At 30.5% G+C, this 115,343-nt stretch carries 98 protein-coding genes and 2 tRNA genes (2 of these 100 only partly in view); 90 read left to right on the forward strand and 10 right to left on the reverse strand.

Translation table 11 applies throughout. The features are described from left to right. From tnpA to ACWOBP_RS00845, 9 genes are all read left to right on the forward strand, one after another. On the forward strand, positions 1 to 227 hold the end of the coding sequence (tnpA, locus tag ACWOBP_RS00805; RefSeq protein ID WP_371454677.1) for an IS200/IS605 family transposase. It extends 238 nt beyond the left edge of the window; the window shows 227 of its 465 coding nt (coding positions 239-465); its start codon lies off the left edge, out of view; its stop codon occupies positions 225 to 227. Positions 228 to 550: 323 nt separating this feature from the next. After that, positions 551 to 2,539: a DNA methyltransferase gene (locus tag ACWOBP_RS00810; RefSeq protein WP_455337042.1), complete on the forward strand. Its 1,989-nt coding sequence runs from the start codon at positions 551 to 553 to the stop codon at positions 2,537 to 2,539. A 1-nt stretch (position 2,540) separates the two neighbouring features. Continuing rightward, complete coding sequence (locus ACWOBP_RS00815; protein WP_455337043.1) at positions 2,541 to 3,518, forward strand: SIR2 family protein; 978 nt, start codon at positions 2,541 to 2,543, stop codon at positions 3,516 to 3,518. Further along, entirely contained in the window at positions 3,508 to 5,346 is a 1,839-nt protein-coding gene (locus tag ACWOBP_RS00820) for an ATP-binding protein (protein WP_455337044.1), read from the forward strand. The genes ACWOBP_RS00815 and ACWOBP_RS00820 overlap by 11 nt, the downstream gene beginning before the upstream one ends. A gap of 15 nt (positions 5,347 to 5,361) precedes the next feature. After that, complete coding sequence (locus tag ACWOBP_RS00825; RefSeq protein WP_455337045.1) at positions 5,362 to 7,239, forward strand: DNA methyltransferase; 1,878 nt, start codon at positions 5,362 to 5,364, stop codon at positions 7,237 to 7,239. Positions 7,240 to 7,241: 2 nt separating this feature from the next. Then, positions 7,242 to 9,965 (forward strand): DEAD/DEAH box helicase family protein, encoded by a 2,724-nt coding sequence (locus ACWOBP_RS00830; RefSeq protein WP_455337046.1) that lies wholly within the window; start codon positions 7,242 to 7,244, stop codon positions 9,963 to 9,965. Between the two features lie 192 nt (positions 9,966 to 10,157). Continuing rightward, on the forward strand, positions 10,158 to 10,829 hold the full coding sequence (locus ACWOBP_RS00835; RefSeq protein WP_455337047.1) for a hypothetical protein: 672 nt from the start codon (positions 10,158 to 10,160) through the stop codon (positions 10,827 to 10,829). Between the two features lie 305 nt (positions 10,830 to 11,134). Next, on the forward strand, positions 11,135 to 12,193 hold the full coding sequence (locus ACWOBP_RS00840; protein WP_455337048.1) for a PD-(D/E)XK nuclease family protein: 1,059 nt from the start codon (positions 11,135 to 11,137) through the stop codon (positions 12,191 to 12,193). Positions 12,194 to 12,264: 71 nt separating this feature from the next. Further along, positions 12,265 to 12,954 (forward strand): alpha/beta hydrolase, encoded by a 690-nt coding sequence (locus ACWOBP_RS00845; protein ID WP_455337049.1) that lies wholly within the window; start codon positions 12,265 to 12,267, stop codon positions 12,952 to 12,954. A 158-nt stretch (positions 12,955 to 13,112) separates the two neighbouring features. Here ACWOBP_RS00845 and ACWOBP_RS00850 read toward each other — a convergent pair whose 3' ends face one another. Continuing rightward, complete coding sequence (locus tag ACWOBP_RS00850; protein ID WP_455337050.1) at positions 13,113 to 13,505, reverse strand: hypothetical protein; 393 nt, start codon at positions 13,503 to 13,505, stop codon at positions 13,113 to 13,115. A 625-nt stretch (positions 13,506 to 14,130) separates the two neighbouring features. Here ACWOBP_RS00850 and ACWOBP_RS00855 point away from each other — a divergent pair. The 6 genes from ACWOBP_RS00855 (at position 14,131) to ACWOBP_RS00880 (ending at position 20,088) form a co-directional block, all read left to right on the forward strand. Beyond that, positions 14,131 to 14,895: a nitroreductase family protein gene (locus ACWOBP_RS00855; RefSeq protein ID WP_455337051.1), complete on the forward strand. Its 765-nt coding sequence runs from the start codon at positions 14,131 to 14,133 to the stop codon at positions 14,893 to 14,895. Positions 14,896 to 15,454: 559 nt separating this feature from the next. Beyond that, positions 15,455 to 15,646 carry a hypothetical protein gene (locus ACWOBP_RS00860; protein WP_274459105.1) on the forward strand — a complete coding sequence of 64 codons (192 nt, stop codon included), beginning with the start codon at positions 15,455 to 15,457 and terminating at the stop codon, positions 15,644 to 15,646. A gap of 471 nt (positions 15,647 to 16,117) precedes the next feature. Beyond that, positions 16,118 to 18,700: an ATP-dependent chaperone ClpB gene (gene clpB / locus ACWOBP_RS00865; protein ID WP_455337052.1), complete on the forward strand. Its 2,583-nt coding sequence runs from the start codon at positions 16,118 to 16,120 to the stop codon at positions 18,698 to 18,700. A gap of 208 nt (positions 18,701 to 18,908) precedes the next feature. Next, complete coding sequence (gene relB, locus ACWOBP_RS00870) at positions 18,909 to 19,133, forward strand: type II toxin-antitoxin system RelB family antitoxin (protein WP_003144945.1); 225 nt, start codon at positions 18,909 to 18,911, stop codon at positions 19,131 to 19,133. Then, entirely contained in the window at positions 19,133 to 19,396 is a 264-nt protein-coding gene (locus ACWOBP_RS00875) for a type II toxin-antitoxin system RelE family toxin (RefSeq protein WP_455337053.1), read from the forward strand. Before relB ends, ACWOBP_RS00875 begins: the two co-directional genes overlap by 1 nt. Positions 19,397 to 19,440: 44 nt before the next feature. Continuing rightward, a complete protein-coding gene (locus tag ACWOBP_RS00880) occupies positions 19,441 to 20,088 on the forward strand; it encodes a glutamate racemase (protein ID WP_455337054.1) in 648 nt (215 codons plus the stop codon). Between the two features lie 54 nt (positions 20,089 to 20,142). Here ACWOBP_RS00880 and ACWOBP_RS00885 read toward each other — a convergent pair whose 3' ends face one another. Beyond that, positions 20,143 to 21,096 carry a ketopantoate reductase family protein gene (locus ACWOBP_RS00885; protein ID WP_455337055.1) on the reverse strand — a complete coding sequence of 318 codons (954 nt, stop codon included), beginning with the start codon at positions 21,094 to 21,096 and terminating at the stop codon, positions 20,143 to 20,145. 135 nt (positions 21,097 to 21,231) lie between these two features. Here ACWOBP_RS00885 and ACWOBP_RS00890 point away from each other — a divergent pair, with 135 nt between their 5' ends. After that, on the forward strand, positions 21,232 to 21,960 hold the full coding sequence (locus ACWOBP_RS00890) for a DUF554 domain-containing protein (protein ID WP_455337056.1): 729 nt from the start codon (positions 21,232 to 21,234) through the stop codon (positions 21,958 to 21,960). Between the two features lie 58 nt (positions 21,961 to 22,018). Here ACWOBP_RS00890 and ACWOBP_RS00895 read toward each other — a convergent pair whose 3' ends face one another. The 3 genes from ACWOBP_RS00895 to ACWOBP_RS00905 all read right to left on the reverse strand — a co-directional run bounded on the left by ACWOBP_RS00895 (position 22,019) and on the right by ACWOBP_RS00905 (position 24,450). After that, entirely contained in the window at positions 22,019 to 22,840 is an 822-nt protein-coding gene (locus tag ACWOBP_RS00895) for a lipoate--protein ligase family protein (RefSeq protein WP_455337057.1), read from the reverse strand. Between the two features lie 154 nt (positions 22,841 to 22,994). Further along, positions 22,995 to 24,044 (reverse strand): PTS transporter subunit IIC, encoded by a 1,050-nt coding sequence (locus tag ACWOBP_RS00900; protein WP_455337058.1) that lies wholly within the window; start codon positions 24,042 to 24,044, stop codon positions 22,995 to 22,997. A gap of 148 nt (positions 24,045 to 24,192) precedes the next feature. Continuing rightward, the gene (locus ACWOBP_RS00905) at positions 24,193 to 24,450 is read right to left on the reverse strand and encodes a SemiSWEET family transporter (protein ID WP_455337059.1); all 258 of its coding nucleotides are present in this window, start codon (positions 24,448 to 24,450) and stop codon (positions 24,193 to 24,195) included. A gap of 209 nt (positions 24,451 to 24,659) precedes the next feature. Between ACWOBP_RS00905 and ACWOBP_RS00910 the strand changes: the two genes are divergently transcribed. The 36 genes from ACWOBP_RS00910 to ACWOBP_RS01085 all read left to right on the forward strand — a co-directional run bounded on the left by ACWOBP_RS00910 (position 24,660) and on the right by ACWOBP_RS01085 (position 72,656). After that, positions 24,660 to 25,304 carry a hypothetical protein gene (locus ACWOBP_RS00910; RefSeq protein WP_455337060.1) on the forward strand — a complete coding sequence of 215 codons (645 nt, stop codon included), beginning with the start codon at positions 24,660 to 24,662 and terminating at the stop codon, positions 25,302 to 25,304. Between the two features lie 565 nt (positions 25,305 to 25,869). Beyond that, complete coding sequence (gene ileS / locus ACWOBP_RS00915; protein WP_455337061.1) at positions 25,870 to 28,602, forward strand: isoleucine--tRNA ligase; 2,733 nt, start codon at positions 25,870 to 25,872, stop codon at positions 28,600 to 28,602. 125 nt (positions 28,603 to 28,727) lie between these two features. Further along, the gene (locus tag ACWOBP_RS00920; RefSeq protein ID WP_294681905.1) at positions 28,728 to 29,063 is read left to right on the forward strand and encodes an HIRAN domain-containing protein; all 336 of its coding nucleotides are present in this window, start codon (positions 28,728 to 28,730) and stop codon (positions 29,061 to 29,063) included. Positions 29,064 to 29,103: 40 nt separating this feature from the next. Next, complete coding sequence (locus ACWOBP_RS00925; RefSeq protein ID WP_455337062.1) at positions 29,104 to 30,090, forward strand: helix-turn-helix transcriptional regulator; 987 nt, start codon at positions 29,104 to 29,106, stop codon at positions 30,088 to 30,090. Between the two features lie 19 nt (positions 30,091 to 30,109). Next, positions 30,110 to 32,002: a nuclease-related domain-containing protein gene (locus tag ACWOBP_RS00930; RefSeq protein WP_455337063.1), complete on the forward strand. Its 1,893-nt coding sequence runs from the start codon at positions 30,110 to 30,112 to the stop codon at positions 32,000 to 32,002. A 280-nt stretch (positions 32,003 to 32,282) separates the two neighbouring features. Beyond that, positions 32,283 to 34,847 carry a preprotein translocase subunit SecA gene (gene secA, locus ACWOBP_RS00935; RefSeq protein ID WP_455337064.1) on the forward strand — a complete coding sequence of 855 codons (2,565 nt, stop codon included), beginning with the start codon at positions 32,283 to 32,285 and terminating at the stop codon, positions 34,845 to 34,847. An 82-nt stretch (positions 34,848 to 34,929) separates the two neighbouring features. Then, positions 34,930 to 35,676, forward strand: coding sequence for an NAD-dependent protein deacylase (locus ACWOBP_RS00940; protein WP_455337065.1), 747 nt, complete (start codon positions 34,930 to 34,932; stop codon positions 35,674 to 35,676). Further along, positions 35,677 to 37,437: an ABC transporter ATP-binding protein gene (locus ACWOBP_RS00945; RefSeq protein WP_455337066.1), complete on the forward strand. Its 1,761-nt coding sequence runs from the start codon at positions 35,677 to 35,679 to the stop codon at positions 37,435 to 37,437. Then, positions 37,424 to 39,163, forward strand: coding sequence for an ABC transporter ATP-binding protein (locus ACWOBP_RS00950; protein WP_455337067.1), 1,740 nt, complete (start codon positions 37,424 to 37,426; stop codon positions 39,161 to 39,163). Before ACWOBP_RS00945 ends, ACWOBP_RS00950 begins: the two co-directional genes overlap by 14 nt. Before the next feature lie 252 nt (positions 39,164 to 39,415). Continuing rightward, a complete protein-coding gene (locus ACWOBP_RS00955) occupies positions 39,416 to 45,355 on the forward strand; it encodes a ZmpA/ZmpB/ZmpC family metallo-endopeptidase (RefSeq protein ID WP_455337068.1) in 5,940 nt (1,979 codons plus the stop codon). 184 nt (positions 45,356 to 45,539) lie between these two features. Beyond that, positions 45,540 to 46,301 (forward strand): copper homeostasis protein CutC, encoded by a 762-nt coding sequence (locus tag ACWOBP_RS00960; protein WP_455337069.1) that lies wholly within the window; start codon positions 45,540 to 45,542, stop codon positions 46,299 to 46,301. Then, positions 46,294 to 46,677, forward strand: a complete 384-nt coding sequence (gene gloA2, locus ACWOBP_RS00965; protein ID WP_455337070.1) for an SMU1112c/YaeR family gloxylase I-like metalloprotein — start codon at positions 46,294 to 46,296, stop codon at positions 46,675 to 46,677. Before ACWOBP_RS00960 ends, gloA2 begins: the two co-directional genes overlap by 8 nt. 140 nt (positions 46,678 to 46,817) lie before the next feature. Further along, positions 46,818 to 52,121 carry a S8 family serine peptidase gene (locus ACWOBP_RS00970; protein WP_455337071.1) on the forward strand — a complete coding sequence of 1,768 codons (5,304 nt, stop codon included), beginning with the start codon at positions 46,818 to 46,820 and terminating at the stop codon, positions 52,119 to 52,121. 126 nt (positions 52,122 to 52,247) lie between these two features. Then, positions 52,248 to 52,323, forward strand: a tRNA-His gene (locus ACWOBP_RS00975). A 19-nt stretch (positions 52,324 to 52,342) separates the two neighbouring features. Beyond that, positions 52,343 to 52,416 (forward strand) — tRNA-Cys (locus tag ACWOBP_RS00980). A gap of 239 nt (positions 52,417 to 52,655) precedes the next feature. Beyond that, positions 52,656 to 53,543: a phosphate/phosphite/phosphonate ABC transporter substrate-binding protein gene (locus ACWOBP_RS00985; RefSeq protein WP_455337072.1), complete on the forward strand. Its 888-nt coding sequence runs from the start codon at positions 52,656 to 52,658 to the stop codon at positions 53,541 to 53,543. Between the two features lie 136 nt (positions 53,544 to 53,679). Beyond that, a complete protein-coding gene (gene ruvA, locus ACWOBP_RS00990; RefSeq protein ID WP_455337073.1) occupies positions 53,680 to 54,261 on the forward strand; it encodes a Holliday junction branch migration protein RuvA in 582 nt (193 codons plus the stop codon). 19 nt (positions 54,262 to 54,280) lie between these two features. Beyond that, the gene (gene ruvB, locus ACWOBP_RS00995; protein ID WP_455337074.1) at positions 54,281 to 55,282 is read left to right on the forward strand and encodes a Holliday junction branch migration DNA helicase RuvB; all 1,002 of its coding nucleotides are present in this window, start codon (positions 54,281 to 54,283) and stop codon (positions 55,280 to 55,282) included. 170 nt (positions 55,283 to 55,452) lie between these two features. Then, positions 55,453 to 56,217, forward strand: a complete 765-nt coding sequence (locus ACWOBP_RS01000; RefSeq protein ID WP_455337075.1) for an epoxyqueuosine reductase QueH — start codon at positions 55,453 to 55,455, stop codon at positions 56,215 to 56,217. A 335-nt stretch (positions 56,218 to 56,552) separates the two neighbouring features. After that, positions 56,553 to 56,816, forward strand: a complete 264-nt coding sequence (locus ACWOBP_RS01005; protein WP_003145399.1) for a phosphocarrier protein HPr — start codon at positions 56,553 to 56,555, stop codon at positions 56,814 to 56,816. Position 56,817: 1 nt separating this feature from the next. Next, entirely contained in the window at positions 56,818 to 58,530 is a 1,713-nt protein-coding gene (gene ptsP / locus ACWOBP_RS01010; protein WP_455337076.1) for a phosphoenolpyruvate--protein phosphotransferase, read from the forward strand. 483 nt (positions 58,531 to 59,013) lie between these two features. Beyond that, positions 59,014 to 60,036: a phenylalanine--tRNA ligase subunit alpha gene (gene pheS, locus ACWOBP_RS01015; RefSeq protein WP_455337077.1), complete on the forward strand. Its 1,023-nt coding sequence runs from the start codon at positions 59,014 to 59,016 to the stop codon at positions 60,034 to 60,036. Positions 60,037 to 60,048: 12 nt separating this feature from the next. Further along, positions 60,049 to 62,442 (forward strand): phenylalanine--tRNA ligase subunit beta, encoded by a 2,394-nt coding sequence (gene pheT, locus ACWOBP_RS01020; RefSeq protein ID WP_455337078.1) that lies wholly within the window; start codon positions 60,049 to 60,051, stop codon positions 62,440 to 62,442. 7 nt (positions 62,443 to 62,449) lie between these two features. Further along, positions 62,450 to 63,073 carry a glycerol-3-phosphate 1-O-acyltransferase PlsY gene (plsY, locus tag ACWOBP_RS01025; protein ID WP_455337079.1) on the forward strand — a complete coding sequence of 208 codons (624 nt, stop codon included), beginning with the start codon at positions 62,450 to 62,452 and terminating at the stop codon, positions 63,071 to 63,073. Then, positions 63,057 to 63,908, forward strand: coding sequence for a bifunctional 5,10-methylenetetrahydrofolate dehydrogenase/5,10-methenyltetrahydrofolate cyclohydrolase (locus tag ACWOBP_RS01030; protein WP_455337080.1), 852 nt, complete (start codon positions 63,057 to 63,059; stop codon positions 63,906 to 63,908). Before plsY ends, ACWOBP_RS01030 begins: the two co-directional genes overlap by 17 nt. Before the next feature lie 182 nt (positions 63,909 to 64,090). Further along, entirely contained in the window at positions 64,091 to 64,264 is a 174-nt protein-coding gene (gene secE, locus ACWOBP_RS01035) for a preprotein translocase subunit SecE (protein WP_455337081.1), read from the forward strand. Between the two features lie 11 nt (positions 64,265 to 64,275). Then, positions 64,276 to 64,821, forward strand: a complete 546-nt coding sequence (nusG, locus tag ACWOBP_RS01040; RefSeq protein WP_455337082.1) for a transcription termination/antitermination protein NusG — start codon at positions 64,276 to 64,278, stop codon at positions 64,819 to 64,821. A 37-nt stretch (positions 64,822 to 64,858) separates the two neighbouring features. Next, positions 64,859 to 65,716 (forward strand): DegV family protein, encoded by an 858-nt coding sequence (locus tag ACWOBP_RS01045; RefSeq protein WP_455337083.1) that lies wholly within the window; start codon positions 64,859 to 64,861, stop codon positions 65,714 to 65,716. A gap of 21 nt (positions 65,717 to 65,737) precedes the next feature. Beyond that, positions 65,738 to 66,121: a lactoylglutathione lyase gene (gloA, locus tag ACWOBP_RS01050; protein WP_455337084.1), complete on the forward strand. Its 384-nt coding sequence runs from the start codon at positions 65,738 to 65,740 to the stop codon at positions 66,119 to 66,121. Between the two features lie 134 nt (positions 66,122 to 66,255). After that, a complete protein-coding gene (rimP, locus tag ACWOBP_RS01055) occupies positions 66,256 to 66,720 on the forward strand; it encodes a ribosome maturation factor RimP (protein ID WP_455337085.1) in 465 nt (154 codons plus the stop codon). Between the two features lie 20 nt (positions 66,721 to 66,740). Then, positions 66,741 to 67,772, forward strand: coding sequence for a transcription termination factor NusA (nusA, locus tag ACWOBP_RS01060; RefSeq protein ID WP_455337086.1), 1,032 nt, complete (start codon positions 66,741 to 66,743; stop codon positions 67,770 to 67,772). 13 nt (positions 67,773 to 67,785) lie between these two features. Continuing rightward, positions 67,786 to 68,073 (forward strand): RNase P modulator RnpM, encoded by a 288-nt coding sequence (gene rnpM / locus ACWOBP_RS01065; RefSeq protein ID WP_455337087.1) that lies wholly within the window; start codon positions 67,786 to 67,788, stop codon positions 68,071 to 68,073. Beyond that, on the forward strand, positions 68,073 to 68,384 hold the full coding sequence (locus ACWOBP_RS01070; protein ID WP_371453556.1) for a L7Ae/L30e/S12e/Gadd45 family ribosomal protein: 312 nt from the start codon (positions 68,073 to 68,075) through the stop codon (positions 68,382 to 68,384). The genes rnpM and ACWOBP_RS01070 overlap by 1 nt, the downstream gene beginning before the upstream one ends. Further along, positions 68,384 to 70,438 carry a translation initiation factor IF-2 gene (gene infB / locus ACWOBP_RS01075; protein ID WP_371453554.1) on the forward strand — a complete coding sequence of 685 codons (2,055 nt, stop codon included), beginning with the start codon at positions 68,384 to 68,386 and terminating at the stop codon, positions 70,436 to 70,438. The genes ACWOBP_RS01070 and infB overlap by 1 nt, the downstream gene beginning before the upstream one ends. A gap of 12 nt (positions 70,439 to 70,450) precedes the next feature. Continuing rightward, complete coding sequence (gene rbfA, locus ACWOBP_RS01080) at positions 70,451 to 70,810, forward strand: 30S ribosome-binding factor RbfA (protein WP_048801943.1); 360 nt, start codon at positions 70,451 to 70,453, stop codon at positions 70,808 to 70,810. Positions 70,811 to 71,057: 247 nt separating this feature from the next. Further along, entirely contained in the window at positions 71,058 to 72,656 is a 1,599-nt protein-coding gene (locus ACWOBP_RS01085; RefSeq protein ID WP_455337088.1) for an ABC-F family ATP-binding cassette domain-containing protein, read from the forward strand. A gap of 49 nt (positions 72,657 to 72,705) precedes the next feature. On the opposite strand, the gene ACWOBP_RS01090 is transcribed toward ACWOBP_RS01085, so the two are convergent. Next, positions 72,706 to 73,173, reverse strand: a complete 468-nt coding sequence (locus ACWOBP_RS01090) for a GAF domain-containing protein (RefSeq protein ID WP_455337089.1) — start codon at positions 73,171 to 73,173, stop codon at positions 72,706 to 72,708. A 318-nt stretch (positions 73,174 to 73,491) separates the two neighbouring features. On the opposite strand from ACWOBP_RS01090, the gene ACWOBP_RS01095 reads away from it, so the two are divergent. Continuing rightward, positions 73,492 to 75,186 carry a septation ring formation regulator EzrA gene (locus ACWOBP_RS01095; protein ID WP_455337090.1) on the forward strand — a complete coding sequence of 565 codons (1,695 nt, stop codon included), beginning with the start codon at positions 73,492 to 73,494 and terminating at the stop codon, positions 75,184 to 75,186. Between the two features lie 126 nt (positions 75,187 to 75,312). Here the strand turns inward: ACWOBP_RS01095 and ACWOBP_RS01100 are convergent, their stop codons facing one another. From ACWOBP_RS01100 to ACWOBP_RS01110, 3 genes are all read right to left on the reverse strand, one after another. Further along, the gene (locus ACWOBP_RS01100; RefSeq protein ID WP_294682808.1) at positions 75,313 to 76,107 is read right to left on the reverse strand and encodes a metal ABC transporter permease; all 795 of its coding nucleotides are present in this window, start codon (positions 76,105 to 76,107) and stop codon (positions 75,313 to 75,315) included. Further along, positions 76,100 to 76,810, reverse strand: coding sequence for a metal ABC transporter ATP-binding protein (locus ACWOBP_RS01105; RefSeq protein ID WP_455337091.1), 711 nt, complete (start codon positions 76,808 to 76,810; stop codon positions 76,100 to 76,102). The genes ACWOBP_RS01100 and ACWOBP_RS01105 overlap by 8 nt, the downstream gene beginning before the upstream one ends. A 125-nt stretch (positions 76,811 to 76,935) precedes the next feature. Further along, on the reverse strand, positions 76,936 to 77,964 hold the full coding sequence (locus tag ACWOBP_RS01110) for a metal ABC transporter solute-binding protein, Zn/Mn family (protein ID WP_455337092.1): 1,029 nt from the start codon (positions 77,962 to 77,964) through the stop codon (positions 76,936 to 76,938). A 381-nt stretch (positions 77,965 to 78,345) separates the two neighbouring features. Between ACWOBP_RS01110 and rpsB the strand changes: the two genes are divergently transcribed. The 6 genes from rpsB to ACWOBP_RS01140 all read left to right on the forward strand — a co-directional run bounded on the left by rpsB (position 78,346) and on the right by ACWOBP_RS01140 (position 81,902). After that, positions 78,346 to 79,080, forward strand: coding sequence for a 30S ribosomal protein S2 (gene rpsB, locus ACWOBP_RS01115; RefSeq protein ID WP_294682802.1), 735 nt, complete (start codon positions 78,346 to 78,348; stop codon positions 79,078 to 79,080). Positions 79,081 to 79,137: 57 nt separating this feature from the next. Beyond that, positions 79,138 to 80,025: a translation elongation factor Ts gene (gene tsf / locus ACWOBP_RS01120; RefSeq protein ID WP_371453547.1), complete on the forward strand. Its 888-nt coding sequence runs from the start codon at positions 79,138 to 79,140 to the stop codon at positions 80,023 to 80,025. Positions 80,026 to 80,144: 119 nt separating this feature from the next. Continuing rightward, on the forward strand, positions 80,145 to 80,858 hold the full coding sequence (gene pyrH / locus ACWOBP_RS01125) for a UMP kinase (RefSeq protein WP_294682798.1): 714 nt from the start codon (positions 80,145 to 80,147) through the stop codon (positions 80,856 to 80,858). A 24-nt stretch (positions 80,859 to 80,882) separates the two neighbouring features. Then, positions 80,883 to 81,440, forward strand: a complete 558-nt coding sequence (gene frr, locus ACWOBP_RS01130) for a ribosome recycling factor (RefSeq protein ID WP_294682796.1) — start codon at positions 80,883 to 80,885, stop codon at positions 81,438 to 81,440. A gap of 4 nt (positions 81,441 to 81,444) precedes the next feature. Next, complete coding sequence (locus tag ACWOBP_RS01135; RefSeq protein WP_455337093.1) at positions 81,445 to 81,654, forward strand: DUF896 domain-containing protein; 210 nt, start codon at positions 81,445 to 81,447, stop codon at positions 81,652 to 81,654. A gap of 2 nt (positions 81,655 to 81,656) precedes the next feature. Then, on the forward strand, positions 81,657 to 81,902 hold the full coding sequence (locus tag ACWOBP_RS01140; RefSeq protein ID WP_294682792.1) for a YneF family protein: 246 nt from the start codon (positions 81,657 to 81,659) through the stop codon (positions 81,900 to 81,902). 52 nt (positions 81,903 to 81,954) lie between these two features. On the opposite strand, the gene ACWOBP_RS01145 is transcribed toward ACWOBP_RS01140, so the two are convergent. After that, positions 81,955 to 82,803, reverse strand: a complete 849-nt coding sequence (locus ACWOBP_RS01145) for an RluA family pseudouridine synthase (RefSeq protein ID WP_455337094.1) — start codon at positions 82,801 to 82,803, stop codon at positions 81,955 to 81,957. A gap of 328 nt (positions 82,804 to 83,131) precedes the next feature. Here ACWOBP_RS01145 and ACWOBP_RS01150 point away from each other — a divergent pair, with 328 nt between their 5' ends. The 31 genes from ACWOBP_RS01150 to nth all read left to right on the forward strand — a co-directional run. After that, positions 83,132 to 83,677 (forward strand): helix-turn-helix domain-containing protein, encoded by a 546-nt coding sequence (locus ACWOBP_RS01150; RefSeq protein WP_455337095.1) that lies wholly within the window; start codon positions 83,132 to 83,134, stop codon positions 83,675 to 83,677. 10 nt (positions 83,678 to 83,687) lie between these two features. Next, on the forward strand, positions 83,688 to 84,776 hold the full coding sequence (locus ACWOBP_RS01155; RefSeq protein WP_455337096.1) for an ABC transporter ATP-binding protein: 1,089 nt from the start codon (positions 83,688 to 83,690) through the stop codon (positions 84,774 to 84,776). A 3-nt stretch (positions 84,777 to 84,779) separates the two neighbouring features. Further along, positions 84,780 to 85,598: an ABC transporter permease gene (locus ACWOBP_RS01160; protein WP_455337097.1), complete on the forward strand. Its 819-nt coding sequence runs from the start codon at positions 84,780 to 84,782 to the stop codon at positions 85,596 to 85,598. Then, positions 85,598 to 86,398 carry an ABC transporter permease gene (locus ACWOBP_RS01165; RefSeq protein WP_455337098.1) on the forward strand — a complete coding sequence of 267 codons (801 nt, stop codon included), beginning with the start codon at positions 85,598 to 85,600 and terminating at the stop codon, positions 86,396 to 86,398. The genes ACWOBP_RS01160 and ACWOBP_RS01165 overlap by 1 nt, the downstream gene beginning before the upstream one ends. A gap of 1 nt (position 86,399) precedes the next feature. Then, on the forward strand, positions 86,400 to 87,479 hold the full coding sequence (locus tag ACWOBP_RS01170; protein ID WP_455337099.1) for an ABC transporter substrate-binding protein: 1,080 nt from the start codon (positions 86,400 to 86,402) through the stop codon (positions 87,477 to 87,479). A 154-nt stretch (positions 87,480 to 87,633) separates the two neighbouring features. Next, positions 87,634 to 87,957 (forward strand): hypothetical protein, encoded by a 324-nt coding sequence (locus ACWOBP_RS01175; RefSeq protein WP_455337100.1) that lies wholly within the window; start codon positions 87,634 to 87,636, stop codon positions 87,955 to 87,957. A gap of 159 nt (positions 87,958 to 88,116) precedes the next feature. Then, positions 88,117 to 89,823, forward strand: coding sequence for a DNA polymerase III subunit gamma/tau (gene dnaX / locus ACWOBP_RS01180; protein ID WP_455337101.1), 1,707 nt, complete (start codon positions 88,117 to 88,119; stop codon positions 89,821 to 89,823). Positions 89,824 to 89,938: 115 nt separating this feature from the next. Beyond that, a complete protein-coding gene (locus ACWOBP_RS01185; RefSeq protein WP_455337102.1) occupies positions 89,939 to 90,256 on the forward strand; it encodes a YbaB/EbfC family nucleoid-associated protein in 318 nt (105 codons plus the stop codon). 1 nt (position 90,257) lies between these two features. After that, positions 90,258 to 90,854, forward strand: coding sequence for a recombination mediator RecR (gene recR, locus ACWOBP_RS01190; RefSeq protein WP_455337103.1), 597 nt, complete (start codon positions 90,258 to 90,260; stop codon positions 90,852 to 90,854). Positions 90,855 to 90,870: 16 nt separating this feature from the next. After that, the gene (gene tkt / locus ACWOBP_RS01195; RefSeq protein ID WP_455337104.1) at positions 90,871 to 92,847 is read left to right on the forward strand and encodes a transketolase; all 1,977 of its coding nucleotides are present in this window, start codon (positions 90,871 to 90,873) and stop codon (positions 92,845 to 92,847) included. Then, the gene (locus ACWOBP_RS01200; protein ID WP_455337105.1) at positions 92,837 to 93,205 is read left to right on the forward strand and encodes a S1 RNA-binding domain-containing protein; all 369 of its coding nucleotides are present in this window, start codon (positions 92,837 to 92,839) and stop codon (positions 93,203 to 93,205) included. The genes tkt and ACWOBP_RS01200 overlap by 11 nt, the downstream gene beginning before the upstream one ends. 298 nt (positions 93,206 to 93,503) lie before the next feature. Further along, positions 93,504 to 96,125, forward strand: a complete 2,622-nt coding sequence (gene alaS / locus ACWOBP_RS01205) for an alanine--tRNA ligase (protein ID WP_455337106.1) — start codon at positions 93,504 to 93,506, stop codon at positions 96,123 to 96,125. Between the two features lie 185 nt (positions 96,126 to 96,310). Then, positions 96,311 to 96,616, forward strand: a complete 306-nt coding sequence (locus tag ACWOBP_RS01210; protein ID WP_455337107.1) for an Asp23/Gls24 family envelope stress response protein — start codon at positions 96,311 to 96,313, stop codon at positions 96,614 to 96,616. Between the two features lie 14 nt (positions 96,617 to 96,630). Then, the gene (nusB, locus tag ACWOBP_RS01215) at positions 96,631 to 97,026 is read left to right on the forward strand and encodes a transcription antitermination factor NusB (RefSeq protein WP_003145384.1); all 396 of its coding nucleotides are present in this window, start codon (positions 96,631 to 96,633) and stop codon (positions 97,024 to 97,026) included. Positions 97,027 to 97,039: 13 nt separating this feature from the next. Further along, a complete protein-coding gene (gene xseA / locus ACWOBP_RS01220; RefSeq protein WP_455337108.1) occupies positions 97,040 to 98,296 on the forward strand; it encodes an exodeoxyribonuclease VII large subunit in 1,257 nt (418 codons plus the stop codon). Beyond that, the gene (gene xseB, locus ACWOBP_RS01225; RefSeq protein WP_455337109.1) at positions 98,296 to 98,496 is read left to right on the forward strand and encodes an exodeoxyribonuclease VII small subunit; all 201 of its coding nucleotides are present in this window, start codon (positions 98,296 to 98,298) and stop codon (positions 98,494 to 98,496) included. The genes xseA and xseB overlap by 1 nt, the downstream gene beginning before the upstream one ends. After that, the gene (locus ACWOBP_RS01230; RefSeq protein WP_455337110.1) at positions 98,489 to 99,349 is read left to right on the forward strand and encodes a polyprenyl synthetase family protein; all 861 of its coding nucleotides are present in this window, start codon (positions 98,489 to 98,491) and stop codon (positions 99,347 to 99,349) included. The genes xseB and ACWOBP_RS01230 overlap by 8 nt, the downstream gene beginning before the upstream one ends. 543 nt (positions 99,350 to 99,892) lie before the next feature. After that, positions 99,893 to 101,038, forward strand: a complete 1,146-nt coding sequence (locus tag ACWOBP_RS01235) for a glycerate kinase (RefSeq protein WP_455337111.1) — start codon at positions 99,893 to 99,895, stop codon at positions 101,036 to 101,038. Beyond that, positions 101,031 to 101,894, forward strand: coding sequence for a DMT family transporter (locus ACWOBP_RS01240; RefSeq protein WP_455337112.1), 864 nt, complete (start codon positions 101,031 to 101,033; stop codon positions 101,892 to 101,894). The genes ACWOBP_RS01235 and ACWOBP_RS01240 overlap by 8 nt, the downstream gene beginning before the upstream one ends. A 12-nt stretch (positions 101,895 to 101,906) precedes the next feature. Then, on the forward strand, positions 101,907 to 102,803 hold the full coding sequence (locus ACWOBP_RS01245; RefSeq protein WP_455337113.1) for a C39 family peptidase: 897 nt from the start codon (positions 101,907 to 101,909) through the stop codon (positions 102,801 to 102,803). Between the two features lie 200 nt (positions 102,804 to 103,003). Next, positions 103,004 to 103,744 (forward strand): Fe-S cluster assembly ATPase SufC, encoded by a 741-nt coding sequence (gene sufC / locus ACWOBP_RS01250; RefSeq protein ID WP_003145337.1) that lies wholly within the window; start codon positions 103,004 to 103,006, stop codon positions 103,742 to 103,744. Between the two features lies 1 nt (position 103,745). Then, positions 103,746 to 105,032, forward strand: a complete 1,287-nt coding sequence (gene sufD, locus ACWOBP_RS01255; protein WP_455337114.1) for a Fe-S cluster assembly protein SufD — start codon at positions 103,746 to 103,748, stop codon at positions 105,030 to 105,032. A 5-nt stretch (positions 105,033 to 105,037) separates the two neighbouring features. Continuing rightward, positions 105,038 to 106,264 (forward strand): aminotransferase class V-fold PLP-dependent enzyme, encoded by a 1,227-nt coding sequence (locus tag ACWOBP_RS01260; protein ID WP_455337206.1) that lies wholly within the window; start codon positions 105,038 to 105,040, stop codon positions 106,262 to 106,264. Further along, positions 106,254 to 106,682: a Fe-S cluster assembly sulfur transfer protein SufU gene (sufU, locus tag ACWOBP_RS01265; protein ID WP_455337115.1), complete on the forward strand. Its 429-nt coding sequence runs from the start codon at positions 106,254 to 106,256 to the stop codon at positions 106,680 to 106,682. Before ACWOBP_RS01260 ends, sufU begins: the two co-directional genes overlap by 11 nt. Before the next feature lie 35 nt (positions 106,683 to 106,717). Then, entirely contained in the window at positions 106,718 to 108,097 is a 1,380-nt protein-coding gene (gene sufB, locus ACWOBP_RS01270) for a Fe-S cluster assembly protein SufB (RefSeq protein ID WP_040464531.1), read from the forward strand. Between the two features lie 416 nt (positions 108,098 to 108,513). Continuing rightward, positions 108,514 to 109,698 carry an acetate/propionate family kinase gene (locus tag ACWOBP_RS01275; RefSeq protein ID WP_455337116.1) on the forward strand — a complete coding sequence of 395 codons (1,185 nt, stop codon included), beginning with the start codon at positions 108,514 to 108,516 and terminating at the stop codon, positions 109,696 to 109,698. Positions 109,699 to 109,759: 61 nt separating this feature from the next. Continuing rightward, positions 109,760 to 110,920, forward strand: coding sequence for a CCA tRNA nucleotidyltransferase (locus ACWOBP_RS01280; RefSeq protein ID WP_455337117.1), 1,161 nt, complete (start codon positions 109,760 to 109,762; stop codon positions 110,918 to 110,920). Positions 110,921 to 110,948: 28 nt separating this feature from the next. Next, positions 110,949 to 112,799, forward strand: a complete 1,851-nt coding sequence (locus ACWOBP_RS01285; protein ID WP_455337118.1) for a 3'-5' exonuclease — start codon at positions 110,949 to 110,951, stop codon at positions 112,797 to 112,799. Between the two features lie 129 nt (positions 112,800 to 112,928). After that, the gene (gene asnS, locus ACWOBP_RS01290; protein ID WP_455337119.1) at positions 112,929 to 114,215 is read left to right on the forward strand and encodes an asparagine--tRNA ligase; all 1,287 of its coding nucleotides are present in this window, start codon (positions 112,929 to 112,931) and stop codon (positions 114,213 to 114,215) included. A 9-nt stretch (positions 114,216 to 114,224) separates the two neighbouring features. Further along, complete coding sequence (locus ACWOBP_RS01295; protein WP_455337120.1) at positions 114,225 to 114,746, forward strand: DnaD domain protein; 522 nt, start codon at positions 114,225 to 114,227, stop codon at positions 114,744 to 114,746. Continuing rightward, positions 114,727 to 115,343, forward strand: the 5' portion of a protein-coding gene (gene nth, locus ACWOBP_RS01300; protein WP_294683310.1) for an endonuclease III. It continues 28 nt past the right edge of the window; the window shows 617 of its 645 coding nt (coding positions 1-617); it begins with the start codon at positions 114,727 to 114,729; its stop codon lies beyond the right edge, outside the window. The genes ACWOBP_RS01295 and nth overlap by 20 nt, the downstream gene beginning before the upstream one ends.

A 115,343-nucleotide genomic window follows, 5' to 3' on the forward strand; every position in this document is an offset into this window, starting at 1 on the left:
GATATTTGAAAGGGAAAAGTTCACTGATGATATTTGATATGCATGCAAACTTGAAGTATAAGTATGGGAATAGAAAATTTTGGGCAGAAGGATACTATGTAAGTACTGTAGGTTTGAATGAAAGTACAATAAGAAAATATATCAGAGAACAAGAAACGCATGACATTTCAATAGATAAATTGACAACAAAAGAATATACAAATCCATTTGGAAATAAGAAAAAATAAATAAACCCGTTTGACGGGTAGCGGGCGTAAAAATACAATAGGGCTTGAACGAATGTGAAAGCCAGCGCCTTGAGGTGCGTGTTAGTAACAAAGGGTTATACCCGAAGAGAAAACCACCCCTTTTCAGGGGTGGTCATTATTTTAACCAATTGTACAAAATAATAGACAGTTGATATTATATTATTAACTTAACAAAAAACACTATGAAATGACTTTCAAAATTAGTATATGTGTACTTTCGAATAAGATAAAACTATGATAAAATGGTATTAATTATAAAAAAAGAAGAAATAGCAAATAATAACAGTATGGAAGGATACGTAATGAAAAAAGAATTAGAAAATTTACTATTTCAACAGGAAGAATTTCTTGTTGAAGGTGTTTTAAATAAAAATAAGCTTTCTGAATTAGCAAGAAAATATGATGCTAAGTTACTTAAAGTCTTGATGAAAGAAGAAAAAATAAAAAGTCATTTTTTCTCTGAACTTGAAGAAGGTATTCTAGTATTTAAGAAAGATATGTTCTTACAATTTTTAAATAATAAAGAGTTTTTACCTGATAGTTTTACAGCGTACAAAACCAAAATAGGTTTAGGAAATAAAAATGGAAGTCTATTAAGTGAAAATCATGAAGTGGTTTTGAACTTTCCATACAAGGATTGTATATTAGAAGGTGGACAGACAAAAGAAGATACTAAAAGAGACGAAGTATTCTTTAATGAAACTTTAGCACCAACAGAAATAACAAGACTATTGGATGATAAGGTGTTTACTAACTTTAAACGGTATGATAAAGATGGAGAGCATGAAGTAAAAGAATTAAAAGAGAATGATAACTTAATAATTAAGGGAAACAACCTAGTTGTTTTACATAGTTTAAAAAAGAAGTATGCAGGAAAAGTAAAATGTATATATATTGATCCACCGTATAATACCGGTAGCGATAGTTTCGGATACAATGATAGATTTAATCATTCTACATGGCTAACGTTTATGAAGAATCGTCTCGTTATTGCAAAGGATTTGTTAAGTGATGATGGTGTTATATTTGTGCAATGTGATGATAATGAACAAGCATATTTAAAAGTCTTAATGGATGAAGTTTTTGGTAATAATAATTTTTTAAATTGTATAGCGGTTAAGATGAGTGAGGCATCAGGCATAAAGATGTCTCACGTCGAAAAAAGATTACCGAAGTTAAAAGAATATATATTATTGTATAAAAAAAATAATATAAAACTAAATGAAATAAAAATTCCTAAAGAGAATTGGGATGATGAGTATAAGACAATTATTGTTAATTTGACAAAAGAAGAGTTAGATTTTTTAAAAAAAGTATGTAAAAACGAAAATAGAATTGAAGAAGAAATACAAAAAGTTAATCAATTGGTATCTAAAGCTGAATATAAATCGTTATCTGAAATATATATTGAGGAAAATATTAAGACAAAAAAAGATAAGAATAATTATAATTATAAAAATGCTTATAGAATATTTCGTGCAACATCAGTTAGTGAGAAATCAACAGAGCTTCTAGTTAAATTAAAAGAAAGATATAAAGGTAAAACTTTTTTCACTCAAATAACTCCACAAAATAAAATGTATATAATTAAGGGAGATTTTGATATTACTATGAAAAAGCCAAGAACACAGGTTATTTTTGCTGATGAATATCTGAGTTATAATCCAGGAGATTTTTGGAGTGATATAAAAACAACTGGACTTGATAATGAAGGTAATGTTAGTTTGAAAAATGGTAAGAAACCAGAAGTTTTAATACAAAGAATATTGCAATTAGTTACTAATGAAAAAGACTTGGTATTAGATTTTCACCTAGGATCAGGAACAACTGCTGCAGTAGCACATAAAATGAACAGGCAATATATAGGTATAGAACAAATGGATTACATTGAAAATGTATCTATTGAACGTATGAGAAAAGTAATTTCAGGTGAACAAGGAGGAATTTCTAAAAATGTGAATTGGAAAGGTGGAGGAGATTTTGTATATTGTGAATTAAAAAATGATGCACTTGATTTTAGGAATAATGTAATTAATGCAGTATCATCGGAAGAACTAATAAAATTATTAAACCTTGCCAAAAAGTCATCATTTCTATCTTATAGAATTGATTCTAAAAAATTAAAAGAAAAAGAATTTTTAGGACTTTCTTTTTCAGAACAGAAGTTATTACTTTTAGAAATTGTTGACAATAATAATTTATATGTTAATTATACAGATATAGATGATGATATATATGTAGTAAGTGAAAAAGATAAAAAATTAAATAATGACATTTATATGGAGAATTAATATGGAGAATGAATTAGTTTCGGATATAAAAAAATTAGTAATAAGAAAACAATTAAATTTTTTAATTGGTTCAGGTGCTTCATTACCAGCTATACCGTTAATGGGAATGATTAAAGAAAATTCAGAAAAAAAACGTAATAATGTATTGCAAAATATAGTAAAAGAGATAAGTAAAATAATAACAAATAACACATACTATAATAAAAATATTTTAGAGTCGCAAGCAATTAAAATATTAAAAACTTATAAAGCATACACAGAATTCATAAATGTAGTGATTGATTTATTAGCTTATTCGAATTCAAGAGAAACTTCTCGAAGTGTTAATATTTTTACTACTAATTATGATTTGTTTTTAGAAGCTGCTATAGATAATAACTTAAAAAATAAACGTTTTGTATTTAATGATGGTGCAGAAGGATACTTTAAAAGAATTCTAAATAGCTCAAATTATAATAGAGTTGTTGCTTATAAAGGAATAAATGATAATTATATAAATGAAATTCCTTCAATTAATTTGATAAAACCACATGGGTCTATGAATTGGGAGAAAAATTTTCCAAACGATGAAATAATTGTTAAAAATGAAGTTGTTAAAAAACCTTTTGTTGTTCTTCCAACAGGATTTGAAGAACGAGAGACTTTTTTAGATAACCATTTTTTTGAAATGTTAAGATTATTTCAGTTAGAACTAGATAAACCACAGAGTATTTTAGTAGTTTTAGGTTTTTCATTTCAGGATAAGCATATTTCTAAAATGGTAAGACGCGCCTTACAAAATCTAGAATTAATAGTATTTTGTTTTTGTTATGATGAAAATAGTAAAAATGTTATAGAAAAAAACATATTCGAAATGGAGGGGATACCAAATAATTTTAAATTTGTAACTCCAAAAGATATAGGCATTAATCAAATAACTTTAGAAACTATAACTAATCTACTGAGAACAAATAAGATAGGAAAAGAAAATGAGAAATAACAAAAAATTAGGAGTAGTTATTGCTGTTGATGGTTTAGAAGCTCAAATAGGTATGTACAACTTAACGAATGATGATGTAATATTATGGAATGGAGAGATGGTAGCAGGTCCGAAAATAGGTGCGTTTTTATCAATAAATCAAAATGGAATTAAGATAATTGTTTCAGTAACAGAAGAAAAAGTAATAGATCAGCAGAATACAGTAAGAAGTATTGAATTTGATAATAGATATAGTAAAAAATCTATTAATAGGATTGTAAAATTAAAAACTAAAGGAGTAATAGAAAATGATAGATTTTTTGTTACTAGCAAATATGTTCCGATGATAGGTAATGAAGTAACCACTATCTCAAGTAAAGAGATGAATATTATTTATAGTCAATATAATGAACATGATTCAATAAAAATTGGTGAATCAATATTAGAAAAATATCCTGTTAAAATTGATATTAATAAGTTTTTTGCATCACATATAGGGATTTTTGGTAATACTGGAAGCGGAAAATCTAATACTTTACATAAGGTATATTTAGAATTGTTTAGAACAAAATTTTATAATAAATTAAAAAATAATTCACAATTTTTTGTAATAGATTTTAATGGGGAGTATATATCAAAAAATTCGTTTGGAATTGAAATAGGGAAAGAGAAGAAAATATATAATATAAATACAAAAGACAATAAAGGTGACAAATTACCTATTTTAGAAAAATATTTATTTGATGCTGATATATTATCAATACTATTTGATGCAAGTCCAGCTACACAAGTCCCCTTTTTAAGAAAAGCAATAAGAAAATGGAATTCTAAAAAAAATGAAAATAATATGGGGGAATTTGTTGTAGGGACAATAAAAAAGATTTTGACAACAGGAAATTCTGTTAATTCTGATGCAAAGGACAATTGGATTAAAGTTGCCAAAAATTATGTTCAAAAAGAATTATTTATAGAATTAGAGTCGTTAGAGTATTTTTCAACAACTGATGCATATATGATAAATGGTAAATTTATAAATGATAAGAGTTACATTCCTGAAGAGAAAATAAAAATACTAAAATTAGATCAGATTACAAAAGAATTGAATAATAAATTTTATGAATTAGATAAGTTGGAACAACTAAAATTCTTTTTATCGTTTCAAAAAGTTCATCAATCATCATGGAAAACAACAAATATAGAACATATTAATCCTTTGTTTAATCGAATCGAGTCAGCATTCAATAGTTTATCAAAAGTTGTAAGTGTGATTGACGATAATGATAGAGCCACTTCTAAAAATTATAAAACTTTAAATATAATTTCTTTGGTTCATGCTAATCAGGAAATTCGAAGATTAATTCCAATGTTATTTTCTAAAATGGTATATGACGAACAGAAAAAAAATGTTGCAGGAAAAGAGATAAAGACAACAAAACATCTAATAATAGACGAAGCACATAATATATTAAATTCTACTTTTAGAAATATTGGTGATGATTGGCAAGATTATAGATTATCTGTGTTTGAAGAGATAATAAAAGAAGGAAGAAAATTCGGCTTTTATCTAACATTAGCGAGTCAAAGACCAGCAGACATATCCCCTACCATTTTATCACAGGTACATAATTATATAATCCATAGACTTGTAAATGAAAAAGATTTGCGTATGTTAGAAAATACCATGCCTACACTGGATAAAAACTCTTATAGAATGATACCTTGTTTGGGTCAAGGAGAAGCCATAATAACAGGTAATTCAATTAGTGTTCCAATTTTTGTAAAAATAGATAAAGAAGATAAATTACACCCAACAAGTGAGGATGTAGTATTAACAGATATTTGGAAATAAAGAAAGGATCAAATGATGAAAAAAGAATTAGAGAATTTACTATCTCAACATGAAGAATTTTTTGTTGAGGGTACGTTGAATAAAAATAAACTTTCAGAATTAGCAAGAAAATATGATGCTAAGTTACTTAATGTCTTAATGAAAGAAGATAAAATAAAAAATCATTTTTTCTCTAAATTAGATGAAGGGGTTTTAGTGTTCAAAAAAGACGTTTTTTTACAATTTTTAAATAATAAGGAATTTTTACCGGATAGCTTTACTGCATATAAAACTAAAATAGGTTTAGGAAATAATGATGGAAGTTTATTAAGTGAAAATCATGATATAGTTTTAAACTTTCCATACAAGGATTGTATATTAGAAGGGGGACAGACAAAAGAAGACGCGAAAAGAGATGAAATATTCTTTAATGAGACTTTAGCACCAACAGAAATAACCAGACTATTAGATGATAAGGTGTTTACTAACTTTAAACGTTATAATAAAGACGGAGAGCACGAAGTAGAAGAACTTAAAGAAGATGATAACTTAATTATCAAAGGAAATAACTTAGTAGCATTACATAGTCTAAAGAAAAGATACGCAGGGAAAGTTAAATGTATCTATATTGATCCACCTTACAATACAGGTAGTGATAGTTTTGGCTACAATGATAGATTTAACCATTCAACATGGTTGACTTTTATGGCTAATAGAATAGATGCTGCGAAAGAACTGTTGAGTAATGATGGAATAATGTTTGTTCATTGTGATGATAATGAGCAAGCGTATTTAAAAGTTTTAATGGATGAAAAGTTTCAAAAAAATAATTTTATTGGAAATATAGTATATAGAAAAAGAAAATCTCAGGCAAATTTAAGTAAAAATATTTCAAGTATTCATGAATATATATTAATTTATAGAAAAACTGATCAAGGAGAATTAAAAAAAGTTATACCTAAATTTGATATTACTAAATTTAAAAATCCTGATAATGACCCTAGGGGGCCTTACGATACTAATCCATGTACTAATAAGGGAGGCTCTGTTTATCCTATTACTACTCCTACAGGTAAAATAATAGTAGATGAATGGAGATTTACAGAAGAGACGTTTAATAAGCTATTAGACGATAATAGAATAGTGTTTCCCAATAAAGGTATGGGGAAACCTAGATATAAGAAATTTTTAGAAGAAAAAAAACAAGTAGGTATTATTCCTAATACGATGTGGGGAGATATAATTGAAGATAAAGAAACAGAAGAAGAGGAGATAGAAACTTGGTGGGATGATTTAGCAACAAACCAAGATGCAAATATTGATTTAAAAAAGTTGTTCAATGATACAGTGTTTGCATATCCAAAGGCAGAAGATTTAATTAAGCGTATTTTAGAAATTGCTACTGAAGAAAAAGATTTTGTACTAGATTTTCATTTAGGTTCGGGAACTACAGCAGCTGTAGCGCATAAAATGAATCGTCAATATATAGGAATAGAACAAATGGAATATATTGAAAATATAACTGTTGAGCGTCTGAAGAAAGTAATAGCAGGTGAACCAGGTGGAATCTCTAAAGATGTGAATTGGCATGGTGGAGGAGAGTTTGTATATTGTGAATTGAAAAATGATGCTGAAGATTTTAAAAATAGTGTAATAGAATCGCAATCAACTGAAAATTTAATTGAGTTGCTAAATTTTGCTAAAAAATCATCATTTTTATCTTATAGATTAGATCCTAGAAAGTTAAAAGAAAAAGAATTTTTAAAGCTATCTTTTGCTGAACAGAAACAATTACTTCTTGAAATCATAGATCAAAATAATCTATATGTTAATTTTTCTGATATAGATGATGATGCTTATGGAATATCAGAATACGAGAAAAAACTTAATAAAGAATTCTATGGAGGTGAATAATAGTGACATTTTTATATGAATTATATAATAATGCAAGTGAAGGTGGCTTTATAGATTTTAAACATGGGATACCTGAATATATCACAAATAATTTAAGGCATCCACTGCGTCCATATCAAAAAGAAGGAATTGGTAGATATCTTTATTACAAAAATGATGAAAAAAATAGAGTGTTTCCGGAACAAATCTTATATAATATGGCAACCGGTTCAGGTAAAACATTACTAATGGCTGCTATAATATTAGAAAAATTCAAACAAGGTGAACGCAATTTTATATTTTTTGTAAATAATTCTAATATATTAACAAAGACAAGAGATAATTTTTTAGGAGGAATAGGTTCTAGTAAATATCTATTTGCTGATAAAATAGTTATAGATAATCAAGTGGTAAATGTCCGAGAAGTTAGTGATTTTTCTGATAGTCAAAAAGATAGTATAAATATAGTGTTTACTACTATTCAAAAATTACATACGGATTTAAATACTATTAGAGAAAATAGATTATCATATGAGCAATTTGAGGATATTTCGATTGTACTTTTAGCTGATGAAGCTCACCATTTAAATGCCGGTCTTAACAAAAGTGAAAAGGATGATAATGATAGTTGGACGGCAACAATAGAAAACATACAAAGATTAGCAAAAAAATCTAGTATATTCGAATTTACAGCAACTATAGATTTAGAAAATAAAGATATTGCTAAAAAGTATGAGAAATCTTTAATATACAAGTATGATCTAAAAGAATTTAGGTTAGATAAGTATTCTAAAGATGTATTATTCCATCTAGTTGATAGTGATATTGAAACAAGAATGTTTCAAGCTATTATAATAAGTCAATTTAGAAAAAAAATTGCTCTTAAACATGGAATTAATTTAAAACCACTAGTTATGTTTAAATCACAAAAAACTGCTGAAAATAAAAATAATTTAACTACGTTTACTGAAATGCTAACTGCTCTTAATGAGGAAAATATAATTAAACAGAAACAGTTAATAAATATACAAAATGGAAAAAATAGTATATTACAGAAGGCTTTTAACTATTTTGAAAAAGAAAATATTTCAAATAATGATTTAATTGACGAATTGAAAGAAGAATTTAGAGCTGAGAGATTAATAATCATTGATGGAAAAACAAAAACTAGTGAAACTTTACAAAAACTAAATACACTGGAAAAATCAGAAAATGAAGTTCGTGCAATTTTTGCGGTAAATATGCTTGATGAAGGTTGGGATGTATTAAATCTATTCGATATTGTTAGATTATACGATACAAGGGACGGTAAAACAACGAAGAATGGATTCAAACCAGGAGCTACCACTAACTCTGAAAAACAACTTATAGGTCGTGGAGCTAGATACTATCCTTTTGTTATTGATAGTATTGACGAAAAATATATTAGAAAATTTGATAATAATGAAGCTAATGAACTACGAGTAATTGAGCAGTTACATTATCATTCAGCGAATAATCCAAAGTATATTTCTGAACTAAAACAAGTTCTAAGAGAATCGGGTATATATGATGATATGACATTAGTTGAAAGAGAATTGAAACTTAAAGAATCTTTCAAAAATACTAGGACATACACTCATGGAGTAGTCTGGATGAATAAACGATTATCTTATTCTGAATATGTTCAAAGACAACAACAAAGTCTACTAGACATGATTTATATTCAAAAGAGTTATGAAGTAATATTACCAACTCAAAGCATTGCGGACTTAGAAGTATTTTCAGATGAGGATGTAGTTAATATTAGTCCAAGAGAAAGAATTAACTTTAAATTTAAAGAGATTACTAGAAATGTTGTAAGGCATGCGATAAATAGAAATAAAAATTTCACATTTAATAACTTGCAAAAGTATTTTTATGGATTAGCCAGTACTGAAAAATTTATAGAAATGCTAAATGATATTGACGTAACAGTGGAAAGTCGTTATACAAACTTCAGAGAATTAACTCAAGATGACAAGCTGTATGTTGTAGAAGAAATTTTGAAAAAAATAGCTGATGGATTTATTGAAGTTGAAGATAGATATTATGGATCAGATAAGTTTGAACCATATCCAATTAAGAAGATGTTCTCTGATAAAATAATAAGAAAATATACTGTTAATTATGCTGGGGATAAAGAAGCAGGAATATCACAAAAAGATAAAATTGAAACAAAATATTATGAGAATTTGGATGCTATTGAATGGTATGCTTATGATGATAATTATGGAACCAGTGAAGAAAAATCACTTGTAAGAGCTTTAAAAGAAGTTATGGAAGATTTAAAAGAAAATTGGACAGATATTTACTTACTACGTAATGAGAAAGCAGTTCGTATTTATAGTTTTGATACAGGGCAAGCCTTTGAACCTGATTTTCTGATGTTTGCGAATGATAAAACACATGGAAATACTTCATGGCAAATTTTTATTGAGCCTAAAGGTGATCAATTTATGGTGGAAAGTAAAGAATCCTATGCCGGAAAAGAAGCTTGGAAAGAAAAATTCCTAAATGAGATTACTAGACGTGATGAAGCAAGAACCTTAGTAGATAATAGTAGATTTAGAATAGTTGGGCTACCATTCTTCAATGAGAAAATAAGTAAAGAAGTAGTAAAAGAAAAACTAAAAGAAATTAATAAAGATACAGTCTATAGAATCGATAATACATATGCTGAGAGACTAGTAGTAGAAGAGAATGCTAAGAAAGATTATGATATATAGAATACAGATGTTTATTTTAAAATTGAATATCTGATCTTAGATACAAGTTAATATGTTAAATATTATAAAGTAAAGAATTAATTAATAGTATTTCTACTAACACATGGTATTTTCCAAATTTTAATTTACAAAATTTAGTAAATATCGTATAATTTAAAAAATAAATAATACAATTATATAATAGGAGAAAACATGTGGAAACATTTTAATGTAAGTAAAGAAGATTCTAAAATTATAAAAGAAGAAGCACAAAAATATTCAGAACTTAGAACTAGATGTAAAAAATTTTTAGAGAAAAATAATATGAAGTTTGATAAATTTACAGTTGTTAATCATGATAGCCATTCAGGGTATATTTCTGAAAAATATGTATTAGATTATATACAAAAATTATCCGGTTTTAAAATAAGAAATTGGGGAGAAATGTTTAGTGCTGATGAAATAAATAGAATATTAGAATTAGATAAACCTAAATTGAAGGAGATTCGTTTGATAAAAGAGTTTTTTTATGATAAGTATGATATAGAAATGAGCTATGGATTAAAAAGATTATTTATTGATGTAAAATCAGCGAAAACTAAAAAGAAACCTCAAATAAAATGGAATTTTTTATATCCTAAAAGTCAAGCGAATAAAAATGAAAATAGTTGTGTGGTTCTCACTTATTTAGTTTATAACAAAGAAGAAGATTTAGAGAGTGTGTATATAATGGGAGCAGCAGATTATAAAGATATACTAAATTCTGAAATTCAAAAAGCGGGAAGTGTTACAAAATTTAATACAAAAAGTAGAGTAGATAATTATGTAACAGAATTAAGTATTTATAAAGAATTGAATAATTATATAGATACATTTTTTGAATAATTTTGATTTTTTATTTCGTATATTTTATGACAATTAGATATAAATTAATATTTAATTATTGTTCTTGATTGAATTTCACTTTTTAGTTGTATAATAAATTGGGGTCGAAGGAAAATGATTGTATAGCAAATCCGGGGCTGGAATTTCTCCATGCTCCGGATTTATTATACAACCCCTTTATTTGAAGTGATTCAAGTAGAGAGGGTATATTTTCTTGTTTTTTATAATAAATATATTCCCTTGTTATTTATGTTATAATAAAAAATAACAGATTAAATTAATTATCATAGTAAAGGAATTGTTAAATGGGAAATTATAATGAGTTACTAACTCTTAGGAATAATATAGAAAATACACTGAATTATCAACTTTCACTTAGTAATCTAGAATTATATCACAGCAATCTATTTGCTGTTGTACTGGAGAAGTCTCAATTTATTAATCATAAGTTTTTTAGTGATGTTATTGATATTAATAAAAAATATACAGATTTGAAAGTATACAGAGAAAAGAAATCGATTGATTTAACTATAGAGATAACTGACGCAGATGGTCAGACTCAGGTTATTTTTATAGAAAATAAAGTTAAGTCTTTACCTGATGAAAGTCAATTAATTCGTTATTCTGAAAAAGATCCTAATGCTAAAGGTATACTACTTAGTTTAGTTAAACCTGGATTTGAGCTTCCTGATAGTTGGTTTAGAAGAAGTTATGGTGAGTTGATTGAATATTATGGTGATTTACTTGATAAAGTAGATGAGACTTCTAGATTATTCTTATTAGATTATATTGAATATATGAAGAATGTAGAAGAGTTTATTGAAAAGATATGTTATGGTGAATCATACTTTTTAGAAGAATCTAGTAATAAGGTACTTGAAGGTATGAGATTAAGGTCGGTTATCGAGAAGATTCACTATGCGAATTTACAGAATAAGATTTCTGATTTAGGGTATAAAACATACTCTGGTATGATAAGGGGAGGACGTCATTTTGGGATTGATCTTCCTATCGAAGGTACTACTTCATCATTTGATATTCAGATACAAGGAAATCAGTATAGACATAAGGTTAATTTTTCTCTTGAAGATAAAGCAAAATTAGGTGATTTAGAAAGAATATGTGACATTATAAAAGCCAAAACTTGTTTGTATCATTTCAATTTAGAGGATAATCCAATTTTAGAAAAATCATCTTCAACAAAGAAATGGAAGATGTATGATAAAAAAGATGTTTATGATTATGCACATATCAAAAAACATGTATCTAGTAAAGAGTTGATAGATTATATAAGAACGGATGTTAAGAAAATTGAAGCACATCTGAAATTTGTTAAAGAGATTATATTGGAAAATATGGATTAAGAAGAAAATAAATTATTTTATTGTTGGTAAAATATGAGAACATAAAACAATAAGTATCATAGGAGAAATTAATGAAACATAGAAAAGAGAATTTTGTAATAGACAATAAATTGTGTATTGGATATATAACTGATGCCGTAAAATACTTATTGATTCAACCTGTTGACGAACATGATATTGAAGTATTGGATAATGAAGTAACAGAGATTCTAAAAAATACAGATAAACAATTCTCGCTTTTTGCGTTTAAAATAGAGGATTGGAATAATGAACTTTCTCCTTGGGAAGCACCTCCAGCATTTGGAAATAAATCTTTCGGTTCAGGTGCTACAGATACTTTAGAATTTATTGAAGGTAGATTAATACCTACGGTTAAAGAAAAATATAATCTAGATAATGATATTAAATTTATATTAGGTGGTTATTCTTTGGCAGGGTTGTTCAGTCTTTGGAGTGCTTATAAGTCAAATACATTTTCAGGTATTGCTGCAGCTTCTCCTTCTGTTTGGTTTAATGGCTGGGAAGAATTTATGAATAATAATACCCCATTAAGCAACACTATTTACCTAAGTTTAGGTGATACTGAAGAGAAAACAAAAAATAAAGTAATGTCTAAAGTAGGCGATAACATTAGAAAACAGGAACAGCTATTAAAAAATGATAATATAAAAACAATATTAGAATGGAATAAAGGTGGTCATTTCAGCGATTCAGATTTACGTGTAACTAAAGCATTCGCCTGGTGTATTGAAAATGTTTAATTAGAAATTTAGTCAACCATATTTTTATTCCAGCGCATTGAAAATGTTTTAGAGATATTGTATCATTTATAAATAAAGCTACTTTACTATACAACCAAAATATAAATAATCCCTTTGAAAATATAGTTATTCAAAGGGATTTTTTGATATTTCAAAAATTAATCATCTAAGTTTTCAAGAATATCACTTAATTTTTTGTTTATGGAAGCTAGTACTTTTTCTAAACCTATAAGGATAATGTTTAATGATATTAACACAATAATTGTTTGGATACTTATATTTATCTTAGTGATTAAAATAGAAATTAGAATTGATATAAGAAATAGCATAGTAGAAATAGGTCTTGGTATTCTATCTATTTTATCGATTTTAAATAACAATCTATATAGTTTAGCTATAATGAATTCTATAATAATTGTAGCCATCATCAGTGTTAATATCTCTATAGCAGAAATATTGTTTAGTATTAGTATTGGTAAATAGAAGATATTAAAAAATAATAGAGATAGTACAATTTTTAAAAATACTTCTATAAATTTTTGAATGTTCATAAGAAACCTTTCTTTTTATAATAATGTTAAATTAAATTTTGTATAAAGAACTTATAATTTAATTGTAATGTCTATAAAGCTGAAAATCAATATTCTATTGACGCATATGCGTAAATTAGTGTTTTAATAATAAGTTCTCTTTTTATATTAATGTAAAATCAAATTATAAATTTTAAATTTTGTATAAAGAACTTATAGTTTAATTGTAGTGGCTATAAAGCTGAAAATCAATATTCTATTGACGTTGGACGTAAATTGGTATTTTAATAATAAGTTCTCTTTTTATATTAATATCGAATCAAACTATAATTTTTAATTTTTTAAATTAACTAACAACTTAATTGTAATCGCTATGTATCTGAAAATCAATATTTTATTGACGTTGAAACGTCAAAAAGTAGTTTAAGAAAATGATGGGGTACTTTAATTTATTTATACAGTTACTCTAAAATTATGTTGAAATATAGGGAGAATAACCTTGTTTTTGAATTAGTAGATTGTCAATATATAAAAGTTATATTAAAAAAGATAAAAATATAGTGGGTTATCAGCCTATTTCCTTTCATTCTATTCTTTTTCACGTTATAATTAAGTTACTATTACTAGAAAATTTCGGAGGTAACATATGAACGAAGTAATTAAAACGATGTTAGATCATCGTACGACTCGTAGTTTTGTAAAAGGAAAAGAACTACCTAAAGAACATCTTGAGCAAATCATCGCTAGTTCTAAACAAGGAGCTAGCTGGATGAATGGTCAACACTATAGTATTATTGTAACAACAGGTGAAACTAAACAACAAATCGCAGATTTAATTCGTGATAAAGCACCTGGTAATGCGGCTCATATTGAAAATTCTGCTGCGTTCTTACTATATTGTTTAGATTATACCAACATGAAATTAGCGTTTGATATTGAAGGTGGAGAGTTTGATATTTCTAATCAATACGAGCCATTACTTATTGGTACTTTAGATGTAGGTATTGCGATGCAGAATGCTGCATTAGCTGCTGAGTCTTTAGGATACGGAATTGTTTATTGTGGTGGTGTAAGAGGTTTTGGAGATAAGATTTCTGAATTACTAAATATTCCGGAAAATGCTCTGTTCCTATGTGGACTAAGTATCGGTGTTAAAGATGAAGAGTTATCAACGGAAAAAGTTAAACCTAGATTACCAGACGCGGCTAATGTAGGATACAATGAATTCCCTAAATCAAATGTAGAAGTATTAAAAGCATACCGTCAAACTATGGTAGACTTCGCAGAAGCACGTGAGACAAAAACATGGACTAAGAAATTCGCTGACTTCTATGCACAACCTTCAGGAATAGAAAAAGTAACTAAAGAACTATTAGAAAAAAATGGTTTTGTGAGTGAGAGAGAAAAATAATCTTAAGTAAAATTACTTAAAAATAGATATATTAAAAATATAGAAGAGTTAATTTAATTCTTTGAAAATAGTGCCGCTTGCTGATGGTACGGGACAAAAATAATTCGGTTCAAAAATTATGTTTAGACATATAGGCGTATAAATAATCACTTGGAGTGGCCCGATAAAATTGATTTCTTTGAAATCAAGATTTTGAGCCATTCTTTTCTATAAATCTAATTGACAAATCTCGATACATGTATTATATTTAGAGTAAGCATAAGAAAGGAGAGTGCAAAGTGGTAAAATAATGGTATATATTAATTAACTGTTTATTCTTGCTAAGTGTAATTATAATTTTGAATATATAATAAAGAGAGTATCACTCTTATTTTACCATTGAGCTAATCATTTATGAAAAAAGAATATAGATTAGGTAAAAGAAAATTGGAAATAGAAATTCGTAGAAGTACAAAAAAAGAATTTTTACAAAGTGTTTTTGGAATTTTTATTATAGGAATATTGATTTATTATTTTTTCTTTAATAACTAGTAAAAGTATAATAGTGGAGGGGAATAGAATGACAGAATCAAAAACTTCTGAAGCACAAAAGAAAGCGAGTAAAGCTTATTATGAGAAAAATAAAGAACGTGCTTTAATGAATAATAGAAGAACTGCGGCTAGAACATTCGTGAGACACTATGCAACAAAAGAGGATATGGAAAACTTAATAGAAATATTTAATAATGAAAATCCTAATGCAAAATTGTAGTTAATGTTTTAGGTTTGTTAGTAAAATAATATATAATCTATGCGTGATTTATTTCACGCTTCTTTAATGAAAAAAAAAAACACCTATGAAATCTCATAAGTGTCTTGCAGAGCAGAAATTAATCTCTCTGAGAAAGTTACCAGTAGAGCATATATTTTTATATCTCTAAGATAATATTAAGTATAAAATATAGTTTAAAGCTTGTCAACATAAGGTTTGTGAGCTTTTTTTCTTTTTTAAATTTTTTTCAAAAAAACTATTGTCAAAAAAGGTCAAACATGCTATAATTTATTTAAGGTCAAAGAAGGTCAAAAAAGATAAAACTTAATAATACTCTATAAAGCCTTTTAGTTTATTGAGTATTTAGGCGTATCTTTTAAAGACAGTATCTCATGTTTCTATACATTGGAGATACTGTTCTACTAATTATATTACCTTTTGATCTAATAATTTAATCAAAGGAGATTTACAATGGATATTAATAGTTTTACTAATAGTGTGAAAGAAATCTTAGCGAAATCTTCCGAATTTGCAACTGAGAAAAAAAGTCAAAGTATTACGAGTGAGATGTTCTTAAAAGCAGCTCTTACTGGTAGTAATTTATATAGTGATATATTGGGAAGAGTAAATGTTGATAAGGTTAATTTAACTCATGAGTTAGATAGCGAGATTGAGAAGGTAAATAGTGTAGAAGGTGATAATATCAATTACGCTAGTTACTTAAGTAATGATTTGAATGCTTTATTAATAGAAGCTAATAAATATAAAGAGAAATATGAAGACAAGTTTATTTCGTGCGAACATATCGTTCTAGCGAGTTATTTGAAAAATAGTATAGTAAAAAAATATATCGATAAGGTGACTACGTTAAAAGATTTAGTAGCGGTTATCGATAATATCAGAGGAGGTAAAAAAGTTATGAACGAAAATCCAGAAAACAACTACGAAGTTCTAGAGAAATATGGTCGTGATCTTGTAGAAGCTGCACGTAGTGGTAAAATTGATCCTGTGATAGGACGTGATGAAGAAATAAGAAATGTAATTAGAATTTTATCAAGAAAAACAAAAAATAATCCAGTGTTGATAGGGGAACCTGGGGTAGGTAAAACTGCGATTGTTGAAGCACTGGCTCAACGTATTGTGCGCGGTGATGTACCTGAAAGTCTTAAAGACAAAACTGTATTCGAACTTGATCTTACTAGTTTAGTCGCAGGAGCTAAATATCGTGGTGAGTTCGAAGAACGACTAAAAGCTGTATTAAAAGAAGTTAAAGAACAAGAAGGAAAAATCATTCTATTCATCGATGAAATTCATATGCTAGTTGGTGCTGGTAAAACAGATGGAGCTATGGATGCTGGTAATATCTTAAAACCAATGCTTGCTCGTGGTGAACTACACTGTATCGGTGCTACAACTCTTAATGAATATCGTCAATATATTGAAAAAGACTCTGCATTAGAACGTCGTTTCCAAAAAGTTCTTGTTAAAGAACCTACTGTAGAAGATACAATTTCAATTTTACGTGGGCTTAAAGAAAGATTCGAAGTTTACCACGGTGTGAAAATTTCTGACCGTGCTATTGTAGAAGCTGCTGAATTATCTAACAGATATATTACTGATAGATTCTTACCGGATAAAGCTATCGATTTAATCGACCAAGCTTGTGCTACTATTAAAACTGAAAACTCTTCTAACCCAGCTGAATTAGATACAATTAATCGTAAAGTTATGCAACTTGAGATAGAAGAAAAAGCCCTAAGTGGTGAAAATGATGATGTGTCTAAAAGACGTTTAGAAAACTTAAAAGAAGAGTTAGCTAATCTAAAAGAAGAACAAAATAAACTTCAATTACAAGTTGATAGTGAAAAAGATAAATTATCAGCTGTTAAAAATCTTCGTGAAAAAATCGATAGAGTTAAAGTTGAGTTAGAACAAGCTCAAAATAGCTATGACTTAGAAAAAGCTTCTGAGTTACAATATTCTACTTTACCAAAATTAACACAAGAGTTAGAAGAATTAGAAGAAAAATCTAAACACGAAGAGTACAAACTTCTAAAACAAGAAGTTACAGAAGATGAGATTGGATTCATCGTAAGTCAAATGACTGGTATTCCTGTAACTCGTCTAGTAGAAACTGAAAAAGAAAAATTATTACACTTAGCTGATACTATTCATGAAAAAGTAATAGGTCAAGATGAAGCTGTAGAGAGTGTAACTAATGCAATCTTACGTTCTCGTGCGGGTATCGCTGATCCTAATAGACCAATCGGTAGCTTCCTATTCTTAGGTCCTACTGGGGTAGGTAAAACTGAGCTTGCTAAAGCATTAGCTCTTAACTTATTCGATGATGAACGTAATATCGTGCGTATCGACATGAGTGAATATATGGAAAAACACTCAGTTAGCCGTTTAATTGGTGCCCCTCCAGGATACATCGGTTATGAAGAAGGTGGTCAACTTACTGAAAGTGTAAGACGTAATCCTTACAGCATTATCTTAATGGACGAAATCGAAAAAGCTCACCCAGATGTGTTCAATATCTTACTTCAACTTCTTGATGAAGGTACACTTACTGACTCTAAAGGAGTAGTAGTAGATTTCAAAAACACAATAATTATCATGACTTCTAACATTGGTTCATTAGAACTATTAGAAGAAGTTAAAGACGGTGTGATTTCTGAAGAAACTCGTAAAAATGTTACTAACCAACTTTACGGATACTTCAAACCAGAAATTCTAAACCGTATGGATGATATAATTATCTTCAAACCATTAACACAAGATAATATTAAAGGAATCGCTAATAAACTTCTTAACGAACTTGTTGCGCGTATCTCTAATAGAAATATTACTTTAACATATACTGATAATATTTCTAGCTGGGTTGCGACTGCTGGATTCGATATGAAATTTGGTGCTCGTCCACTTAAACGATTCATCCAAAGTCAAATCGAAAACAAACTTTCAGTTGAATTAATCCGTCATGGTATCGAAGATGGAATGGAAATTCACCTAGACTATGTAGATGATGAATTGAAAATTGATATAAAATAATATATTGATTTAGCCCCATACAGAGAATGATTTGATAAATTCGATTTATCTTAAATCGTAAGTTTTGAGTCACTCTCAAATAACTATAGACCTCAGGAGAAATCTTGGGGTCTTTTTTGTATTAAATTATAAGTGATTATTGTTGATTACTGTAAGTTTTAGGTGTATAATTGTATTACAAAAGTAACACATTAAGAGGGTGGAAAGAATGACTACTTTAACATTAAGACTAAATAAAGAGGAAGAACAGATTTTTAATTCTATTTCTGGCTTATACGGTGGTAAACTATCTACTACTATTAAGCAACTTGCACTTGAGAAGATTGAGGATGAGTATGATCTTCAACTTATAAAAGATTTTGAAAGTCGTGAGGAGAAAGGTGAAGTAACTCTAATAGAGTTTGATGATTTAAAGAAAGAGTTTGATTTATAATGTACAAAATTGTTTTTGATGAAGCGATAAAAAAAGATTTAAAGAAATTAGATAAACAAACTTTAAAGATTTTATTTAATTGGATTGAAAAAAATTTGAGTAATACGGATGATCCACGCAGTAAGGGAAAAGCTCTAGTAGGCAATAAGAAAGGTTATTGGAGATATAGAATAGGGGATTATCGGTTAATAACAAGAATAGAAGATGATAGACTTATTATAATCGCTATTAATTATAAACATCGAAGAGAAGTTTATAATTAAGTGTGATTTTGTAAAAAAATGGATAAGTTGTAGGAGGAATTTTAATGAAAATAGCGGTTATGGCTGGAACACCAATTGATTCGAAATTAGGTGCGGAGTTATTGAATTCATATGGTTATGATGATGTAGTATTAGTACCGATTTCTAATAATCCAGTAGAGCAAACTATGTTCCAAGCATTGGAAGATGAAGAACGTGAAAATATTATTGTAAAAATTATTGAAGAACTAAAAGAGAAAAATTATGAGGCGATTTTTGTGTATTGTAACTCACTTAGTTCGGTAGTCGATTTTGATAGATTGGCAGAAAAAATGAATATTTCTATTATAACTCCTATGCAGATGTATAGAAATCTAGGTCTTGAGTATAAGTATCTAGCTGTTATGGCAGCGAACTCTCATGGTCTTACAGGTGTTGAGAATAATCTTTATGTCTCGAATCCGCGTCTATGTGTACTTGGATTATCGATGTTAGAGCTTGTTAAGGCGATTGAAGAAGGTAATAAACCTGAACAAATAGTGGAAGATTTCAACTTCAAGACACTGTTTAATTATTTCGAACAAACTAAAGTAGAAGCTGTTGTACTAGGATGTACACATTTTCCGTATATAAAAAAAGAGCTAGAAAAAATTACAAAACTCCCAATTATAGATGTTGGAGTATTTATGATTAATAGTATGGAGAAAAGATAAAATAAAAAAATGAAGTAATTCTATATAATTAATTAGAATTACTTCATTTTAATATTAAAATTTACTTTCTGCTTTTTCATATGCATTATAAAATATTGGTGCATTTATATTGTATTGTTTTCCAGTATCGTATAGGCATTTACAGACGAATAATAAATCTTTTGTATTGTTATGCAGTGTCATAATCTTTCTAGTAAGAATATTAGTCGCAAACATTCGTTTCATTATTGGTGCAGAAACAAATATTGGAAGTTTATACCCCCAAAGTTCATTTCTATAGTGTTTTAAGTTCACACCACGTGCTTTTATAATCTTAGAAGTTTCTCGTATTGCACAAACTGCTTCAGCTAAAAGTTTAGATGAAGACATAAGATTTTCCGCAGCCGCAGTAGGAACATCCATATCTGCATATTTTGCAGCGATAGATACTACACCAGCATTAATAGCCATATGTAACCAAATCCACTCAAGCATATCATATGGTGTTTCTAACTTAATGTTACAACTTTCAAATAGCGATACTAGCTTATCATAATTATTTATTTTAGAATTTTCTTTTTTCTCTAGTAGAAAATGATCAAAAATACAACATGTAAGAGTAGTATCTACAATATTACCACCAGCTACAGGATAACCAAGAATATATTCTCTACCTTGCATTACTTTTTCAAGATACTTTTTATCTTCCCAAATACCACAACATAGTATAATAGTTCCTTTGATATTGTTAGAGTTTAAAGTTTCGATAACACTTTCAATATTTCCTGCTGGCATACTAATAAAAATAAAATCATAGTTATCTTTTGTGTGAGTATTTACTTTATAAGTATCAGTATAGTGATCCCCTTTTTTATTATTTCTACCATCTAGCATATCAACATTTAATTTTGTTATATTAATTTTTTTACTGCTTTTTCTAATATAATGTTCTATATTATGACCAGCTTTACTAAATAAATAGCTATATGTAGTTCCAATAGTTCCAAGTCCAATAGTTAGTATATCCATAAACCCACCTCACAAAATAATTATAATTATTATACTATAGATAAATTATTTTATCTATAACTGAAAAAGTATTGTAAGAAAATAAACTACATGTTAGAATAAGTTTACGTATTTTTTGAGTAGAGGAGAGATATTATGCCGATTGGGGTTATAATTAATACCATCTCAATATTTCTAGGTGGTATAGCAGGAGCAGTGTTGGGAGATAAATTACCTGAAAAGTATAAAGAACAGTTGAATATGATATTCGGGCTTTGTTCGATGGGGATGGGAATAGCGTCGATTGGGCTAATGAAATATATGCCAGCGGTAATATTCGCGATTATTATAGGGACATTGATAGGATTGTTTTTTAACCTTGGCGATCTAGTTTATAGAGCTTGTCAAAAAATGCAAAAATTAATGGTAAAAGTCGTACCGAAACCTAATACTTCTATGTCGGAAACGGAATTTTTAGCTACATTAATTACTGTGATAGTGCTGTTTTGTTCTAGTGGAATGGGAATATACGGAAGTCTTAGTGAAGGAATAACAGGAGATCCTAGTTTACTTATTACGAAGTCTATTCTAGATTTCTTTACGGCTGCCATTTTTGCTTGTAATCTTGGCTATATCGTTTCACTAATAGCGGTACCTCAATTTATTATTTTTACGTTTTTATTTTTATCAGCAGGATTGATAGTTCCGCTTACGACGCCTGATATGATTAATGACTTTAAAGCTTGTGGTGGTTTCTTAATGGTTGCTGCAGGATTTAGAATATTGAAACTTAAGATGTTTCCAGTAGTAGATATGGTACCTGCAATGATACTAGTTATGCCATTTAGTTGGCTTTGGGTCAATGTAATTTTACATTTATTATAGAATTTTATAAAAAATAAAGCTAGTTAGAAAGTTTTCTGACTAGCTTTTTGTGTATTTTTTATTTTCCCTCTAAATATCTTTCATTTCTTTCTTTTGCTTGTTCGAGGATACTATTGTATTCTTCTACCATATCTTCTGTGTATTCTCCAGTAGAAAGATCGCAATCTAGAGAATATAGGACTTTTTCCACTCTCTCAAAAACATCTTCAAGTGTAAATTTTTTATTAAGAAGATTTTCTAGAGTTTCCATACAATCTGGATTGATTTTAGGGTATTTGTATCTTACTTCTTGATTATCAATTCCAATTTCATAGAAGTCTTTCATGATGTTTGCTCGTTTTTGTTGGTCCCCGAAAATACTCATGTAGATTGATACTACTACCGCTTCTTTAATCTTTCTTTGAGCAATTCCTGCAAATTTCTTTCCGTTTATGCTTAGGTCGTAATCCCCTGGACAGTATGAATTTGCAATTTCTACCGCTTCTATTTTATCAGCACCTTCAGGAAAGATTGCTTTTATAAATTCTGTCATTAATTCATAGCCTTCATTAATAGAAAAGTTTTCTTTAGGTTTATTCATCACGATTGATAAGTTTAGAATTCCTTTATCAGAAATTATTCCAAGGCCTCCGATATTTCTCACGGCTGGAATTATATTATTTCTATAGAATGCAAATAGTGCTTGTTCAAAGAATGGTACGCGTGTATCTGGTGCACCGATTATTGCAGAGTTTGGTAATGTATATAAATGTAATATACAATCATCGCTATTAGATACTGTGCGTAAGAACATTTCATCAGTAGCAATAGGGATTAAGGGATTTACAATATTTAAAGTTTTATAAACATTGAATTTTCTATTTCGAATAAGATCTAGCATAGCTACTCCTTTAACATGTCGATAATATTTTATATTTTAAAAATTAATACTTTATAATTATAAGTTATGCGATTAATTTATGCAAGGTCTTAATTATTTATACGATTTAAAAAAGTACAACTCAAAAATTTCTTTTCGAGTTGTACTATAAATATTATAAGTTAAGTTTGTAATCTTCTGGTTTAATAATTGGTATAATCTTTGTAAATAATTTTACGAAGAAGAAACCAGAAACTACTGGAATTACTACGAAGACAATCGCAGCTTTTAGTATTTCTAATGCACTACCATCTGTAGTGGAAAGGTGTGCTAATGGTCCTACTAATCCACTGAATCCAAATCCTGCACTCATTGGAGTTCCTTGGATGTTTAGAATAGCAGCGAACACCCCTGAGACAGCTGCGCTACAAAGAACTGGTAACATGATTTTTGGTTTAGCAAAAATATTTGCCATAGATATCTTCGGTGAACCGATAAAGTGTGCGAAACAAACTCCTTTAGAGTTAACAGCCCAACCTGCGATTGCTAGAGTAAATCCACATGCACAGATTCCAAGGTTCGCAGCACCTGAGGCAATACCTTCTATATTAATCGCTAGAGCAACTCCAACTGACGTAATAGGTGAAACTACAAGACAAGCGAAGATTATAGCAATTAGAATAGTAAGGATAATAGGTTGTAAAGTTAGTAGATGTTTAATTCCATCTCCTAGAATTTTTGTTACTCCTGAGAAGAATGGAAGAGTATACCTACCGATTCCACCGATAATAACTAATGTAAGTGGTGGTAGTATAATTACTGCATAGTTTTTAGCTTTATCTCCAATTAGTAGTATAAAAGCTGTAGCTAGTGCAGCTGTGAAAATCATCGTTACGATATCTCCAGAACCTTTCAGCATTAAACCTGCTTTATCCGGAGTAGGTATTATAGAACCACCAGCAAATAATGTAGCTAATCCGATTGAAACACTCTGTACAGGTGTGAATTTAAAGAATAATCCGATTATTATTCCAGAGGCTAATCCTATCATGGCATTGGAAATTGTTATTGATAATGATAAAAACGCAAGTGATGGGTATAGCTTTCCTATATATTTTAGTAATTCACCAAGTAAGGCACCAGGTACCAAACAAAGGACAGTTCCTAAGGCGATACCGTTAAGTACGTTCATGGTGAAATTTTTTGTTGTAATTTTTTCTTTCATAAACATTATCTCCTTATATGTAATCGTAACCTAAAAAGGTTACTAATTATTATAGCGTAAATATTTAATTTTGTATATTAATGTAAACTGATTTTCAAAGAGAGATTATAAAAAAACGGGCTTAAAAAATAAGCCAGTTTAAATATTTTTATAATGCTGTAAAAGCAGCAGTAAATCCAAAAATAATTCCTGGTGAATTGGCGATAATTATTGGCCAATCACGCTTTTCTCCTAATAGGCCATAAAGTACCCAAAGTGTGCAGTTTATTCCTGCAACGAATGGTTGTAAAAAATCACCTTTATGTCCGTGTATATTTCCTGTAATTTGTGGTATATATGATACATACATTAACATTGCTGTGAAAGTTGCTACCCAACTAAGTATTTTAAAAAATTTTTTGTTCATACTTGTTTTTCTCCTTTCAAAGTATTTTAGTATACTAACATAATATAAAAAATATTTCAAGCTAATTACTGTATTAATAATATTGAGAAGGATACATTTACTTTGTTAAATAATAATTAATTTTAACTAGTATTAAGTGCTTTTTAAGTATAGATTGTATAGTTAGATGAATTAGTGTATAATCTAAATAAAAAAGGAGTTTGATTTACGTGAAAGTATTAAGAAAACTATTAGCTCTGTTAATAGTATTAGCTCTTTTTGGTGGTGGGATAACGTATGCCTTAACGCCAGGAGAAAGTATAAAAAATTCAGAAAAACTAGTAAATGTGAAAGCTTCAACTACATTAGAAGATTTGAATGGGGACTTCCTTTCTAATATTAGTTTTGCCAATTCAAAAGTATCTACGTCATTAAAAATTGATAATGATACATTTTTATCAATCTTTAAAAATGCAGTTGAGAAAGATTCAGAATTACTAAATGGAAGTTATAAATTAGTTGGAAATCATATTGAAGCGAAGTTACCGGTTAAACTAGGACTTTGGGATACGATGATTAACACGAAAGTTAAAGTAGTAGGTGCGAATAACACTGTAGATTTAGTATTAGAAGATGCTAAGATTGGTAAAGTACCTATTCCTGATTTTGCTTTGGAAAAATATTTAAAAGAAGCACTAACAGGCACTGGGGTTGGAGTAAGTGGAAATACAATTAAGATTAAATCACTAGATGTTCCAGTCATGATAGATAATGTGGAAGTTTCAGGAGGAAATGTTAATGTGACTGCATCTCTAACACAGAAACAAATCTTACAATATGGTTCTGAAGCAATTAAGAATTATTTTAGAGGATAAAAAATATATTAAGACTTTGGAAAAACGATTTGTATGTATGAGAAGATTATAATATATTGTTATTAATTTAAATGTATGCTATACTAAGAATAACTCAGAATAGTAATCGCATTCCCACTGGAGAGCGAGTGCTATTCTTTTTTTATTGAATATTGTTTACTAAATTTAAAGTAATCTACTTTAATATAACTTTTTAAATAAATTAAAATGAAAGTTGATTATAGGTGTAAAAACATATTTAAACCTAAAAAAAGTAATAAAGTAAATTATTAGGGAAATGTTTTCAGAAAATTTTAAATTAAATTCACATAAAATGCTTGAAAGTTTATTCTTAATGTAATATAATAAACATATCGTAAATAAAGACAAGACGACTGTGTGGAGTTTTAGAGAGAAACTGGTTGGTGAAAAGTTTTATAGAAACATAGGAGTTATCACTTTATTGTGTAATAATTTTAATAGAACAAACAAGCGCTCTTGGTAAGAGTTAAAAGAGGTGGTACCGTGGATACATTTCGCCCTCTATAACTTTTACTAAGAGTTTTTTATTTTGAAAGGAGATAAAATGGTAGAATTAAAAGATACATTATTAATGCCAAATACGAAGTTTCCAATGCGTGGGAATCTTCCAAATAAAGAGCCTCAATTCCTACAACGCTGGGAAGAAATGGACTTATACAACAAAATTTTAGAAAAAAATGCTGGGAAACCTTCATATGTACTTCACGATGGACCTCCATATGCGAATGGTAACATCCACATTGGACACGCGTTAAACAAAATCTTAAAAGACTTTATCGTTAAATATAAAAACATGAATGGTTTTGTTTCACCATACGTTCCAGGTTGGGATACTCACGGTCTTCCAATCGAGCAAGTATTAGTAAACAATGGTGTTGATAGAAAATCTATGCCTGCTAACAAATTCAGAAATAAATGTAAAGATTATGCTTTAAAACAAGTTGATAAACAACGCGCTGACTTCAAAAAACTTGGAGTACTAGGAGATTGGGATAACCCATACTTAACTCTTGATCCAAAATTCGAGGCTGAACAAATCCGTGTATTTGGTAAAATGGTAGACAAAGGATATATCTACAAAGGATTAAAACCTATTTACTGGTCACCATCTTCAGAGTCTGCTTTAGCTGAAGCTGAAATCGAGTACCACGACCACACTTCACCATCTATCTATGTTGCATTCGACTTAGTTAGTGAAAATGGTGCAGTTGAAAAAGGAACTAAGTTTGTTATTTGGACAACTACTCCTTGGACATTACCTGCGAACTTAGGTATCGCTGTTCACCCAGACTTCGAATACCAAGTTGTCAAATACAATGGAGAAAGCTACTTAGTAGCTAAAGAAAGAGTGGCGTTCTTAGCTGAAAAATTTGGTTGGGAAAACTACGAAACAGGTGAAGTATTAGTAGGTAAAGATTTAGAATACTTACTATGTCAACACCCATTCTTAGATAGAACATCTACATTAATCTTAGCTGATTATGTAACACTTGATTCAGGGACTGGTTTAGTTCATACAGCTCCTGGACACGGGGTTGATGACTATCTTGTTGGTCAATTACAATACAAACTTGGAGTATTATCACCAGTTGATAACCAAGGTGTTCTTACAGAAGAAGCTGGGCAATTCGCTGGTAAATTCGTATTCGATGCGAACAAAGACATTATTGCTCACTTAGATGAAACTGGAGCATTATTAAAACAAGAAGACATTACTCACTCATACCCACATGACTGGAGAAGTAAAAAACCAATTATCTTCAGAGCTACACCTCAATGGTTCTGTTCTGTTGATGCATTCCGTTCTGAATTATTAGAAGCTGTAGACAACACTAAATTCTACAGTGAATGGGGTAAACCAAGATTATATAACATGATCCGTGACCGTGGTGACTGGGTAATTAGTCGTCAACGTGTATGGGGTGTGCCAATTCCAGTATTCTACGCTGAAAACGGAGAAGCAATCCTTGATATCGAGTTAATCGAACACGTAGCGAAAATCTTCGAAGAAGAAGGATCTAACGTTTGGTTCTACAAAGATGCTAAAGAATTATTACCAGAAGGATATACTCACCCAGGAAGTCCAAACGGTGAATTCACTAAAGAAATGGACATCATGGACGTATGGTTCGACTCTGGAACATCTCACCAAGGATGCTGTGCAATCCGTGAAGACTTAACTTACCCAGCTGACTTATACCTAGAAGGAAGTGACCAATACCGTGGATGGTTTAACTCTTCACTTATCACTTCTGTAGCGGTATCTGGAGTAGCTCCATATAAAGAGTTAGTATCTGCTGGATTCGTTATGGATGGTAATGGTAACAAAATGAGTAAATCATTAGGAAACGTTATTTCTCCTAACGATGTAGGTAAAGAACTAGGTGCTGAAATTATCCGTCTATGGTCTGCAAGTGTTGACTACACTCAAGACGTTCGTATCTCTAAAGATATCTTAAAACAAGTATCTGAAACATACAGAAAAATCAGAAATACTTTCCGTTTCTTATTAGGTAACTTATACAACGGAAGCTTCAATAACAAAACTGATTTAGTTGCGTATGAAAACCTTGAAGAACTAGATAAATACATGGTTCTTAAATTCGAAAAAGTTGTAGCAAAAGTATTAGATTACTATGAAAACTACCAATTCAACAGTATTACTACTGAACTAATCAACTTCTTTAACGTTGAATTATCTTCATTCTACCTTGACTACGGTAAAGATATCCTTTACATCGAAGGTGAAGATTCTCACAAACGTCAAAGTATGTTAACAGTTCTTTACACAGTATTAAGTAAATCTGTTAGATTACTTGCTCCAATTCTTTCATTCACAGCTGAAGAAGTATACGACAATATGCCATACGAAGATGCTGAGTCTGTTCACTTAACTGACTTCCCAGCTAGAAATGTAATCGAAGACGCTGCTTTAGAAGCTAAATGGGATAAACTTCTAGAAGTTCGTGATGATGTGAATAAAGCATTAGAAGAAAGCCGTAATGAAAAAGTTATCGGTAAATCACTAGAAGCTGCTGTTGAAGTATACAGTAACGATGCAGAAGTAGTGGAGTTATTAAACTCTGTTGCTAACTTAAACCAATTCTTCATCGTAAGTAAAGTAGCTGTTAAAGATAACGATGGTGTAGCTTATGATCTTGCTACTGTTAAAGTAACTAAAGCTGAAGGACACCGTTGTGAACGTTGTTGGAACATCGTTGATGAAGTAAACGAAGAAGGTTTATGCCCACGTTGTGCTAGCATTTTAAACAAATAATAAGAATAACTTACAAATAGAACTTAGGTTAAATTTAATCTAAGTTCTATTTTTTTATTATAAGTCCAAAAAAATGGACAGATAGCTTGTTATAATTAAATCACAAAACGAAGAGGAGATTTAAAATGGAAAAAGATTATATTACAATAACAGGGATGCAACATTATTTTGGAACAACAGTTTTTAAAGTAGGGGATGTTATAAGTTGTGAGAAAGAGTTTGACAATGATTATGACGAAGAAGCTATAAAAGTTATGATGAAAACTTTTGGCAAAGTTGGTTATGTAGGAAATTCTTGCAGAACTGTAGCAAAAGGTACGAAAAGTGCAGGTAGAATCTATGATAAAGTAGGAGATAAATTCTTTGTTAAAGTATGTTTTGTTACTAGTGGTTCTGTAATTGCCGAAGTACTAAAAAGAGATGAAAATAATCATAAAAATGATAGAAAAATTCGTAAATAGTTGTTATTATATACATAAGTGTATATAAGGAGCAAAATTTATGGAAAAAGGAAGATATCAAAAATTAAAGCTATTGTACTTATTAGAAATATTGAGAGACTTTAGCGATGAAAATACTTATTTAAGTGTAAAAGAATTAACTTCTTTACTCTTGAAAAAAGAAATAGTTGTTGAGAGAAAAACTCTATATAAGGATATAGAATTACTACAAGATTATGGATTTAATATCGTAGTTGAAAAGAGTGGCCGTGAAAATACCTATGCATTAGTAGAGAGAGAATTTGAGCTTGCTGAGGTGAAAATGTTAATCGATGTTATACAGGCTAGTAAGTTTCTAACAGCGAAAAAATCTCGCGATCTAATTTTAAAACTTAAGAAATTAGCTAGTAAAAAACAAGCACAAAAAATACAAAGACAGGTATATTCTTTCGAAGAGAATAAATATATCAATGAAAATATTTATTATAATGTTGATGCGATTCACAATGCGATTGCAGAAAATAAGCAAATTGATTTTAATTATTGGCAGTGGAATCATAAGAAGCAGATGATAGATAGAAAAGATGGTGAAGTTTATAATGTAAGTCCATTTGCTCTAGTCTGGAATGATGAGAATTATTATATGGTTGCTTATGATGCTAAGATAGATTTAATTAAAAATTATCGTGTTGATAAGATGAGAAATGTTGTGATTGCTGAAAGTGATAGAGTAGGTCATGACAAGTTCCAAAAAGAAGATATTTCTAGCTATTCAAAGAAGATCTTCGGTATGTATGGTGGAACGTTAGAAAAGGTGACTTTAGAGTTTAAAGAATCGTTAATTGGAGCAATCGTCGATAGATTCGGTAAAGATATTATTATTCATAAAAAGGATGATGTTTATCAAACTTCTGTAGAAGTTATGTGTAGTAGTCATTTCTTAGGTTGGATTTTCTCTTTAGGTAGTGATATTGAAATATTAGCACCTCAAAATGTACGAGAATTGTATGTGGAGAAAGTGGAGGTGTTATTAAAGAAATACAGATAAACGAGAAGGATGAATGAGAATGGATAAAAATATTGTTTTGTTAGATATCGTAGAAACAGACGTAACGAAAGTTGTTTCTGTTTCATTAAAAAGAATAAATTTAACTGATAGATTCGAAGTCATAGAAGATAAAAATTTTCATCGAAAGATGGAATCTAGGGAATATTTGTTCGATTTAGAGGATACTCTAGAAAGTTATTTTAAGAATATACCATCAGAAATAGATGTTAAAGTTTTTGTTTGGTATAAGGAGAAGAAAGAATTAATAGATAAATATTTTTCTTTTCTTAGTGATTATAAATTTGAATTTATTCAATCTAAACTTATAAAAGTAGGATTAACAAATGGTAATAATCCTGTTAAATATTCTATGAAAAAAGTATTGAAGCTATTTGAAATTGAGTATGATAAAAATAACTTGGGCGTTCCTAGATATGCAGTAGATATATTTTATCAAATTTTCGAAAGACTTGTAGTTTATTTTGAACGTAGAAGTGAAGTTAGTGCTTTTTGTAAGATGGAGAGCGGTTTGATACATGAAGTATCCTGTAGAACATTGAAAAAATCTACTAATAAACCTTCTTTAGATTGGGTGGACTTTATTTGGGGAGATTATCGTTTTTGTAAACATTGTTGTAGTTTTGAAATTAAGGGACCTTTTTATAAAAATATGACCAACAATCAATTGAAAAATGAAGGTATATTTTTAAAGAATATTAAAATTATTAATGATGGTGGCGACTCTTGTAACGAGGATAAACTATCTCGAGAATTGTTATTGGACGAGGATAGTACAAATAAAGATTATGTAATAGATGATACTTTGAAAGAGATAAACGATATTATAAGTAGTAAAAAAACAGAATATGTTGCTTTACCTAATGGTGAAAGAATAGAAATTTTTAGAGCGAATGATATGTTGAACTATAGTGTTAGAAAACTAATGGAGAAGCAAAAAACAGAGACTTCACCCTTAAAAAACAATGCTATTAACTATCAAATTTTACTATATAAAATAGGTGAAATTGGTGAAAATAAAGTACTAGATGAGCTGAAGTATAGTTTTTATCCTATGCACATTTTTAAAGATATCTCTATTAATATTGGTGAATTTCAGTGCCAGATTGACTTTGTTATATTAACTAAGAAAGCTATGTATTTAATTGAATGTAAAAATACTAAGTTTAATGTTAAAATTGATAAAACAGGGAGTTTTTATCTTATAAACGAAGGTAAGAAGAATAGAACTTTTAGTGTTTTAAATCAAATTGAACGACAAAAAATGATTTTAGAACAACTAGATTTGGGAGTAGAAATTAAAGAGATGCATCCTATAGTAGTTTATGCGAATGAGGAAACTGGAATAGAAATAGAAGACAAGGATGCATTAAGAGGTATTGATGTAATTAATCTAGATCGTTTAAATAGTCTCATTAGAGAAAAAGAAAAAGATTTAAAAGAAATATATACTGAGGAAGAAATTGAGAAGATAAAGAATAGTTTAATTAATCCTGATATAAAAAATAATGATTATATAGAAGAGGATACAGTGAAATGGGAAGAGTACGAACTTAGATTATTATTAGAAAAAAATATCAATGAGAAAAAAGCATTAGAAAAAATTGCTGAGAAAAATGTATTAAAGAATGTAAAAAGTGAATTCAATGGTTCAAAAATATCGATATCTGAATTCAAAGATGTATTGAAAAAGTATCTGGAGAGAAAATCTGAAAAATTAGGAGTTACTTCATCTTCTCTAATGACTGAGGTTATGAGAGATGAGATATTAGAGAAAATGCCAACGACGGTTAACCAATTATCTAAATTGTTGGTCAGCAATAGCATTTATTTCCATAAAATTTCGAATGATTTATTGGCGATGATTAATAATGTTAAAACTGTAATGATTTAAATAATAATAATAATAATAATAATATGCGGATAGAATGGCTTTAAAATGAGATTATTATATAATCAAATTTTAGAGTCTATTCTATTATTTTTTACTTTAAAATCAAAAAATATATAAATTCATTTAGCTTTATTAGTTGAATAAATAACGTAGTTAATATCAACTTAAAATCGTGTTATTGTGGTTGCTTTAAAGATAAATGAATGTTATAATTAAGAGATGAATTATAATATGATTATAAAATCATTTAATAGAAAAATATGTCGGAAGGAAAATATTAATGGCTATTTTAGGAAAAATATTTGATGCTAACAGAAGAGAAGTAAAAAGCTTATCAAAATTAGCTGATAAAGTATTAGCTAAAGATGAAGAATATTCTAGTCTTAGCGATGAACAATTAATAAATAAAACTGAAGAATTTAAAGCTCATATCCAAGAACAAAAAGAAAAAGGAAAAGCTACACCTGAGATATTAGATAAAATTTTAGTAGATGCATTTGCTGCAGCTCGTGAAGGAGCATTTCGTTCACTAGGAATGAAACCATATAAGGTTCAAATCATGGGTGGTATCGCACTTCACCGTGGGGATATCGCAGAGATGAGAACAGGGGAAGGTAAAACTCTTACTGCGACAATGCCAGTATATTTAAACGCATTAGCAGGTGAAGGTGTACACGTTGTTACAGTTAACGAATACTTATCTCAACGTGACGCGCAAGAGATGGGAGTTTTCTATAACTACATGGGACTTTCTGTAGGTCTAAACTTAAACTCTTTAAACTCTGAAGAGAAAAGAGCAGCATATAATGCTGATATTACATACTCAACTAACAATGAGTTAGGGTTTGACTATTTAAGAGACAACATGGTTAAAACAGTTGAAGCACGTGTTCAACGTCCATTAAACTATGCTGTAATCGATGAGGTTGACTCAGTTCTTATCGATGAAGCTCGTACACCACTTATTATCTCTGGAGAAGGTCAAGAATCAACTTCATTATACCAAGTTGCGAATGCTTTCGTTAAAACATTGAAAAAAGCAGAAAAAGAAGATGGTAGTGATGGAGATTATACATTAGATATTAAAACTAAATCTATTCAACTTTCTGAAAATGGTATTGATAAAGCAGAAAGTTACTTTGGTTTAAAAAATCTATATGATCTAAAAAATGTTGATTTGACGCACCATATTAATCAAGCATTAAAAGCTAACTATACAATGGCACTAGATGTTGACTACGTAGTTGCTGAAGATGGAGAAATCTTAATCGTTGACCAATTTACAGGTCGTACAATGCCTGGTCGTCGTTTCTCTGAAGGTTTACACCAAGCTATTGAAGCTAAAGAAGGTGTTCCAATCCAAAAAGAAAGTAAAACAATGGCGACTATTACATTCCAAAACTTCTTCAGAATGTATAAAAAACTTAGTGGTATGACAGGTACTGGTAAAACAGAGGAAGAAGAATTTAGAAATATTTATAACATGTTTGTAACTACAATTCCTACGAACAGACCAATCCAAAGGATTGATGAACCAGACTTCATTTACTCAAATATGGAAGCTAAATTTAATGCAGTAGCGCAAGAAGTTAAAGAACGTTATGATAAAGGACAACCAGTTCTTTTAGGTACAGTTTCTATTGAAACTAGTGAATTAGTATCTAAATTACTATATAAATATGGTGTTCCTCATAAAGTACTTAATGCTAAGCAAAATGAAAGTGAAGCTGAAATTATTAAACAAGCTGGACAACGAGGTTCAGTAACTATCGCGACTAACATGGCTGGTCGTGGTACGGATATCAAACTTGGAGAAGGTGTTCGTGAATTAGGTGGTCTTGCCGTTATCGGTACAGAACGTCACGAATCACGTCGTATAGATAATCAGCTACGTGGTCGTTCAGGACGTCAAGGGGATCCAGGTTACAGTAGATTCTATCTATCTTTAGAAGATGAACTTATGGTTCGTTTTGGAGCTGATAGATTACAAAAAATCATGGGGAAAGATGTAGATACACCACTTGAAAGTAGGATGGTAAGTAGATCGGTCGAAAGTGCTCAAAAACGTGTTGAAGGTAATAACTATGATTCACGTAAACAAGTACTTCAATATGATGATGTATTACGTAAACAACGTGAAATCATGTATGCTGAAAGAAATGAAGTATTAGAGAACGAAGTTGTTACTGATATTATCCAAGATATGATTGGTGATGCAGTAGATAAGACTATGGCTTACATTATAGAAAATATGGAAGCTCATAGTGAAAAAGAAGAAACGGAAGAAATCATTAAATCACTTAATGAGAAATTCTTAGGGCAAAAACCTATTACAGAGAGTGAATATTCAGAAGTTATGTCTGATGATGAAATTCGCGAACTTGTATTACATAGAATTAACTTAGAATTAGCTGAAAAACGTGAATTACTTGGTGATGAAACAATGAATTCATTTGAGAGATATATTCTTCTTAACGCTATTGATGATAGATGGACTGATCACATTGACCAAATGGATCAACTTAGAAAAGGGATTTTCCTTCGTTCTTATGGACAAATTGATCCACTTCGTGAATATAAAAATGAAGGGCATGAAATGTTCGAATACATGATAGATGATATTCAAGTTGAGGTTGTGACTAACTTAATGCGTATCAGAGTGGAACGCCACGAAGAAATCGAAATGAAACAAGAGCCAACAAACCTTGTTACTAACGATAGTAAAGAGCATATTGCTCGTGGCCCAATTAAGAGTACGTCTCGTGAAGAGAAAAAAGCTCGTATCGAAGAACGTAAACAACGTATTAAAGAGTTAAAAGCTCAAAAAGAAAAAGAAGCTAATTAGTAGTTAATTGAAAGAAGGAGACTTAAAAGCAAGTTTCCTTCTTTTAATGGCTTTTATAATATATTATAAGGAGGTAAGTATTATGAATGACATAGAGAAACTAAAAGAAATAATAGAGTTGAATGATAATATTGTCTTTTTTGGTGGAGCGGGTGTTTCAACTGAATCTGATATTCCAGATTTTCGAAGTGCGAATGGAGTGTTTAATGTTAAATTGAATCGTCACTTTACACCTGAACAACTCGTTTCTAGAACTATGTTTGTAAAATATCCTGTAGATTTCTTTGATTTTTACAAAAAACATTTAGTTTATCCTGAGGCTAAACCGAATAGAGCTCATTTTTATTTAGCAGACTTGGAAAAGCAAGGGAAACTTAAAGCAGTAATTACACAAAATATTGATACTTTACATGAACAAGCGGGTAGTAAAAATGTTCTTAAACTTCATGGAAGTGTAGATGCAAATTATTGTACTAAGTGTAAAAGTTTTTACAACTTAGAAGATTTCTTAGCTAAAAATGAAAAAATACCGAGCTGTGATAAATGTGATGGAGTAATAAAACCATATGTTACTTTATATGAAGAGGAATTAGATATGACGGTATTTAATGCTGCAATTAGCTTTATAGAAAGAGCTGATGTACTGATTATCGGTGGTACTTCATTAAGTGTTTATCCAGCAGCTAACCTACTACATTATTTTAGAGGAAAGTATTTGGTTGTTATTAACAAAACGTCTACTCCTCAGGATAATATGGCGGATCTAGTAATTAATGGCAAAATCGGAGAAGTATTTTCAAAATTAGAAGAAGGGTTAGGTGATGTGTAGATGTATTTATTTAGAAAATTAGCTTGGTTCATGAAGCTAGAAAAAAGGCGTTACATTATTGGGATAATTGCCCTTGTCTTGGTAAGTATTTTCAACTTAATTCCACCCAAAGTTATTGGGACTGTTATTGATAAAATTGAGGCTGGAAATTTAACTAATGGTGAGTTATTCTTAAATGTCGGTTATCTTGTATTAGCTGCACTTGCAATGTACGCACTTCGCTATGTTTGGCGTGTTTATATTTTTGGAGCGGCATATAACTTAGGAAGAATCTTAAGGTCAAGATTATTTGAACACTTTACTAAGATGTCTCCATCGTTCTTCCAAAAATATCGTACGGGTGACTTAATGGCGCATGCAACGAATGATATAAACTCAGTAGCAATGGTTGCTGGTGGAGGAGTAATGTCGGCTGTTGATGCGAGTATTACAGCTTTAGTGACATTATTTACGATGATATTTTTAATTGATTTCAAGTTAACTCTAATAGCTATTATTCCTTTACCATTTTTAGCGTATGCTACTAATTATATTGGTGATAAAAACTATGAGAGTTTTGAAGCGGCACAAGAGTCGTTTTCTGATTTGAATAATAAGGTTCAAGAAAGTGCCTCTGGGATAAAGGTTACTAAATCATTCGGTTATGGTAGTGATGAAATTAAGAGTTTTAGAGAAGTAAATAACAAAGTATTTGGTAAGAATGTTATAGCTGCTAAGTATAACTCATTATTTGATCCAATGGTATTAATCTTCGTTGGATTATCTTACACACTTACTCTTGTCTTCGGTGGTATTTTTATCTCAAATGGTGATTTATCGGTTGGGGAATTAGTTACTTTCGTGACTTATCTTGATATGTTAGTATGGCCGCTTCAAGCCATTGGTTGGTTATACAATATATCACAACGTGGGGAAGTATCTTATAAACGTATTGAGAGTTTATTAGCGGAAGCTAATGAGGTAAATACTAACTTAGATAGTAATATCAAAGCTGAAAATGGTAGACTTGAATATAATATCAACAACTTTGAATTTGAAGAAGGTAAGAGTATTCTAAGAGATATTAAGTTCGCTATTGAAAAAGGTCAAACACTTGGTATCGTAGGTGTTACTGGAACAGGTAAAACTACATTATTAAGGCTATTATTAAGAGAATTTAATATTAAATCTGGTAATATCATGCTTAACAATAAAGACATTGCTGAATATAGTATTAGTGAGCTTAGAAAACTTATCGGATATGTACCACAAGATCAAGTACTATTTGCTATGTCTATTAAAGAGAATATCCGTTTTGCTAATCCCTTAATTGATGATAAACAAGTAGAAGAAATTACGAAAATTTGCGGTTTGTATGATGATATTATGGGTATGCCGGAGAAGTTTGATACGATTGTTGGTGAGAAAGGTGTTAGTCTTTCTGGTGGTCAAAAACAACGTTTAGCAATGAGTCGTGCTTTGATTATTAATCCTGAGATTTTAATCCTTGATGATTCATTATCTGCAGTTGATGCTAAGACTGAACATGTGATTTTAGAGAACTTAAAAGAACAACGTAGTGGTCAAACTAATATTATTACTGCACATAGACTATCTGCGGTGGTGGAAGCTGATTTAATAATTGTTTTAGGTGATAACACGATTATTGAAAAAGGAACTCATGATGAACTTATTGCTAATAACGGTTGGTATAAAGAGACTTATGAGAGTCAACAGATGGAAGAAAGCTTGAAAGGAGGAAATGAAGATGTCAAAAAGTAAGGCGTTTTTTAGATTAATGCGCTATATGTTGCGTTATAAAGGCTTATCGATTTTAGCACTATTATTTATATTAATGACTTCGATAGTTGCAACAGCAATTCCTCTATTAGCTCAATATTATATTGATAATTTTATTACAAAAAATATTGCTAAAGCTGGATTATATATATTAATAATTTATTTTGGATTGTTTATCCTAAGAGTTGTGTTTACATTTTTAGGAGAGTATTACTTTGCAAAAGTAGCACACAGTATAGTTAGAGATTTACGAAATGATAGTTTTGCTAACTTGCAAAAGTTAGGAATGTCTTACTTCGATAAGACTCCTGTCGGTTCTGTAGTATCGAGATTAACTAATGATACACAGGCTGTTGCGGATATGTTTGGAACAATTTTCTCAAGTTTCCTAAATACTATACTTATGTTTGTAGTAACACTTTCTGCGATGATTGCTCTAAGCTGGCAATTAACGATATACATGATACTATTTATTCCTATAATGGTCGGTTCGGTATATTTATACCAGAAGCTTTCTAGTAGATTAGTAGAAATTTCTCGTGCGAAAATTAGTGAAATGAATACTAAGTTATCTGAATCAATTGAAGGTATGAAGATTATCCAAGCATTTAATCAGGAACAACGTCTAATTGATGAATTTGGAGAGGTTAATAATGAACATCTTCATTATTACACTAAATCATTAAAAGTTGATAGTTTATTATTAAGACCAGCTATGGCATTATTTAAAGTATTAGCATATGGTGTTATCGTAATGTATTTTGGACTAAGTTTTGAAAGTGCTGGGTTTACAGCTGGGATAATCTATGCGTTTATTCAATATACGAATCAGCTGTTCAATCCATTAATTGAACTAATGCAAAATTTCTCAATTCTTCAAACCTCTATAATTTCTGCAGGTCGTGTTTTCACACTTATAGACAATGAAGAATATGAGCCAGAGCAAAAAGAAAGTGACTATAAAATATCACGAGGTGATATCGAATTCAAAAATGTTAGTTTCTCTTACGATGGTAAACGAGATGTTCTTAAAAATATTTCGTTTAGCGTCAAAAATGGAGAAAGTATAGCATTTGTTGGAGCTACTGGTTCTGGTAAATCTTCTATTATGAATTTATTCTTACGATTCTATGATTATGATAGAGGAGAAATTCTAATTGATGGTGTTAATATTAAAGACTATAGTTCTAAAGAATTAAGAAATAGTGTAGGACTGGTACTTCAAGACCCATTCTTATATCACGGAACGATAGAGTCTAATATTAAGATGTATAATGAAAGTTTAACAAGAGAAGATGTTATTGAAGCGGCGAAATTTGTTGATGCGCATAATTTTATCGATAAATTAGAAGATAAGTATGATAGTGTAGTTACAGAAAGAGGTTCAACATTCTCATCTGGAGAAAGACAACTGTTAACATTTGCTAGAACTATAGCAAGTAAGCCGAAGATACTTATTCTTGATGAAGCTACTGCAAATATCGACTCTGAAACAGAAGAGTTGATTCAAAATTCTCTTGAGAAAATGAGAAAAGGTAGAACTACAATAGCGATTGCTCATAGATTATCTACGATTCAAGATTCTAACTGTATCTATGTACTAGATAAAGGTGAAATTATTGAATCTGGAACGCATGATGAGTTAATAGCATTACAAGGTAATTATTACAAAATGTACCAACTTCAAGCAGGTATGTTAAATAAATAGATTTTAAACTGGAAGTAAATAAAATAACTTCCAGTTTTTTTTTATGGAGTAATGAATTTATATACTGTATTAGTTAACGTAAATTTAAAGTGTTAACTATATTTAAATATTAATTAATTTTAAGATGTAATATTGTTAATTATAGTAAGGCTATAATATCTGTTTTCTTGCATTTTTCTTAGAAAAAGCTTATAATTAATGTATTAATCATAAAATAATAATTAATAGAATAGATGAAAGAAGGACAAAAAATTGAGAAAATTTTTAGGAGAAAAATATAATAAGTTTTCATTGAGAAAGTTGACTATCGGTGTCTGTTCAATGACTATAGGTTCTTTCTTCTTAGTGTCGACTGTTCAACCTGAAGACTATATAGTGAAGGCTGCAGATAATGCAATTGTTCATTATAAATACATAGGAGAAGATAATCTTACTGATAAGGAAAAGGAATTAATAAAAAAAGAAGTACCAAGTGTGGTTAATAGTACAGAGGAAACATATTATCTTGTATTTAAGCCGACTAAAACAGCACAACTAAATAAACTTCCTAATACAGGTTTGAATTATGGAGTTGGGAGTGTGTTTTTAGGAGGTATGCTAGGTTTACTAGTAGTTGTTGTAGCAAAAGGTAAAAATAAAACTCAAAAAATACTATCAATACTGTTAGTAACGAGTATGGGAGCAACTACCCTAGAGTTACCAGTTCGTGCTATGGAGGACTTACAATTATCAGTATACAACATGGATTATAACTTAAAAGTAGGGGATAAATTACCTAATATTTCGTCAATACCTGGGTATAGTTTTGTTGGATTTATTAAAAATGAAACTAAACAATTAAAAGAAGAAGTGAAGACAAATATTAATTTCCAACAAAATAATAAAAACCAACAACAATTAAAAGAAATTATAGATACAAATGTAATTGATAAAAAACAGAAAAATAAAACAACACTAAAAGTTACTGATAAAAAAGAAGATAAAAAAGTATTAGGAGTTAATACTGTGAATCCTCAAGATGAGGTGTTAGTTGGGAAACTGACTAAACCTGAATTACTATATTCAGATAAAATAATAGAAACATCATTACAATATAGTCAAATCATAGAAAGCAATAGTCAGTTGCCGGAAGGAATAACAAGAATAAAACAAAAAGGGAAAGTAGGTAAAAAAACTGATATTATAAGAGTATTTACTGTTGAAGGAAAAGAAGTATCAAGAGAATCAATTTCAAGTAATACTGAAGCTCCGATTTCTGAAATAATTGAAAAAGGGACAAAGAAGGTAGAAAAAACAAAGGTTACTAAAGGTGAAAAATTAGTAAAACCTGCAGTAGAAGTTAAATCAGAATACAAAGGAGTGCAAGCTGGAGCGATAGTTGAGCCAGCAAAAGCAGAAGCACCGAAAGAGTACAAAGGAGTGCAAGCTGGGGCGATAGTTGAGCCAGCAAAAGCAGAAGCACCAAAAGAGTATAAAGGGATACAAGCCGGAGCAATAGTAGAACCGGCAAAAGCAGAAGTACCGAAAGAGTACACAGGAGTGCAAGCTGGAGCAATAGTTGAGCCAGCAAAAGCGGAAGCACCAAAAGAGTACAAAGGAGTACAAGCTGGGGCAATAGTAGAACCAGCAAAAGCAGAAGCACCAAAAGAGTACAAAGGAATACAAGCTGGAGCGATAGTCGAGCCGGAAAAAGTAGAACCACAATATGGTGGAGTTACTTCTGGTGCTTTGGTGGAACCAGCAAAAGCAGAAGCACCAAAAGAGTACACAGGAATACAAGCTGGAGCAATAGTAGAACCAGAAAAAGTGGAAGCGCCGAAGGAATATACAGGAGTACAAGCTGGAGCGCTAGTGGAACCAGAAAAAGTAGAACCACCGAAGGAATACACAGGAGTGCAAGCTGGAGCGATAGTCGAACCAGAAAAAGTTTCTCCACCTAAGGAATACACAGGAGTACAAGCTGGAGCGATAGTCGAACCAGAAAAAGTAGAACCACCGAAGGAATACACAGGAGTGCAAGCTGGAGCGATAGTCGAACCAGAAAAAGTTTCTCCACCTAAGGAATACACAGGAGTACAAGCTGGAGCGCTAGTGGAACCAGAAAAAGTAGAACCACCGAAGGAATACACAGGAATGCAAGCTGGAGCGATAGTCGAACCAGAAAAAGTGGAGCCACCTAAGGAATACACGGGAGTACAAGCTGGAGCGATAGTCGAACCAGAAAAAGTAGAAGCGCTGAAGGAGTATACAGGAGTACAAGCTGGAGCGATAGTCGAGCCAGAGAAGATAGAAGCACCGAGAGAATATACAGGTAAAATTGAACAACCTAGTGCAGAAAAAGAAAGAACAGTAGATAAGAAACTAGAACTTAGAAATATTTCAAATGTGGAATTGTTTACAGTAGAAAATAATAAATATCGACATGTAACTTCATTTGATACGGTTCCGAATAATCCTAGTAACTACTTTATGAAAGTAAAATCAGAGAAGTTTAAAGATGTGATGTTACCTGTTTCAAGTATTACAAGTGTCAGAAGAGATAATCAAGAAGTATATAAAATTGTTGGTCGAGCAACTGATTTAATTCAACATGAAAATGATAGTACTTTAGAAAATTATACTTATTATTTACCAAAAACTGTTAATAGTGAAAACGAAGTTTATACATCATTCAAAAATCTAGTGGAAGCAATGAATAGAAATTTACATGGTACGTTTCGTTTGGGAGCAACTATGGATGCTCGTGAAGTAGAACTTCAAGAAGGTCAAGAAAGCTATGTTAGTAATGAGTTTACAGGTACATTAATAGGTAAAAATAATGATAAGCAATATGCTATATATAATCTGAAAAAACCATTATTTAGCACTTTAAACCGTGCTACAGTAAAAGATATTTCAATAAAAGATGTAAATATTTCTGCAAAAGATCACTCTGCTACAATAGCGAAAGAAGCAAAAAATAATACTACTCTTAGTAATGTACACTCTAATGGTATAATCGCAGGAGAAAGGGGAATAGGTGGTTTAGTTTCACAAGTTGAAAATTCTAGAATTTATAACAGTAGTTTTACTGGTAGAATAACTAATACTTATGATACAAAATCAACTTACCAAATTGGAGGATTAGTAGGGAAACTTTCAGGTGATAATGCTTCAATAGATAAATCGGTTTCATCTATCGATATGGCGACAAACGCTAATCAAGGGGACCAAACAGTTGGTGGTATAGCTGGGGTTGTTGATAGAAGCGCTAGAATCAGTAATAGTTACGTTGAAGGAAATCTTAACAATGTGCAACATTTTGGTAAAGTAGGAGGAGTTGTAGGTAATCTTTGGGATGCTATATCAGGTGAAGAGAAATCTGGACAACTATCTAATGTTTTAAGTGATGTTAATGTTACAAACGGTAATGCTATAGCTGGTTATGATTTTAGAGGTATTAAAGAAACTAATGTCTATAGCAATAAAAATAATAAGGTAGTAAAAGTAGTCCAAGTAGATGATGAAGTGCTAAGTAAAGATTCTGAAGAGCAAAGAGGAACTGTGCTAGAAGCGGATGAGATTAATGTGAAAAAAGCTCAGCTTGTTCCTAAAAATAATATTAAAACTGAGGACTTTAATTTCTCTTCTAAATATGTAACGGATTATAGTAAATTAAAAGATGTTGATGTTTCTAGGTTAAGAGTGTATAAAAATATAGAAAAACTACTGCCATTTTATAACAGAGAGACTATTGTTAAGTATGGTAATTTGGTAAGTACCAATGATGATTTATATACTAAAGATCTTTTATCTGTAGTTCCTATGAGGGACAAGGAAGTAATTACTGATATTAGTAAAAATAAAGAGAGAATTAATAAATTATTATTACATTATGCGGATAATTCGTCACAAATATTGAATATTACTTATAAAGGTGACTTTTCAAAAGTTGCAGAATATGAAATTGAACAAACAAAACTATTGTATACGCCTAATGCATTATTACATGATTATAGTAGTATAATTAATAATGTTATATCTGATTTAAAATCTGTACAATATAATTCAACTTCAGTTAAAAAAATATTGGATATTTCTGGAGATATAAAATTAACGGAATTATATTTAGATGAACAATTTGATAAAACAAAAGAAGCTATAGGTGATAGTTTAGCGAAACTTCTGTCAGCGGATGCAGCAATCGCTGAGAACAGTAATTCGATAATTGATAATTATGTTATTCAGAAAATTAAACAGAATAAAGAAGCTTTATTGTTAGGTTTAACGTATTTAGAACGCTGGTATAATTTTAATTATGGGGAAACAAATGCTAAAGATTTAATAATGTATCATTTGAATTTCTTTGGTAAATCAAATAGTTCGGCTCTAGATAATGTTATTGAATTAGGTAAATCTGGATTTAATAATTTATTAGCTAAGAATAATGTTATTACTTATAATGTATTGTTAGCGAAAAATTATGGAACAGAAACTTTATTTAAAGCATTAGAAGGATATAGAAAAGTATTTTTACCAAAAACTTCTAACAATGAGTGGTTTAAAAAACAAACAAAAGCATATATAGTTGAAGAAAAATCCACTATTGAAGAGGTAAGAGAAAAACAAGGGAAAGAGGGAACTAAATATTCTATTGGAGTATATGATAGATTAACTAGTCCATCTTGGAAATATCAAAGTATGGTATTGCCGTTACTAACACTTCCAGAAAAATCGGTGTTTATGATAGCGAATATTTCAACTATAGGATTTGGAGCTTACGATAGATATAGAAGTTCTGAATATCCTAAGGGAGAAAGATTAAATAATTATGTAGAAGAGAAAGTTAAAGAAGCGGCTAAACGATTTAGAGACCATTATGATTATTGGTATAAGATTCTAGATAACGAAAATAGAGAAAAATTATATAGAAGTATATTAGTATACGATGCTTTTAAATTTGGTAATGATGATAATAAAGTAGTTAGCCAAGCAGATTTTTCAACAAATCACCCTGCGATAAAATATTTCTTTGGGCCAGCAGGAAACAATGTAGTCCATAATCAACATGGTGCTTATGCTACGGGAGATGCATTCTACTATATGGCTTACCGTATGCTGGATAAAGACGGTGCGGTTACATATACTCATGAGATGACGCATAACTCAGATAGAGAGATTTATCTTGGAGGATATGGTAGAAGAATTGGTCTTGGACCAGAGTTTTATGCTAAAGGATTGTTACAGGCGCCTGACCATTCGTATGACCCAACGATAACGATCAACTCTGTATTGAAATATGAGGATTCAGAAAATTCAACAAGACTTCAAGTAGCTGATCCAACTCAACGATTTAATAGTGCAGAAGATTTACATAATTATATGCATAATATGTTTGATGTAATTTATATGTTAGAATATTTAGAAGGAAAAGCTGTAGCTAATTTAGAAGCAAATCAAAAATATGAGTTATTAAGAAAAGTTGAAAATAAATTTGATCTTGATCAAGACGGTAATAATGTATACGCGACAAATGTTGTTCGAAGATTAACTATGGATGAAGTTAATAAATTAAATTCTTTTGATAGTTTAATTGAAAATGATATTATTACTAGCAGAGGATACAAAGACCAAGAGTATAAGAGAAATGGTTATTATACAATTGATTTATTTTCACCGATTTATTCGGCTCTTAGTGGAGAGAAAGGGACTCCTGGTGATTTAATGGGACGTCGTATGGCATTCGAATTATTAGCTGCAAAAGGATATAAAGAGGGTATGGTCCCTTATATCTCAAATCAATATGAAAAAGATGCAAAAGCGGCGGGAAGTAAGATTAAATCTTATGGTAAAGAAGTAGGTTTAGTTACAGATAAATTAGTACTTGAAAAAGTCTTTAATAATAGATATAGAACTTGGGTAGAATTCAAGAAGGATATGTATAAGGAAAGAGAAAATAAATTTAGTAAACTAAATAGAGTTAACTTTATTAATCCTAATACTCCATTGAGTCGTCAACGAAATGTATCGGTTACGGATATAAATGTACTAGATAGAATGATTGCCGAAGCGGTAAGAGGCGATGCAGAAGATGAAGTAGCAAAATTATATCCAGAAACAAATAGTAGGGTTCTTAAACTGAAAAAAGCAATATTTAAAGCGTATTTAGATCAAACTAAAGATTTTAGAACGTCTATATTTGAAAATAAATAATATATTCTTAGTGTAATATAGAAAAGGTATGGGAATTATTTTTCTCATACCTTTTCTTAGGAAGGAAACTTTGTGTAGTTGAATTTAGAAGTAATAGATTTAAATATAATAAATTATAGATTTTAAACAAAGTATAAGATAATATGATATAATATAGCTGAAGAGATTAAAGGAGAATAGGGATATGATAAAAATTGAAGTATGTGCTAATAGTGTTCAGGATTGTTTGGTAGCTCAAAGTGAAGGTGTGGATAGAATAGAATTGATTAGTGCTAGCTACTTAGGGGGATTAACGCCTACTACCACAGTTTTAGATATGGTGTTAGAAAGTGGAGTAGAAATACCGATTATGGCAATGGTAAGGCCAAGAGGTGGAGGTTTTTGTTATTCTAGAATAGAAAAAGAGCAGATGTTCAGAGAGGCAAGAGAACTTTTAAAACATGGTGCTAATGGAATAGTTTTTGGATTTCTAACTGAAGACAGAAAGATAGATTGGATAGAAACAGAAAAGATGATAGAGCTTTGTGATAGTTTTGGAGCTGAGAGTGTTTTTCATAGGGCGTTTGATTGTTCTAATGAACCTGAATATAATCTTCAGCGTTTAATAGGATTAGGTTGTACTAGGGTCCTAACAAGTGGATTAGGAGCTAATGTTAATAGAGGTACAAAACTTTTGAAATTTCTTCAGGCGAAATATGGGCAACATATAGAGATTCTCGCAGGAGCAGGGATATCAACGGATAATCTTGAAAAAATTATTAAGAAAACTGGTGTCACACAAATTCATGGAACTTTTAAGAAATATGGGATAGATGTTACGACAAATGTGGAAGATGTATCATATAGATATACAGAAAAAGGTGATTTTGAAGAAGTTGATCCTGTAGAATTGTCGAAGGCTATCGAAATAGTTAGAAATATAAGCAGAGAGGAAATAAATGTTTAGTAATATACATCATATAGCAATAATCGGAACTAATTATCAGAAAACAAAGGAGTTTTATGTAGATAAACTAGGGTTTAGAATTATAAGTGAGTATCATCGTCCAGAGAAGAATGATATTATTATAAATGTAAAACAAGGGAATCTAGTATTAGAAATTTTTATTAAAGCGGATGCTCCGTTGAGACCTGAGATGCCAAATCCAGAACATAGTGGATTAAGACACTTGGCTTTTAAAGTAAATGATATAGAAGCGGCTCTAAAAAAAATTGATGAATTAGATATTCCTCATGAAGAGTTGAGATATGATGACTTCGATAATAAGAAAATGGCATTTTTCTTTGATCCAGATGGATTACCATTAGAAATACATGAATAAAGAAAAAGAAAAAACTTAGGAAACTAGGTTTTTTCTTTTTCTTTTAATAATTAAACAGAAAAATCTATTGATTTTACAGACAATATATGTTTAAATAGAGAAATGTAATTAAAATAAACTTAAAAAAAAGGAGAGGAATAATGCAATTTAGAAAAAAAACTGCTGTATCATTTGTAACAGCTACATTACTACTGACTAATCTACATGTAATGGATTTTAATAATTTACAGAAAAATTGGGTATATGCTGAAGAGAATGGAAAGGCTGATTCGGTATCTAATACTTCCGCACATACTTTTAAAGATGAGGACAAAGTTAAAATTATTGTTTCTTTAAAAGAGGACAAAGTAGATCCTAATTCGTTGAAAACTGAAGAAGGAAGAAAAGAACGTGAGAAAAGTACTAAAGAACCACGTGAAAAAGCACTAAAAGAAATTAAGGATAAAGGTGTTGATTATAAAGTTCTATTTGAATATGATACGCTTTTAAACGGATTTTCTCTAGAAACTTCATATGCTGATGCTAAAAAAATTCAAGCAATGGATTTTGTAAACAGTGTTGAAGTGAGTGTCGACTATGAGGTTCCTGAAACTACGACTAAAAATGATGAAGATGATACTGCTTTAAAAAACACTGTTATCGATAGTAATAGAATTATCGGTGTTCAAGGTCTTTGGGATAAAGGCTATAAAGGTCAAGGAAGAGTCGTAGCGGTTATTGACTCAGGTCTAGATCCTAATCATGATATTTTACATTTAACTGATGCTAGTAAAGCTAAATATAAAAATAAAGCGGAACTAGAAGCTGTAAAGGAAAAAGCTGGAATCGATTATGGTAAATGGTATAGTGATAAACTGATTTATGCATTTAACTACTACGATTGGGATAATAACTTAAAAGAGAAAAAAGATAAATCTCACGGTATGCATGTTGTTGGTACTTCAGTAGGTAATCCAACGAAAAAAGCTCCGAACAATGAGTATGTAGCAGGTGTCGCTCCAGAATCGCAATTAATCTTTATGAGAGTTTTTTCTGATAAACAAGGTGGAGCAAAAACTAGTACATTTTTATATGTTAAAGCTATAGAAGATGCTGTTAAATTGGGAGCTGATTCTATTAATATGAGTCTAGGGGCTACTGCAGGAGCAGTAACAGAAGTTGGACAAGGTACTATTGATGCAATTGCACTTGCTAAAAAAGCGGGAGTCAATGTTGTAGTTGCAGCTGGTAATGATAATGTATTTGGAAATGGTCAGAGTAAACCAAGTGCGTCGAACCCAGATTATGGATTAATCGGAACACCATCTGTAACTCCTGATTCAATAGCTGTAGCAGCTATAAACAACAGTGTTATGAATACTGAAGTAATGACTGTTGTTGGATTAGAAGGAAATGAAGAATGGGATAATGGTGAAGCTACAATAAGACCATTTGCTAAAAGATTTGATCCGAAAACTGAGTACTCATACTTTAATGCTGGATATGGTTTAGAAAATGATTTTAAAAATCAAGATGTAAAAGGAAAGATTGCAGTGATGATGCGTGGAGGTGGAAATACCTTTGCGGATAAAGTAGCAGCTGCTAAAAAAGCAGGAGCTGCCGGAGCTATTTTGTACAATACTAAAGAAGGTGGAGAAGAGTTACTTAACGTTGCATTAAATAATTACGATAGTGATTTCCCTGTAGTGTTCGTTGGATATAAATTCGGTAATTTATTAGCGACATATCCGGATTATTACAAATTAAAATTCACTGGGCATTTTAGTAAGAGGCCTCATCCACAAGCAAATCAACTTGCTGATTTTACAAGTTGGGGAGTAACTGGAGATGGGCTGTTCAAGCCAGATGTTACGGCACCTGGTGGTGACGTTTATTCATCATTTAATAACGGAACATACGGATTAGATAGTGGTACAAGTATGGCTTCACCTCACGTAGCTGGTGCTGTATCTTTAATGAGACAAGTATTCCAAGAAAGATATCCAGACCTACAAGGTGAAGAATTACAAAAATTAATTAAACACCTACTAATGAGTACTGCGATTCCAAATTATAATAATGAAACAAAAGCATTTACATCACCTAGACAACAAGGTGCTGGGGTTATTGATGTATCTAAAGCAGCTTTTGGTGATTTATATGTAACTGGAGACAATGACTATGGAAGTATTTCTCTTGGTAATGTACAAGATACATTTAAGTTTAATGTAGTACTACATAACTTATCAGATAAACCCAAAGAACTTGTTTATAAGTCTTATTTAAATACTGATGGAGTGGAAAATGGACAAATTACGCTTAAACCAAGACAGTTATCAGAAAGTAGTGGAGGAGAAACTGTAGTTGTTCCTGCAAAAGGGGAAAAAACAGTTACTATCACAGTTGATGCTACGCAATTTAGAAATGAGTTAGAAGGTCAAATGCCAAATGGTTATTATCTTGAAGGATTTGTAAGATTCTTTGATCCAAAAGATACGAATACAGCAGTTGCTGGAATCCCATATGTTGGTTTTAAAGGAGAGTTCCAAAATCTGCCTGTAGTAGAAAAACCTATATATGAATTTAAAGGAAATGAAAAACCATTCTATTACTATAAACCTAATACAACAGAACGTGATGATAAAAATAACTTTACTTCATTAGTTACTGTTGATGTAAATGGTGAAGAAAAGAGTATAAAAGTTTTAGGTGAGTACAATAATCCTAAGACTAAGTCTAATTATTTTGGTAAATTAGCATTTTCTCCAAATGGTGATAGACAACATGATGAGATTGGATTTAAAGCAACATTCTTAAGAAACTATGAGAATCTTAAATTATCAGTTTATGCTAAAGATGATGTTGAACGCAAAAATCCATTATATGAAAATGGTAATGTATCTGGTAAAAAGAACTTCTTCCACAATAAGGCTACAAATAAAAAAGCTGTATTAGTTACTGAAACAAATTGGAAAGGGCAAGATAAGGATGGAAATCCATTACCAGATGGTGAATATCAGTATGTTATTAGCTATAGTCCTGTTGCAACAGGTGCGAAAATGCAAGAAACAGCGTTTAACGTTACACTAGATAGAGTTGCACCGCAAATTGTTGGTACAGGTGGAGTTTATGACGAAAAAACTAGAACATTTAAACCATATGCTGTAAAAGAAAACGGAAGTGGAGTACTTTATAAGAAATTAAGCTATAAAGTGACTAAAAAAGGTAAAGATGGTAAAACTGTTGAAAAAGAAGTGGAAGTAGAACCAAATATAGATGGTACATTCACTCTTCCAGAAAAAGTATCTCTAGATAAATTTACTTATGAAGTGGGTGACTTTGCAGGGAACAAAGATAGTGTTGGAATTTCAAAAGTTCAAAATACTGAAAAAGGTACTGTAGAAGTTAAAACTACAGCTAAAGATGGAACAGGGGATTATTCTACTAACGTAAGATATGCTATAAAAAATGAAAAAGGTGAGTTAGTTGGAGAAGACTTTACAAAGAATGGTAAGAACCTAACAGCTCTGCCATATGGTAAATATACTGTACAAGTAGTTTTAACTGATGAAGCTCTTAAATTAACTAGTCCTAAAGAAGTTGCTTTTGAAATTACTAAAGATGATTCAACTAAAACGGTAGAATTCACATTCGAAGAACAAAAGAGAAATACGACAATAATTAAGTTTGATAAAGTTATACCTGCTGGAGCAAAAGTATTTGTCACAAATGAACAAGGTGAAAAAACAGAATTATCGAGAAGTCTATACAGTGAAAAAGAATTCCAAAAACGATTAAATAATGGTAAGTATACTGTTGAAGTAGTATTACCTGAGGGATATAGAGCTTCTGAAAATAATTTTGAACTTGTAGTAGGAAACGGTCGTAATACAAAAGAGTTACAATTAAGTGTTGCTCAAAAAGTAGCTAGCGTAATAACTGTTGAAGGCGCAACTACACCAGCAACAGTTGAGTTTGATGAAGCTAAACTTTATAATGATTATAAACTTGTAGTTGGAGATGTAGAAAAAGCTAGTAAGGAAAAAATACTTAAACAGTTAACTGATAGTAAGATTGATTTATCTAAATATGATGTAGTATTTTATGATATTCATTTAGAAGATAGAAATAATAAAGTTGTTGAAGTTGATGGAACTAGAAAAGTTACTTTATCATTAGATAAAATGCCAGCGAAATTTGGTCATGAGAAAAAAGATGGAACAATTGAACCGGTTAATGGTGAAGTAGTTGATGGTAAATTCGTATTTACAGTAGATGGATTTAGTAATTTTGTGGCTCTTGTAGAGAAAAATGCACCTAAAGAAGAGGTTAAAGTAGATAAGAGTCAATTGAAACTAGCTTCTGATAATTTCAAAGCTACAACAGATAGTGATAAGTATGAGTATGCTTCATTAGATGCTAAAGAGGCATATAATAAAGCAATTAATAAAGCTAAACAACTATTGGAAGATGAACATGCAACACAAGAAGAAGTAAATAAAGCTGTTGAAGAGTTAAATGCAGCTATCTCTAAACTTACTGGTGTTAAACCTCAAGAGGCAAAAGGTGAACCGGTGAAAGTAGAAGCGCCAAAAGAATATACAGGAGTGCAAGCAGGAGCGATAGTAGAACCAGAGAAGGTAGAAGCACCAAAAGAATACACAGGAGTGCAAGCAGGAGCGATAGTAGAACCAGAGAAGGTAGAAGCGCCAAAAGAATATACAGGAGTGCAAGCAGGAGCGATAGTAGAATCAGAGAAGGTAGAAGCGCCAAAAGAATATACAGGAGTGCAAGCAGGAGCGATAGTAGAATCAGAGAAGGTAGAAGCACCAAAAGAATACACAGGAGTGCAAGCAGGAGCGATAGTAGGACCAGAGAAGGTAGAAGCACCAAGAGAATACACAGGAGTGCAAGCAGGAGCGATAGTAGAACCAGAGAAGGTAGAAGTACCAAAAGAATATACTGGTAAAGTTGAACAACCAAAAGCAGAAGTACCAAGTGTAGATAAAAAAGAGCTTGCGGCTGAGGTTGAGAAAAATGGAGACCTTACATCACAAGACAGCTTTAAAGAAGCAGATGAAGAAGTTAAGAAAGAATATAGAGAAGCGCTTAAAACAGCTATCTTAGTTCTATCTAATGCGAATGCAAAACAAGATGAAGTAAATAATGCATTAGAAACTCTTAAAAAAGTATCAGAAAAAGTAAATAAAGAAAAATCTAAATTATCAACATTACTTGGCGATGTATTTAAGAAAGACAAGGATAAAGATAAAGTAAGTGTTGGTTTAGCAGATGTAGCTAAAAATCAAGGAATGGTAGCAAATAATTCTCAAGTAAATCTTGGAACTGTTGGTAAATCTGATTCTCTATTAGCTAAAACAGGAACATTAGCTTTACCTACAACTTTTGTAGGACTTGCATTAATTTGTTTAGTATACGTACTAAGAAGAAAAAATACTAAATAATAAATTACTAAATAATTCTCTTTAACGATTGAGTTAAAGGGAATTATTTCTTTATTTGAAAATTATTAAAAAAGTTCTTGACATAATTTGATGAAAAATGTATAATAAATATTGTTGTTAAATATGGCGGCTGTGGCGAAGTGGTTAACGCATCGGATTGTGGTTCCGACATTCGGGGGTTCGATTCCCCTCAGCCGCCCCATTAAAATTTAATATCTTAAGGCGGCTTAGCCAAGTGGTAAGGCACGGGTCTGCAAAACCTTGATCACCGGTTCAAATCCGGTAGCCGCCTCCAATTTTTAATCATCTTTTTATAAGGTGTTTTTTTTATGCCTAAATTACGGTTTGTATTATATATCTTTCTCATATTATTAAAATATTCGAAAATTTATAGGTAATTACCGAACATTATTTTAATAATGTGTAAATTTTACATTGAAAATTATTATTATTTCTTTTTAAAAGCTAGATATATTGTTTTTTTTATGTTAAAATTATATCAAATTTATTTTTTAATACCGAGGAGGAAATAATATGAGGAAAATATTATTGGCGTTATTTAGTTTTATTTTTGTCTTCTCTATTGTAGGATGTACTGCGAAGACTGAAACGAAAAAAGAAGAAAAAGTTATTAAAATGGGATTTGTTCCTTTGAAAAATAGTGAGAAACTTGTTGAAGATCTTAAACCAATCTCTGATTACCTTTCTGAAAGATTAGGAGTAAAAGTAGAAGCTTTCACAGCTAGTAACTATATTGGTGTGGTTGAAGGTTTAGGTAGTGGAAGTGTTGATTTTGGTATTATTCCTCCATTTTCATCTTTACTTGCTCAAAAACAAAGTAGTGCAAAACCTATACTAACATCTAAAGGTAAAACAGGAAAACCTGGATATACTGCTGAGTTATATGTAAGAAAAGATTCTGGTATTAAATCACTACAAGATGTCAAAGGTAAAAAAGTAGCATTCGTAGATCCTTCATCTTCATCAGGATATATTTATCCAGGTGCTATGTTGGTTGAAGCAGGTCTTAACTTAGATAAAGATATTAGTTATCAATTTAGTGGTGGACACGATAAGAGTTTACAACTACTGCTTAACAAAGATGTTGATGTAATTGCTACATTTGATGGAGTGGAAGATAGATATGCAAAAGATTTTCCGCAAGCAAAAACTGATATTCAAAAATTAGCAACTAGTGATATGATTCCTGGTGTTATGGTTACAGCTTCTAGTAAGATGGATAAAGAGTTGCAAGAGAAATTAGAAAAAGCTCTTCGTGATGTTGAAAATGATCCAAAAATGAAAGAATTATTCACAAAAATGTTCAGTATTACTGGATTTACTGATGTGGATCAAGATGCATATAAAAAAGTAGAAGCAACTGCAAAAGTTATGAATGTTGATTTAGATAAAGTAAAATAGAAATTATGAACTTGGTACATTATGTGCCAAGTTTTTTTCTGTTTATTATGTAAGTAATTATTTTGATTAAATAAAACACTTGAGATTTTTTACGTTTAATTTTATAATTAAATAATCAATCAGGAGTGTGAATGTAATGTACGCATATATTAAAGGAAAAATTTCAGAAATAAACCCGACCAATATCGTTGTAGATAATAATGGAATAGGCTATGAGGTAGTTGTTGCTAATCCATATGAATATCAATTGAATGAAGAAAAAATTGTTTTTATAAGTCAACAGGTAAGAGAAGATTCTAATATACTTTATGGATTTTCTAATAAAGATCAGAAAAAAGTATTTTTACTATTATTGAAGGTAAAAGGCGTAGGACCTAAGAGTGCTTTAGCTATATTAGCTGGAGGAACTAGTGAAGAAATTATTGGAGCTATCGAGAATCAAGATGTAAAATATTTAACGAAGTTTCCGGGGATTGGGAAAAAATCGGCTCAGCAAATTATTCTTGATCTACAAGGTAAGGTTGATTTTAGTATGACTAATATCAGTAGTGCGCCAACTGCAGTTAATAATTATCTAAGTGATGCAATGTTAGCGTTGGAAGCCCTAGGATATAGTAAAAAAGAATTAGCAAAAATCGAGAAAAAATTATCGGCATTCGATTTTTCTGGGGTTGATGAATATGTAAAACAAGGATTAAAATTATTAATGAATGCATAATTGATGAAAGGAGGAAATTATGGAAGATAGAATGGTATCTGCAAGCCAAAATTTTGGTGAAGAGCGTGAGGAACAGTCTTTAAGACCGAAGTTTCTTAGTCAGTATATAGGACAAGAACAGATAAAAAGTAATTTGAAAATATTTATAGAAGCTGCAAAACTTCGTGGTGAAGTTCTAGATCATTGCTTACTATACGGACCTCCTGGATTAGGGAAGACTACACTTGCGACAATTATTGCTAACGAGATGGAAGTGGGGATTAAATATACTTCAGGGCCTGCAATAGAGAAATCTGGAGATTTAGCTGCTATATTAACTAGTCTTGAACCGGGTGATGTTCTTTTTATCGATGAGATTCATAGAATAAGTAGATCTATTGAAGAGATATTATATTCTGCCATGGAAGACTTTTATCTTGATATTGTTATAGGGAAAGGTGAAGAGTCACGTAGCATTAGAATTGAACTTCCTCCATTTACATTAGTAGGAGCAACGACAAGAGCAGGAGCATTAACAGCACCTTTGCGAGATAGATTCGGTGTACATTGTCGTTTGGAATTTTATACTATTTCTGAACTGCAAAATATTATAGAAAGAACATCTGATATTTTTGAATGTGATATTGATGAAGAGAGTTCCTATGAAATTGCTATGAGATCTCGTGGGACACCTCGTATTGCAAACAGGTTGTTAAAACGTGTTAGAGACTTTGCACAAGTTAAAAATGATGGTGTAATAGCTAAAGATTTAGCAACTGAATCTTTAGATTTACTTCAAGTTGATGCTAAAGGACTTGATAATATAGACTATAAAATCTTAGAGTGTTTAATAAAACGTTATGATGGTAGAGCTGTTGGATTAGAAACGATCGCTGTTACTATAGGAGAAGAGAGTATAACTATTGAGGATGTATATGAACCGTACTTAGTGAAAGAAGGATTTATTGAGCGAACTCCTAGAGGACGTCGCGCAACTCCTAAAGCATACCAACATCTAGGAATCAGTTATAAAGGTGAATAAAAAGAAACATGAGTTTTACGAAAGCAGATTGTATTAAGTTATGAATCATAAAACTCGTGTTTTTTATTGATAATCTTTTTTAATTAGTAATTATTTTAATTGTAAAATATTAAAAAGTGTATTAAACTTGTTTAGTAAATTATTAGAAATTTTAGAAGGATTGAATTCGTATGATTGATAGTAAACAATTTATAAACACAAGGCATAAAAATCAAAAGATTAATTATGATAATGTCTTAAAAGAACTTATAAAAGAATGGGAAAAGACTAATTTTCGTCCTAAAATCTTAATACACTCTTGTTGTGCTCCTTGTAGTACATATGTACTAGAGTATTTATCTGAGATTAGTGACATTACTATATTCTTTTCTAATTCAAATATTCATCCAAAAGAAGAATATATAAAACGTATGTTAGTACAAAAAGATTTCGTTGAAGAATTTAATAAGAGGAATGATAAGAAAATTAAATTTTTAGCGGATGAATATGCACCGAGTAAATTTATTAGTGCGGTAAAAGGACATGAGGAGGATAGAGAAGGAGGAGATAGATGTCATATTTGTTATGAAATGCGTTTAGACTCTTCTGCACAAAAGGCTGAGGAGTTAGGGTATGATTATTTCGCTTCTGCTTTGACTCTAAGTCCGAAGAAAAATGCTACTGTAATAAATGAAGCCGGATATGTTCTTCAGGAACAAGTTTCAATATATTATCTACCGTCAGATTTTAAAAAGAATAACGGTTATAGAAGATCTGTAGAAATGTGTAATGACTATAATATATATAGACAATGTTACTGTGGATGTGTATTTGCCGCTAAAGACCAAGGTATTGATTTTAAAGAAGTAAATAAAAACGCTCGTGACTTCAATAGAAATCATGAGGATTATGAGAAATTTAAATCTATAATTAAGCTTGGTGGAGAATTGGTTTAATTTTAATAAATAGGTTTACAGTATATAAATAAAAACATAATAATTTTAAATTTAATTAAAATGAATAATATAAAAAAAGTATCGTTACTTCCCATGTGACAGATACTTTTTTATGATTTTCAGGTTGAAAAGCTAGTTAACACTGAAAAAAATGTTTTCACGTTATTTTCAATAGAAGAGTAGTAAATGCTTACTACATAGATAAGAAACTGTTTTCTTTGTTATAGAATAAGCACTAATCTTAGTATAGAATAAGTATAAAATACTTGTAAATATTGCTTTCATGTGTTATTATTTGAATGTAAATATTTTTTTAAATAAAAGGAGACATGACTATGTTACAAAAAGAATTTAAAGTTATCGATGAAACAGGAATCCACGCTAGACCAGCTACTTTATTAGTACAAGCTGCATCTAAATTCCAATCAAACATTGAATTAGAATTCAACGGACGTAAAGTTAACTTAAAATCAATTATGGGTGTTATGAGTCTTGGAGTTGGAAAAGACGCTGATATCGTAATTTACGCTGACGGAGCTGACGAAGCAGAAGCATTAGCAGCATTAGAAGAAACAATGAAGAAAGAAGGATTAGCATAAAATGTTACAACTAAAAGGTATTGCAGCCTCTCAAGGGATATCTTTTGCTAAAGCATACATTTTTGTTGAGCCAAACTTAACAGTTAAAGAAGTTAAAGTTCAAGATGTTGTTGCTGAGGTTAAACGTTTTGAAGATGCGATTGAAATTTCTAAAAAAGAATTAACAATCATTAAAGATAAAGCTCACGAAAACTTAGGTGCTGATAAAGCAGCTATTTTCGAAGCTCACTTATTAATTTTAGAAGACCCAGAATTTATGGGGACTGTTAAAACTGATATTCAATCAAAAGAAATTAACGCTGAATATGCATTAAAAGAAACTTCAGATATGTTTGTTTCAATGTTTGAATCAATGGACAATGACTACATGAAAGAACGTGCTGCTGATATTCGTGACGTTTCTAAACGTATTTTAGCACACTTACTAGGTGTAGACTTACCAAACCCAAGCTTAATCGATGAAGAAGTTATCGTTATTGCAGAAGACTTAACTCCATCTGATACTGCGCAACTTAACAAACAATATGTTAAAGGTTTTGCTACAAACATTGGAGGACGTACTTCTCACTCAGCTATCATGGCTAGATCTTTAGAAATTCCTGCAGTAGTAGGAACTAGTACAATTACTGAAGAAGTTAAGAATGGAGATGTACTTATTCTTGATGGATTAGATGGTGTTGTATATGTAAATCCAGATGAAGCTACTGCAGCTGAATTAAAAGAAAAACACGTTAAATTTGAAGAACAAAAAGCTGAATGGGCTAAATTAGTTTCAGAAAAATCTGTTACTAAAGATGGTCACGAAGTACTTTTAGCTGCTAACATTGGTACGCCGGCTGACTTAGAAGGTGTTAATAACAATGGTGGAGAAGCTGTAGGTTTATACCGTACAGAATTCCTATACATGGGACGTGATCAACTACCAACTGAAGAAGAACAGTTCGAAGCTTACAAAGCTGTATTAGAAGGAATGGGTGACAGACCTGTTGTAGTTCGTACTTTAGATATCGGTGGAGATAAAGAATTACCATACTTAGATTTACCAAAAGAAATGAATCCATTCTTAGGATTTAGAGCAATTCGTCTTTGCCTAGAAGAAAAAGACTTATTCAGAACTCAACTTAGAGCATTATTACGTGCATCTGTTTATGGTAAACTTTGTGTAATGTTCCCAATGATCGCTACAGTTCAAGAATTTAGAGCTGCTAAAGCATTATTCTTAGAAGAAAAAGAAAAACTTGTAGCAGAAGGTGTTGCAGTAAGTAACGATATCGAATTAGGTATCATGGTTGAAATTCCATCAACTGCTGTTATCGCTGATATCTTTGCTAAAGAAGTAGACTTCTTCTCAATCGGTACTAATGACTTAGTTCAATACACTATGGCAGCAGACCGTATGAGTGAAAAAGTATCATACTTATACCAACCATACAACCCAGCAATCTTACGTCTTGTGAAAAATGTTATTGAAGCATCTCACAAAGAAGGTAAATGGACTGGAATGTGTGGAGAAATGGCTGGAGACAGTTTAGCTATTCCATTACTATTAGGTATGGGATTAGATGAGTTCTCTATGTCAGCTACTTCAATTCTTCAAGCACGTAGTCAAATCAAAAACTTATCACTAGATAAGATGAAAGAATTAGTTGATAAAGCTATTATGTGTTCAACAACTGAAGAAGTATTAGCATTAGTTGCAGAATATACTAAATAATTATTATAAGACTTCTGATGAAAATCGGAAGTCTTATTTTACGCTAAGTAAAGTTTTTGCGAATAAGATAATTATAATTTTGTAGGGTTGAAAATACAAAAACAGGAAGAAATTTATTATTCGAATAGCCATATCTGTTGACATTCGGGAATATTTGTATTATCATTTTAAGTATAAATTTTTCAAAAAACGATGATTAAGACGGTATATTGGATGTTTTTAACAGGGAGCAACTTCGTGACTGAAAGAGTTGTATGAACTGAGAATATATTTTCAGCTTATGAGTAATTGTATAAGTAGACTATGAGTACAATCGGGTGGTACCCGTTATCAACTTTTATTAAGGAAGCGATTATGCTTTAAAATATGGGTGGTACCGCGATATATTCGTCCCTTGAGACTAAGTCTTGAGGGGCTTTTTATTTTGGATAAATAATAGAACTCATAGCAATGTCTTTATATTAAATTTTTAAGGAGGAACTTATGACTTTAGAGAATATAAGAAAAGAATATTTAGAATTAGTTAAAACAATTAAAGATGAAAAAGAACTTTATGACCTAAGAGTTAAATTTTTAGGGAAAAAAGGTGCATTAACAGAAGTTATGAAGGGTGCACGTGATTTATCACCAGAAGAAAGACCTACATTTGGGAAACTTGTTAATGAGGTTAAAACTTTCATTAATGATAGTTTAGAAGAGAAAAAAGCTGAATTAGCTAAAGCTGCATTAGAGTTAAAATTAGCTAGTGAGGATATTGATGTTACTCTACCTAGCAAAAAAGTTGAATTAGGTGGAATTAATCCATTAAATAAAATTATTGAAGAGATTGAAGAAATCTTTATTTCTATGGGGTATTCAGTTGCAGAAGGACCTGAGGTAGAAACGGATAAGTTTAACTTTGAAATGTTAAACTTACCTAAAGATCACCCAGCTCGTGATATGCAAGACTCATTCTATATTACAAATGAATTATTAATGAGAACACAAACTTCACCTGTTCAAGCTCGTGAAATGTTGAAAGCTAATGGAGAAGGACCTATCAAGATTATTTGTCCTGGTAAAGTATTCCGTCGTGATAATGATGATGCTACTCACTCTCACCAATTTACTCAAATTGAAGGATTAGTGGTAGATAAAAATATTACATTTAGTGATTTAAAAGGTACTTTAGAACACTTTATTAAAGCTGTATTCGGAGAAAATAAAAAAATTCGTTTACGTCCAAGTTTCTTCCCGTTCACTGAACCTTCAGTAGAAGTTGATGTATCTTGGGGTAATGAAGATGATGAGGAAAACATTAAATGGCTTGAAATTTTAGGAGCTGGGATGGTTCACCCTAACGTTCTTAAAATGGCTGGTTTTGACCCAGAAGTATACTCTGGATTCGCGTTTGGTATGGGGCCAGAACGTGTTGCAATGTTAAAATATGGTATTAGCGATATTAGAAGTTTCTACACAAACGACGTAAGATTCTTACAACAATTCAATAGTGATAGAAACGATTAATAGGAGGTAGTAATGTTAGTAAGTTATAATTGGTTAAAACAATATACGAATGTTGAAGATAATGCAAATGCATTAGCTGAAAAAATCACACGTGGTGGTATTGAAGTTGAAGGTGTTGAATATTTAGCAGAAGGAATTTCTAACGTTGTAGTTGGTTATGTAGTTTCTAAAGAAAAACACCCAGATGCTGAAAAATTAAATGTATGTCAAGTAAACGTTGGCGAAGAAGAAAACCTACAAATCGTTTGTGGTGCACCGAATGTGGATGCTGGACAATATGTAATTGTTGCTAAAGTAGGAGCAAAATTACCAGGAGTTAAAATTAAAAAAGCTAAACTTCGTGGTGTAGAATCACAAGGTATGATTTGTTCATTAGCTGAATTAGGGTTAAGTAAGAGTGTAGTACCTAAGAACTATCAAGAAGGTATCTACGTATTTGAAATTGAACAAGAGTTAGGCTCTGATGTTGTTGAAGTATTGGGATTAAATGATTACATCTTAGATCTTTCAATTACACCTAACAGAGCGGATGCACTAAGTATGCGTGGGCTTACTTATGAATTAGGTGCTTTATACAATAACAAAGTTGATTTTAAAGATGTCGAGAAAGAAGAAAATTATGAAGCGACTACATTGCAAGTTGCTATCGAAAGTGATTCTTGTAGAAACTATGTAGGTCAAGTTGTGAAAAATGTTGAAGTAAAATCTTCACCATTATGGTTACAAACAAGACTTATGAATTCTGGTATTCGTCCAATCAATAATATCGTAGATATTACAAACTACGTACTTTTAGAATTTGGACAACCAATGCATGCATTCGATAAAGATCTGGTTGGAGATAAAATCGTAGTTCGTGATGCTAAAGAAGGCGAAGTTCTTGAAACTCTTGATGGAGAAGAGAGAAAATTACAAACAACAGACTTAGTTATTACTGATGGAACACGAGCTATTGCTCTTGGAGGAGTAATGGGTGGTAAAAACACAGAGGTTAGTGAAGAAACCAAAAATATTATTTTAGAATCTGCATATTTCAACCCAACATCAGTACGTCGTACTTCAGCTGCTCATGGATTAAGAAGTGATTCTTCTGCAAGATTTGAAAAAGGAATCGATCCTAATATGCAAAAAGCAGCTCTAGCTCGTGCAGTAGAATTAATTTTAGAATTATGTCCAAATGCTGTGGTTGAAAGTTCAGTTGGAATAGTAAACAAAGAAGAAGAAAAAGTTGTAGAGATTACTACTTCATACATTAACAATTACCTTGGAATTACATTATCTACTGAAGAAATCGTAGCTATTTTAGAAGGGTTAAGTTTCACAGTAGAAGTAACAGGAGAAGACTTAGTAGTTAAAGTACCTACAAGAAGACCTGATATTTCAATTAAACAAGACTTAGTTGAAGAAGTTATTAGAATTTATGGATATGATAATCTAGCCTCAACATTACCAAAATTCTCTAAAACTACTAAAGGTGGTTTAACTTATTCACAAAGAATGGTACGTGACCTTCGTGCAGTGTATGCTAGTTTAGGATTTAACGATACTATCAATTATTCATTAGTATCTGAAGAAGAAGCTACGGGGTATACATTAGAAGATCATCACAAAGTAAGATTATTAATGCCTATGACTGAAACTCACTCGACATTACGTCAAAGTTTAGTTCCAGGATTATTAAATACTGTTCAATACAACGTAGCTAGAAAACAAAAAGACTTAAAACTTCTTGAAATTGGACGTGTGTTCTTCGGTAGTGGAGACGACAACATCCAACCTACAGAAACATTATACTTAAGTGCTGCGCTAACTGGAGAAGAAAGAGCAACTAAATGGCTTAAAGAAAGTAGTTCATTAGATTTCTTCGCCGCTAAAGGATACTTGGAAGTTGTATTCGAACGTTTAGGTTTAGATGAAAAAGTTACGTATAAAAAATCTACACTTGAAGGTATGCACCCAGGACGTTTTGCTGAGGTATATCTAGGTGAAAAACGTATTGGATTTATCGGTGAAGTTCATCCACAAATCGCTGACAAACTTGGATTAAATACTACATATGTATTCGAAATTAACTTAGATGAAGTGATTTCAGAAAGTAAAGTTAAACCTAAGTATGAAGAGGTAACTAAATATCCTGAGATTACAAGAGATGTCGCTATGTTAGTTGATGTTAAAGATGAATATCAAAATATCTATAATGTAATTGAATCAGTAAATAGTAAACTAATTACTAAAGTGGAATTATTCGACTTGTATGCTGGTGCTGAGTTATTAGTTGGTAAGAAATCACTTGCGTTGACTATTACATATAGTGATAAACAAAAAACTTTAACGGATGAAGAAGTAACAGCGGTACATGAAAAAGTACTTTCTGCACTTACAGAGTACGGAGCTATTATTAGGTAGGTAGTCTATGATTACACAAGTAATATTATTTTGCGTTTTAGCATATGTAATTGGTTCTATACCTTTTGCATTAATTGTAGGGAAAGTATTTTATAATACTGATATTAGAACACTAGGAAGTGGGAATTTAGGTACAACAAATACTTTTAGATGTCTTGGAAAAAAGGCAGGAGTTACAGTATTTATATGTGATGTATCTAAAGGAATAATTGCTACATTTATTCCAACATTAATGTTAGGAAGAGTAGATTTTTTATCGATATTTGGAGCTTTTGCAATGATAGGACATGTTTTTCCTATCTTTGCAAACTTCAAAGGAGGAAAGGCTGTTGCGACAGGCTCAGGGGTATTTATCTTCCTATATCCTATGTTAAGTTTATTACTTCTAGCTATATTCTTTTCGACGCTATTTTTAACGGGGTATGTTTCATTAAGTAGCATACTTATTAGTTTAACTGCCATTGGATATCTTAGCTTGTTTGAAGCTGGTGTAGATAAGTGGATTATGATAGTGATGTGCGTGTTTGTTATTTATATGCATAAAAAGAACATACAGAGGTTAATAAATGGTACAGAAAATCAATCAAAATTAAAAATTGGAAAAGGAAAAAAGAATGACAAAAATCATTAGTGGAACACAACTTGCAAAAGAGTTGAGAGAAGAAATTAAAAATGAAGCAACTGCTTTAAGAGAAAAAGGTGTTGAGCCTACGCTTGCAGTTGTTTTAGTTGGAGATAATAAAGCATCAAGAAGTTATGTCAATTCTAAACATAAAGCTTGTATAGAAAATAATATAAATTCTATAAAAGTAGAATTGCCGGAAGAAATTTCTACTGATGATTTATTAAACGAAATTGAAAAATTGAATAGTGATGACAAGGTTCATGGGATTTTGGTGCAATTACCATTACCAAAACACATAGATGCTGAAAGAATTCTAAATGCTGTGTCTCCATCAAAAGACGTAGATGGATTCCATCCTATAAATGTTGGGAAGTTAGTAATTGGAGAAGCTAAACTTATTCCTTGTACACCACTAGGGATTCTAGAAATGATTAAATCAACTGGAGAGGAAATTTCTGGAAAACTTGCTCTAGTAATTGGAAGAAGTAATATTGTAGGTAAACCTATTTCGACTTTATTACTTCAAAATAATGCAACTGTAATTACTGCTCATTCTAGAACTAAAGATTTAGCAGTGTTAATAGAACAAGCTGATATTATCGTTAGCTGTGTAGGAGTTGCACATTTCTTAAGCGGAAAAGAAAAAGTAAAATCAACTTGTACTATTATTGATGTAGGAAATAACTACAAAGATGGTAAGTTAGTTGGAGATGTAAATCTAGACGAGTTTATGGAGAAAGTTGCTTATATTTCTCCAGTACCTGGAGGAGTAGGACCTTTAACAATCACAATGTTAATGAGAAATACATTAACGGCTACTTATGATTTACTAGAAAAATAATTTCAAGAAAATATACATGTTCTTTGAGACTTTATTTAATTGAAATGTTTTTGATTTAATGATACAATATAATATTGTATAAAGGTGCATTGTCTTTAAAGATGTGGACTTATAAATTATACTATGTTATAATTTATAAAATAAAGAGAGTAAAGAAATATACGTGGGAGGATTGTTAATAAATGATTAGATTCTTAAAAAATGTTGCCACAGAAATGCGTAAGGTAAGTTGGCCAACTTTTAATGAACTTGTTAGAAAAACACTGATTGTTATAGTTGTAGTTGGAATATTAATGTTATTCAGCTATGTAGTTGATTTAGGAATAACTGCTGGAATTAGACATTTTAGTAGATAAGAGAGGTTATAATGAGTGATACAATAAGTAAAGAGTGGTATGTAATACATACTTATTCTGGATATGAAAATAAAGTAAAAGATAATATTGAAAAGAGAGTTGAGTCTCTTGGAATGGAAGATAAAATTTTTAGAATCGTTGTTCCAGAGGAAAAAGAGACAATCTTAACTCCAACAGGAAAGAAAAAAGAAGTAAATAGAAAAACATTCCCTGGTTATGTACTTGTTGAATTAGTTATGACAGATGATTCATGGTTTGTAGTTAGAAATACACCTGGTGTAACAGGATTTGTAGGTTCTCATGGTGGAGGATCTAAACCTAGTCCATTATTACCAGAAGAAATTAACTTTATTTTGCAACAAATGGGTCTATCAAATGTGGTAGATATCGATATCGAAGTTGGAGATTATGTTCGTGTTATCTCTGGTCCATTCGTTGATATGGAAGGTAAAGTTGTAAACCTTGATTTACATAACTATAAAGCAGATGTTATGATTGAGCTTATGGGTAGAGAAACTAAAGTGGAGCTTGAACTTTATAATATCGAAAAATTCTAAGAAAGGAAAAGCTATCTATATGATAGTCGGATAGAATGTGGAAAAGATTGCAATAATTATGGATTCAACTGCATATTTATCAGAAGATTTAAAGAAAGAATTAGATATTCGTACTGTTTATTTAAATCTAATTATTGATAATAATTCTTATAAAGAAGTTATTGATATGCCGCTTGATAAATATCATGAATACTTAAGAAATCCAAACAATTCCTTCCCTACAACTTCTCAACCTGCTATAGGTGAGGTTGTATCTTGCTTAGAAAAACTAAAAGAAGAAGGGTATACTGATGTAATTGCTATTGCACTTTCGAGTGGAATTAGTGGTACATTTACATCATACTCTGTGGCTGGTCTTATGGTTGATGGGCTGAATGTCCATCCATTTGACTCTGAAGTTTCTTGTAGACCTGAGGGGTATTATGCTATAAAAGCAGCTAAATTAATAAAAGAAGGAAAAACTTCTAAAGAAATTATCTCAGCATTAAATGAGATGAAAAAAGTATCAAATGCATATTTCATGGCGGATGACTTATCACATTTGCAACGTAGTGGACGTTTAAGTGGTGCGCAAGCTGTAGTAGGAAGTTTACTTCAAGTGAAACCGTTACTACATTTTGATAACAAAGTTATAGTGCCCTTTCAAAAGATACGTACGTATAAAAAAGTTGTGGCTAGAATTTATGAATTATTTGATAAGTTTTATAAACAGCATGAAGGTGAACATATTACTGTTTGTGTAATTCATGTTGATGCATTGGATAAGGCGGAAGAAATTAAAAATTATGTTGAAGAAAATTATTCAAATGTAACTGTTGAGATTGATGGAATTAGTCCTGTTATATCTACACACTTAGGAATAGGTGCGGTTGGATTTGGGTGGACAATATTATAAAAAATATAAGAGGTAAAGATTATGGTACAAACAATGGCACACACATGCTACCGTGTAGCAGATTTAAAAGAATCAGTTAAATTTTATACTGAAGCATTCGACTTTGTAGTAAGTCGTGAAAGAGACTTTCCGGAGTACAAGTTTACATTAGTATACTTAACTTTGCCAGGTTCAAACTATGAGTTAGAATTAACTTATAATTATGATCATGGTGCATATGATTTAGGAGATGGATATGGTCATATAGCCATTTCTGTAGAAGATTTAGAAGCACTATATGAAAAACACAAAGCGGCAGGATATGACGTGACAGATCTTAAAGGGTTACCAGGCTTCCCGCCGAGCTATTATTTCATTAAAGATCCAGATGGATACAAGATTGAAGTAATTCGTACTAAAATGTAGTTATCATTTGATTTATTTATGATTATATGATATAATGTACATACATTGAAATAAATTACCGAAAGGGTGGTGAATTTTGAAAGGTTCTCCGCTCTTTTATATTGCAATTAAAACTTAAGAAAGAGGTGTACTGTATGAGTGTTGTAGAAAAAGTTAAAGTAATAGCAATAAAACAAGCAGAAAACACGGAATTTTCTCTTTATGATGTAGAATACGTAAAAGAAGGAAGTGAGTATTTCTTACGTATTTACTTCGATAAAGATGGAGGTCTTACACTTGATGATTGTGTATTATTAAGTGAAAAACTAGCAGAAGAACTTGATAAAGAAGATTTTATTAGTGATAAATATTATTTAGAAGTTTCTTCTCCAGGAATCGAAAGAGATTTAAGAGACTTAGAAGAAGTAACTAATTCTGTTGGGAAACATGTTTATATTAAAACGTATGAAAAAATTGATAATCAAAAAGAATTTTATGGTGATATCTTAGCTGTTGAAGGTGAAGAAATTACTGTTGAGTATAAAGATAAAGCGAGAGTTAAAAAATCAACAATTAACTATAGTAAAATTGCTAAAATTAGATTGGCTGTTAAATTTTAATTATTAAAGGAGAAAGAAAGATGAGCAAGGATTTGCTTAAAGCTATTAAATTAATTGAACAAGAAAAAGGAATTGCAGAAGATATTCTAGTAGAAGCTATTGAATTAGCTTTATTGTCGGCTTATAAAAAGAATTTCAATGCTGCTAAAAATGTAAGAGTAGATTTCAATAGAGCTACAGGTGATTATAAATTCATTATTAGAAAAGATGTTGTTGAAGAAGTTTATGATGACAGAATTGAATTCGCCCTTGAAGATGCATTAAAAATTAATCCTGCATATGAAGTTGGTGATATTTATGAAGTGGTTGATTTACCAAGTGACTTTGGACGTGTAGGAGCACAAGCTGCTAAACAAGCTTTATTACAAAGACTTCGTGAAGCTGAAAAAGAAATTCTTTATAAAGAATACATCGAACACGAAGGTGAGATTCTTTCAGGTACAATAGATAGAATTGATTCTAGATATGTTTATGTTAAACTAGGAAAAATCGAAGCAATTTTGGGTGAAAATGAAAGAGTTAAAGGTGAAACTTATGTTCCTCAAACTCCAATTAAAGTTTATATCGCTAAAGTTGATAATCCAACTCGTGGAAGTAAACCACATGTATTAGCTTCAAGATCACATCCTGAATTTATCAGAAGATTATTCGAAATTGAAGTACCAGAAATTTACAGTGGTACTGTAGAAATTAAGAGTGTGTCACGTGAAGCAGGTGAAAGAACTAAATTAGCTGTATATGCTGAAGATAAAAATATTGATCCTGTAGGTGCTTGTGTTGGTAATAAAGGTGAGCGTGTTAACCGTATCGTTGAAGAATTAAACGGTGAAAAAATTGATATTATTACTTGGGATACTGATCCAGTTAAATTTATTACAAATGCATTAGCACCAGCTAAAGTAGAAGAAATCAATATTGATGAAGAAGAAAAAATTGCAAATGTTAAGGTTAAGGATGACCAGCTTTCACTAGCAATTGGTAAAAAAGGACAAAATGTTCGTCTAGCTGCTAAGTTAACAGGTTGGAAAATCGACATAAAAGCTACAGAATAGTGAGGTGTTGTTTGTGAAAAAAAGAAAAATACCAACAAGAAAATGTATATTAACAAACGAAATGTTCGCTAAAAAAGATTTATTAAGAATCGTTAAGAACAAAGAAGGAGAAATTTCTGTAGATTCTACTGGTAAGAAAGCAGGACGTGGAGCTTATGTAGTAGCTGATTTAGAAGTTATTAAAGCTGCACAGGAAAAGAAACAATTAGAGAAGTTTTTCTCTGCATCACCAGAAGTTATGGAACCTATCTATAATGAGGTAATTAGATTAATCTATAGAAAGTCAATTCCACAAAAATAATGATAAAAGCATATAATTTATTAGGTTTAATGCAAAGAGCAGGTAAACTTATTACAGGTGAAGATTTAATCACAAAAAATTTAAAAAATAATAAAATCAAATTGTTAGTTATTGCAGAAGATTGCGGTGTTAATACGAAAAAGAAATTAACAGACAAGGCTAATTTCTACAATGTAAAATGTATCGAATTTTCTACGATTGAAAATATTAGTATAGCGATTGGAAGAGATAATCGTGTTGCTGTAGGAATAACTGATGATGGATTTATAAAAAAATTCAAACAATTATTAGAAGAAGGAGGAAAACAGTAATGAAAAAAGTCAGAATTTATGAGTACGCTAAAGAAGTAGGAAAACAATCAAAAGACCTTATTACAGTTTTAAAAGATGCTAATATTGAAGTATCTAATCACATGTCAATGTTAACAGAAGAGGGGTTAGCTAAGCTAGATAGTGTTTTCAAAAAACAAGAAAAAGCGGCACAAAACGATCAATCTTCAAATAATGAAGGTAAGAAAAATAAAAAGAAAAAAATTAAAAAAGAGAAAAACAAAAAAGCTCAAAAACAACAACCAGCAATTATTGAAGCTCCATCAGAAGAAACAATTTCAGAAGATACTATTTTAGTTAAAGATGGAATGACTGTTGGTGAGTTATCAGAAGTTCTAAGTGTAGGTTCAACTGAACTTATCAAAAAGTTATTTATGGAACTTAAAATTATGGCGAATATTAACCAGTCTCTTACTTTAGAGCAAATCGAGTTAATCGCTATGGATTACGGTAAAGAAATCCAAGAAGAAGTTGAAATTAATAAAGAAGACTTAGATCTTTACTTCGAAGTTGAAGATGCTGAAAAAGATCTTAAAGAGCGTGCTCCAATCGTAACTATCATGGGACACGTTGACCATGGTAAAACTACACTACTAGATACAATTAGAAATTCAAGAGTAACTGCTGGGGAAGCAGGTGGGATTACACAACACATTGGTGCTTACCAAGTGCGTGCGAAAGATAAAAAGATTACATTCTTAGATACACCAGGACACGCAGCGTTTACTACAATGCGTGCACGTGGAGCGAAAATCACTGATGTAACTATCTTAGTAGTTGCAGCTGATGATGGTGTAATGCCTCAAACAATCGAAGCTATTAACCACGCTAAAGCTGCAGAAGTACCAATTATCGTTGCGGTTAACAAAATGGATAAACCACAAGCTAACCCAGATAGAGTTATGAATGAGTTAGTAGAATACGGATTAATCTCAGAAGAATGGGGTGGAGATACAATCTTCGTACCAATCTCAGCTCTTAAAGGTGAAGGTATTGATGAGTTATTAGAAAATATCTTATTAGTAACTGAAATGCAAGAATTAAAAGCTAATCCAAATCGTCTTGCTTTAGGTACAGTTATCGAAGCTAAACTTGATAAAGGTCGTGGTGCAGTAGCTACATTATTAGTACAAAATGGTAGCTTAAATGTTGGAGATCCGCTTGTAGTAGGTAACACATTTGGTCGTGTTCGTGCTATGATTAATGACCGTAGTAAAAATATTCAAACAGCTAAACCATCTACTCCAGTAGAGATTACAGGTTTACAAGATGTTCCTAATGCTGGGGATCGTTTCGTGGTGTTCGGTGATGAGAAAACAGCTCGTCAAATCGGTGAAAAACGTCAACAACAATATATTGAAACTACTCGCCAAGCAAATTCAGCTGTATCATTAGATACATTATTCGAACAAATGAAACAAGGTGAGATGAAAGACCTTAACATTATTATTAAAGCAGACGTTCAAGGTTCTGTTGAGGCTTTAGCTATGTCGTTAGCTAAAATTGATGTTGAAGGTGTTAACGTACGTATTATTCACACTGGTGTTGGTGCGATTAACGAATCTGATATTACATTAGCAGTAGCATCTAACGCTGTAGTAATCGGATTTAACGTGCGTCCTGATAACAATGCTAAACAAATGGCTCAAACTGAGCAAGTAGATATCCGTCTACACAGCATTATTTATAAAGTTATCGAAGAGATCGAAGCTGCGATGACAGGATTATTAGATCCAGAATTCGTAGAAAAAGTTATCGGTCTTGCAGAAGTACGTCAAGTTTATAAAGTATCTAAAATTGGTACAATTGCTGGTGCTTATGTAACTGAAGGTAAAGTATCACGTGACGGTAAAGTACGTGTAATTCGTGATAGTGTAGTAATTTACGAAGGTGAAATTGATACACTAAGAAGATTTAAAGATGATGTTAAAGAAGTACAAAGCGGTTATGAATGCGGTATGACTGTTGAAAACTTTAATGATATTAAAGAAGGAGATGTCTTCGAAGTATACATCATGGAAGAAGTTAAAAAATAGGAGGCAAACTTTATGTCAGAACTAAGAGTTAACAGACTTGCAGAACAAATTAAAAAAGAGATTACATATGTACTAGCTACAAAAGTTAAAAATCATGATTTAGGATTTGTTACTGTAACAGAAGTTGCTTTGACAGGAGATTATTCTCAAGCAAAAGTTTTCTACACTGTTTTAGGTGGAGAACGCGAAAAAGAAAAAACAAAAGAAGCATTTAAGAAAATTAAAGGTTTCGTAAAAAGTGAAGTTGCTAAGAAAATTAAAATTAGAAAATTTCCGGAACTTATTTTCCAATATGACACTACAGCTGAATATGCTTTACACATTGAAAGCTTAATCGCTAGTGTTAGTAAAAAGGAAAAAGACGAAGAATAATTAGAATAAAAGAGCGATTTAATTAATGTGATTTATTAATGTCATTTTGATTAAGTCGCCTCAATATGGTTAATTTCATTTAAAAATGAATTCAATGGGCTGACTCGATAAAATTAATTTCTGTAAAATGAAAATATTTGAATCATCCCCAATCATTAACTATACTATCTAAATATTTAGGTTTAAAGCTTTAAGTATAAAGTAATATACAGAGTTTTATAGAATTAAAGAATTAAAGGAGAAAATAATGTTACAAGTAACAAATTTAGGTTTACGTTTTGCAGATAGAAAGTTATTTGAAGATGTAAATATAAAATTTACAAATGGTAACTGCTACGGTTTAATCGGAGCTAATGGAGCAGGTAAAACAACATTCTTAAAACTATTATCTGGTGAATTAGATTCACAACAAGGTCACGTTTCTTTAGGTAAGGGTGAACGTCTTGCTGTACTTCGCCAGAACCACTTCGCATATGAAGAAAACAGAGTTATTGATGTTGTAATGATGGGACATGAACGTCTTTGGGATGTTATGAACCGTAAAAATGAAATTTATATGAAAGATCCATTTACTGAAGAGGATGGAATCATTGCTGCTGAACTTGAAGGTGAGTTTGCGGAAATGGATGGTTGGACTGCAGAAAGTGATGCAGCACAACTTCTTGAAGGTTTAGGTATTCCTGTAGAATTTCATGAAATGCTTATGGGAGAACTTGATAATGCTATTAAGGTAAAAGTTCTTTTAGCTCAAGCATTATTTGGTAATCCAGATGTACTTCTTCTGGATGAGCCTACCAACGGTCTTGATATTAGTGCAATCAAGTGGTTAGAAGAGTTCTTAATTAACTTTGAGAACACTGTTATTGTAGTCAGCCACGATCGTCACTTCTTAAATAATATTTGTACTCACATTTGTGACTTAGACTTCGGTAAAATTCAACTTTATGTTGGTAACTATGACTTCTGGTACCAATCTAGTCAACTTGCTAGAAGAATGGCAGAAGACAACAACAAGAAAAAAGAAGAAAAAATTAAAGAATTACAAGAATTCATCGCACGTTTCTCTGCGAATGCTTCTAAATCTAAACAGGCGACAAGTAGAAAGAAAATGCTTGATAAGATTACTCTTGACGATATTAAACCAAGTAGTCGTCGTTATCCATACGTTCGTTTCACACCAGATCGTGAAATCGGAAATGACTTACTTATCGTTGAAGGTGTAAGCAAAACTGTAGAAGGTAAAGAAGTATTAAGTAATATAAGCTTCACTGTAAATCCTAATGATAAAGTTATCCTACTAGGGGATGAAGTAGCTAAAACTACATTACTAAAAATTCTTGCTGGTGAAATGGAACCAGATAGTGGTACAGTTAAATGGGGTATTACAACTTCTAGAAGTTATATGCCAAAAGATAATTCTGAATACTTTGAAGGGTTAAAACTTTCATTAGTAGAATGGCTTCGTCAATATGCTTCTCCTGAAGAAGAAAGTGAAGCATACTTACGTTCATTCTTAGGAAGAATGTTATTCTCTGGTGAAGAAGCGCTTAAACGTGCTCACGTATTATCAGGGGGAGAAAAAATGCGTTGTATGTTATCTAAGATGATGTTATCAAAAGCTAATGTTATTCTTCTAGATGAGCCTACAAACCACCTTGACTTAGAATCTATTACAGCTGTCAATGAAGGTATTATTGCTTTCAAAGGTTCTGTATTCTTTACATCTCATGACTATGAGTTTATTCAAACAATAGCAAATAGAGTAGTTGAATTAACGCCAGAAGGTGCAATCAACAAAGAGATGGATTACGAAAACTATCTAAGATTTAAAGGTATTATAGATTAATAAAAAGAAGGAGATATACTTTTTTGTATATCTCCTTTTAATATTGTTATTAAAAAATTACGTTCTCAAAAACTTGTTTAGTTACTTCGCTGAAAGCTTCTACTTCTTCTTGTGAAAATCTATTGAATTCTATAGAATCTATATCGAGTAAAGCTACTACTTTATTGTTCTTGATAATTGGAACTACTAATTCACTGTTAGTTGCGCTGTCACATGCGATATGTCCTGGAAACTTATGTACATCTTCAACATAAATAGTTTCACAAGTTGTATAGCAATGTCCACATACACCTTTGTTGAATGGTATGCGAGTGCAAGCTACTTTTCCTTGAAATGGTCCTAAAACCAAATTGTTTTTTTCTTCATCTAATAAATAAAAACCAACCCAGTTTGTATTTGGCAAATACTCTTTGTATAAAGCTGAAAGGTTTGATAAATTAGTAACTAAATTATCTTCTCCTGATACTAAAGCAGTTGCTTGGCTTATAAATAATTGTTTATTTTCTACTATATTCATTAAAATACCTCTTTTAAAAGACTTTATTATATTTTCGCATAATAGTAACAAAAAATAAAGTGATAAGTATAATAGTTTTTAAATAATATTGTTTAGAAAGTTTAGAATCAAATTAATTTATTAATGTTTATTTAAAATGGTTAGAGAAATAACAATAAATAAAAAATATTTAGTTATTTGCTGAATAAAAAAAATTGAAAAAAATTCAAAAAAGTGATTGAAACACTTTGTTTTTTGTGATAAAAATGGTATAATTTTGTTAGGTTATTGTATAAATAAACGTAAAAAATTAAATATTAAATTTCAGGGGGAAGATATATGACATATATATTTTTATTTGTGTGTATCCTTGTTCTTGGGGGAGTAGTCGCACTATTCGTCTTTAGAAATAGGAAAAAACAAGATTTATACCCTCTTTTAGTTATGAAAGATGAGCTAGAGAGAGAAACACTATCTGATGATTTGAAAAAAGTAAAAGCGCTGGAAATTGCTGGTAAAGCTGAAAAACTTTATGCTCAATGGGAAAGCGAATGGTACGAAATTCAAAGTATCGATATTGAAGAACTTGACAGAGATCTTTATAGTGCAGAAACTTATATTGATAAATTTAATTTCAAACGTGCTGATGAAGTAATTATGAACAGTGGTGAATTAATAGCAAATATTAAAGATAGAATCGCTGGAATAAGAAGAGAAATTAAAGAATTAACAGAAGTTGAACCTAGAAATAGAGAACTGTATGAAGAAATCGTAGTTGAGTATAAAGAGCTTAATAGAGAATTATTAGCTAAGCGTCATCAATATGGAGCAGCTGCAGAACAATTTGAACAAAATATCAAAGAAATAGCTCCACAACTTGATGATTTTAAACTTTTAACATCTACTGGTAAGTACATCGAAGCACAAGATAAAATTAATACTGTTAAGGGATTAATTGATAATCTTAAAGAAAGAATGGAAGTACTGCCTGACTTGTTAAAAGAAATTGAAAAAACTTGTCCAGCTCAAATTCAGTCATTAAGACTTAAAGTTGAGGAAATGGAGAAAAAAGGATTTAAACTTACTCACTTAGAAATTTCAAGTAAAATTGAAAGTATAGTTTGGCAATTAAGTGATGCCCGTGAAAAAGTTAAATCTGGAGATATTGATCTAATTGAAAACATTCTTGATGGTATTTATGATGTTATCGATGAGGTTTCTAATGATCTTAAAAAAGAACTTGATTATAAAAAATACATTGAAGAAAACTATAGAGAGATTACTAACAAACTTGAATTACAAGATAAATTAAATGAAGCTCTATACAATAACATTCAAGAAATAAAAAATAGATACCAAATTTATCAAAAAGATGAAGAAATGGTTTCAAATTACTATGATGAGTTAAGTGATTTACTTGATGTTAAACATGATATTGATGTTTATATTAATAATCAACCAAAATTAAACTATAAAGACTTAAAAGAAAAAGTAGAATTATTAGGCCAAGGATTAGAAAAAATCGAAGAAGACCAAACAAATTATTCTAGATACTTAACAAGTCTTCGTGAAGAAGAAGGTCACGCTCGTGAAAAACTTATCTTCATTAACCAAGAAAAAGAAGTTATTAAACGTAAATTAGATAACTCACGTGTTCCAGGATTCAGTGATAGATTTATCGTTTTATATAAAGATGTAACTGATAGTTATCGATATGCTATTGAAGAGCTTAAAAAAGAACCGATTAATATCGACTTATTAAAACGTTCAGTTGCTGAAGCAGAGGAATCTCTAGATATTTATTCTTCTGAAGTAAATAATATTCTTACTGATATTGAATTAATCGAAAAACTTATTCGTTATGCGAATAGATACAGAAAAGATAATGTTGAATTCCATCAACAGTTAACAGTTGCTGAGCAATATTACAGAGAGTATCGTTACAACAAAACTCTAGAAATTATTAGAAATTCTCTAGATAAAGTTGAGCCCGGTGCATACGAAAGAATTAGAAATTCAGTAAAACCTAGATAATAAGATAGTTCCAGCCTTAGTGATAGGGTTGGAACTTTTTTGTATAATAAAATTTTTTAAGTAGAATAACTAAAAACCACTGTGACTATTGAATGTGATAGTAACAGTGGTTTATTTTGGATTTTATTATTTTCTCTTTAGGTTATAGTAGCCTAAACTAGAAAAGTAAAATAATGCTTCGATAGTTGCTATAAAGAAAGTAGTAGGTAGAGAAGTATAATATGAAAGGGTAATCCCTGCCCATGTACCTATTAGAGCGAATGATATTGATATAGCTATCATTAGGCCTACTTTATTAGTAAGATATCTTGCGGCGCTGGCTGGAACTGTCAGTAGAACGAACATTAATAATGCTCCTACTACTGGAACTGTAATGCTTGTTGCAACTGAAAGTAAAACTAAGAAAAATATTGAAATAAATTTTCCGTTTAGTCCTAATGCTTTTGCCCCAATCGCATCAAATGAATCGAATTTGATTTTTCTATAAAAAATAGAAAGTAGTAGTATTACAGCAAGTGCTAGTGTAAATATTAATTTTACATCGTCTCTTGTTATAGAAACAACACTACCGAATAGTATGTTGTTAACATAGCTTGTACTTTTAGGTGTTAATGATAAGAATAATAATCCTAATCCTAAGAATATTCCTAACATTACACTTACTGTCGCCTCACGTCTAAATGCTTTCACACTTAGATGACCTACTAGATATGACATTGTGACAGTGAAAATTAATAATCCGTAAATTGGATTTATACCTAAGAAAACAGCGAAAGCTGCTCCTGCGAATCCGACATGAGATAGGGTATGTGAGATAAATGACATATTTCTAGCCATTACAAACACACCGATATAACCTGCCATTATTGCAACAATTGTACCAGCTATAAAAGCATTTTGCATAAAATCATAATTAAACATGGTTGTTATCTCCTACATAGTGTTTGCATAATTTTAGATTATTTTTTTCTATATTGTAATCTTCTATACTAATAAATTTGAAGCAACCTTCTTCTAGATAAAGGATTTTATCAACGTATTTTTCGTCAAGGAGTGAAAGTTCATGTGTTATACATAGAGTAATGATGTTTTCTTTCTTTGTAATTTCTTTAACTAAAGTCATACATTCGATTTCACTAGTTTTATCTAAATTTGATGTGAATTCATCAAGTAGTAGTAAGTTTGGTCTATTTACCAATGCTTGTGCTAAAAATACACGTTGTTTTTCTCCACCTGAGAGAGTACCTATAGATTTATTTTGAAGTTTTAGAGAATTTGTTAGTTCTAATGCTTCTTTAATGCTTTCTTTTTCTTTTTTACTAAGCCATGGAAGAAATCCTTTTTGAATAGGAAGTGATACAAAGTCTGTAGCAGATAGAGGAAGTTCTTCATCTATCTGTCTAAACTGAGGAACGTATCCGAGAGTTGGGTTTTCTCCAACAAGTGTAATTTGGCTAGTTTTATTTAATTTTTCTAGAATATTGTTTAATAATGTTGTTTTACCAACACCATTTTTTCCAACAACAGCAACAACATCTCCCGAAGTTACAGAAAATGAAATGTTATCTAATATTGTTTTATCTCCTATTGAATAAGTGAGATTTTTTATTTTAAGTTCAGCCATAAAATCTCCTAAGTAAATTTAAAATTTTATTTTTAATATAAAAAAGAAGAGATACGATTTAGAATCTCTTCTTTATATTATACTACATATTTATAATATGTGAAGACTAATTTTTAATCTTCGTATTAATGTTTATGTTCTTTTTCGTGATCGTGATCTTTGTCATCGTGAGAATGACTGTGAGAGTGACCTTCATGTCCGTGTTCGTGAGAGTGACCTTCATCAGCTCCTTCTACGTGATAAGCTTTTTCACCAGCACCGCCATTTAGAATTTCTTCTAATTTATTATATTGATCTAACATCCACTCGATGTAAGTTTTTCCGTCTGGTTGTGTTTCGGTTACATTAAGAACAGGTACTTTGTTTTGTTCAGCTAGAGTAATTAAACCTTCGATAGTTTTATTAGTTGTTTGAACGTTATTGATGATTAATGAAATTTCTTTAGATTTAATTTGCTCTTGAATAGCTTTTAAGTCTTGAGGAGCAGGATCATTTCCTTCTTCAGTTGCTTGAGCTAATTTTTTAACTTGATCTGTTGTTTTAAACCCAAGTGATTCAACAGCATATTCAAAAACTGGTTCAGTTGTTAACACTGATTTACCATTTGCTTTATCTTTTAAAGAATTAATTTTATCAGTAATTTTTGAAAGTTCTTTTTTGTAGTTATCTCTATTTTTTTCATAGAAATTTTTATTAGCAGAGTCTTTTTCAGATAAGACTTTAGTAAGTTCATCTGCAACCTTACTCATTACTTCTGGGTTGTACCAAATGTGTTCATTATCTCCATCTTTAAGACCTAGTAGTTTAGCACCGTCAATTTTTTTGATGTCTTTACTATTAGCAGTTAGTTTTTCGAACCAAGAATCGTAACCACCACCGTTTAAGATAGCGATGTTAGAATCAGCAACAGTTTTAGCATCTTGAGCAGTTGGTTCAAAATCGTGTGGATCTACCGAAGTAGAAGTTATAATAGAAGAAACTTCTGCTTTATCTCCTGCGATACTCTTAGCTACTTCTGCATAAAAGTTTACTGAAGTAACAATTTTGGTTTTATTTCCAGAGTTAGAAGCTCCAGAATTAGTTTTGCTTGAACATCCAACTAAAAGTAGGGCGAACGCAGCAACAACTGATATTAATTTTAAAAATTTATTCATTTGTAATACTCCTCCGTTATTCGTAATTATTACGTTCTAATAAATTATAATACTACTTTATGAAAAAATCAAGTTCTTAAACGAAATAATTTTGATTAATGTGAAAAATTAGAAATAATTTTCATAATATGTACATATATAAATAGCAGAATGATTAATAAGAATTAGTTAAAAAATATTTAATATTGTTATAGAAGATAATTGTTAGTAGGATTTTTATTAAAATACTTGATTTTTAGTTGGTAATGCTATATAATTAATAAAGTTGAGTAAAAACCAACAAAAAATATAACACACGACATTTGAGTAGCTGCTCGGTGCATTTATGTTTGCAGTAAGCTTAGAGAATGTCGGAGGAAAAAACCAAGGAGGAAAATAACTATGGCAGTTATTTCAATGAAACAATTATTAGAAGCTGGTGTACACTTCGGTCACCAAACAAGAAGATGGAACCCTAAAATGGATAAATACATCTTCACAGAAAGAAACGGTATCTACATTATCGACTTACAAAAAACAGTTAAGAAAGTTGATGAAGCATACGAATTCGTAAAATCAGTAGCTGATCAAGGCGGAAAAATGTTATTCGTAGGTACTAAAAAACAAGCACAAGATGCTATTAAAGAAGAAGCTGAAAGAAGTGGTCAATACTACATCAATCACCGTTGGTTAGGTGGAACTTTAACTAACTACAAAACTATTAAAGGACGTATTGACAGAATCGCTGAAATCGAAAAAATGGAAGCTGATGGAGTATTCGAAGTACTACCTAAAAAAGAAGTTATCGAATTAAGAAAAGAATACGATAAATTAGTTAAATTCTTAGGTGGAATCCGTGAAATGAAAGGTATGCCAGATGCAATCTTCGTAGTAGATCCTAAGAAAGAGCACAACGCAATTGCTGAAGCTAAAAAATTAGGAATCCCTGTAGTAGGTATCGTAGATACAAACTGTGATCCAGATGATGTTGATTACGTAATCCCTGCAAACGATGATGCTATCCGTGCAGTTAAATTATTAACAGCTAAAATGGCAGACGCTTTTGTAGCTTACAACGAAGGTAACATCGAAGAAACTGAAGAAGTTTCTGAAGAAGTAGAAGCAACTGAAGAATAATTTTAGATTATAAAACAAATAAAAATATTAATAATAAAATAACGGAGGCAAATCAAAATGGCACAAATTACAGCTAGTTTGGTAAAAGAATTAAGAGAACGTACTGGTGCTGGTATGATGGACTGTAAAAAAGCACTAACTCAAACTGATGGAGATATCGATGCAGCAATCGACTACCTAAGAGAAAATGGTATCGCTAAAGCAGCTAAAAAAGCTGACAGAATCGCTGCAGAAGGTCTTTCTTACATCGAGGTTAAAGGTAACAAAGCTGTTATCTTAGAAATCAACTCAGAAACTGACTTCGTTGCTAAAAACGAAAAATTCGTTGCTTTAGTAAAAAATGTTGCAGAAGCTATCTTAGCAGCTGAACCAGCAACTTTAGAAGAAGCTCTTCAAGTAGAAGCTCAAGGTGGAACTGTTGAAGCAGTAATTAACGAAGGTATCGCTACAATCGGTGAAAAACTTTCATTAAGAAGATTTGAAGTTGTAACTAAATCTGACGCTGATGCATTCGGTGCATACTCTCACATGGGAGGAAGAATTGGTGTTCTTACTCTTGTTGAAGGAAGCACTGATGAAGAAGCAGCTAAAGATGTTGCAATGCACATCGCTGCTTTAGCTCCTAAATACTTAGACGAAAGCGAAGTACCAGCTGATGTACTTGAGCACGAGAAAAAAGTATTAACTGAGCAAGCATTAAACGAAGGAAAACCTGCTAACATCGTTGAAAAAATGATCGTTGGTAGAATTAACAAATTCCTAGAAGAAATCACAGTTGTTAAACAAAAATTCGTTAAAGATGATAGTTTCACTGTTGAAAAATTCGTAGCATCAAAAGGTGGAAAACTTGCTAAATTCGTACGTTACGAAGTTGGTGAAGGTATCGAGAAAAAAGAAGATAACTTTGCTGAAGAAGTAATGAGCCAAGTTAACGCTAGCAAATAATAATTCTCTATTTAATATATTTTATTAAAAGAGGTTAAGCACACACTTCTTGTGTGTGCTTTTTTAAAAAATTAGTATAGTAGAAACAATAATGTCTGTAATTTATTAGGAGGATAGAAATGGCTACTAAATATAAAAGAGTTTTATATAAGCTAAGTGGTGAAGCACTAGCAGGTGGAAAAGGATTCGGTATTGATTCTGAAGTTGTTACAAAAATAACTTCTCAAATCGTAGAGGTAGTAAAACAAGGGGTAGAGGTTGCTATTGTTGTTGGTGGAGGAAATATTTGGCGCGGAAAAACTGGTGAAGAACTAGGGATGGAGCGTGCTACAGCTGACTCAATGGGGATGTTAGCTACAGTTATGAACTCATTAGCATTACAAGATTCATTAGAACAAAAAGGTGTTGATACTCGTGTATTAACTTCTGTTGAAATGAAAGCAATGGCGGAACCTTATATTAGAAGACGTGCAATTAGACACTTAGAAAAAGGTCGTGTTGCTATATTTGCGGCTGGAATTGGAAATCCATATTTCTCAACAGATACAACAGCGGCATTACGTGCAAAAGAAATTGGTGCCGAAGCTATTTTAATGGGTAAAAATGGAGTAGACGGTGTTTACTCTGCTGATCCAAAACTTGACAGTACAGCAACTAAATATGATAAGTTATCATACATGGATATTATGAACAAAGGGTTAACAATAATGGATTCTACAGCAATTACATTCTGTATGGATAATCACCTGCCAATTATTGTCTTTTCAATAGATGATGCAGATAATATTGTTAAAGTTGTTTCTGATTCAAATCTAGGAACAATTATTGAATAAAATTTATATTAGGAGTTTACAATTATGCCTGAACAAATAATGAATAATTTAAACGAAAGAATGGAAAAAGCGATTGCTAGTTTACGTCGTGAATTAGCATCTATCAGAGCTGGTAAAGCTAGTGCAGCTGTTTTAGATAGATTAACAGTTGATTACTATGGTGTACCAACTCCGATTAACCAAGTCGCAGGGGTTTCTGTACCAGAACCTAAAATGCTTGTAATCTCTCCATATGAAAAAACTTTATTAGGAGATATTGAAAAAGCTATTCAAGCATCTGATTTAGGATTAAATCCGGCTAACGATGGTACAGTAATTCGTATCGTATTCCCAGCTTTAACTGAGGAACGTCGTAAAGAACTTGCTAAATTAGTAGGTAAAGAATCTGAAGGAGCTAAAGTTGCTGTACGTAATGTTCGTCGTGATGCAATGGATGCTATGAAAAAATTAGAAAAAGCTTCTCAAATTACTGAGGACGATTTAAAAGGATATTCTGATGATATTCAAAAAGTAACTGATAAATTCGTTGCTGAAATCGATAAAGTTACTAAAGAAAAACAAGATGAGTTAATGAGTGTATAATAATATGGAAATGACAGAAGTTATTGCTAAAATTAATTCACTTAACGCTACAAAAAGAGAGCGTGAATTAACTGCTGAGGAAGCAGAAGAATTAGCTAAATATAGACAATTATATTTACAGAATTTTAAAGCTAATATGAGAAACATATTAGATAATACAAGAGTAATTAATGAAAATGGAGAAGATATAACTCCTAAGAAGAAAGGAAATTAACAATGAGTGCAACTGCAGTTACAATTTTAGTTGGAGCAATTTGTTTACTTGTCGGTGTTGTTGGAGGTTTCTATCTAGCAAGACGTAATTTCATGAACTACATGGAAAAAAATCCTCAAATTAACGAAGATATGGTTATGAGTATGATGAGTCAAATGGGACAAAAACCATCTCGTAAAAAAATCAATCAAGTTATGAGCAACATGCAAAAAGCGCAAAAACAAGCTCAAAAACAAATGAAAAAATAATTTAAATAAAACAGATGTGTAATAATACTGCACATCTGTTTTTCATTTATTATTATATAAAATCTTTTTCAATTGATGATTGGATTTCTAAAGTCTTTCCTGTAACAGGGTGGGGAAAAACTACTTTTAATGCTCCTAAATACATTTTTTCGTATTTATAGCCGTCTTTTGAATATAATTTATCTCCTATTATCGGAACACCTATGGAAGCTAAATGGACTCGTATTTGATGAGTTCTACCTGTCTCAAGAGAGACAAGTACTGCAAATCTATTTTGATCTAATTTACTACATTCAAGTATATTAGTAATAGCATTCTTGCCGTTTCTAGTTACAGCCATTTTGTTTTTCTCTTTACTATCTCTTCCTATATTAGTATTAATAGTTTGTGGTTTAATATTGTTTTTTATTAATGCTGTATAGTAGCGTTTAATTGCTCTTTGTTCAAGCATTTGGTCTAGTTTAGCTTTTATTAGAGGGGTTTTTGCTAGAATTACTAAACCGCAAGTATCTATATCAAGTCTGTGAATAGGTTCTAGATAGTTATAATCCGCTATTAAATAATTAACTAGTGTATCATTTTCATCTTCTATATCATTTGGATGAGTTTTAATACCGAATGGTTTTGATGCGATAAGAATATAATCATCCTCGTATTCTTTATTTATAGTAATGGCAGAACTTGCTAAGTACTTAGAATTTGCTAAACTTATATTTACTTCTAGTGAATCATTTGTAGATAAGCTTGATATTAAATCCGCTTCTTTGCCGTTTATTTTTATTGTATTTTTATCGTGATGGCTTTGCATTCTAATTGTATGTATATTTTTTTTAGACACTTTTAAAAATTGACTTAAATAACTTTCAACTGATGGGAAAGGTTGTATTATTTTAAATTTCATTATTATACCTTAATTTCTTTCTTATTTTTAATAGTATTATTATATCCTAAAATCAAAAGATAATAAAGTTTAAAATCAATTTGCTTTTAAAATAAAAACTTTGTGAATATGATAATTTTAACTTGATTTTAACTTGAAAATATAGTAATATATTATTTGTGTTTTAACAATACTAAACACGGAGTTTAATATAGATAAACTTAATTAACGATAAGTTTACTAGTGGTAAACAAAGCTAACGATAAGTTAGATAATAATAAACAAAAATAACGAAAAGTTAAATATAATTAAACAAGTTGTACTTTGTTTAAAATATTAAGGAGACATTATGTATTCTATAGGTGAAAGATTAAAAAGACTACGAATCCAAAAAAACCTCACCCAAGAGGAACTAGGGGAGCGTACAGATCTCAGTAAAGGATATATATCCCAGGTAGAGCGTGATTTAGCATCTCCATCAATGGATACTTTTTTCAATATCCTCCAAGTACTAGGTTGTGCTCCTAAAGATTTCTTTGATAAGGAGAGTACTAGTCAGAAGGTATATTATTCAGTTGAAGATCAAACTAGTTATGAAGAAACTGATGAAGGTTATGAACTTACTTGGTTGGTTCCAGAATCGAATGAAAAAGAGATGGAATCATTAATTCTTAAATTAGAAAAAAATAGTAATTATAAAACATTCGATCCTTCTGAATCAGAAACATTATGTTATATACTGAAGGGAAAATGTAAATTAAAACTAGGAGAGGAGGAGTTTATAGCCTCAGCTCATGAAAGTTTTTATTTTTTAGCTACCTCTGAACATAGATTATCAAATCCTTTTGATGAAGAGTGTGAAGTATTGATTGTAGCGACTAATTCGTATTTATAAGGAGAAAATAATGGCAAATATTGTTGAATTTAAAAATGTATCAATGTCTTTTGGTAATACACATGTATTAAAGAATATTGATTTAGAAATAGAAAAAGGAAAATTCTATACGTTACTAGGTCCGAGTGGATGTGGTAAAAGTACAATTTTAAAATTAATTGGTGGATTTTTAAGTCCAACATCAGGTGATGTAGTACTTGATGATAAAGTAGTTAATGATCTACCTGCGAATAAGAGACATGTAAATACTGTGTTTCAGGATTATGCGTTATTCCCACACATGAATGTATTTGAAAATGTAGCTTTTGGATTAAAAATAAAAAATGAAAAAAAAGAAATTATTAAAAAGAAAGTAAAAAAAGCTCTTAAGCAAGTTAACTTAGCTGGTTTTGAAAATCGTGATATAAGTGAGATGAGTGGTGGACAAAAACAACGTGTTGCTATTGCTCGTGCAATAGTCAATGAACCTGAAATTATCCTGTTGGATGAATCACTATCAGCGCTTGATTTAAAACTTCGTCAAGAGATGCAATATGAGCTTCGTGAACTTCAACAACAAACAGGAATCACATTTATTTATGTAACTCACGACCAAGAAGAAGCGCTAGCGATGAGTGACTACATCTTTGTAATGAACCATGGTAAAATAGAGCAAAGTGGTACCCCTACTGATATTTATGATGAGCCGGTAAACCGTTTTGTAGCTGACTTCATCGGTGAATCAAATATTGTAAATGCTGTTATGTTAGATGACTATTTAGTTGAAATCTACGGTAAACAATATGAATGTGTAGATGCTGGTTTAGATAAAAATAAACGTGTAGAAGTAGTTATTCGCCCAGAGGACTTAGAGATTACAAGCGCTGATAAAGGTAAAATCAGTGTAGTAGTAGATACTCAGTTATTTAGAGGAGTTCACTATGAAATCTGTTGTTTAGATGATCAATACAATGAATGGATTGTTCACTCAACAAAACAAGCTAAACCAGGAGCAGCTGTAAGTTTAAACTTTGATCCTGAAGCGATTCATATAATGGTACCTGGAGAAACTGAAGAAGAATTTGATGCTCGTCTTGAATCATATGAAGAGGAGGAATAAAAAATGTTTAATAGAAAAACACGTTCATTTTTTATGATTCCATATGTAATGTGGATGTTACTTTTTGTAGTATTTCCTATATTACTTATCTTCTACCATTCATTTAGAGATATTGATGGTAATTTTACACTTGAAAATTATAAGATATTTTTTAGTAGTACTTATGTATTAATGACACTTTATAGTTTTTGGTATGCATTTTTAATTACGCTTATATGTTTAATAATTAGTTATCCGCTAGCATTTGCTATTAATAAAAGTAGACATAAAGAATTATTACTTCTATTAATTATCTTGCCGACGTGGATTAATATCCTATTAAAAACTTATGCGTTCTTAGGATTATTTGGTGAATATGGAACAATTAATAGTTTCTTAGAATACATTGGTATCGGAACTCAAAGTTTACTATTTAATTCATTTAGTTTTATTTTTGTATCAAGTTACATATTCTTACCATTTATGTTATTACCTATTTATAACTCGGTTTCTGGTATGAATAAAAACTTAATAGAAGCGTCTTATGATCTAGGTGCTGACTTTAAAACTACATTTTTAAAAATTATTTTACCATTAAGTATTAATGGTGTTAAAACTGGTATTCAGGTAACATTTATTCCAGCTCTATCATTATTCATGATTACACGACTTGTTGCTGGGAACAAAATTATCAACTTAGGAACAGCTATTGAAGAACATTTCTTAGTAACTCAAAACTGGGGAGTAGGTTCAACAATCGCGGTATTCTTAATAGTAGTAATGGGAATTATAATGGTTCTTACAAATACTAAAGACAAAACTAATTTTGGAGGTAGAAAATAATGAAATTAACTTCAAAAATATATTTAGGGGTTATCTTTGCAATATTATACATACCTCTAATTTACCTAGCATACTACTCGTTCAACTCAGGTAAGACAATGATTGATTTCGAAGGTTTTTCTTGGAAACATTATGTAGATTTATTTGAAAATACGCGTATGATGGTTATTGTAATTAACACGGTTGTTGTTGCATTACTCTGCGGATTATTTTCTGCTATTTTTGGGACACTGGGAGCATTAGGAATATATTCTTTAAAATCTAATAAACAGAAAAATTCTTTCTTAGTAGGGAATAATATTCTGATTGTAAGTCCTGACGTTATTATAGGATGTTCATTCTTGTTAATGTTTACATTTATTTCTAAGTACACAGGTTTAGATACTATTCAAGGGTTTTGGTCAGTATTATTGTCTCATATTGCATTTAGTATTCCAATAGTTGTATTAATGGTATTACCTAAACTATATGAGATGCCAAGAAGTATGGTTGATGCGGCGATAGATCTTGGAGCATCTTATCCTCAAGTATTAAGTAAAATTGTAATTCCTTATATTACTCCAGGGATTTGGGCAGGCTTCTTTATGGGATTAACTTATTCTTTAGATGATTTTGCTGTGACGTTCTTTGTGACAGGTAATGGATTCCAAACACTTTCTGTTGAAATTTACTCAATGGCACGACAAGGAATTAACTTACAGATTAATGCTTTATCTACAGTTTTAACTATCTTTGTTGTTGTAGCGGTATTAATTTATTATGTAATCAATACTAGTAAATTAAAAAGGGAGGTAAGATAATATGAAAAAATTACTTATTTCAGCTATTTCAATATTGGTTATTTGTTTAGGATTGTTATATAGTCGTAATTTTATAAATAGTTCAAATAGTGGTGATAAACAAACTTTAACAATTTTCAACTGGGGTGAGTATATTGATCCAGAGTTAATTAAAAAGTTTGAGGAAGAAACTGGAATTTCAGTTGTTTATGAAACTTTCGATTCAAATGAAGCAATGTTAACTAAAATTCAATCTGGATCTACACCGTACGATATTGTAATACCATCTGATTATATGATTAAGAAAATGAAAAAGTTAAATCTACTTAAAAAATTAGATCATAGTAAAATTGAAGGTTTTGATAATATTGAAGAGCAATTTAGAAATAAAAGTTTCGATCCAAACAATGAATACTCGATTCCTTATTTCTGGGGAACGTTAGGTATACTTTATGATAAAACTAAAGTTCCAGAAGATCTTAAATTTGAAAAATGGAATGACCTTTGGGATGCACGCTTAGAAAATAATATATTATTAATAGATGGTGCTCGTGAAATGATGGGAATTGCTCTTCAATCAGAAGGAAATTCAGTAAATGATACTAATGAAGTAGATTTAAATTTGGCAGAAAGAAAATTAGAACTACTTCACCCAAATATTAAAGCAATTAACTCTGATGAGAAGAAAATGCTTATGATTAATAATGAAGCATGGGTATCAGTAGTTTTCTCAGGAGATGCTAAATCAATTATGGAAGAAAATGAAAATATGGTTTATGCATTACCTAAAGAAGGTACTAACCTATGGTTTGACAATATAGTAATACCGAAAACTTCTAAAAATGAAGATGCAGCATACAAATTTATTAACTTTATGTTAAAACCAGAAAATGCAGCGAAAAACTCTGAATTTATTGGGTATGCAACTCCTAACGCTAAAGCTAAAGAAATGTTATCAGAAGAAACAACAAGTGACGAACAATTCTATCCTGATTTAGAAAGCTTTGGAAATAGAGCTGAAGTATATGAAGACTTAAATCCAAAAATGATTCAGTTCTACAACGATCTATTCTTGAAATTCAAAATTAACAATAGAAAATAAAACGAAATTATCGTATTAATCATAACTCTCTTTACTGATAGAAATTTCAGTGAGGAGAGTTTTTTTATAAGTTTTGACCATCGTTGTTTTGTTAATGTATAATAAATTTGAAAAATAAAATAGCTAAGTGAAGTACAAAAAGGGGTGCATTACTATGAAAGTTAGTACAGCGATTTTACTGATGTTACCGTGTGAAATCTTAATTTTTTCGTCTATCCTTCTACCTAGTGAGTATATAGAGTATGCTGTAGCTATTATAATGTTTTATCTTGCAGGTGTTTTATTTGTTATAGCTAAGTATATTATAAGAGGGGATAATGCCCATTTAATTAGTGGTATCAGTATAAGTTATGAAGAAGCAAAGTTACCAGAAAATATTGAAAAGTATGCAAAGGATAGTAAAATAACTGGGAGAATATTACAGATAGTGAGTATAATTTGTTTTGTTGTGGGAATATATTTTGTTGTAACTAAATAGCTAACAACAAGACTAAGGGAATTATTCTTAGTCTTGTTGTTTTGTAAAAATATAGAGTAATGTGCTAAGTTAATAATGTGTCTGTTCTGCTATATTTTACTATTAGTACTGTCGAAAATATGGTATAATTAATAAGTTAAAATAATTTAGGAGGTTTGTATGTTTCAAGCATTATATAGGAAATATCGACCACAAACTTTTAATGATATAGTTGGTCAAAATCATATAGTTTCTGTGTTGAGAAATGCGATTGACAAAGATCAAATAAGTCACGCCTATTTATTTTATGGATCAAGAGGAACTGGTAAAACTTCTATAGCAAAGATATTTGCTAATGAGGTTAATGGAAATGAAATATATCAGAAAGAAAATGTTGACATAATTGAAATAGATGCAGCTAGTAACAATGGTGTTGATGAAGTTCGTGATATCAAAGAAGCTATTAAATTTCTACCAACTGAAGGTAAATATAAAGTCTATATCATAGATGAAGTACATATGCTAACAACTGCTGCGTTTAATGCATTATTAAAAACGCTAGAAGAACCACCAGCACATGTAATCTTTATACTTGCTACAACTGAAATTCATAAAATACCTGCAACGATTTTATCAAGATGTCAAAGATTTGAATTTAAAAATTTATCCCAAGAACAGTTGATTGATAGATTAAAATACATTGCAAAAGAAGAAAATTTAGTTATTGAAGAAGCAGCAATAGAGAAAATTGCTACACTTGCTAAAGGTGGGTTGCGAGATGCGATTAGTATATTAGACCAAGTTTCTAATTATGCTGAAGAGATAACTTTGAATCACATATTAGAAGTGACTTCATCAATAAGTGAAGATGATATAATAGAATTTTATAGGGGATTACTACAAGGAGACGTTACAAAATCACTGTTAAAATATAATGAATTTGTATCTCAAGCAAAAGATACTAAGTTATTACTTAATGACTTAATAAATGTAACTAGAGATATTGTAGTATATAAAAATTTAAAAGATATTAAACACACTGTTTATAATGTTGAGAAAATTGCTACAGAAATAGATAGTGTTAGTTTTGATTATTTTTATAAAATAATAGAGTACTTATCTCAAACAGAACAGCACATTAGATTTTCAACTGAATATATGAGTTATATGCAAATTTGTATAGTAAAAATATGTTCTAAAGAAGATGTAGTTAATCAAAATAACTCAACTAGTAGTGTCCCAAATTCTGTGACTACCTCAAGAAATATTGAGTTAGAAAACAGGGTAAAACTATTGGAAGATAAGTTATTCCAATTAAGAGAGGAAATGAAGAATATTCCAGAGTTAGTTCAAAGTAATAATCTTCAATATAATACAAATAGTAATGTATCTCAAAGTACTGGCGTGGTTAATATACCAAAAGAAGAAATTAAAGAAGTAATAATAAAAGATAAAAGTAAGATTATCAAACTTATACAGGATTCAAATCCTAATCTTACTAATTACGCATCTAATGTATTTATAAAAATAATAAATGAGAGTCTAAATACAAATAATCCTGAAGTAACTACTATGAGAGAGTTATTTAAATCATGTAAACTTATAGCATCTTCAAAAGAAGGTGGTTTATTAGTCTTTAATGAAATGGATAATATGGTTAAGATGGCTCCAAATTCTAAATATAAAAAATATTTAGAGAGTTTATTTAAGCGATTTATTGGTGTTGAGTATGAAATATATACAATACAAGATCATCAATATGAAATACTAAAAGATGAACTAGATAATCCAGTACAAGAAGTACATGAAGAGAAAGATGAAATTGAAGAAAAAAAAATAACAAAAATAGATGAATTATTTGGTGACATTATAATAGAAACTGAATAGAATGAAAAATATCTATGTAATAAAATGAAATAATTTGAAATGAATTGCAAATTATTGACAAGTTGTAAAATTTTAAATAGAATTATAATATAATTAGACATTAGGAGGAAATATTATGCGCGGAATGGGAAATATGCAACAAATGATGAGAAAAATGCAAAAAATGCAAAAAGATATGCTAGAAGCCCAAGAAGGATTAAAAGATCAAACGGTTGAAGGAACTGTATCAGGAGGTATGGTTACTGCAATTGCTAATGGTGATGGTAAAATTTTAGATATTAAAATTAAACAAGAAGTAGTTGATCCAGAAGATATTGAAATGCTTCAAGATTTAGTGTTAACTGCAGTTAACGACGCTTTAGAAAAATCAACTAAACTAAAAGAAGAAACATTAGGTAAATTTACAAACGGATTAAGTATCCCAGGTCTATAAGATGCAATATCCAAAACCAATTTTAGATTTAATAGAAAGTTATTCTTTATTACCAGGAATAGGGAAGAAGACAGCTGTGAGATTGGCGTTTCACACTCTAAAAATGAATGATAATGATATTAAAAACTTTGCAGACAGTTTAGTAAATCTTAAGGGAAAATTAACTAACTGTGAAGTGTGTGGAAGACTTAATGAAGAACATGTATGTGATATTTGTTCAGATTCTGGTAGAGATAAGTCGACTATTTGTGTCGTAGCTAATGATAATGACCTAGTTGCTATGGAAAATATGCAACAATATAGGGGAGTGTATCATGTGCTTGATGGATTGATTTCTCCAATGGATGGAATCGGTCCGTTAGATATTAATATAAAATCTCTTTTCGAACGAGCACAAGATGAAACAGTAAAAGAGATTATTCTTGCTACAAATTCATCTCCTGAAGGAGAAGGGACAGCAAGTTTTATTTCGAGATATTTAAAAAATACAGATATAAGAGTTACTAGAATAGCTCAAGGTATTTCTTTTGGTAGTGATATTGAGTATGTTGATGAAGTTACTTTATCAAGAGCTATATCTGGTAGAATAGAATTATAATTTAGGAGGACATTTTATGTCACAAAAATCAGTTAACGCGATAAAAGTTTTAGGTGTTGATGCAATTAATAAAGCAAAATCAGGACACCCTGGAGTAGTAATGGGTGCTGCACCGATGGCTTATTCTTTATTTACAAAACACTTAAGAGTAAACCCTAAGAAAACAGATTGGATAAACAGAGATAGATTCGTATTATCAGCAGGACACGGATCAATGTTATTATACTCTTTATTACACTTATCAGGATTTGAAGATGTATCTTTAGAAGAAGTTAAAAACTTCCGTCAATGGGGTTCTAAAACACCAGGACACCCTGAGTTTGGACATACTAAAGGTATCGATGCTACAACTGGACCACTTGGTCAAGGTATCTCTACTGCAGTTGGTATGGCTTTAGCAGAAAGATATTTAGCAGCAAAATATAATAAAGAAGGATATGATTTATTTGACCACTATACTTATGTAATTTGTGGTGATGGAGATATCATGGAAGGTGTTGCATCAGAAGCATCAAGCTTTGCTGCAGTTCAAAAATTAAATAAACTTGTTGTATTATATGATTCAAACGACATTTGTTTAGATGGTGAAACTAAAGATGCATTCTCAGAAAATGTGCGTGCTAGATATGAAGCATATGGATGGAATACAATTCTAGTTGAAGATGGTGCAAATGTTGAAGAGGTTAATTCTGCTATTGAACAAGCTAAAAAATCTGATAAACCAACATTAATTGAAGTTAAAACTATTATCGGAGCTGGATCTCCAAATAGACAAGGAACAAACGGTGTTCATGGAGCTCCATTAGGAGAAGAAGAAACTGCGTTATTCAGAAAAGAAATCGGTTGGGAGAATGAACCATTCGATATTCCTGCAGATGTATATGCTGACTTCAAAGCTAATGTTGCAGATCGTGGAGAAAGTGAATATGTTAAATGGGAAAAATTATATGCTGATTATAAAGCAGCATACCCTGAGTTAGCAAAAGAATTAGAAGAAGTTCTATCTCGTGAAGATATCAGCCGATTATCTAAAGAAAGTTTTTCATTCAAAAATGTAGGAGAGGCACAAGCAACTCGTAACTCTTCTCAAGATGCTATTAACAGTGTTGCAGCAGTATTACCAACATTCTTTGGAGGTTCAGCTGACCTTTCTCACTCTAATATGACATTTATTAAAGGTGATAACTTACAAGATGATTCTCACAGAACAGAACGTAATGTTCAATTTGGTGTTCGTGAATTTGCAATGGCAACAGTATTAAATGGATTAATGCTACATGGTGGTGTACGTGTATTCGGTGGTACATTCTTCGTATTCTCAGATTATCTAAAAGGTGCGTTAAGACTATCAGCATTACAAAATCTACCAGTAACATATGTATTCACACATGACAGTATTGCAGTAGGGGAAGATGGTCCAACTCACGAACCAATCGAACACTTAGCATCATTAAGAACAATACCAAATAGTTATGTATTCAGACCAGCTGATGCAACTGAAACACAAGCTGCTTGGTACTTATCACAAAAAACTAACGATAGACCAACTTCAATTGTTCTAACTCGTCAGAACTTACCAATCTTAGAAAATTCTTCATTCGAAAAAGTTGCTAAAGGTGCATACGTTGTTTATGAAACATCTGCAGACTTTGATACTATTTTAATCGCAACAGGATCAGAAGTAGCATTAGCAATTGATGTAGCACGTGAATTAGAAAAAGATGGTTCTAAAGTGCGTGTAGTAAGTATGCCATCAGTAGAGTTATTTGAAGAGCAATCTAAAGAATACAAAGAGGAATTACTACCATTAAATATCCGTCGTCGTGTATCACTAGAAATGGGTAACAGTGCTCTTTGGTACAAATATGTTGGTTTAGATGGATTAGCTATCGGAATTGATAAATTTGGTGCATCTGCACCTGCAAATAAAGTAATCGAAGAATACGGATTTACAGTTGAAGCAGTTGTAGAGAAGATTAAAAATGAGCTATAGAGAAGTTCGTCCAGGCGATATTATAAAGGTTAAAGTAACAGCTGTAAAACCATATGGTGCCTTTATAGAAACACGAGATAAAATGGTAGGATTAATTCATATTTCTGAAATTACTAATTGTTTTATTTTTGATATAAGTAGTTATATTAAACAAGATGAAATTTTAGAAGTGAAAGTATTATCAATAAAAGATAACAAAATTAATGCAACATTAAACTTTAAACAGAAAAAAGATACAGATAAAAAAGAGATTAATAGTTTAGATACATTGAATTTTGAATATGGTTTTGATACGCTAAAACAAAACATGAAGCTTTGGCAAAAAAAAGCTATGCTAGAAATGAGGAATTCTAAGTAATATCTATTGACAAACGTAACTTATCTGTTTATAATAACATACATATACTATGAAGTTTAGGAATTAAAAGTTAAGAGTATTATTTAACAGAGAGAATCTAGTGGTGAAAAGGATTCATAATAGAACTTTTATGCTACCTATGTAGTGCTTCGTCGGCATTCAAGCCGTTATAAAAACTAATGAGGAGTACAATGTACTTAAATTAGGGTGGTAACACGATTATAGTCGTCCCTTGTGTAATTAACTTTACACAAGGGACTTTTTTATTTATTTGTTAGCTTGAAAGGAGAATAATTTAATGAAACAACTAACATCAACACAAATTAGAAGAATGTACTTAGATTTCTTCGTAGAAAAAGGGCACAAAATTGAACCAAGTGCTTCTTTAGTACCAGTGGATGATCCAACTCTACTTTGGATTAACTCAGGGGTAGCTACTCTTAAAAAATACTTTGATGGTCGAGAAATACCTGAAAACCCAAGAATTACTAATTCACAAAAATCGATTAGAACAAATGATATTGAAAATGTAGGTAAAACTGCGCGCCACCACACATTCTTTGAAATGCTAGGTAATTTCTCAATTGGTGACTACTTCAAAAATGAAGCAGTGCCATGGGCGTGGGAGTTCTTAACTTCTGAAAAATGGTTAGGATTAGAAAAAGAAAAACTTTCTGTAACTATTCACCCGGAGGATACAGAAGCATATGAGCTTTGGCATAATGTAATTGGCCTACCAGAGGACAGAATTATTCGTATTGAAGGTAACTTCTGGGATATCGGTGAGGGACCATCAGGACCGAACACTGAAATTTTCTATGATCGTGGAGAAGATGCGGATACATGGTCTCCAAAAGAAGAAATGTACCCAGGTGGAGAAAATGATAGATATCTTGAAGTATGGAACGTAGTATTCAGTCAATATAACCACAATGCTGATGGTACATACACAGAACTTCCTGCGAAAAACATAGATACAGGTATGGGATTAGAGAGAATTGTATCTGTATTACAAGATGTTCCAACAAACTTTGATACTGATTTATTTATCCCTATTATCAGAGAAATCGAAAAACTTTCAGGAGCTAAATACGGTGTAAACGCTGAACAAGATGTAGCGTTTAAAGTAATCGCTGACCACATCAGAACTGTAGCATTCGCTATTGCTGATGGAGCTTTACCATCAAATGAAGGACGTGGATATATCTTAAGAAGATTATTACGTCGTGCAGTAAGATATGCAAAAGCTTTAGGTTTAAACAACTCATTCATGTATAAATTAACTGATGTTGTTGCTGAAATTATGGAAGATTACTATCCAAATGTTAAAGAAAGTGCAAACTTTGTTAAGGATGTAATTCTAAAAGAAGAAGATAGATTCCATGAAACACTGAATGAAGGTGAAGCTATCTTAAATAATATCGCTAAAGAAGTTAAGGATACTACTAAAGAAATATCTGGTAAAGATGCATTTAAACTTTATGATACATTCGGTTTCCCGATTGAATTAACAGAAGAGTATGCTGAAGAATTAGGATTAACTGTAGATATTGATGGATTTAATGAAGAAATGGAAAAACAAAAAGAGCGTGCTCGTTCATCACGTCAAGAAGATTCTTCAATGCAAGTACAATCTGACTTATATAATAGAATCGTTGGGAATAGTGAATTTACTGGATACACTAAACTTACTGACGAAAGTAAATTATTAGCTATAGTTGATGAAAACGATAATTTATTAGAAAACTATACAGGCGTAGAAAATGTAAAAGTTGTATTTGAAAAAACTCCATTCTATGCAGAAAGTGGAGGTCAAGTGGCCGATAGAGGTTTAGTATTAGCAGATGGATTCAAAGGCGAAGTTATCGATGTTAAGAAACTTCCTGATAAACGTCATATTCATTTAATTAAAGTGGTAGAGGGTGAATTAGTAGTTGGTAAAGAATACAAACTAGAAGTTGATAGAGCTTATAGATTAAATATTGAGAAAAACCATACTGCAACTCACTTATTAAACGAAGCACTTCGTCATGAAGTTGGAGCTCACATTAAACAAGCAGGATCTTTAGTAACTGATGAAAAATTAAGATTCGATATAACTCATTTTGCTCCACTTACGAAAGAAGAAATTGAAAAAGTAGAGCAAGAAGTAAATAAACAAATTTGGAATGCATTAGAAATCAAAACAGAAGAGATGCCTATAGCTGAAGCTAGAAAACTTGGAGCTCAAGCATTATTCGGTGAAAAATATGGTGATGTTGTACGTGTTGTTTCTATCGGAGATTACTCTATCGAACTATGTGGAGGAACTCACAACGCTAACAGTGCTGAAGTAGGTATCTTCAAGATTGTTTCTGAATCAGGTGTAGCGGCAGGGGTTCGTAGAATTGAAGCTTTAACAGGAAAAGCTGCATACGAGTATCTAAGAGAACAAGAAGAAACTTTACGTTCTGTTGAGAAATTAACAAAAGCTAATGCTTCAAATGTAGTAGAAAAAGTATCTGCATTACAATCTGATATTAAGAAACTATCTAAAGAAAAAGAAAGTTTACAACAAAAAATTGCTAATGCTGAATTAAATAACTTAGTAAATAATATTAAAGAAGTTAATGGTGTTAACGTACTGACAAGTGTCGTTGAATCTGAAAATATGAATCACTTAAAACAACTTGTAGATAACGCTAAATCAAAATTAGAAAATTATGTTATTGCTTTTGCTTCAGTAAATGAAGATAAAGTAAACTTCGTAGTAGCTGTAGATAAAGCTATCACTGATAAATACAATGCTGGAAAACTAGTAAACGTGCTAGCTACAGTATGTGAAGGACGTGGTGGTGGACGTCCAGATATGGCTCAAGCAGGAGCTAAAAATAAAGATAATATCGATAAAGCATTTAATGAATTATTAGCTAGTATTTAATTACTGATACATAAATCATAAGGAAGGGATTACCTATGGAATTAGTATGTTCAAGAACAACTATTTTTAGGTAATCTCTCCCTTTTTCTCTGAAAATATGGTATAATTAATAGGATTATTATGGACAAATAATAATTTAATATTAGATTGTTTTAATATTAAATATAATTTTGGAGGATAAGTAAATGGAAACAAAAAAATTAGGAAAAGTAGAAATCAACCCAAGTGCATTAGAAGTTATCGCTAATATTGCAACGACTGAGGTAGAGGGGGTTTCTAAATTACTAGGAAAAAAAGTATACTCACGTGGAGTTGAATTAGAATTTGTAGGTACAGAATTAATTATTGATGTATACTGTAACTTAAAAGCTGGATATTCAGTAACTAAAACAGCAAGAAAAATTCAAGAAAATATTAGAAATTCTATTTTTAATATGACAGAAATTAATACTAAAACAGTTAATGTTAATATTATAGGAATTGATTTTTAATTTAGGAGATATAAATGAAGAGCAGACACGAACTTAGAGAAGCAGTTTTTAAAATTTTATTTCAAGTTGAAAATACAGAATTAGATTTTATAGAACTTTTAGATTTAGAACAAGAAGAGATTTCAACTAGTATTTATGTTAATAAAACATTAACAGAGATATTAGAAAAAAAAGAAGAAATTGATGAAATTATTTCTAATAATTTAAAAGATTGGAAATTAGAACGTCTTTCGAAAATGGATAGACAAATTTTACGTATTTCTGCATATGAAATACTATACAGTGATATTCCTTATAAAGTTTCAATCAATGAAGCTGTTGAACTTTCAAAAAAATATAGTGAAAAAGATGAAAGTTATAAATTTATCAATGGAGTATTAAAAGGAATTGTAGAAAATTCAACAAAATAAGAGGTGAAGTTAGGTGGAAGAAAAAACATATCTAACCGTCACAGCATTAAATAAATATATCGAACGCAAGTTTAAATTAGATCCATACTTAGGTGAAGTATATATAAAAGGTGAAATATCAAATTTTAAACCCCATGGTAATAACATTTACTTTTCAATAAAGGACGAAAATTCAGTAATTCGAGCAAATTGGTTCGGTGCTAGATCTAAAGATTTTAAAGATGGCGATACAGTACTTATAAAGACTAAAGTGGATTTTTATTTAAAACGTGGAGAGGTAAATTTAGTTGTTCTTGATATGAAAAAAGATAGAATAGGTGAGCTATATCAGAAATTTTTAGAATTGAAAGAAAAACTTGAGAAAGAAGGACTATTTTCACCTCAATATAAGAAGAGAATTCCTAGCTTTAGTCAAAGTATTGCAGTTATAACTGCGAAAACAGGAGCAGCCGTTCAAGATATTACTAGAACTATTCAAAGACGATTCCCAATTGCCAAAATAAAAGTGTATTCAACACTTGTACAAGGTGATAATTCAGTCCAAGACATAGTTAGGAATATTAAACTAGCTGACGAAGAAAATAATGACGTTATTATTTTAGGGCGTGGAGGTGGATCAATTGAGGACTTATGGAGTTTTAATACTGAAGAGGTTATCAGGGCAATTTTTAATTGTAAAACACCGATAGTGACAGGAATTGGGCATGAAACAGATACAACACTTGCAGATTTCGTTTCTGATAGGAGAGCTTCGACTCCAACTGCAGCCGCAGAATTAGTGACGCCGAATATAGATGACATAAAGAATAGAATATCTTTTAATTATGATAAATTAACTAATACTATTAATTATATACTTCAGACATACAAAACTAGGGTTCTTAATAGTGAAAATAATCCATATTATAAAAATTATTCAAAAGTTTTTTTAGAATATAACAATAAAGTTGAATTATTAGAAAAAGAGTTAAATAAATCTTTACAAGTATTGGTTAAAGATAAACAGAATTTATTGAAAACATCGACGGATAAATTTTTAAATATTAATCTGTTAGGTAAATTTAAAGAAAACTTTACAAATGAAATAAATAAATTGGAAGCTAATTCACCGTTAAATATTATGAAAAAAGGCTATTCTGTAGCTTTCTTAGGTGATAAGAAAATTACTACAGTAAAAGGAATTAATAATGGTGATGAAATATCAGTACAACTTGTAGATGGTAGTCTTAATTGTAAAGTAAACAATATATCCGACAAAGGAGTTAAGTAATGAGTAAAGAAAATTTTGAAACAAGTTTAATGAATTTGGAAAAGATTGTTGCGGAATTAGAATCTGGAAAGTTATCGTTAGAAGATTCATTAGAACGATACAAACAAGGTATAGACTTAATAAAGAATTGTAATAAATTAATTGAAAATGCCGAAAAAGAAGTAGCGAAACTAACTAAGGATTTTAAAGACAATGAATAATTTTAAACTTTTCATAGAAACTAATAAAGATAAACTTAATACTTATGCAAAAAACTATATAGAAAAACTCGAAATTCCAGAAATATTAAAAGAATCAATTTCGTATTCTTTGGTTAATGATGGCAAGAAAATTAGACCGTTATCATTCTTATATTTACTTAAGTACTATGGTATAGATTATAGTAACTATTTTGATATTGCACTCGCTATAGAATTAGTTCATACATATTCGCTAGTTCATGATGATTTGCCAGAAATGGATGATGATGATTATCGATGGGGTAAACTTACTAATCATAAAGTATTTGGACAAGATGTAGCAGTACTTACAGGGGATGCAATGTTAACATTAGCATTTGAAGTTCTTAGTGATGCAGATATCAATCCAGAATTAAAGGTAAGATTAATTAAGCAATTTGCCAATTATTCTGGTGCAATGGGTATGATAGCTGGGCAAGTATATGATGTTAAGCAGAAAAATTACGATGTTGATGCTGATTATCTTAGAAAAATGCATAGTTTAAAAACAGGGCGTTTAATAGAATTGCCGCTAGACTTTGCATGTTTAGTAGCTAATAAACTAGAAGATTATACTGATATTAAAGAATTTGGGCAACAATTAGGTATTGCTTATCAGATTAAAGACGATATTCTAGATTATTACGGTGATTTTGAAAAAATTGGTAAATTACCTAGCGATGAAGATATGATTACTTATCTTAGTTTCTATGGAATTGAAGAATGTGAGGAATTATTAAAACACCATACTCTCAATGCTATAAATATTGCAAATCGTTTAAATAATCATTTATTAGAAGGTTTTGCTAATTATTTGTTAAAACGTGACAAGTAGTATAATATATAATATTAACATAAAAGGATATCTAAGATACATCAATTGTATTTTAGGTATCCTTTTTAAAATGTGACTCTTTGTCAAATTTGAGGCATGGAGAAAAATAGAATTTAAAAACCACGAAAGTTTAGGGGTAAACTTCGTGGTTTTTTACAGTAATAATATTAGTTTAACTTTAGGGTTTAGGATACTCATAAACTAATATATTTAAAATGTTGGCTGTAGATTACTGGCACAAACATGAGGATTACTTATTAATTGTAAAACTAAAAGCAGTTTGCTTCTACAGTTGACAAATTAATACTGTATTTTTTGATATAATCAAAAATTGAGTCCTAATTCTAACCCTAAATATAAAGTAAAAATACTTTACATAATTATTATACTAAAAAAAATGATAAATTTAAAGTATTTGTGTAAATTTTATCGATGAAAATGTTTTTATAATATATTTTCAAATTTAAAACTTTAATTAATACTTATTTAATGATAAAATTAACTAAAAGATTTGAAATAAAATGTAACTGGAGTTGAAAATTAATGAAAGTTTTAATAGCGGTTAATGAATTTAAAGGATCATTATCTTCAATAGAAATTGGAGAAGTAATTTCATCAAAAATAAATTACAAATACAATAATGTTACATCGCATGTTCAACCTATCGCTGATGGTGGGGATGGTTTTCTAGCGTTATTTAAAGGTTTTGATAAAATGAAATTTAAAACTATTAATGCAGCACGTCAAGAATGTGAAGTAAACTATCTGTTAGATACTAAAAGGAAAGAAGCAGTTATTGAGATTGCAGAAGTGATAGGTCTTAAGCATCTTAACGATACTCAAAAAGATCCGTTTATAACCTCTACTGTAGGATTAGGAAAATTAATTTCTTTTCTTATTGAAATAGGAATAGAACACATTATCATTGGACTTGGAGGCAGTGCTACGAATGATTGTGGAATTGGAATGTTAAGTGAATTAGGAGTTAAATTTACAGATAGAAGTGGTAAGCCTTGTAAACATGGAATAAATGAGCTAAAGAATATTTATAATATTGATCATAGATTTATGAATGGCAGGCTAAAAGATATACGATTTTCGATTATAAGTGACGTTAGTAATCCGTTAATAGGGAAAAATGGTTCTACATATATTTTCGCAAAGCAAAAGGGGCTAGATGAGAATAAGTTTGCAGAAGTTGATAAGTATATTGAAAAATTTTCGGATAAAGTTCAATTAGTAACTGGGAAAAATAATGTTTTCTCAGAAGGAAGTGGTGCTGCAGGAGGATTGGGCTTTGCTTTTATGTCATTTTTTAATGCAACTATTTATCCTGGATCTAAGTTTATGATTGACTATTTAAATTTAGAGTCAAAAATTCAAGAAGCAGATATAATAATTACAGGTGAAGGAAAATTGGATGTGCAAAGTTACATGGGAAAAGCTCCGATTGAAGTTGCTAAACTAGCTAAAAAGTTTAATAAAAAAGTTATCTTTTTAGCTGGAAATATTCTAGATGAAGAATTATCTGAATTAAATGAAGATGATAAAAAATTAATTGACGCTTCGTTTTCGATTCAAAGAAGATTTATGTCATTAAATACTGCAATGGATAAAAAAGTTTCTAAACAAAATCTAGAAAATACAATTGTTCAAATATTTAATATATTGGAGTTTAATAATGGATAAAAAGAATAACATACTAATGGGAATATTCTGTATAATATTGTCAGGATTTGGTTTTTCATTTATGGCGTTATTTATAAAATTAGCAGGTGATTTACCTTCCATGCAGAAAGGTTTTTTTAGAAATATTATAGCCGTTGGAATTTCATCAATTCCGTTAATAAAACATTGGAAAAATATAAACCTACCTAGTAACAAGGTTTCTTGGAGTGTTTTAATCTCAAGAAGTATTTTTGGTACGATAGGCTTAGTGTTTAACTTTTATGCAATTTCTCATATTAGTCTTGCTGATTCTACAATTATACAAAAACTTTCACCATTTGTAATAATTATCTTATCATTTATCTTTTTTAAAGAACGAATGACAAAATTCCAATTTATAGCAATTGTTGTTGCATTTATCGGAGTTGGATTTATTATTAAACCAACAGGTGATGGATTAATAAGTACAGGAGCTCTGGCAGCATTGCTTGGAGCATTTTGTTCAGGAATTGCTTATACTTGTGTAAGGTATTTAGGTACTCATAATGTTTCGGGTGAATTTATAATATTCTTCTTTTCTTCATTATCAACAATATTACTATTACCTTATCTTATTTTTGATTATAGAGTAATGACATTGTATCAACTATCGATGCTAATATTAGCTGGTGCTTCTGCTACAATTGGTCAATATGGAGTGACATTTGCTTATAAGTATGCAGCGGCAAAAAATATATCAGTGTTTGATTATTCGCAAGTATTGTTTTCGGGAATTTTAGGATTTATATTTTTTAGCGAGTTACCAGACTTGCAAAGTCTAATCGGATATATTATAGTTATTTCAGTAGGAATAATTTTAGTGATAAAAAGTAAATAGTGAGGTGTAATTATGAAAAGAAAAAGAATTGAAATAATGACGATAGCGTTCATTATTCTATGTACAGTTGTACTTTATGTTATTCAAAATAATAAGATTGTTTGGTTTAATAAAAATTCAAAAGATGAAAATAAGAGTACAAATGTGTTGAAAACAGAAAATGTAGCTAATGCAAGAGATGGTATTAAGGGGGTAACGCAACCTTATCCATTTATTACTAATCCAAATGGAGTTGAAAATAATTTACTTCAAAATGCTAATGGTAGTCTAATAGGACAATTAATATACTTACAAAGAGAAAATCTTCCAGAAGCAGAACAGAAATTATTAGTTAATAATAAAGATGCTACACAATATGTACTTGGTTATCTTGCTGGTCAAGAAGCAACACCGTTTGAACAAGGAGAAACAGTTGAAATTAATAGGAAGTTTCCTTACTATATCCAATGGGATAAACGTTGGGCTTATGATAAATTAGGTGGCACAAACGTGGCTATAGGTGGTTGTGGTCCAACTTGTGTAGCTATGGCACTTAGTGGGATATTAGATGATAAATCAATTACACCAAAAAACATTGCAGAAAAAGAAGATGCTAGCGGATACTTTACAGATGCGGGTACAAAATGGAGTTTCTTCGATTATATTGCTAAAGAATATGGAGTAAAATCAACTGGAGTACCACTTAATGAAGAAGCAATGAAATCTGTTTTAAGTAAAGGAAATCCTATTATCGCTTCTGTGCATCCAGGTAAATTTACAACTGTTGGACATATTATTTTGATAACTGGAGTAGACAACGAAGAAAAATTTATAATTAATGATCCAAATAGTTATACGAGAACACTAAAAAAATGGTCATATGATGAATTAAAAACTGAAATAGTAGCTATGTGGGAATTTTCTAAATAAATTATACAGATAAATCCTCGAATTTCAAATGAAATTTGAGGATTTATTTTTTTATAAACAGGAGTGTATAACTAGAGAGCGTTCGAACCAATAATTTGATAAAACATGTGAAAACCTTTATAATAATACTTATGTAATTTGCGATAATTTATGTTTTATATGATTAAATCGCAACAAATATAAAAGATGGAGGAAATAAAATGTCAGTTCTTGATATAAAAAATCTAGAAGTATCAATTAATGAAAAACAAATATTAAAAGGACTTAATTTAGAAATTAAATCTGGTGAGATACATGCCGTAATGGGACCAAATGGTGCAGGTAAATCTACTTTAGCATCAGCTATTATGGGTCATCCTAAATATGAAGTAGATGGTGGAAGTATTTTATTAGATGGTGAAGAAGTATTAGAAATGGAAGTTGACGAAAGAGCTCGTGCTGGTCTATTCCTAGCAATGCAATATCCATCTGAAGTACCAGGAGTACCAACTTCAGAATTTATTAAATCTGCAATTAATGCACAACGTGAAGATAGTATTCCTTTAATGCAATATATTAAAAAATTAGACAAGACTATGGAATTTTTAGAAATGGATCTAAAAATGTCTCAACGTTATGTAAATGATGGTTTCTCTGGAGGAGAAAAGAAACGTAACGAAATATTACAAATGATGATGTTAGAACCAAAATTTGCTATTCTAGATGAAATCGACTCTGGATTAGATATCGATGCTCTAAAAATCGTATCAAAAGGTGTTAATAAAATGCGTGGTGAAAACTTCGGTTGCTTAATTATTACTCACTATCAAAGATTATTAGATTATATTGAGCCTGATTTTGTACATGTACTTATGGATGGGAAAATCGTAAAATCAGGTGGACCTGAACTAGCACTTCGTTTAGAAAAAGAAGGTTATGACTGGTTAAAAGAAGAGGTTTAATATGGAGAATAATAAATTAAAACTAAGTATTAAAACTTTACAAAGCATCTTTTCTAATACAAATGAGCCTACATGGTTTTTAAATACTAGAAAATTAGCTTTATATAAGAGTTATACGCTACCTTTTCCAAAATTAGAATCTATGGAGTTAGAAAGATGGAACTTATTTAATGTTGATTTTTCAACTCTAAGATTAGAAAATAAAGGAAATGTAGAAATAGCTGAATATGGTATTAATAGCAATGATTTTGCTGTAGTTCAAAAGAATAATACTATTATACATATCAATATTCCAGAGAAATATGCTGATAAAGTAGTGATTAAAGATATTTTCACTGCAATGAATGATGATTACATTAAAGACAGTTTTATGAGTGTTGTTGACTATGCTGAAAGTAAAGTAACAGCTGTTCACTATACACTATTAAATGCTGGGTTATTTATTGATGTTAAGGATAATGCTGTAATTGAAGAACCGCTTCAATATATCGTGATTTCTGATAAAGAACAAAGTTTATTCAACCATGTAACTATTCAGGTTGGAAATAACGCTAAATTTAATTTTATTGAAAACTACGTAAATAATCAGAAAGAGGATAAGGCACCTTTCAGTTTAGTATCTGAAGTAGTTGCACATGAAGGAGCTCAAATTAACTACAGTTCAATTACGAATCAACCAGGTGAAAAACGTGGAACTATTTTACGTCGTGGTTTAACTTATAGAGATTCATTAATTAACTGGAATGTAGCTGCAATGGATGAGGCAGATGTATATCACGATAATACAACGAACATTCTAGGAGATGGATCTGAAGCTAATCTTAAGATTGTAACTCTAGGAGTTAAAGAACAAAAAACTTACTTTAATAGTGAAGTAGTTAACCAAGGCTTAAGTAGTAAAGGTGATATCTTACAACACGGTGTACTATTAGATAGATCACATATCGTATTTAACGGTGTAGGATTTATCGTAAAAGGTGCGACAGGTTCTAATGCTTACCAAAGTTCAAGAATGCTGACACTTTCATCAGAAGCTAAAGCAGATGCTAACCCAATGCTATTAATCGACGAAAATGATGTTATGGCTGGTCACGGAGCATCGCTAGGTCGTATTGATGAAGAGCAACTATACTACTTACAAAGTAGAGGATTAACTAGAAAAGAATCAAGTAGATTATTAGTTCATGGATTCCTATCTCCAGTAATCTCAGAGTTAACAGTAGATAAAATTAAAGAGCTTGTAACAGTGCTTATTGATGAAAAAATTAACAATAACGAGAGTGAGTAATAATGATAGATTTTAGTAAATATAGAGAAGACTTTCCTATATTAAATAGAAAAATATCAGGAAATGATTTGATATTTTTTGATAATGGAGCTACTACTCAAAAACCTAATCAAGTGATCGATGCAATTACAGATTACTATAAAAATTATAATTCAAATATTCACAGATCTGTTTATACCTTAGGTAATGAATCAGAAAAAATATACGAAGAGTCTAAAGAGTTAGTTAGAGAATTTATAAACGCAAGTAGTTATGAAGAAGTAATCTATACTAGTGGAACTACGGAAAGTTTAAATTTTGCAGCAAGAATTTTAGAACAAGATGTAACTGAAGGTGATGAAATTATCCTTACTTATATGGAACATCATGCTAATATTATTCCTTGGCAACAACTTGCTAAACGCAAAAATCTAGTTTTAAAATATTTAGAATTAGATGAAGAAGGGAAAATTAGTTTTAAACAATTAGAAGAATTTATTACAGATAAAACTAAAATTGTTTCTATGTGTCATGCGTCTAACGTATTAGGAAATATTAATCCAGTTTATGAAATTGGAGAAATGTTAAAAGATAAAGATATTTATTTTGTAGTCGATGCTGCACAATCAGTTCCTCATTTAAAAATCGATGTTCAAAAAATGAACTGTGACTTTTTAGCTTTTAGTGCGCATAAAATGTGTGGACCTACTGGTATTGGAGTTTTATATGGTAAAAAACATCTACTAGAAAAATTTGACCCTGTTGAATTTGGTGGAGGAATGATTGGTATTGTTGAGGATAATTCAGCAACATGGGCAATTCTTCCTGACAAATTTGAAGCGGGAACACCACTGCTTGCACAAGCTGCAGGATTAGGTGCTGCTATTAAGTATCTGAATAGTATTGGTTTAGAAAATATTGAAAAGTACACTAAAGAACTTACTGAATATATGTATTCTGAACTTTCTAAGATTGATAATATAGAGATTTATGGAACAGAAAATATAGAAGATAGAGTTTCACTAATAACTTTTAACTTGGTAGGAGTTCACCCTCATGATTTAACGAGTTTCTTAGATGCTAAAGGTATTTGCATAAGAGCAGGGCATCAGTGTACTCAACTATTATTAGGAAAGCTAGATACATATTCGGTAGCAAGAGCGAGTCTATATTTATATAATACGAAAGAAGAGATAGATTTCTTTATTCAAACATTAAAAGAAACGAAGGAGTTTTTTGAAAATGAGTTTTAGTGATTTAAAAAGTTTATATAAACAAGTAATTTTAGACCATAGCAAGCATCCTAGAAATAATGGAACAATTGAAAATAGCTATAAACTGGAAATGCTAAATCCTTCTTGTGGGGATAAAATAACAGTTAGTGTTAAGTTAATTGACGATATTATCGAGGATATTAAATTTTTAGGGACTGGGTGTTCAATCTCATTAGCTTCAGCTTCAATGTTAACTGAAGAATTAAAAGGTTTATCAGTAGAGAGTGCTAATGTAAAGATTAAAAATTTTTTAAATATGATTATGGGAAATGAATTTAATGAAGATAATCTTGAAGATAGTATTTCATTACAAAATATTTCTCAACTTCCAGCTAGGGTTAAATGTGCTACTTTAGCGTGGAAAATTACAGAAAAAATTTTAGAAGAAAATAAATAGGAGAAGGAGTGATAGCATTGAATAAAAATGAAGAAATGTTTACCGATTATCAGTATGGATTTTCAGATAAAGACGTATCTATATTTAAGACTGATAAAGGATTAACAAAAGAAATCGTTAAAACTATTTCTGAAAGAAAAGAAGAGCCACAATGGATGTTAGAATATCGTCTAAATGCATTAAAAGAGTTCTACAGAATGCCGATGCCTACATGGGGTGGAGACTTATCTGAAATAGATTTTGAGGATTTAACATACTATGTAAAACCATCAGAAAAAACAGAACGTTCATGGGATGAAGTACCACAAGAAATTAAAAATACTTTTGAAAAGCTTGGGATTCCAGAGGCGGAACAAAAATACCTTGCAGGTGTATCTGCACAATATGAGTCTGAGGTAGTTTATCACAATATGCATAAGCAATTTGAAGAAAAAGGAATTATCTTTGAAGACACTGATACAGCGTTAAAAAACCATGAAGAAATCTTTAAAGAATATTTCTCAAAAGCTGTTGATTTCAACGATAATAAATTCGCTGCCTTAAACTCTGCAGTATGGTCAGGTGGTTCATTTATCTACTGTCCGGAAAATGTATCAGTAGAAGCACCGCTTCAAGCATACTTTAGAATTAACAGTGAAAAAATGGGACAATTTGAGCGTACATTAATTATTATTGAGAAAAACTCTTCTCTACACTATGTAGAAGGGTGTACAGCTCCAACATATTCAGCAAGTTCACTTCATGCAGCTGTAGTAGAAATTTTTATTAAAGAGAATGCTCGTTTTAGATATACGACTATTCAAAACTGGTCAACAAACGTTTATAACCTAGTTACAAAACGTGCGATTGTAGAGAAAAACGGTACTATGGAATGGGTAGATGGAAACTTAGGTTCTAAATTAACAATGAAATACCCTGCTTGTATTTTAGTTGGTGAAGGAGCAAGTGGAAGTACATTATCTATAGCTATGGCTAGTGAAGGACAAGTACTTGATGCAGGATCTAAGATGATTCACCTGGCACCTAGAACATCTTCTACTGTCGTTTCTAAATCAATGTCAAGACGTGGTGGAAAAGTTAACTACCGTGGATGGATTCACTTCGGTAAAAACTCAGAAGGATCTCGTTCAAACATTGAATGTGATACATTAATCTTAGACGAATACTCAACGTCTGATACTATTCCTTACAACATTGTTAAAAACTCTAACGTATCATTAGAACACGAAGCAAAAGTATCTAAAGTATCAGAAGAACAACTATTCTACTTAATGAGTAGAGGTCTTGATGAAGGACAAGCTACTGAAATGATAGTTATGGGATTCATCGAACCATTTACAAAAGAACTTCCAATGGAATATGCTGTTGAATTAAACAGATTAATTTCATTTGAAATGGAAGGGTCAATAGGATAAAATAAATCAAAATCATTTAAAATACTCGGAGATTATTAGTTTAAACTCTGGGTATTTTTCACTATTGATGTTCAGAAAAAGGGAAGTATATAATTCCTAATATTTCTCTTGTATTTAATATACTATGTATATTTATAATTTTTATAAAATTGTAAAATTAATTAAGAAATAATAATAGCTATAAGTTGTATTTATATTTTTAATAGTTAATATACATTGAACCGAAATATTTTCGTATTAGATAAAAAATAATGGAAAGCATAGAAACTGATAACCAAAATATAGATAACGCATTCTTAAAAAAAGTTTTACTGCGAATTATTTTATAAAATATTTTAAATACCCCTTGTAATTAATTATAAATAATGAGATAATATTACATATAATGCAAATAGATTAAGAGGAGACTTATACTTATGACAAAGATTTTAGCTATTAATTCAGGAAGCTCATCTTTAAAATTTCAATTATTTGAAATGCCTGAAGAAAAAGTTATAACAAAAGGACTAGTTGAAAGAATCGGTATTGAAAACAGTGTATTCACAATCGAATTCAACGGAGAAAAAAATAAAGAAACATTAGATATCCCTAACCACGATGTAGCAATCGAAATGTTACTTGAAAAATTAACAAAATTAGGTATTGTACAAGATGTTAAAGAAATCGAAGGTGTTGGACATCGTGTTGTACATGGTGGAGAATTCTATGATGCATCTGTTTTAGTAACTGATGAGGAATTAGCAAAAGTTGATTCAATCGAAGATTTGGCACCATTACACAATCCAGCAAATATTAAAGGTGTTAGATCATTCCAAAAAGAATTACCAGGAGTTCCTAACGTATTAACTTTTGATACTGCGTTCCACCAAAGTATGCCAAAATCTACATACATGTACGCAGTTCCAAGAGAATTCTATGAAAAATATGGAGTTCGTAAATATGGTGCACATGGAACAAGTCACAGATATATCGGCGAAAAAGTTGCTGAAATCTTAGGAAAAGATTCTAAAGAATTAAAAACAATTTCTTGCCACATCGGTAACGGTGCTTCAATTTGTGCTATCAAAAATGGTAAATCATTTGATACTTCAATGGGATTCACGCCACTATCAGGTTTAGTAATGGGTACTAGAACTGGAGATATCGATCCAGCTACAATCCCTTACATTGCACAAAAAACAGGACTATCTCTTGAAGAAATTGTTCGTATTTTTAACTTTGAATCAGGTTTAAAAGGTGTATCTGCACTTTCTTCAGATTTACGTGATGTTGAAGCTGCAAGAAGCACAAATCCACATGCTGCTGAAGCAATTGACGTTTATATTAATAGAATTAAAGAATATGTTGGAGCATATGCTGCTGCAATGAATGGAGTAGATGCTATTGTATTCACAGCTGGTGTTGGTGAAAATGCTACTTGGGTTCGAGAAGAAGTATTAGAAGGGTTAACTTTCTTAGGTGTACAAATTGATAAAGAGAAAAACAATGTACGTGGAAAAGTTGCGGAAATCTCTACAGCAGATTCTAAAGTTAAAGCATTCGTAATACCTACTGATGAAGAAGTTATGATTGCTAGAGATACTTATAACTTATCTAAATAACATATAAGATTACGTGGGCTGGGGTTTTCTCTCCAGTCCTTTATTAATTTGAGAGGAAGATATGGTAATAAATAACTTTAGAAATAAATTCAAAGATGCTGTGAATATATTAAAGATATTTAATGAGCATGGTTTTGAAGCTTACTTTGTAGGTGGTTGTGTTAGAGATTACTTATTAGGTGAGAGTTTTTCAGATATTGATATTACAACTAATGCATTGCCTAGTGAAGTGAAAAAAATATTTCATAAAACTATTGATACAGGAATCCAACACGGAACAGTTACAATCTTAATAAATAATGTGGGATATGAAGTTACTACATTTAGAACAGAGGGAGATTATAAAAATCATCGTGCGCCGGAGAAGGTTGAATTTGTTAGTAATTTACGAGAAGATCTTGATAGACGTGATTTTACAATTAATGCTATGGCGTTAGATTACAATGGGAAGTTGTTCGACTACCATAACGGAGAGATAGACTTAAATTCGAAAATTATTCGTACTGTAAATAACCCTAATGAGAGATTTTATGAGGATGCCTTAAGGATGTTAAGAGCATTTCGTTTTTCATCAAAGTTAGGTTTTGATATTGAAAATGAAACTTTAGCGGCAATAAAGAAAAATGCACAACTTATTAGTTATGTTTCTATTGAACGTATTGTTAATGAATTTAGAAAACTTCTTGCTGGAAAAGGTAACTTAAAAAGTTTTGAGTTATTATTAGGTAGTAAATTAAATGCTTATATTCCATTTTTAAAAGAGATTAAGACTATTCAAGATTTTACTGATTATACATTTTGTCAAAGTTTATACATCTTATCTAAAGTTAATGATATTTCTTTCGATACTTTAAAGTATTTAAAACTATCGAATAAAGAAGTAAAGTTAATAAAAGAATTTGAGAAAATTAATATTGAATTTTTAAAAAATACACCTTTAGAAATAATATTATATAGATATAATATAGATGATGTAATATTTGTTAATAATTATTATAATTATAAAAAAACAACTGTTATTGAAAGTTGCATCTTAGCTATTAATTCTTTTAATGATATTGAAATTACGTCACAGGAAATTATAAGAACTATCAATAAAAATCCTGGTCCTTGGATAAAAAGTATAACTTTAAAGTTGGAAAAAGAAATTTTATTAGGAAGATTAAATAATAATAAAAAAGATATACTAGATTTTTTATCTAAATTGAGAGATAATATATAGATAATTTAAAAGTGAGGTGAGAGAATTTATGAAAAGATTATTTTGTATTGTTGATATAGAGTTAACTGATGATAAGGAAATAATTCAATTTTCCGCAACAAAGCTTGATGAGAATTTTAATGAAGTTTCATCAATAAATCACTATATTCGACCTAAAAACCCTGTATCTACTTTTGTGACTGAGTTAACAGGAATAAATAATGAAATGTTAGCAGATAAAAAACTTTTTGAGGAAATTGCTGATGATTTATATGATTATATTAAAGATGATATTCTTGTATGTCATGGCCTTCCTTCAGATTATGTTATTTTAAAGAAAAGATTTCATGATGTAGGAATTCTATATAAAGCGAAGCAATCGCTAGATACTGTAGAATTAGCAAGGCTATTTTTACCATCACAAAAAAGTTATAGGCTTTCAGATTTATCAAATTCTCTTGACCTTTATACCGGTGAAAGATATCATAATGCAGCTGTGGATGTAAAAGTTACTGTTAGATTATTTATTGAAATAGCAAACAAAATCCCAACTATTAGTAATAATAACTATAAAAAGATAGAAAATTTATTGGAAAAAATTGATATTAATATGTATAAGTTTGCTAGATTTTGTAGAAAGAGTGTGACCAACTTAAAAAATAAATCTAATGATTTATTACATTTCGAAGGTGTAGATTTTAGAAAAGTTGAATTTGAAACTAAACCCACAAGTGACAAAGAAAAGTTTATACTTTTTTCATCAATAGATGAAGCAGAATATATAAATAAATTTAATATCTCTGAGTTTGTAATTATAAAGAAAAAAAGTGCATATGTATCATTAAATGTATTCTCTCTTTTTCCTAAAAAAGAGGATCCAAACTTAGATAAACTACTAATTAAGTTATACGTATGGATACTAGAAACAAATACAGGTGATTTTTCAGAACTTAACTTGTTATATATTGAGAAAATGTATATAGATGGAATTAAAAAAGGGATATCAATAAGTTCTAAATCATATTATTTCGATGAAAAGAATAAAGCTGCTCAACTATGTAAGAATATTGTAACAAACTATGATTCTATTGAATATTTAATAGAAAATGATACTTTTAAAAATCATACTTATGTATTTGAACATAAAAAAATACTTGGTCGAGAATTAGACTCAAGCAACACAAAAGATTATTTTTATAAGAATGCCATTACAGAATTAAATGTAGCTGTCTCTAAAAACTTAAAAAATAAAGACATAAAAGGTTTAAGAAACAATATTGACGGTTTGGTGAAATTCCTTCATGAAATGTATATTTCAGAAAGTTTGTTTTTATACAATGATAGCTTAAATTTTATATTACAAGATGTTGATGCAATATTAATTGACATGAAACAATATAAGGATGAGCTACCAATATCATATAAATTTATGAAACGATTAAGGAATGTTTTAACTGATTCTAAAAATACATATAAGTTCGTAATACTTGAGCAAGAGAACAGTTTAAAACTTACAGTAGTTAATGATAAGAAAGTTAAATCATTGATTAATATAATACATTCGAGAAAACATAAGTACTTAAATTTAAAATCTAAGGCGAAATATATATACAGTAATGGAGATGAGGAGTTACTAACATCTAAAAGTACTGAATCAATATTATATATTTTTGAAAGTAATAAATATAAAGATTTATATTTTAGTAAACGTGAAAAAAAGAGCTATATAAAATTCTTCAATTTTTCAATTAAAGATAACTTTAGTGAATTATACAGTGAAGTAAAAAATAATAATCGTCTAGCATGTAGATGTTATGCTACAAAGGATATACTTGAATACAGGTATTTTCTAAAAGACATTTTTGATTGTATTATAGTATTTCGTGATTTAGAGCATTAAATACTAAAAAATAAAACACATAATTAAAAAAATAGTAATTTTATGATATAATATAAATAGTTTTTATATAACTATGAATATTAAAAATTTTTGAATACAATAATAATTTAAATTAGGAGGGACTTCAAGTTGAATATAAGTAATTTAAAAGAACAACTAGGTCAAAAAGTAACTCTTGGTGCATGGATTGCGAACAAGAGAAGTAGTGGTAAAATTGCATTTTTCCAATTAAGATATGGAGCTGGATTTATTCAAGCTATTGCTTTAAAAGAGGCATTAGGAGAAGAAAAATACCAACAATTACGTCATTTATCACAAGAAACTTCATTAAAAGTAACTGGATTAATTAAAGAAAATGAAAGAGAACTTTCTGGTATTGAATTAGAAATTGAAGACTTTGAAGTTATTTCTGAAGCAATTGATTATCCAATCACTCCAAAAGAACATGGGGTAGAATTCTTAGCAGATAATCGTCACATTTGGATACGTTCTAAGAAACAACATGCTATCTTAACAATTAGAAATCAAATTATTAAATCTACATATGATTTCTTTGAAAAAGAAGGATTCTTAAAAACAGACCCACCAATTTTAACATCATCAGCTCCAGAAGGAACTACAGAATTATTTAATACTAAATATTTCGATGAGGAAGCATATCTTTCTCAATCTGGACAACTTTATTTAGAAGCAACAGCTATGGCATTTGGTAAAGTATTTTCATTCGGTCCTACCTTCAGAGCTGAAAAATCTAAAACTCGTCGTCACTTAATCGAGTTCTGGATGATTGAAGCTGAGATGGCATTCTGTAATCATGATGAAAGTTTAGCATTACAAGAAGCATATGTTAATCACCTGTTAACAGATGTATTAGAAAAATGTCAAGAACAACTTAAAGTTCTTGGTCGTGATTTAGAAGCTCTAGAAAATGCTAGAGGAGAATTCCCACGTATTAAATATAAAGATGCTATCCAATTACTAAAAGATAATGGATTTGATGATATTGAATATGGTGATGACTTTGGATCTCCGCATGAAACATTTATTGCAAATAGTTATAATAAACCGGTGTTTATTACACACTGGCCATTAGATATTAAGCCATTCTATATGATTGAAGATCCAAATGAACCTGGTGTAGTGCTATGTGCAGACTTAATAGCTCCAGAAGGATATGGAGAAATCATCGGTGGTTCTCAACGTATTGACGACTACGATAAATTATTAGAAAACATTAAGAAACATGATTTAAATCTTGATGCTTATGGTTGGTATTTAGATTTACGTAAATATGGTTCTGTAGAACATGCTGGATTTGGATTAGGGTTAGAGCGTACTGTAGCTTGGATTACAGGTAACGGACACGTTCGTGAGACTGCGCCATTCCCACGTTTATTAAACAGATTAACGCCTTAGGAGTCGAAAATGATCAATATCAATATAAAAGGTCTTTTAGTTGATGCTGATTTTTTAATGAATTATAAATCTTATAACTTATCTGGAGAGGAAGCTATGTTTCTTCTTCAGATAAGTTATTTGACAAATCAAGGAGATTTACCATTTTCAATAGACTTATTTAAAAATGAATCAAATAAATCAGAAAATGAAATCTTTTCTATGCTTGATAATTTAGTTAATAAAGGATGCATTGTTATTTCAGCTGAAAGCAAGTTAAATTTTATTATTTTTAATAATAAGGAAGATTATTATACTCTGCGTGAGTTATTAAAATTAACAGAACGTGTAACTGGAAGAATATTAACTTCTAAAGAGATTGATATTGTAACTTCTTGGTTTGAAAAAAATTATACAAAACAGCAGATAGATGAAGCATTAACTTTATCTAAAAATATTAGTTATGTTAATGGTATATTAAATAACAAAGTAAATAAAGATATTCAATCAGAAAGTGGAAGTAGTTTAGGTTATGACTGGTTTAACAAATAGACAAAAAAAGAATAAAGCAAAAAAAGTCATGGAATATTTGGATAAAGTATTTCCTGATGTAGAATGTGAACTAGATTTTTCTAATAATTTGGAATTAGTTATTGCTGTTCTTTTATCTGCTCAGTGTAAAGATGAGTATGTAAATAGAGCAACAGTTGGGTTGTTTGAGAATTATAAGACAATCGATGATTATGCTGATGCTAAGGTGGAAGATATAGAGAAGTATATTCGAACACTAGGGCTTTATAAGGCAAAATCTAAAAATATAGTTGGTATGGCTAATATGTTAAGGGATGTTTACGATTATAAGATTCCACAGACTAGAGAAGAGTTAGAAAAACTACCTGGTGTAGGAAGAAAAACTGCAAATGTTGTTCTTTCTGTTGGATTTAATATTCCCGCGATTGCTGTTGATACTCACGTTGAACGAGTAGCGAAAATGTTTGGATTAGCAGATTTAACCGATACGCCACTTCAAGTAGAAAAAAGTCTTATGAGTGTTTTCCCTATGGAAAGTTGGGGGAAAATACATCATCAACTAATTCATTTAGGTCGATATAAACTCCCTGCAAGAGGGGAGCGAACTATTGATCCTGA

Source organism: Gemella parahaemolysans (assembly GCF_053758945.1).

Coding starts and splice junctions, on each gene's coding strand:
- ACWOBP_RS00810 (WP_455337042.1), top strand. CDS start 551: ATGAAAAAAGAATTAGAAAATTTACTATTTCAACAGGAAGAATTTCTT.
- ACWOBP_RS00815 (WP_455337043.1), top strand. CDS start 2,541: ATGGAGAATGAATTAGTTTCGGATATAAAAAAATTAGTAATAAGAAAA.
- ACWOBP_RS00820 (WP_455337044.1), top strand. CDS start 3,508: ATGAGAAATAACAAAAAATTAGGAGTAGTTATTGCTGTTGATGGTTTA.
- ACWOBP_RS00825 (WP_455337045.1), top strand. CDS start 5,362: ATGAAAAAAGAATTAGAGAATTTACTATCTCAACATGAAGAATTTTTT.
- ACWOBP_RS00835 (WP_455337047.1), top strand. CDS start 10,158: ATGTGGAAACATTTTAATGTAAGTAAAGAAGATTCTAAAATTATAAAA.
- ACWOBP_RS00840 (WP_455337048.1), top strand. CDS start 11,135: ATGGGAAATTATAATGAGTTACTAACTCTTAGGAATAATATAGAAAAT.
- ACWOBP_RS00845 (WP_455337049.1), top strand. CDS start 12,265: ATGAAACATAGAAAAGAGAATTTTGTAATAGACAATAAATTGTGTATT.
- ACWOBP_RS00850 (WP_455337050.1), bottom strand. CDS start 13,505: ATGAACATTCAAAAATTTATAGAAGTATTTTTAAAAATTGTACTATCT.
- ACWOBP_RS00855 (WP_455337051.1), top strand. CDS start 14,131: ATGAACGAAGTAATTAAAACGATGTTAGATCATCGTACGACTCGTAGT.
- ACWOBP_RS00860 (WP_274459105.1), top strand. CDS start 15,455: ATGACAGAATCAAAAACTTCTGAAGCACAAAAGAAAGCGAGTAAAGCT.
- clpB (WP_455337052.1), top strand. CDS start 16,118: ATGGATATTAATAGTTTTACTAATAGTGTGAAAGAAATCTTAGCGAAA.
- relB (WP_003144945.1), top strand. CDS start 18,909: ATGACTACTTTAACATTAAGACTAAATAAAGAGGAAGAACAGATTTTT.
- ACWOBP_RS00875 (WP_455337053.1), top strand. CDS start 19,133: ATGTACAAAATTGTTTTTGATGAAGCGATAAAAAAAGATTTAAAGAAA.
- ACWOBP_RS00880 (WP_455337054.1), top strand. CDS start 19,441: ATGAAAATAGCGGTTATGGCTGGAACACCAATTGATTCGAAATTAGGT.
- ACWOBP_RS00885 (WP_455337055.1), bottom strand. CDS start 21,096: ATGGATATACTAACTATTGGACTTGGAACTATTGGAACTACATATAGC.
- ACWOBP_RS00890 (WP_455337056.1), top strand. CDS start 21,232: ATGCCGATTGGGGTTATAATTAATACCATCTCAATATTTCTAGGTGGT.
- ACWOBP_RS00895 (WP_455337057.1), bottom strand. CDS start 22,840: ATGCTAGATCTTATTCGAAATAGAAAATTCAATGTTTATAAAACTTTA.
- ACWOBP_RS00900 (WP_455337058.1), bottom strand. CDS start 24,044: ATGAAAGAAAAAATTACAACAAAAAATTTCACCATGAACGTACTTAAC.
- ACWOBP_RS00905 (WP_455337059.1), bottom strand. CDS start 24,450: ATGAACAAAAAATTTTTTAAAATACTTAGTTGGGTAGCAACTTTCACA.
- ileS (WP_455337061.1), top strand. CDS start 25,870: ATGGTAGAATTAAAAGATACATTATTAATGCCAAATACGAAGTTTCCA.
- ACWOBP_RS00920 (WP_294681905.1), top strand. CDS start 28,728: ATGGAAAAAGATTATATTACAATAACAGGGATGCAACATTATTTTGGA.
- ACWOBP_RS00925 (WP_455337062.1), top strand. CDS start 29,104: ATGGAAAAAGGAAGATATCAAAAATTAAAGCTATTGTACTTATTAGAA.
- ACWOBP_RS00930 (WP_455337063.1), top strand. CDS start 30,110: ATGGATAAAAATATTGTTTTGTTAGATATCGTAGAAACAGACGTAACG.
- secA (WP_455337064.1), top strand. CDS start 32,283: ATGGCTATTTTAGGAAAAATATTTGATGCTAACAGAAGAGAAGTAAAA.
- ACWOBP_RS00940 (WP_455337065.1), top strand. CDS start 34,930: ATGAATGACATAGAGAAACTAAAAGAAATAATAGAGTTGAATGATAAT.
- ACWOBP_RS00945 (WP_455337066.1), top strand. CDS start 35,677: ATGTATTTATTTAGAAAATTAGCTTGGTTCATGAAGCTAGAAAAAAGG.
- ACWOBP_RS00950 (WP_455337067.1), top strand. CDS start 37,424: ATGTCAAAAAGTAAGGCGTTTTTTAGATTAATGCGCTATATGTTGCGT.
- ACWOBP_RS00960 (WP_455337069.1), top strand. CDS start 45,540: ATGATAAAAATTGAAGTATGTGCTAATAGTGTTCAGGATTGTTTGGTA.
- gloA2 (WP_455337070.1), top strand. CDS start 46,294: ATGTTTAGTAATATACATCATATAGCAATAATCGGAACTAATTATCAG.
- ACWOBP_RS00970 (WP_455337071.1), top strand. CDS start 46,818: ATGCAATTTAGAAAAAAAACTGCTGTATCATTTGTAACAGCTACATTA.
- ACWOBP_RS00985 (WP_455337072.1), top strand. CDS start 52,656: ATGAGGAAAATATTATTGGCGTTATTTAGTTTTATTTTTGTCTTCTCT.
- ruvA (WP_455337073.1), top strand. CDS start 53,680: ATGTACGCATATATTAAAGGAAAAATTTCAGAAATAAACCCGACCAAT.
- ruvB (WP_455337074.1), top strand. CDS start 54,281: ATGGAAGATAGAATGGTATCTGCAAGCCAAAATTTTGGTGAAGAGCGT.
- ACWOBP_RS01000 (WP_455337075.1), top strand. CDS start 55,453: ATGATTGATAGTAAACAATTTATAAACACAAGGCATAAAAATCAAAAG.
- ACWOBP_RS01005 (WP_003145399.1), top strand. CDS start 56,553: ATGTTACAAAAAGAATTTAAAGTTATCGATGAAACAGGAATCCACGCT.
- ptsP (WP_455337076.1), top strand. CDS start 56,818: ATGTTACAACTAAAAGGTATTGCAGCCTCTCAAGGGATATCTTTTGCT.
- pheS (WP_455337077.1), top strand. CDS start 59,014: ATGACTTTAGAGAATATAAGAAAAGAATATTTAGAATTAGTTAAAACA.
- pheT (WP_455337078.1), top strand. CDS start 60,049: ATGTTAGTAAGTTATAATTGGTTAAAACAATATACGAATGTTGAAGAT.
- plsY (WP_455337079.1), top strand. CDS start 62,450: ATGATTACACAAGTAATATTATTTTGCGTTTTAGCATATGTAATTGGT.
- ACWOBP_RS01030 (WP_455337080.1), top strand. CDS start 63,057: ATGACAAAAATCATTAGTGGAACACAACTTGCAAAAGAGTTGAGAGAA.
- secE (WP_455337081.1), top strand. CDS start 64,091: ATGATTAGATTCTTAAAAAATGTTGCCACAGAAATGCGTAAGGTAAGT.
- nusG (WP_455337082.1), top strand. CDS start 64,276: ATGAGTGATACAATAAGTAAAGAGTGGTATGTAATACATACTTATTCT.
- gloA (WP_455337084.1), top strand. CDS start 65,738: ATGGTACAAACAATGGCACACACATGCTACCGTGTAGCAGATTTAAAA.
- rimP (WP_455337085.1), top strand. CDS start 66,256: ATGAGTGTTGTAGAAAAAGTTAAAGTAATAGCAATAAAACAAGCAGAA.
- nusA (WP_455337086.1), top strand. CDS start 66,741: ATGAGCAAGGATTTGCTTAAAGCTATTAAATTAATTGAACAAGAAAAA.
- ACWOBP_RS01070 (WP_371453556.1), top strand. CDS start 68,073: ATGATAAAAGCATATAATTTATTAGGTTTAATGCAAAGAGCAGGTAAA.
- infB (WP_371453554.1), top strand. CDS start 68,384: ATGAAAAAAGTCAGAATTTATGAGTACGCTAAAGAAGTAGGAAAACAA.
- rbfA (WP_048801943.1), top strand. CDS start 70,451: ATGTCAGAACTAAGAGTTAACAGACTTGCAGAACAAATTAAAAAAGAG.
- ACWOBP_RS01085 (WP_455337088.1), top strand. CDS start 71,058: ATGTTACAAGTAACAAATTTAGGTTTACGTTTTGCAGATAGAAAGTTA.
- ACWOBP_RS01090 (WP_455337089.1), bottom strand. CDS start 73,173: ATGAATATAGTAGAAAATAAACAATTATTTATAAGCCAAGCAACTGCT.
- ACWOBP_RS01095 (WP_455337090.1), top strand. CDS start 73,492: ATGACATATATATTTTTATTTGTGTGTATCCTTGTTCTTGGGGGAGTA.
- ACWOBP_RS01100 (WP_294682808.1), bottom strand. CDS start 76,107: ATGTTTAATTATGATTTTATGCAAAATGCTTTTATAGCTGGTACAATT.
- ACWOBP_RS01105 (WP_455337091.1), bottom strand. CDS start 76,810: ATGGCTGAACTTAAAATAAAAAATCTCACTTATTCAATAGGAGATAAA.
- ACWOBP_RS01110 (WP_455337092.1), bottom strand. CDS start 77,964: ATGAATAAATTTTTAAAATTAATATCAGTTGTTGCTGCGTTCGCCCTA.
- rpsB (WP_294682802.1), top strand. CDS start 78,346: ATGGCAGTTATTTCAATGAAACAATTATTAGAAGCTGGTGTACACTTC.
- tsf (WP_371453547.1), top strand. CDS start 79,138: ATGGCACAAATTACAGCTAGTTTGGTAAAAGAATTAAGAGAACGTACT.
- pyrH (WP_294682798.1), top strand. CDS start 80,145: ATGGCTACTAAATATAAAAGAGTTTTATATAAGCTAAGTGGTGAAGCA.
- frr (WP_294682796.1), top strand. CDS start 80,883: ATGCCTGAACAAATAATGAATAATTTAAACGAAAGAATGGAAAAAGCG.
- ACWOBP_RS01135 (WP_455337093.1), top strand. CDS start 81,445: ATGGAAATGACAGAAGTTATTGCTAAAATTAATTCACTTAACGCTACA.
- ACWOBP_RS01140 (WP_294682792.1), top strand. CDS start 81,657: ATGAGTGCAACTGCAGTTACAATTTTAGTTGGAGCAATTTGTTTACTT.
- ACWOBP_RS01145 (WP_455337094.1), bottom strand. CDS start 82,803: ATGAAATTTAAAATAATACAACCTTTCCCATCAGTTGAAAGTTATTTA.
- ACWOBP_RS01150 (WP_455337095.1), top strand. CDS start 83,132: ATGTATTCTATAGGTGAAAGATTAAAAAGACTACGAATCCAAAAAAAC.
- ACWOBP_RS01155 (WP_455337096.1), top strand. CDS start 83,688: ATGGCAAATATTGTTGAATTTAAAAATGTATCAATGTCTTTTGGTAAT.
- ACWOBP_RS01160 (WP_455337097.1), top strand. CDS start 84,780: ATGTTTAATAGAAAAACACGTTCATTTTTTATGATTCCATATGTAATG.
- ACWOBP_RS01165 (WP_455337098.1), top strand. CDS start 85,598: ATGAAATTAACTTCAAAAATATATTTAGGGGTTATCTTTGCAATATTA.
- ACWOBP_RS01170 (WP_455337099.1), top strand. CDS start 86,400: ATGAAAAAATTACTTATTTCAGCTATTTCAATATTGGTTATTTGTTTA.
- ACWOBP_RS01175 (WP_455337100.1), top strand. CDS start 87,634: ATGAAAGTTAGTACAGCGATTTTACTGATGTTACCGTGTGAAATCTTA.
- dnaX (WP_455337101.1), top strand. CDS start 88,117: ATGTTTCAAGCATTATATAGGAAATATCGACCACAAACTTTTAATGAT.
- ACWOBP_RS01185 (WP_455337102.1), top strand. CDS start 89,939: ATGCGCGGAATGGGAAATATGCAACAAATGATGAGAAAAATGCAAAAA.
- recR (WP_455337103.1), top strand. CDS start 90,258: ATGCAATATCCAAAACCAATTTTAGATTTAATAGAAAGTTATTCTTTA.
- tkt (WP_455337104.1), top strand. CDS start 90,871: ATGTCACAAAAATCAGTTAACGCGATAAAAGTTTTAGGTGTTGATGCA.
- ACWOBP_RS01200 (WP_455337105.1), top strand. CDS start 92,837: ATGAGCTATAGAGAAGTTCGTCCAGGCGATATTATAAAGGTTAAAGTA.
- alaS (WP_455337106.1), top strand. CDS start 93,504: ATGAAACAACTAACATCAACACAAATTAGAAGAATGTACTTAGATTTC.
- ACWOBP_RS01210 (WP_455337107.1), top strand. CDS start 96,311: ATGGAAACAAAAAAATTAGGAAAAGTAGAAATCAACCCAAGTGCATTA.
- nusB (WP_003145384.1), top strand. CDS start 96,631: ATGAAGAGCAGACACGAACTTAGAGAAGCAGTTTTTAAAATTTTATTT.
- xseB (WP_455337109.1), top strand. CDS start 98,296: ATGAGTAAAGAAAATTTTGAAACAAGTTTAATGAATTTGGAAAAGATT.
- ACWOBP_RS01230 (WP_455337110.1), top strand. CDS start 98,489: ATGAATAATTTTAAACTTTTCATAGAAACTAATAAAGATAAACTTAAT.
- ACWOBP_RS01235 (WP_455337111.1), top strand. CDS start 99,893: ATGAAAGTTTTAATAGCGGTTAATGAATTTAAAGGATCATTATCTTCA.
- ACWOBP_RS01240 (WP_455337112.1), top strand. CDS start 101,031: ATGGATAAAAAGAATAACATACTAATGGGAATATTCTGTATAATATTG.
- ACWOBP_RS01245 (WP_455337113.1), top strand. CDS start 101,907: ATGAAAAGAAAAAGAATTGAAATAATGACGATAGCGTTCATTATTCTA.
- sufC (WP_003145337.1), top strand. CDS start 103,004: ATGTCAGTTCTTGATATAAAAAATCTAGAAGTATCAATTAATGAAAAA.
- sufD (WP_455337114.1), top strand. CDS start 103,746: ATGGAGAATAATAAATTAAAACTAAGTATTAAAACTTTACAAAGCATC.
- sufU (WP_455337115.1), top strand. CDS start 106,254: ATGAGTTTTAGTGATTTAAAAAGTTTATATAAACAAGTAATTTTAGAC.
- sufB (WP_040464531.1), top strand. CDS start 106,718: ATGTTTACCGATTATCAGTATGGATTTTCAGATAAAGACGTATCTATA.
- ACWOBP_RS01275 (WP_455337116.1), top strand. CDS start 108,514: ATGACAAAGATTTTAGCTATTAATTCAGGAAGCTCATCTTTAAAATTT.
- ACWOBP_RS01280 (WP_455337117.1), top strand. CDS start 109,760: ATGGTAATAAATAACTTTAGAAATAAATTCAAAGATGCTGTGAATATA.
- ACWOBP_RS01285 (WP_455337118.1), top strand. CDS start 110,949: ATGAAAAGATTATTTTGTATTGTTGATATAGAGTTAACTGATGATAAG.
- ACWOBP_RS01295 (WP_455337120.1), top strand. CDS start 114,225: ATGATCAATATCAATATAAAAGGTCTTTTAGTTGATGCTGATTTTTTA.